The organism is Streptomyces sp. NPDC005863 (genome assembly GCF_042871345.1).
Lineage (GTDB): Bacteria > Actinomycetota > Actinomycetes > Streptomycetales > Streptomycetaceae > Streptomyces.
This window is the reverse complement of record NZ_JBIAII010000008.1, coordinates 112939-226638: the sequence shown is the minus strand read 5'-3', so window position 1 is coordinate 226638 and position 113700 is coordinate 112939. Positions and strand designations below refer to the sequence as shown.

The following is a 113700-nucleotide window of genomic DNA, read 5'->3' as shown; positions in this document are numbered from 1 at the left end:
CGGCCGTTCGGGTGCGCCGTCGCTCAGGCGGGCGGGGCGACGCCCTCGTCCGTGCTGCGTTCGGCGGGCGGCGGCCAGTGCGGGCGGGCGGTCTCCGGCAGGGAGCGCAGGGCCTGGCCGACCGAGGTGTGGGAGGTGAACAGGGAGGTGCTCCCGGTGTGTTCGAGCAGTGTGGCGAGGCGGCGCCCCACCCCCGCGAGCATCAGGTCGCCGGCCCGGCGGCGCAGCAGCCAGTGCAGGGCGAGCAGGCAGTTCAGGCCGCGGGAGTCGCAGAACGTCAGCGCGGTCACGTCGAGGACGATGTGGCGGTGGCCCGCGTCGACGGTGCCCGCCACCGTGTCCATGAAGAACTTCTCGGAGGCCTGGTCGAGTTCGCCGCTGAGCCGCAGGACGGCGCAGACGTCGGAGTGCGCGATGCGCGACATGGCCAAGCGGTGGGGCGGCGTACCCATCACACCTCCAGGGGCCCTCGAAGGGTGCCGTCGCGGCGTCGGGTCCGGAGCGGCGCGGACGATCTGCTCTCTGCGGGTATACAGGATCGACAGGAAGACGTCAGCCACTACGGACAAGTCACAGCTGACACCCCTGCCACTCCGGCCATCATCGCGGGGCTCCGGCGGGGCTCCGGCGGGGGTCCGAAGACGGGCCCTCAGTCGCGGCGCATGTGACGGGCCCGGTGCCTGAGCCACGTGCCGAGTGCGACGAGGACGATCGCGGCGCCGCCCAGGGCGATGAGGCGCGAGGTGGTCCCGGTCTCCGCGAGGTGGGGCGCCCGCGGGGTGGAGCCGAGGGCCGGCTCGGGGGCCGGTGCGGGGTGGCCGGGGTGGCCGGCGGGGGGTTCCTGGCCGTCGGTGTGGGCCGCGTGGCCGGCCGGGGGTGCGGCCGCTGCGGGGGTGGGCGGGACGAGCGCCTGGGCCGCCGCGGGCGGGGCGGCCAGGGCGCCGAGCGCGGAGACGGCGCTCGCCAGCAGGGACAGGGAGAAGTGGCGCCGGTGGGTGCGGTGCATGGGGGGTGTTCCTTACGGAGGCGGCTCGAAGGGCCGGTCGCGTGCGAAAGGCCAGTCGTATCTGACGATCAACGCGCCGCCCGTGACGTACGGGCACCTGTCGGTGAATCGGGGCGGCAATTCACCCGTCCGTCCGGCAGAACGACGACACCGCGTCCGCCTTCGGCCGTGACGGGGCGCCCCCGCATACGTTGGTCCTCCGCGTTGCCCCTCCTCCTTACGACCGAACGCAGGAGCGTGCGTGAAGATCGATTGTGTGGGCGGCGGCCCCGCCTCCCTCTACCTGGCCGTGCTCGCCAAGCTCCGGGATCCGGACCACGAGATCACGGTCCATGAGCGGCACGCGGCCGGCGACGGCCACGGCTGGGGCGTGACCTACTGGCCCGACCTGCTGGCCGACCTGTACGCCCACGACCCCGAGTCCGCCCGCCTGATCGAGGAGCACTCCGTGCGCTGGCGGGGCGGCTTCGCCCACGTCGGCGACCGGACCACCGCCCACGACTCCGACCCCGGACACGCCGTGGGCCGCCACCGGATGCGGTCGATCCTCGCCGACCGGGCCCGCGCCCTGGGGGTGCGGCTGGAGTTCGGCCGGGAGATCGCGGACGTCGGCGAGCTGGCGGGCGCGGACCTCGTCGTCGCCGGGGACGGCGCGCACAGCAGGCTGCGCACCGCGCACGCCGACGCGTTCGGCACCCGGGTCACCAGGGGCGCCAACCGTTTCATCTGGCTCGGCACGACCCGGGTGTTCACCGAGTTCACCTTCGCCTTCGTCGAGACCGACGAGGGCTGGATCTGGTGCTACGCGTACGGCTACAGCGACGAGCACAGCACCTGTGTCGTGGAGTGCTCGGACACCACCTGGCGTGCGCTGGGGTTCGACCGGCTCGACCACGCCGAGGCCCTGCGGCACCTGGAGAAGCTGTTCGCGGCCCCGCTCGACGGCCACCCGCTGCTCGGCCGCAGGGACGGCGAGAGCCACGCCCGGTGGCAGATCTTCCCCACGGTCACCAACACGGCCTGGTCGCACGGCCATCTCGCCCTGATCGGCGACGCCGCGCACACCACCCACTACTCCATCGGCGCCGGCACCTCCCTCGCGCTGCGCGACGCGATGAGCCTGGCCGGCGCGCTCGGGAAGATCGCCGGGCCCGCGGAGCTGCCCGCCGCCCTCGCCGCGTACGAGAGGGAGCGCAAGCAGGCCCTGCTCTCGGTGCAGAGCGCCGCCCGGCACAGCGCCCAGTGGTACGAGAACCTGCCGCGCTACATGGGTCTGGAGCCGCACCAGATGTTCGCCCTGCTGGGCCAGCGCCACTCGCCGCTGCTGCCCTATGTGCCGCCGCAGCTCTACTTCCACCTGGACCAGGCCGTCGGACGGCTGCAGGCCCTGCGCTGGCTCAAGCAGCGCCTCGGGCCGCGCCTGGCCCGCACCCTGCAGAGCAGGCGCGGCGCGGACGGGGGACGGTCGGGAGAGTGACGGCTACCGCCGGGCGCGGGCCAGCCGGGTGAGCGTACGGATCAGGCCGCCCGGCTCGCTCTCCGCGGCGGGGTCGGCGTCTCCGCCGGGGGAGACGGAGCCGATGACGGCGTCTCCCGCGTGGACGACCAGTTCGCTCGGCAGGCCGAGCAGGCGCGCCCGGTGGACGACCGAGGCGGCGTCGCCGGAGAAGCAGGCGCTGAGGTCGAGGATCAGCACGTCCGGCAGCAGCACCCGGGCGCGGGCCAGGGCGAGGCCGCTGTCATGGGTGTGGGACAGGACGCACACGTCCGGGACGCTCTCGATCCGGGCGATCAGGTCCTGTGCCTGTTCTCGCCCGACCAGGACCAGCACGGTAAGCACGTCCCCATCCTGCCCCGGGGCCCCGGCCGTGTCCTGAGCGACGGGGCCACCGAGGGGCGGCGCGGGAGGTCACCGCGACCGGACCGCCGCGACCGGCTACCGCGACTGGAAGGACTGCGAGCTGGTCTTCACGGACTTCAGGCCCATCTCGGCGACCGTGAGCCCGGTCTTGCCCGCGTCCAGGACCTCCTTGCCCGTCCCGGTCGGGTCGGACAGGGCCTCGCCGACGACCCGGCCCATGTGGCGGTTGCCCTCGTCGGCCACGGCGGCCTGGGCGGGGGCGGCGGTGGCGACGGCGGCGGCAGCGGCGGCGACGAAGGAGAGGGAGGCGAGCATGCGCGTGGAGTTGTTCATGGTCTCTCAAACGGTCGAACGGCCCGTGAGGGTGCGCCGCCGCCCTCAGGAATCCGGGCAATTCCACCGTCCGAGCGATCTGTGCCGTTCCCCCGTTCTCCGCCCCCGTCTGTGAAGGTGGGGACCCGAGAATGTCCGTTTTGAGGTGAAAGGAACGCCATCGTGGGGCTGCACAAGGTGTCCGCCGGGACCCGTCAGGCGTACGACGACGTCTACAGCACGCCGATCAGCGCGCGCCGGCTGCCCGCCCACCGGATCCCGGAGCACAGCTCCGACCCGCGCGCGGTCGCCGCGATGGTCGGCGACGAGCTGGCCCTCGACGGCAACTCCTCGCAGAACCTCGCCACGTTCTGCACGACCTGGGCGGAGCCCGAGGTGCACCACCTCATGGACCTGTGCCTGGACAAGAACATGGTCGACAAGGACGAGTACCCGCAGACCGCCGAGATCGAGTCCCGGTGCGTGCACATGCTCGCCGACCTGTGGAACGCCCCGGACGGGGACACCACGATGGGCTGCTCCACCACCGGCTCCAGCGAGGCGGGCATGCTCGGCGGGCTCGCCCTCAAGTGGCGCTGGCGCGAGGCGCGCAGGGCGGCGGGCAAGCCGGCCGACCGGCCCAACCTCGTCTGCGGCCCGGTGCAGGTCTGCTGGGAGAAGTTCGCCCGCTACTTCGACGTGGAGCTGCGCCAGGTCCCGCTGGAGCCGGGCGCCACCGGGCTGCGCCCGCACCAGCTGCGCGAGTACGTCGACGAGAACACCATCGGCGTCGTGGCGATCCTCGGCGTGACCTTCACCTGCGACTACGAGCCCGTCGCGGAGATCGCCGCCGAGCTCGACGCGATCCAGGCGGAGACCGGCCTCGACGTGCCGGTCCACGTGGACGCGGCCAGCGGCGGCTTCGTCGCGCCCTTCCTCCAGCCGGACCTCGTCTGGGACTTCCGGGTGGCGCGGGTCGTCTCCATCAACTCATCGGGCCACAAGTACGGGATGGCGCCGCTCGGGGTCGGCTGGATCGTCTGGCGCACGGCGGACCACCTCCCCGAGGACCTGGTCTTCCGCGTCGACTACCTCGGCGGCGACATGCCGACCTTCGCCCTCAACTTCTCCCGGCCCGGCGGCGAGATCGTCGCGCAGTACTACACGCTGCTGCGGCTCGGCCACGAGGGCTACCGCAAGGTGTACGAGGCGTGCGCGGCCAGCGCGCGGGCGCTGGCCGACGAGGTGGCGGACATGGGCCCGTTCACCCTGCTCTACGACGGCCGCGGGGCGCTGCCCGCCGTCTCCTGGACGCTCACCGGCGGGACCTCCCCGTCCGGGTTCACGCTGTACGACCTGACCGAGCAGCTGCGGACGCGGGGCTGGCAGGTCCCGGCGTACCCGCTGCCGCCGGAGCGCCACGAGACCGTGATCCAGCGGGTGCTGGTCCGGCACGGCATCGGGCACGACAAGATCATGCTGCTCGCCGAGGACCTGCGGGCGGCGGTGGAACGGCTGTCCGGCGGGTCGACGGGGGCGCCGGAGACGTCGGGGTTCCACCACTGAGGCGGGCGGGACCGGGGCCGTCGCGGCCGGCGTCGTTCAGAAGTGCATCATCGACATCAGCTCCGGGCTGCGCATCCCGGCCCGCACCTCCGGCAGCCGCTGTCCGGGCCGCATCCAGCCGGCCCGTTCGGCCGCGGCGACGGCGGCCGCCTCGGCCTCGTCCGCGGCGGCGTTCAGCGCGGGGTCGGTGCCGAGGGCGCCCCGGCCCGCCGCGGCCGCCGCGGCCTGCGAGGCCCGGAGCGCCGCCCGGCAGGCGGCGACGGCGTCCTCGCCGTCCCCGTCGTGCGCCTGCCCCATCTGGGCGGCCTGCGCGGCGGAGGCCGCCGCGTTGCGCGCGCAGCGGGAGTCCGCCGCCGGGTCGGGGGCGGACTCGGCGAGCACGGCGAGGGCCTGGACGGAGACACGGGCGGCGTGTTCGGCCTTCCAGAGGGTGTTGTCGCGGGGCGGCTCGCCCTGGGGTCGGTCGGTGTCGGCGGCGGCGTCGGGCGTGTGCGGGTGGCGCTCGATGTGGTGGAAGACGGCCGCCGCGCGGGACGCGGCGCGGGTGGCGCGCGCGGCGTGGCAGGACCGGAGGGCCTCCCCGGTTTCGGCCTCGGGTTCCGCTGTGCCGGGCGTGGGCTCGCTCATGGCCGTCTCCTCGTCTGCGGCGGGACGCCGGGTCCCGGACGTCGGGCAGGGTGACATGTCCGGCGTCAACAGACCAGACGTACGAGGGGACTTGGGGCCGATGGAGGGCGGGCTCGGCGTCACGGCCGGGGGCCGGCGCCCTCGCCCTCATCCGCGCTCTCCGCGCTCTCCCCGTCCCCGGCCGCCGGCGCCCGCTCCCGTGGCGGCAGCAGCAGGTCCCGCTCGGGGTGCTTCTCGCCCCGGACGCTGCCCTGGATCCCGAGGTCCTGCCGGGCCGCCTCGTGGAAGGCGTTGATGGCCCGGAACGCGGCGCGGTTGCGCTCCCGCCACGCGGCGAGGGTGCCGCCGATCCGGCCGGTCGCCTGCCAGTCGATCTCGGCGACCAGGGCGTTCAGGTCGTGGCCCGCCTCGATGGCGTCGTCGCCGCCGAGCAGCATGACCCGCTCGAAGGCGCTGCCCCAGGCCCGTCCGGCGTCGGCCAGTTCCTCGCGTAGTTCGTGTTCGGTCCGCTCGCTCTCGCGCAGGCCCTCCCGGACCTCGTAGACGCGTACGGCAAGCGCGATCCGGGTCTTCGTCGCGTCCACGTAGTCGCCGTACGCGTCGACCTTCTTGCTGTCCCAGCGGGTCAGCAACTGGTGCCGGTTCCGGCTGCGTTCCATCAGGTGGTTGGTGCCGTGCGTGGTCAGCGCGCCGAGCAACACCGCGCTGACCGTGACCAGTTGCTCCCCGATGCCCAACCTGCCGCCCGCCCCCGTCGTAGCGCCCACGATGCCCGGACGATCCTACGAGGTCGTGACTCCGTACCTCCGTGACTCCGTGACTCCGTGAGTCCGCGAGGTCAGAGGAAGAGCCCCAACGCGTCGTCCACCGACCACGTCTGCCAGCTGATGGCGAAGAAGCCGACCAGCGAGACCAGCGCCATCGTGAAGTTCTGTCCCTGCTCGGCCCAGTCGTGGATCATCAGGACCAGGTAGACCAGATTGAGGACGAGTCCGGCGAGCAGGGCGACCGGGGTGAGGAAGCCGGCGATCAGGCCGAGTCCCAGGGCCAGTTCGGCGTAGGCGACGACGTACGCCATCAGGCGCGGCCTCGGTTTCACCACGGTGTCGAACCCCGCGCGCACGAAGGACCACCGGTGCTTCTCGGCGATGCCCGCCGCCCAGCCGATGCCGCCGCCCTTGAACCATTCCTTCTTGTCCTTGTGGCGCCAGCTCTCCAGCCACCACAGGCCGAGCCCGATCCGGAGCACGGCCAGCCACTCGGCTCCGCTGAGCCAGATCGTCTGCATCGAGCGCCCTCCCACTGCCGCAAGCTGACGGGGCGTCAGTTCAGCGGATCGGGCGGCAACGCGCAAGGGGTCGAGTTGCGGGCGTGCGCTTGCCGTCGCCAGGGGGACGTCATAACCTCCATCTGATGGATCGTCAGATTTGGGTCGAGGAAACCGGCAGGCAGTAGGGGGCACAACAGTGGTCAGCAGCGAGGTCGGCAGCAAGGAACTCCCCCGGGTCATCAGCGTGGACGACCACGTGATCGAGCCCGCGCACCTCTTCGAGACGTGGCTCCCCGCCAAGTACCGCGACCGGGGACCGAAGCCCTTCACCGCGGGCATCGGCGAGCTGGAGTACATCGGCGGCAAGTACCGGTTCACGACGGACCCGGCCGGCCAGATCACCGACTGGTGGGAGTACGAGGGCGGCATCTTCCCGTACAAGCGCATCATCGCCGCCGTCGGCTTCTCGCGGGACGAGATGACGCTGGACGGCATCACCCGCGAGCAGATGCGGCGCGGCTGCTGGGACCCGAAGGCGCGGCTCGCGGACATGGACGTCAACCACGTCGAGGCGTCGCTGTGCTTCCCGACCTTCCCCCGGTTCTGCGGGCAGACCTTCTCCGAGGCCAAGGACAAGGAGGTCGGCCTCGCCTGCGTCCGGGCGTACAACGACTGGATGGTCGAGGAGTGGTGCGGCGACAGCGGCGGGCGGCTGATCCCGCTCTGCCTGATCCCGCTCTGGGACGTCGACCTCGCCGTCGCCGAGATCAGGCGGAACGCCGCCCGCGGGGTGCGCGCCGTCACCTTCAGCGAGATCCCCACCCATCTGGGGCTGCCGTCCATCCACTGCGGTTACTGGGACCCGTTCTTCGCGGCGTGCGAGGAGACCGGGACCGTCGTGAACATGCACATCGGCTCCTCCTCGCAGATGCCGGCCGCGTCCCCGGACGCGCCGCCCGCCGTGCAGGCCTCGCTCTCCTTCAACAACGCGATGGCCTCGATGATGGACTTCCTCTTCAGCGGCGTCCTGGTGAAGTTCCCCCGGCTCAAACTCGCTTACAGCGAGGGGCAGATGGGCTGGATCCCGTACGCCCTGGAGCGGGCCGACGACGTGTGGGAGGAGCACCGCGCGTGGGGCGGGGTGAAGGACCTGATCCCCGAGCCCCCCTCGACGTACTACTACCGGCAGATCTTCTGCTGCTTCTTCCGCGACAAGCACGGCATCGAGGCGATCGAGACCGTGGGCGTCGACAACGCCACCTTCGAGACCGACTATCCGCACGTCGACTCGACCTGGCCGCACACCAAGAAGGTGGCCGAGGAACACGTCGGGCACCTCCCCGAGGACATCGCGTACAAGCTGTTGCGCGGCAACGCGATCCGCATGCTGGACCTGCCGTTCGACCGGGCCGGCAGGTAGCCGCCCGGCGGCCGGCGCCCACCGCCGGGCCGATACGGTTCGTCCGACCCCCACGAAAGAGGAGATCGGATGAGCAGCCCCCTTTCGGAGACGCTGGTCACGCTCGGCCGCGGGTACGTGCGTGACGCGCCCGGCGATCTCGGCAAGGCCGCGCTGGCCGCCCGGTTCCTGAACCCGCGCCTGCGGGAGAGCCCGCGCCGCCGCGTCGTCACCGACCGGCACGGCCTGCGGTTCGCGGTCGACACCCAGGACCTCATCCAGCGCTACGTCTACCTCTTCGGCGCCTGGGAGCCGCACATGACGCGGTGGCTGCGCGGGCGGCTCGGCGCCGGGGACGTGTTCGTCGACGTCGGCTCGAACGTCGGGTACTTCGCGGTGCTCGGCTCCCGGCTCGTCGGCGCCGGGGGGCGGGTCGTGGCGATCGAGGCCTCGCCCGTATTCCACGAACGGGTGCTCCTGCACGCGGAGTTGAACGGGTGCGGCAACATCCGCGCGGTCAACGCCGCGGTGTCGGACGCGCACAGGACGCTCACGTTCATCCTCGCCAGCTCGAACAACATGGGTGCCAACAGCATCGTCCCGTACGACGGGCCCGCCGAGTCCACCTTCGACGCGGAGGCGGCCCCGCTGCCCGAACTGCTGCGCCCCGACGAGCTCGCCGGGGCCCGGGTGATCAAGATCGACGTGGAGGGCGCGGAGGGCGGCGTCATCAGGGGCCTCGCACCGGCCCTGGACCGCCTCCGCCCCGACGTCGAGATCGCGGTCGAGGTGACACCGGACCGGATGGCCCAACTGGGCGACTCGGCGGACGAGTTGATGACGACGATGCGGGAGGCGGGTTTCCATCCGTACCGCCTGGTCAACGAGTACGCCGCCGACAGCTACCCGGGGGCGATCCGGCGACCGATGCCGCCGGTGCGGTGGCGCGAACCGGTGGTCGGGGAGACGGAGTTGGTGTTCTCTCGGACCGACGCGGAGACGCTGGACTGAGGGGCCCGGGGACGGCTCCTTCCTCAGTCGCTCCCCGTCGGGAAACGCCACGCGAACCCCGCCAGCGCCCTGGCCCGCGTCTCCACCACCGCCATGCGTGCCGCCCGCTCGCCCGCGTCGACGTGCGCGCTCTGGCCCGTCGCCTGGCCCTCCCACTTGCGGTAGAGCAGGCCCACCTCGGACGAGAACCAGCCCCGGGACACGGCGTCGAGCGCCAGCAGCAGCCCCGTGTCCTCCGAGGCGGGAAGGGCCATCCAGCCGCCCAGGGCGACGAGCAGGTCGCGGCGGACGAAGAGCGTGGCCGGGTGGACCGGCGCGCGGTAGTCGTGCGCCGCCCAGGAGGCGAGCACCGTGCCGCGCTCCAGCGGGCCGTGCTCCGGGTCGCCGGGGAAACCTGCGGTCGAGCCGTCGGGCAGCAGGTCGAGCACGCGCGAGGTCGCCCAGCCGACGTCCGGGTGCTCCTCCAGCGCCGCGAGGTCGCGGGCCAGCGCGCCGGGGGTGAGTTGGTCGTCGGCGTCCAGGATCCTCACGTACGGGCCATCGGCGTGCGCGAGGGCGATGGTGCGGGCCACACCGGGGCCGCCGGGCCTGCCCTGCCGGAAGGTCACCCGCGGGTCGTCCGGCACGTGCGGCGCGACCCGGTCGGTGTGGCCGTCCTCCTGGATCAGCCAGTGCCACTCCCAGCCCTCGGGGAGCTCCTGCTCGCACAGCGACTTGTACGCGTCCGGCAGGAAGGCGGCCGAGGGGGCGTGGACGGCAGTGACGATGATGACGCGCCGGCGCACGGCACTCACCACCTTTCCAGTGGAGTGACGAAGACGGCTTCCGTGCGGTCGCCGGGCAGGGTGACGTCGGAGATCTCGACGACGCGTCCCGCCGTGTCGTACGACGTCTTGCGGAGCAGCAGGACGGAGGTGCCCGGGGGCAGTTCGAGCTCCGCGGCCTCCTCCGGGGTCGGCGGGCGGGCGGTGAGGCGTTCCTCGACGCGGTCCAGCTCGATGCCGACGGTGCTGAGCTGGTTCTGGGTGCCGCCGGGCCACGGCTCCCTGGTCTCGTCGAGGAGGTCGGCGTTGCCCGCCACCAGGTCGCGGACCAGGTAGGAGGTGGCCAGGTTGAAGGGGGCGCTCTCGACGGTGTGCCGGGTCCGGTAGGAGCGGGCGATCAGGGGCGTGCCCTTAGGGAGACCGAAGGCGGCCGCGAGGTCCGCGTCCGCGGGGATCTCGCGGTACTCGGCGTGGAAGACGAGGTCCTGCAGTTCGAGCCCGGTGTCGCGCTCGGTGGCGCCGGTGCGCGCCCGGTTCCGTACCGGCTGGTGCACCCGGTTCTTCTCCCACTGGTGACGGGAGTTGTCGCGGACCACCTTGGTGCGGGGCCTGCGGACGAAGTTGCCGCGGCCGTGCTCCTTCTCGATCAGGCCCTCCTCGCGCAGCAGCCGCAGGGCGTCGCGGAGCGTCGGCACGCTGCGCCCGTACCGTTCGGCGAGCGCCGTCTCGGCGGGCAGCCGCTCGCCGGGGCGGAGCCGGCCGCTGCGGATGGAGCGGCGGAGGTCGTCCGCGATCTGCTCGTAGGCCTTGGGGATCGCGCTCACCATCCGTCGTCGGTGCTTTTCCGCCGTGCGGCGGAGCCGGCGGAACTCACCCTACGACTCCTCAAGAGGAGTTGACGAGCGGGTGGACCCGCACTTCGTGAGAGCGACCATGGCGCATACGCAATGGCCGAAAGTTTCCCTACACACCCATCTCGTGTCCCGAAACCGGCCGGGCCCGATCGCCGAAAAGCGGTGTGCGCACATGAAAGGGCCCGATCGCTGGCGACGGGGGATGCACCAGCGATCGGGCTCTATAAGGAAGAGTAACAAGGCTCAATGCGCAGCGGGAGTCAACTCCGGGACCGAGTTATGGAGTTGTGATCGGGATCACGCGAAAAGCGGGGCCGCTGGAGGGCGCGTTACGTGTCGCACGGCGGATCGTACGAGAGGCGCGGAAGATACTCGTCCCACTTATCCCGCGTCAGAACACCCCGCGTGGTCGAACAAATGCGGTCGACGGCGTCCTCGGTGTCCAGGTCCCAGAGCCGGACGGTGTCCGTGCCGCTCGACACCCCCAGCATGTGGCTCACCGGGTTGAACGTGAGGAAGCTGCCCGTCTTGGCGTTGGGACTCATCGACTGGCCGATCGCGGAGGCCTCGAAGGGGTCGGCGACGTCCCAGAGCCGGACGGTGTTGTCGTTGCCGCCGGTCGCGAGGGTGCGCCCGTCCTCGCTGAACGTCAGCGACACGACCGCGTCGGTGTGCCCCGTCAGGGCGGCGGCCCGCCGCGGCGCCGACGGATCGGAGACGTCCCAGAGCCGGACCGTGCCGTCGTCACTCGCGCTGGCCAGCGCGTGGCCGTCCGGGCTGTAGGCGACCCGGTTGACCGGCCCCCGATGGCCGGTGAGGGGCGCGCCGCGACGGGTGACGCGGCGCGGGTCGGTCACGTTCCACAGCCGTACGGTGCCGTCCGCGCTGCCACTGGCGAGGGTCTGCCCGTCCTTGCTGAAGGCGAGCGAGTTGATGTACCCCTGATGGCCGGTGAGCGGCCGGCCGAGGCGGCGCAGGCGCTCCGGCGAGGTGACGTCCCACAGCTGGATGGTGCGGTCGGTGTCGGCGGACGCGAGGGTGCGCCCGTCCGGGCTGAAGGCCAGCGCGGCCGCGAACCGGGTGCGCAGGGTGACGGGCGGCCCGAACGGAACCGGATGCTTCGGATCCGCGACGTTCCACAGCTGCACCGCACGGTTGCCGGTGAGGACCGCGAGGACGCGGCCGTCGGGGGAGAACACCGGCGAGCGCAGATCGCCCTTGCCGGGCCGGAACGGCTTGCCCAGCGGCTCGACCCGGTCGGGGCGCGCCACGTCCCACAGCCGGATCTTCTCGTCGCTCGCCGCCGTGGCGAGCACCTTGCCGTCGGGACGGAACGCCCCGACCCGGCCGAGCATGTCCGACGGCGGGATCGACCACAGCCGCACCTTGTTGTCGCCGCTCCCGGTCGCGAGCGTCCGGCCGTCGGGGCTGAAGCCGAGGGAGTACATCTCGCCGCTGCTGCCCGCGAGCGGCTCGCCGACCTGCGACGGGCGCGCCGGGTCGCGGACGTTCCACAGGCTGGCCGTGCTGTCGGCGCTGGCGGCCGCGAGCATGCTGCCGTCCGCGTTGAAGGCCACCGACCACATCGGTCCCGTATGGCCCGTGAGCGGGGTGCCGAGCGCGTGCGCCCGGCGCGGTCGCGCGACGTCCCAGAGCCGGATCGTGTTGTCGACGCCGCCGCTGGCGAGGGTGGCGCCGTCGGGGCTGAAGGCCACGGAGTGCACCGTGCCCGCGTGGCCCCGCAGCACCCTCTCGATCGGCTTCGGGCGGCGTGGATCGGCCGTGTCCCACAGCCGGATCGTGCCGTCGTCCCCGCCGGCCGCGAGCGTGCGCCCGTCGGGCGCGAACGCCACGGACCGCACGGCGGCGGTGTGGCCGGACAGCGTGGCGACGGACTTCGGCGCGGCGGGCCGGTCCAGGTCCCACAGCCGTACGGCGTGGTCCTCGTTGGCGGAGGCCAGATAGCGGCCGTCCGGACTGAAGGCGAGCAGATAGATCGTGCCGCCGTGGCCGGGCACGGGGCCGCCGATCGGCCGCGGATGGCGGGGGTCCCGCACGTCCCAGAGCCGGACCGTGCCGTCGTCGCTCGCGCTGGCCAGCATCGTGCCGTCCGGGCTGAACACCGCGGTGCTGACCCAGCTCGTGTGGCCGGTCAGGGGCTTGCCGAGCTGTTTGGGGCGGGTACGGTCCGACACGTCCCAGAGCCGGACGGTCCTGTCGTAGCTCGCGGTGGCGAGGACCTTGCCGTTCTTGCTGAACGACGTCAGGTAGACGGCGCCCTTGTGGCCGAGGAGCGGTGTGGCGAGGGGCGCGTTGACGATGGATATCAACCGGTTCCGCGTCGCCTCGTCGCCCGGCCGCAACCGGTGCGCCACCAGGTCGAGCTGGGCCGACAGCGACGAGTCGGTGTGCTGCGCGCGGTCGGCCTCCGCGACCACCTGCTGGAACACGGCGTCGTCGCGCTGCTGCCGGGCCACCACCGCCGAGACGACGGCGACCATCGCGAGGACGACCAGGGCCGCGACCGCGCCGCGGGCGATCCAGACCGTACGCCGGCGCAGCCGCGCGGAGGCGGCCAGGAACTCCATGGCGTTCCGGGTCAGGAAGGTGTCCCCGGCGCTCTTCGCCCAGGCGCGGGCCTGTTCGAGGCGGGAGCCACGGTAGAGCAGCGACGAGTCGCGGTCGGACTCCTCCCAGGACTTGCCGTCCTCCTCAAGGCGCTGGCGCAGGAGGTGGTCGTTGCGGTCCTCGTCGATCCAGTCGCGCAGCCGCGGCCAGGCGTGCAGCAGCGCCTCGTGGGTGATCTCCACGGTCTCCGCGTCGAGGGTCACGAGCCGGGCGCGCACCAGCGCCTCCAGGGACTCCTCGGTCTTGTGCGGGTCGGTCGACTCCTCCGCCAACTGGCGCCGCGTGCCCCGCCGGCGGGTGGCCTGGGTGTCCTCGCCGAGCCGCACCAGGCGCAGGAGCAGCAGCCGCGCGGCGGTACGGGCGGCCGGGTCGAGGCCGGACCAGGCCCGCTCCGCGGTGGCCGCGACGGCGCCCTGGATGCCGCCGGCGGCGCGGTAGCCGGCCAGCGTGAGGCGGCCCGTCTTGCGCCGCTGCCAGGTGGCGAGCAGGGCGTGGGACAGGAGCGGCAGGACGCCCGCGTCGTGGGCGCCGCGGGGCCCGTCCGTACTCACCTCACGGACGATCAGCTCGGCGAGGCCCGGTTCGAGTTCAAGGCCGACGGCCTTGGCGGGACCGGTCACCGCCTTGCGCAGTTCGGCGCTGGTCAGCGGCCCGAGCACCATGTGCCGGTGCTGCAGGGCGTCGGCGAGCTCGGGGTAGCCGAGGCACTCCTCGTAGAAGTCGGCGCGGATGCCGAGGACGACGAGGGCGGGTTGGGGGGTGGGGGTGGCCGGCGTCTCCGGGGAGGCGGGTGTTCCTGGAGAGGCGGGGGAGGCGGGGGAGCAGGCGGCGTGCAGGAGTTGGACGAAGACGTGCCGGTCCGCCTCATCCGGACAAAGGGTGAATGTCTCCTCGAACTGGTCGACGATGACCACGGGGCGGGTGTGACCGCGGGCGTGGCCGTCCCCGGTCCGTACGGCCCAGGCGGCGAAGGCGTCGCGTACTGCTTGCGTGAAGTGGGGCGAGCCGGAGCCGCCGTCCGCCGGCGCCGCGGCCACCGCGGGCGCGAGCTCCGGTATCTGACGGATCAGCTCCCCGAGCGGATCGCTGCCCGGCACGAGTTGCAGGACAGGACCGGTGCCCCGGCCGCCCTCCTCGTCCAGCGCGCCGTTCTGCAGGGTGGGGACGAGCCCGGCGTTGAGGAGGGAGGACTTCCCCGCGCCCGACGCGCCCACGAGCATGACCAGGCCGCCCGACTCCTCCGCGGCGCGGAGCTGGGCCACGAGGGCCTCCGTGCTCCGCTCCCGGCCGAAGAACCACTGGGCGTCCTGCTCCCGGTACGAGGCGAGGCCCCGGTACGGGCACACGCTGGGGACGGCTGCCGCGTCGGCGGACTCGTCCTCGTCGCTCCCCGGCGCGCGGTCGCCGACCGGGTCGGCCACCGCGCTCTCCCACAGCCGGTGCCACTGGGTCATGTCGTACAGACCCGTCGAGACGGGCGTGGGCCGCTCGCGCCGCGCCTCGGGGATCAGGACATGCAGCACCGCGGCGAGGGCGGCGAACTGGGCCGGCACGTTCTTGGCCCGCCGCCAGTCGCTGATCCGCTGGGCGGACACCCGTACGGGACGCCCGCGTTCGTCGACGCGCTGAAGCCGTACGACCGCTTCGGCCACGCGCTTGAGGGGCGGGTTGCCGGCCTCCTTGTACAGCAGCGCGAGACGCTCCGCGAAGCTCGTGCGTGCCCCTGAGTCGGAACTCAAGGCCTCCACCCCTTACTTCCGCCGCGCCTGGACATCCGGACCGGAAAACTCACTTTATACGGCTGACCTGCGGCGAAGGGGTCCGGATGGGACCGGAACCTCCTCTCGGAGAGCCGTAACTGGCAGGATTTCGTCGCAGTAGCGAACCAACCACGCAGCGTCCGGGCAGGTCATCGGCTCAGGACTCACAGCGGCGGCGCGCGCCACCGATCGTTCTGAGCCCGGCTTGCCTCTGAGGCACGACGGACGCGTCGCGGAGAACGCGGATCCCGATTTTCCCCGATCCGCGCCGATACGCCGTCGAACGGCGGTCGGCGTTGTACGCGTCGATCGGTGCCGGTCCCCACGAGGGGAGGGACCGGCACCGATACGACGCACCCCACCTTCCCGGGACATCCGGACGACCCGGGAGATCTGGACGACCGGGAGATCCGGTCGACCCGGGGCATCCGAACAGCAGCGAGGGCCCGACCGGCGCGTACCGGTCGGGCCCTCGCTGTCTGTTCAGGCGGGACGGATCCTTCAGGCGGGGACGGACGCCTCGGAGATGGACGCCTCGGAGATGGACGCCTCGGAGATGGGCGGCGCGCCCAGCAGCGCGGAGGCGTGCTGCAGGGGGCTGAGGCGGGACGTGCCCGCGCCCGTACCCGTACCGGTGGGCGTGCCCGTACCCGTATCCGTGCCCCCGGTGGAGCCCGCCGGGTGCGTACGGCAGGTGAAGCCGAGCTGGGTCATGGCGCGGACGACCTCACCGGCGCTGAAGTCACGACGGTCCTGTCGGGTGACGACCTGGCCGACCTGCTTCACCGGGTAGTGGCGGCGCCCGATGATGACGGACTCACCGGTGACCGGCTCGGGCTTGACGCCCTTCATCGTTTCCAGCACGCCGCTCTTGGTCAGGTCGAACGGGAAGCGGGCGATGACACAACGCATGGGACCTCACAGAGGAAGGGGCGGTGAGACGGGGGGTGGGGCCTGCGGGTGTCACGGCCGAGCGCCGACGGGGTTCGGAACCGGCGCCGGGACCGGGGCGTCGTCGTACACCCCGCTGCGGGATCCTATGTCCCGCAGCCGGATCCGGTCCGTATACCCGGAGCCGTCGCGGACGGCGGCCAGCCGGGCGCGGGTGACGAAGCCGGTGCGCCGGCTGTCCGCGTCACAGACGAGCAGATGCCCGACGCGGGCGCCGGCCATGACGGTCAGCGCCACCTCGACCGTCATGTCGTCCCATACCTGCGGCGCGGTCTCCTCGGCGGAGTCGTCCACGGCGGAGTCGTCCACGGCGACCGTCTGAACCAGCGTCAAAGGAACCTCCTGCAGAGATGGATCGGCTGACCGGTGGCCGGTGGCCGGTGGCCGGTGGCCAGTGACCGGTGGCCAGTGACCGGTGGCCGGTGACTAGGCGGCGGACGACGCGGAGGACGCCGACGCGGAGGACCCCGACGCGGCGGGGAAGCGGCGCCCGGCCGACGCGGGGCGGCGACGGCCTCGGGAGGTGCCGGTCCGCTTGGGCCGCTCGCTCACCGGCGCGGTGATGACCACCGGGACGCCGGAGGGCGCCTGGGCGCCGGTGATGCGGTGCAGCTCGGCCTCGCCGGAGCGGACCTGGGTGACCTGCGGCCGGATCCCGGCGTCCGCCATGAGGCGCACCATGCCCCGGCGCTGCTGGGGGGTGACCAGGGTGACGACGCTGCCGGACTCGCCGGCGCGGGCGGTACGGCCGCCGCGGTGCAGGTAGTCCTTGTGGTCGGTGGGCGGGTCGACGTTGACGACGAGGTCGAGGTTGTCGACGTGGATGCCGCGGGCGGCGACGTTCGTGGCGACGAGCACGGTGACGTGCCCCGTCTTGAACTGCGTCAGCGTGCGGGTGCGCTGCGGCTGGGACTTGCCGCCGTGCAGGGCCGCGGCGCGTACTCCGCTGTTGAGCAGGTCCTGGGTCAGCCGGTCGACGGCGTGCTTGGTGTCCAGGAACATGATCACGCGGCCGTCGCGGGCGGCGATCTCGGTGGTGGTCGCGTACTTGTCGGTGCCGTGCACGTGCAGCACGTGGTGCTCCATCGTCGTGACGGCGCCGGCCGACGGGTCCACGGAGTGGACGACGGGGTCGCTCAGGTAACGGCGCACCAGGAGGTCGACGTTCCGGTCCAGCGTGGCGGAGAACAGCATGCGCTGCCCCTCGGGCTTGACCTGGTCGAGGAGGGCGGTGACCTGCGGCATGAAGCCCATGTCGGCCATCTGGTCGGCCTCGTCGAGGACGGTGATGCCCACCTGGTCGAGTCCGCAGTCGCCGCGGTCGATGAGGTCCTTGAGACGTCCCGGCGTGGCCACGACGATCTCGGCGCCGCCGCGCAGCGCGCCGGCCTGACGCCCGATCGACATCCCGCCCACGACCGTGACCAGCCGCAGCCGGACGGAACGGGCGTACGGGGTGAGGGCGTCCGTCACCTGCTGGGCGAGCTCGCGGGTGGGGACGAGGACGAGCCCCAGCGGCCGACGGGCCTCGGCGCGCTGCCCGGCCAGACGGGAGAGCAGGGCGAGCCCGAAGGCGAGCGTCTTGCCGGACCCGGTACGGCCACGCCCGAGGACGTCGCGGCCGGCGAGGGAGTTGGGCAGCGTGGCCGCCTGGATCGGAAACGGCACGGTGACGCCCTGCCGGCTGAGCTCGGCCAGCAGCGGCGCGGCCATGTCCAGCTCGGCGAAGCTCTCCACGGCGGGGAGCGCGGGGGTGATGGTGGTGGGGAGCGCGAACTCGCCCTGCGGCCCGGAGGACCGACGACCGTAACCGCCGGAACGCGGGGCTCCACCGGAGCGAGGGGCTCCACCAGAACGGGGGGCTCCACCGAAGCGGGGGGTCCCGCCGGAGCGTCCGCCGCCACCGGAGCGGCGCGGGGCGGACGACGAACGATCATTTGTACGCATGCGGTTCATTCGGGAACCTTCCTTGATGCGGCACATATCAAGGAATTCCCGCGTACCGCTCGCCGATAAGCCGATGAGGCCGGTGAACGCGCAGAGAACGACAAGTATGAACCGATGACGAGAAGCGGCGAATCAGGAGAACTGAAAGAGAAAGTCAGATCTCAGCCGCGGAAACAAAAAGAAGCAAGAAGACGCAGGGTGAAGCGGGGGGCGCGGGGGGCGCAGGGAGAAGCGCAAGCCCCGACGCAAATGCATGCAGCTGGGGCCCGCACCCCGAAGGATGCGGGCCCCAGCTGCAAGTGCGCGTGACGATCAGGCGGGAACGATGTTCTCGGCCGTCGGGCCCTTCTGGCCCTGCGCGATGTCGAAGGTCACCTTCTGGCCCTCGAGCAGCTCACGGAAGCCCTGGGCGGCGATGTTCGAGTAGTGGGCGAACACGTCGGGGCCGCCACCGTCCTGCTCGATGAAGCCGAAGCCCTTTTCCGAGTTGAACCACTTCACGGTGCCGTTAGCCATGTCTATCTCCTTTGGGGCAGTACATCGGGCCCGCGTCCTGCGGAGCCCGTGTCGCCGCGATGATTACCCCGCCCGGAAATGACCGGTAATAAAAAAGCGCTCCGGCCTGATGTAGGGCCAGGAGCACTTGAAGTTTCGGGAACCACAACTGCAACTAAGACGACAGTAGCACGCCGGGGCGGCCGGTGCGCGCGGAATATTTCCGCGCAACCCATTACCGTGAAATCCCTCCAGGCGCCCTTACCCAAACTCTCCCTCCGCGGACACAGAATTTCATTCCCGGCCGTTCGCACAATGATCGCCGAGCCCGTGATCCGAACTCCCCCCTGGGCGGCTGCCCCCTGGACGGCGGCCCATGGCGCCGAACGAGTGGACTCCATGACGCGGGGACGGACAGCCGGGCGCCCCTCGCGGGGCGAGGTGGTGATGTTCGAGACGTCCGCCCCCCTTTGGAAGTGTCTGGAAGAGGCGCCCCGAATGAGACGTTCCACCCCTCGCCGCACCCTGTGCGCGGCCCTGCTCGCCGCGTCCCTGTGGGCGCCGGCCACAGTCCACCCCGCCGCGGCAGACCAACGGCCGACCGCAGCCCACCCCAACCGGGGGGCCCTCTCCGACCGGGGGGCCCTCTCCGACCGGGGGGCTCACCCCGACCGGGGCGAATGCCCGAACGGCGGCCTGGGCCGCAAGCTCACGTCCCGCCTCGACAAGACCATGGACGACGTCGGAAGGAAGGCGAAGATCCCCGGGGCGGTCGTCGGCCTGTGGATGCCGGGCAAGGGCTGCTACGTCCGGTCCATGGGCGTCGCCGACACCAGGACCGGCGAGCCGATGCGCGCCGACTCCTACGTCCGGATCGGCAGCGAGACCAAGACGTTCACCGTCACCGCGCTGCTCGAACTCGTGGACGAGGGCCGGATCAAGCTGGACGACCCGATCTCGACGTACGTCAAGGGCGTGCCCAACGGCCGCCGTATCACGCTGCGCCACCTCGCGGAGATGCGCAGCGGGCTGTTCCCGTACACGGAGGACGCGGACTTCATCCACGACCTGCTGAGCGACCCGTACCGCACGTTCACGCCGCGCCAGTCCCTCGCGTACGGCTACAAGCACCGCAACACCTCCGCCCCGGGCAAGACGTTCCAGTACTCCAACTCCAACCTCGTCCTGCTGGGCCTGGTGATCGAAAAGGTGACCGGCCGCCCGCTCGCCGACGTCATCCACCACCGCGTACTGCGCCCGGCCCACCTGCGCCACACGCTGTTCCCGCAGGGCAACGAGTTCCCCGACCCGCACCCGCGCGGTTACACCGACCAGACCCCGAGCGGCGAGATCGCGGACGCGACGAACTGGAACCCCAGCTGGGGCTGGGCGGCCGGGGCGATGATCTCGAACCTGCACGACCTGCGGCACTGGGCGAAATCCGTCGCCACAGGGCAACTGCTGAGCTCCGCAACCCAGAAGCAACGCATGAAGACCCTGCCGACGGGCTTCCCCGGCACCACCTACGGCCTGGGCATCCTCAAGACCAACGGCTGGATCGGCCACAACGGCTCCATCCCCGGCTACGAGACGGTGACGGTCTACCTCCCCGCCCAGAAGGCCACCCTGGTCGTCATGATGAACACGGACATCCTGAGCGCAGCCCAGGAACCCTCAACGTTGCTGGCCCGCGCGATCACGGCGGTGGCCACCCCGAAACACATCTACGACGGCTCAGCGACGGCCCCCAAGCCGACGAACTAACCACCCCACCGCGAGACTGCCGACGGCCGAACTCCTCCGCCCCGTCCCCGGAAACGCTTCAGGGCCACCGACTCACGCGAGTCGGTGGCCCTGAAGCGTTACTTAGCCGTCGGGATTTGAACCCACGACCTCTTCGTCCCGAATGAGGTTCGGGTGCTGGTCTCGCCAGCGCGGATGATGTTTTACCTGGTCAGCGCGTTGGTTTGCCGTGGCCTCGGGTGGTCTTGAAGGGGCTCGGGGAGCGGATCGGCTCCCCGATGGCTCCCAAATGGCCTTGGCTAATCGTCTTTGGGTCCGTCCTCCCCGCCGTGTCAGCGGAGACCATCGGCGGCCACCAGTTCAACCCCCTTGCCACTTCACTCGCGATCGGGGCCAACGGCTGCGAGGTCACTGGCGGCTCTTCGCTGGCTGGGGACAGCCGAAGGGCTGGGCGGCGCATCTGGAAGTGAAACCGGACGTGCCCTGGTCAGACCGATCAGCGCGATTGCCGTAGCAACCAGGACAACAGCAGCGAGTGTCCCTCCGGGAGCCGTCGCCCACGCAGGGACACTCGAGCTCGGCGGGCCCTCCGAGGTCAGTGCAGGAAGGCAGGCCAGGAACCCTGCGCCGGCAACCCAGCGTCGCCGAACCCGATAGCCGGAACCTGCTGCGCCAGCAAGGATGGCGAGAATCATGGCGGCAAGCATGGGCGCACCAGGCGATCCGACGTTCCAAGCTGGCTGGAACTTGGACAGTAGGCTCAGCCCCAGCGCCCCGAAGAAGGCGAACACGGCGCCGATGGCCAGCGCCATCGTCGTAGCGATTCTGCCATCGGGGACCACGATCCTTACTGGCGGCGTTGGCCGCGGCTCGCCGCGCAGTTCGGAGTCGAGCATGGCAACCAGTTCTCGATGACTCCTGCGACCTCGCCAGGTGAATACGGCGCTGAGGACGAGTGTTGCCACCACCAGCGGTTGCCAGTTTCCAACAACCGCCTCGACGATCGTCGCACCGTGAGCAATACGAGGGAGCAGGGTGGCGGATGCCACCCACAGCATGAGCACCCCTTGGAAGCAGCGCCGCCGATCATGTTGTTTCCGCAAGGCTCGTTCGTAGCGGGCGACCGTTTCCATCCACCGCTTTGCGCCGAAGCTGCGGGATGAAGATTCGATGTCAGTAAGCAGGCCGGCTGCCAGACGGCGCGGTAGTAACCCATTGCTGTCGAAGTACTTTGTGTGATCGCCCAGCGGATGACCGAGGACGGGTGCGGCTTCCCGCTCCACGCCCTGCGGGAGAGTTGGCAGCAGCATCCTCCCAACCATGTCGTGATGGCTGCTGTACTCCTCCCACTTCAGCTGCTTTGTCCCCTTGGTCGGCGGCAGGGCGAAGATCGACTTCGCGTTGGGGCGGATACGGAACCTGATGATCAGGCCGCACGTAAGGCTCAGTGTCGCGCTCACCGTGATGGCGACCCACCGTTCCCAAGACATGTCGCCCACGAGCAGGAGGCCGGACTGCATCCGCTCCATCGACTCGACTACGCCGTGCAACATATCGGTGCTGAACTGGGGGGACTGTGCGCCCAGCGGCACCGCCATGGAAGAAACAAGCACTTTCACCTGCATCAGCATGCTCGCCGCAATCTCTGAATTACTCGGCTCGATGAGCGGCGAAGCCCCCCAAGCCAGACAGAGGGACGCGACGGGCAGCATCCATGCCACGGCGCAGACGAGCGGCCGCTTGATCTGCTGGAGAAGCCAGATGGGTTTGAGGCCGGACCCGACGCCCACCAGCCGAATCACTTTCGACTGATTACGGCCCCCGTCGCGGGCCATGAGCTGGTGGGCCAGAAAGCCTCCCTGTGAATGAGCGATGATCACGACCTTGTCGCAATGCGCCCGCATCCAGCGCAACCGCTCCTCTAGGAAGGCGAGTAGCTTCTCTCGCTCCTGACTCCGCGCAACAGCAGTAATGACGTGGTCTCCGACGTTCAGTCGCGTGCTCAGCAGAACGATTAGAACGGCTGCACAGCTGACGGTCCACCAGGTGTGCTCCAACAGCAGTGCCGTAAACGCCGCCAGGAGTACGACCAGAGTCAGGAACCGCCACCCTATGCGGGCAATGTGGCGAAAATCTGGACTGAAAAGGAAGGCGCCAGGCCGCAGCCCCTCGAGAAGGGAGCGCGCCAAGGTCCTCTTTGGCGAAGGCTCAGTCGGCGCCCAGAAGTTGCGGTCGCGGCGGTCTGGTCCGATCAGCAGCAGTGCTGCAGGCAGGCTCAGCAAAACGTAGCCGATGGTCAGCAACCAGCGGAGATACCACGGGGGCCGGCGGAAACGGTCCGCCCATACTGCCTCCGCAATGAGCACTGTTCCCCTCTCCTGCCCGGGACCGGTGATACCGACAGTTGCGTGGGCAGGGGTACCCAGGGGCCACTCGGCAGAGCTCTCCCTGCACTCCGGAGTCTCAGTCCAGGTGACTGAAGACCCGCCGTGGGCCTTCTCGATCGGATCCACGATGCCCCGGCCCATGAGGTGCAGGACGGAACGGTCGGAGCCGATGCGCCGATGCTGGTTGCCGACCCCATGGATGACGAGGTAACCGACGCGGGGCTCGTCCACGCTTCGGCTGGGCCGCCTAGGTCTCGGTGGAGCCTTCGTCCGCCCCGTCCTACTTGCACCATTCCGACTGTGACGCCGTTGTGTCCGCTTCACTCTTGGCTCCTCGCCTTTCATGCCCGACAGGAGCGATCATGGGGCACGTTGACAACCACCCGCATCCGTACAGATACTCAAAGTGACTTTTGGTGCTGGATCGGTGGGGGAGAGCAGCGGAGCCCGGTGTCAGGAAGGTGTTGCGGCCCGACGGCCGAACCGATGTCACAGTGGGCGGACGAGAGTTGAGCTTGTCGCCATTGACTCCTCCTGCTCTGAGATTGCGCGGTGCAAGCATGAGTTCTGAGGGGCTCAAGATGGCCTACGGTCGATGCCTGATCGGCCGCCGTTCAAAAAAGAAGCTTTGCGACCCGCGGCGCAAGCGGCGGATGACATACCCCGAGGCTGCCCGAGAATTGCGCGTCAGCGAGAACTGGCTGCGGGCCCACATCATGGAGCTGCCGCACGGGAAGATCGGCAAGTTTGTATACTTTACCGAAAATGATCTCGAATGTATCGATGAGATGTTCCATCGCGAGCCGATTGTGCAGTCGGCACGGCCGGTAACGCGACATCCACTCGCGGAACTGAAGCCCAGCTCACGATCGCGCCCCGGGGCGAGCCCCAGTTCGTGAGCGCGGTCTGCTCCATGGCCAGCTACGCGCTGGTGGTCGGCGACGGACGCCAACGGTGCAGCTAGGCAGGGAAGACCTGCAGGTCGTGCATCGGAATCTGCCTACTTTTCCTCTCATTCACAAGTGGATCTTCACGGGGCTTTGGTCTGCCTTAGCTGAGCATATTTCGGCCATTCCTCCGCTTACTACGGCCCGTTGTGCTCAATGTCGCTTTTGCGGTCTGGTGGTCTCCGCCGTTCGCCGTGAAGATGCCCGCCGTAAGTGAGAACGGGGGAACGTATGGGAGCTGCCTGGGGCACCAAGGCCCGGGAGAGGAAGAGGCACGGGGGGTGGGGCGCCGACCAATGGCCGGGTATCCCAACGCAACGGGCACCGCACCGAGCTGATACCCCTCGGCCTGCTGAGGTCGAACCGACTGCCACCGAGGTGACGAGGCTTCTGTGTCAAGCGGTGTACGCGCGGCCGGACCGGGCGAAGCAACTCCAGTCGTGGTGGCGCAAGTTGCGCGGCAAAAGGGCGCCCGCGAAGAGGCCGCGTCGTAGCACGCGTCGGCCCATCTACCTGGAGGGCAGCGACGACTGCCCTCCGCTGGGTGAACCGACGGCTCAGTGGGTTGTCGACCATGTACTAAACGGCCCGCCGACTCCCGTGCCGTCCTATGGGTTCGATCTTGTCCCCGTGGCGAGGCACAGTGTGCGTGCGCGCCGAGGAAGGCGCCTACGGCGTCTGTGCTTCCTGCTGCTTCTGGCAGTGGTCGGATACGTCACTCCTTGGGCGACAGCGATCTGGCTGGGCGCAATCGCGATCGCCCTCACCATGAGGTGGGCGGCGTTTCGAGCCCAGCGCAAGCAGAAGCGCAACAGCCGATTGGCCCGTCGCCCACGTCTGGCATACCTACCTCTCGTTATCCCATGGCTGCTCGCGCTGGTGCCTTACGACTCGGGTGAGGACATGGTGTCGGCAACGCGTCTTGGCCTGGCCGTAGTGCCGTTCGGCTTTCTCGCCGGGATGGCGGTGGTCTATGCCGGGGACCGGCTATTTGCGAGATCCGCGCTGTCTGTGTTGAGCCGCAGCAAGGTCTCCCGTGATGCATTGCCGTGGGCGACGCCGAAGGCCGCCCGGAGGATATTCGTGCTCGGAGAGGAGCAGGAGGGACGTCTGCTGCCCTACGACGCTTCGCAGCACTTCATCGGTGCGGGCCGTGATCATTGGGGAGCCGCCCACATCAACATCCCTCTAAAGCCCCAAGACCCTGAGGAGCCGGTCAAGTCCTTCGGCGAAGCCGAACTGCTGCGGCGTGTAGGTGCCGCACTTGACGAACTGGGACGTGGCGTAAGGGAGATCACGGACCCTCTGCCAGGGTTCTCCATGGAGCGGGTGCTCGGGCTACCGTCCCACCTCTGGTTACAGCGGACCCGGGAAGGAAACGGGGAAACCCCGGACCTGACGGGCAGGGGCCGTAAGTCGCCATCTAGTGAGCCGGAACGCCTCTACCTGCGCGCGCAGTGCATCACCTGGAACGGCCAGGTTGTGGTCAGCGTCTTCGTACACGCTGCTTTGGAAGCAGGCGAGTTGAGGCTGACGGTGCGACCACACGTGATGACCCCGCTCTACAACGAGCTGGAAGTGACAGATGCCCCTGCCGGGCAGCGCGGCATGCGGCTGTGGAGATGGGTAACGGTCCAGGCCCTCCTGGATGCAGCTGTCGGCCCGCTCACTCTATGGCGACGGGTGGCCCGTGTCGGACTCGGCGAGAGCATCGAGAGTCACGTAGACGAAGAGGACCCGGTGAGCCTCAGGGACCGGTACTCGACCGAGGAAGTCACCGATATGCACCAGAGCGACGACGCCAAGCGCCACGTCGTCCTCATAGAGACCTGTGTCTTCCGCACGGTTGCCTCCTATCTGCGCGACCGGGGCATCGACACCACCGCGTACGACCAGCAGGTAGCCGCCGTGACCAACAACATCCAGATCTATGGCGACAACAACGCGCCCATCCAGAACGTCGTCGGCAACGGCAACAGCAACATTGGACAAGGCCCCTCTAACCAAGGAGGAAAGTGATGGCCATCGGACGACGTCGACCGGACCCCACGCCCGAACCGGGGCACGGGTCAGGCATCAGCATCGGCGGCAACAACATCGCCCCACTCCAGAACGTCGTGGGGCAGAACATCTCACGCGTGTACCAGGCTGCATCGGCAGACGGGACCACCGACGTCGACGCCGTGCGGGCTCTCCTCATCGCGTTCCGCGAGGATCTAGACCGCAACGCGGCGGTTCTACAGCACGCAGAGGCGCTGAGGGCCATGGCGGGCACGGTAGACGGCTCGCTCACGGCCCCGGCCGAGAGCACGAGCACGTTAAGGGGGATCGCGCAGGCGCTGCCGGCGCTGGTTCTCGGGACCGTTGTCCAGCAGAGCGGAGAGGCTCTTGCGCATGCCGTGAGCGGGCTGCTGAGCTGAACCCGAGGGTGCCTGGTCGAAACCTGGGGAAGGCTGTGCGCCGCAGTTGGTGCCCAAAATGGCCCCATAAACAACGCAGGGGTCCGGCCCGGTCTGCGGGTCAGGCACCTGACCTCAACCGCAGAATTGCCACGTTGCAAGGAGGGTGCTCCAACGCCGAGCAGCGATGTGTGCCCTGGCGGAACCCCGATCACGCTGAGGGGGACATCTGCGGAATCAAACCCGTTCACGTTCTTGGGAGGAGCACCGCAAGATAGGTGCCGTGGAAGACGAAAGCACCCCCTCCATCAGGCTCGTCACGATGGACCGCGCGGCATCGTGCACCATCTTCACCCGCTCGGACGGGAAGGAGGCCCGGTTCCCCTTGGACCCCTCCCCGTTCGAGGACACGAGCGTGATTGCCAGACTGGACTTCAGTCCAGCCTTGGCAGCCCTCCTCGCTACCACCCTGAGCGGCGATCAGGTCCTTTTCGAAATGCCGCTTGCGGGGGCTGCTGATCAGTTGGCGGGACGGCTCGTCGTCTACCTCGACCAGAACCAGTGGAGCTTGCTGAGCAACGCTTCCCACGGTGCGCCGACGAGCAGCGAGGCGGATCGAGCCGCTGCGCTGAGACTCGGGGAATGGGTGGACCAGCGCCGGATCGTCTTGCCTGCTTCTGCTGGTCATTACTACGAGACCGGCAAACGGTTCAGCACCGATAAGCGCTACGACCTCGGGTTGACGATCCTGCAGTACAGCCGGGGTTGGCAGATGCGTGATCCGCTACAGGTCCGGCGAAACGAGATTCACGATGCCTTTTGCCACCGACTTGATCGGCCCGATAACAAGCGTAGCGCCCCGGTCTTCACTCTCGACTCGGATGCTCTTCACTCCTCTACCCGCATTGCTGACGGTGTTGCTGAGATGTCGTCAGTGTTCCAGGACCACTTTGTGTTCCAGCCCGAGGCGCTAGTCGCTGCCTCTGGCTCCATCGATGCCATGCTTGACACCCAGAGGGTCGGGGAGGGGCCGGACACCGGGTGGACCGCGGTAAGCCAGCGGTTCAGTGACTGGCTGGATGAGCTTGATCAGGACTCTCAGCAGAAGCGCAGGGCCGTTGACATCCACCTCGTGACAGATCTGCAGCGGGAACTTGCCGAGGAGGCAGCTGCGGCCGATGTCTCGAAGGAACTGTTCCGGCGCTGGGGCTTCAAGGGCTGGGTGCGGGCCATTGGTGAGTCTCCGGCCGTCGGCCTCTTCCGGGAGATGCTTCAGAGTCGGCACCTCAACAAGGGCACGAGGTGGCGCCCTAATGACCTGACAGACATGATTTACCTGTCCTGCGCGGCCGGATACGCGGACTTCGTCGTCTGTGAGAAGCACATGCGCGATCCGTTGCAGCACGGCCTCAAGCGCATGGGACGTTCGACGCCCGTCTACCGCCGGCTTGCTGATGCCGTAACGGACATCGAAAGGGCCCTGGAAACAAGATCCGTCCGTGCCAACCCCATTGAGTAGGGCTGGACGCTCCTTAGCTCCGGCGTTCACTTGGCGCCACAGTTCGCACGTTTCGCCTGTGCTGACCTGGTATAGAGCCCACGTCGTTGTGGGACCTCAGGATCGCTCGTAGGCCCACGCCTGACCGGTCTGGCGGTACTCCTCGACCGGGATCGGGACGACCCCGTCCTTCATGCGGGCCGTGTAGACGAGGCCGTCGAGGTGGTCGATCTCGTGGTGGATGAGGCGGGCGAGGCCGCGCTCGTAGACGGTGGTGACGGTCTCACCGGTGAGGGCCGTGGTCTCGACGGTGATCGTCAACGGTCGCGGCACGAGGCCGCGTACGTCGAAGAAGCTGAGGCAGCCCTCGTAGTGTTCGTCGGTCTCCTCGGAGCGGGCGATGATCTTCGGGTTGAGGAGGATGACCGCGGGGGCGTCCGCAGGGGGTTGCACGACGGCTGCGGCCCTGCCGATGCCGATCTGCGGGGCGGCGATGCCCATGCCCTTGGCGAAGGGGTGGACCTGGCCGATGCGGTCCAGGGCGGCGAACAGTTCGTCGGTGATGCGCTCGGCTTCGTCGCGCTCGGAGGGCAGGCTGAAGGCGCGGGCCCTTTCGCCCAGGATGCCGGCGCCGCGCTGGACTACTCCGAGGTCACGCATGCGCTGGCTGGGCCGTACGTCGTTCACCTGAACTCCCCTAGATTCATGTCCTGTTCGGGCCTGGCCCGGAATCGCCACTCCAGACGGTACCGAGCGTGCAGGGCGGGTGTCGCCGTGATCCAGGTGAACTGCCTCAGTTCGCCCGCGTCGCTGCGGACGGGTGGGGTGCGCAGCGGGGACGCTTCGGCGGTCATGGAGGTCTCGGTTCCCCAGACGACCGGATCCAGGTGTGCGGGGAAGGCGAGTTGGACTTCGAGCTGTTCGGTGGGAAGACGGACGGCGCGCTGGAACCAGTTGCCCCACTTGTCGTCCCCGACGGTGTACGCGTACTCGATCCACACGGATTCGCCGGGGTAGAGCGGGAAGCGCCCACGCTCGTTGTCGAACAGCAGCCAGACCTCTTTGAAGGCGTCGCGGTCGTGCTTGGCCTGCCAGCGCATCGTCTCGCCGCGACAGGTCGCGGTGAGGTCGAGTTCGTCCCAGGTCAGCGGATGAGCCCGGTAGTGGATATTGGAGCGTTCTGGATCTCCGGGGTAGCGGTCGACGGAGATGCGGATCAGGTAGCGCGTGATCGGCTCGGTGCCGGTGTTGCGCAGCAGTCTGCGCATGGTGAGGCGGTAGGCGCTGCCGTTGTACTGGAGCAGGGCGGCGTCGTGCTCGACGACAAGAGCGGAACCGGTGGCGTACGGCTGCTCGGTCCTGGAGGAGGTCGGCGCCGGCACAGCCGGACGGTTGGTTGCGCGGACGCGGGCTTGCTCGTAGTCGCCCCATCGCCGCCAGATCGCCTTTCCGGCGTTCAGCGCCTCGTCGGCGAGGCGGGCGAACTCCTCGCTGGGCTTGTGGCGGCCTGATTCCACGTGACTGACGTAGGACGGGTCGAAGCCCATGGCCCGTGCGAGGGCGCGCTTGGACATGCCGCGTACTTCCCGCCACCTGGCTACCTCGGCCGCGAAGCCCTCGGCCGCCTGCCCGACGGTTGTCTCCTCGCTGTGCGCGTCCATTGAAGCCCCGCCCCGCGTCACTTGTTGGTGAGCATGAATGAACCGTGAGTGATCCAAGTTCATCATCCCGTCACGGCGCCCGTCACCGCTTTCCTTCCCTCAGCGGCCCGGATCGACCCGTCCGGGCAGATGAGGGAGGCGACATCTCATGCGTGTGCTGTACCTGCTGAACATCTCCAACCCTGACCGCCTGTCGGCGGATTCGGGGTGGATCTTCGCCGACTTGCTGGCGCCGGCCTTGGTGGACGCCGGCGCCGAGGTGACCGTCGCGGCCCCGGCCGCGGCCGGGGACTCCCGCTGCGGCTTCCGGCAGACGAAGACGCCCGGGACGAAGTACCGGGCCCGTTTCTCGAACGACGTCGACGAGCTCGTCACGTTGATCCGGTCGGAGCGGCCGGACGTGGTGGTGGCCAACCAGATCGAGGAGGCGCCCGCGATCCGTACCGCGCTGCTGGAGGTCGGAGTTGACGCTCTGCTCGCCGGGTACTGCCACTACCTCCCCTTCTCCTTCAACAGCGGTGGCCAGCTGCTGCTCGACCCGTCCCTGAACGACGCGGGGCTCGGCCGGCCGGTGCAGCTGGCGTTCGCCGCCGGTCTGGCCGCCTGCGACCGCGTGATGGTGCACTCCTCCACGGCCGCCTCCTGGGTGTCGGCTGCCGCCACCCGTATGACCGTGGATCTGGGCGACCGGCTCCGCGTGGTTCCGGCCCCGCGGGACGAGCGGCTGGTGCGCGATCCCGCCGCTACCAGCTCCGACCTCAGACCGGACAGCAAGATCGGCATCTACAACCACCGGCTCTACGCGCATTACGGCACCGACAAGTTCGTCCGTATGGCGCGCGACCTGACGGAGTCCGGCAAGGTGCGACTGAGGGTGATGGACCTCTTCGGAGACCGCCGGGCCGAGCGCAAGGGGCTGGACGACAGCCCGGAGCGGATGCGAGACCAACTGGCCGCTCTCCCGCACGTCCAGGTCGTTTCCGACCGCGGCGACCGCACCCGCTACAAGCACCTGCTGGCCGGCGCCCGCTTCGGCATCGCCCCGTTCCGGCACGGCTGCCCCTGGTCGATGAGCGTGATCGACTGCCAGGGCATGGGCCTGCCGGTCATCGCACCCAGGCTCGGCTGGCTGGCCGAACACATCGACCCCGAGATGTGCTTCACCACGCCCGAAGAGGCAGTAGCCCTGGCCGAACGCCTCGTCACGGATGACGAGTTCCACGCCCTGCACGCCAAGCGCGCGTACGCCTCCACTCACGACTTCACGCCCGCGCTCATCGCCGCCCGGTACCTGGAGGCGATCTCGTGACCGGCTTCGACGCGGTCTTCCTGTCCTACGACGAGCCGATGGCCGACTCCCTGCACTCCCGACTCCAGCGGACACTCGGCGGAACGGTCAAACGCCTGCACGGGGTGCACGGCATGCGCAGGGCCTACCGGCTGTGCGCTGAGGTCGTCGACCACGAGCAGTTCTTCCTCGCCGACGGTGACTTCGCCATCAACACCGACTTCGATCCGTCCGCGGTCGAACCGCTGGGTGAGGGCGTCTCCATGCGTGTCTGGCAGGCGGTCAATCCCGTCAACGGCCTGATCTACGGCTACGGCGGGTTGAAACTGATCCGCCGCAGCGCACTGCGCGACATGGGCGCGGCCGTGGACGTTCTCGCAGCCCTGCCCGGCCGCATCGAGTTCGCCCGTCAGAACGCTGGGATCACACGGTTCAACCAAAGCCCTCTGCACGCCTGGAAGGCGGGTTTCCGTGAGTGCGCCATGCTCGCCCGCGGCAGCGAGTACGGGATGGCCGACGACGACGCCCGTCAGCGGATGAAGGCGTGGACGGGCAGCCGCACCGGCGAGTTCGCTGACTTTGCCGCCGTCGGGGCGAGCGAGGGGATCGAGTTCGCCCGGGAGGCGGCCCGCGACTCGCGGCAGTTCGACCACCTCAACGACCCCGCGTGGCTGTGTGAGCGCTTCACCGCTGCGCACGGGGACCAGGTGATCTCGGGATGAGTGAGCCACTCGTACTCATCGAGCCGTACGCCCATCGCATGGGCGGACACCACCAACGCACCCTGATCGCTCTCGCCCGGGCCCGTCCCGGGAGCGTGGTGATCGCTCCGAACGGGATCGCGGCCGATGGGGAGACGGCCTTGCGGGAGACGGGAGCCCGCACGCTCGCGGGTCCGCACGGGGCCACGGCGAGTACGCTCCTGGCCTTGTCCAGGCTGGCGACTCGCGTTTCCGCTGTCGGCCAGTGGGCCTTGCGACCCCGCAGGTGGCCTCGCCGGCTTCGGCGGCTACCGCACCAGATCACGCTCCTCGCCCGCTGTCTCGCCGAAGTATCCGCCCTGCGCATCGCCCGACAGCAGGCGCCCGGTGCTGACGCGGTCGTGATCCTCACGGCGAGCGAGGCTCTGCACGGGCTGGCGACGCTCCTGGGCGGCCAGCCGCACCTGCGGTTCGTGCACGAGCAGGTCACCACCGAGGACCTCCTGGTGCGAGTGCTCGGCCGGCTCGCTCGCCGAGGTGAGCAACGGACGATCGCGGTGTGCCCGACACAGGCCGTGGGCCGTCAGCTCTCTACATCGTTCCCTGACCTGCCTGCGGTCATCAGTCCGTTCGCCGTGGATGACGGCCAGTGCCTCACCGACGTGGAGCGCGACGGTGGCCGGGTGGCCTTTGGCATCCCGGCAGCGGAGGCGGTGGTGTGCCTGGTCGGCGGCTGGTGGCCGTACAAGGACATCGACACGGTCGACAAGGCTCTGCCCCGGCTCAAGGAGCCTTTGCATCTTATGGTTGTCGGCACCCCGCTCGACGAGGCGGTTCTGGGGCGCTGGCGCAGCTTGCCGGGTCTGCGCGTTCACACGGTGCCCGGCCCTGTCAGTGAGGCCGTTCTGCGTCTCGTGTACGCGGCCGCCGACGTCGTCCTCGTCACCCGCCTCCCAGGCACAGGCAAGGAATCGGGCCTGGTCATGGACGCCGCACGCCTCGGGGTCCCCCTGCTCGTCTCGAACCACGACCCCGCGCTCACCACCCGCCTGGACGGGCTGCCCTGGGCCCGGACCTTCCCCGCCGGCGAACCTGCCGCCCTCACGGACGCGCTGCACACGATCATCCGCATGCCGCCCGCCCGGCCGGGCCCCGAGGCACCGGAGCAAGTCGGGATGCGCTCCGCCGCGGATCAGGCCGACTTCCTCACCCACACCTTCGCCGCCCTGGAAAACGCGGAGCCCCGACCGAGGAGCGCCGAATGCTGACCGCACCACCCGCACTGATCGCCGTCATCGGCCCCATCGAGCCACCGCTCCTCACCGCCTGGGTCCGGCACTACCAGCAACTGGGCGTCGAGCGGTTCCTGCTCGCCTTCCACTTCCCCGAACACGTCTCTCCCGTACTGCGACGTGACCTCCAAGCCACCGCCCGTGGATGCGGCATCGTTCCCATTGGGACCAGCGTCGGTCCGTGGCACGAGCACACCAACACCCGGCTCAGAAACGCACTACGGCATCGCGCCGGGCCCGGCTGGCACCTGCTCGCCGACGCTGACGAATTCCAGCAGTACCCAGCGGATCTCACCGACGTCATGGCCCGAGCCGACGCCGCCGGACACCGCGCCGTCGGCGGTCTCATGCTCGACCGAGTCGCGGCCAGCGGACGCCTTACTGGCTGGCGCCCCGAAGGCGGCCTCGATCGCGCGTATCCCCTCGGCGGCCATCTCACCCACCGCCTCCTGCGTGGAGACCCCCGCAAGGTCGTTCTCGCCCGCCACGACGTCGCCGTGGCATCAGGCAACCACCGAGCTCCGGATCACCGGCCCGACCCCGAGCACCTCTGCGCTGTCCACCACTTCAAATGGCGCGCCGGTGTCCTGGATGATCTGCGCCGTCGGGTCCAGCACTTCTCGTCCGGCGTCTGGCAGGAACACACTCCGGCTGTCCGCGACGAGGCCGGCCATCTCCTGGCCCACGTCGGACGCCACGGCGGTGCCATCAACGTGAGTGACCCCCGGTTCGCTTTCCGGCAGGTGACCTTGAACAGGATGCCGTCGAGCTGGACCACGGAGGCCCACGGCATCTTCACCTCCTGGCGACCGCCACACGCGACCACCCACCGCGGTTAGGAACAATGCCCGCTGACACACACTCGCCACAGAAGGGAAGCCTTGTGCCCCTCGCCGTTCTCCTGACCGGGCTGACCGGCTCCGGGAAGACCACCGTCGCCCAAGCCCTCGCGGCGCACGGCTTCACCCGGCTCTCCGTCGACGAGGAAGTCCACCGCCTGCACGGCCGCTACGGCGTGGACTACCCCGAACACACCTACTTCGAGCGCGAACGCCCCGTCGTCGAGACGATCCGGGCCCGCTTCACCAAGGAACTGCAGGCCGGTAACGACATCGTCCTCGATCACGGGCTCTGGCGCCGCGACGAGCGCGACGCCTGGCGAGACTCCGCCCGCCGAGCCGGAGGCCATCCGCGGGTCGTCTACCTCCCCGCCGACCGCGACGTGCTGCTCCAGCGCCTGGCCGAACGCAACCAGCGTGAGGACGCTAACGCCCTCACGGTCACCCCTGAAGCCCTCGACGACTTCTTCGCCCGATTCGATCCGCCCGCTGAAGACGAAGACATCGTCGTCTACGACGGGGATCCCGAGCGACTGGCGACGACGCTGATGTCCGACCGGTCGAGTCGAGGCAACTGACTTCCGCCGGGATTCGACCTGCGTCGCCTTGTCGCCCCTGACAGCGTGACCGTTGGCGCGAGCCACGTAGTCGTACATGCCCCGGTGGCCGCACTGGGCATTGGAGGACATCCGCCGCCCGGCCATCCGCGAGTCGGTGGCCGACATGGCCGCTCGCGACCGCCGCCGTACGCTGCCTGAACTGCACCGCTTCAGTCGCCAACTGGGAGTCCCCGCGTGAGTGATCAGCCAGACCAGCAGACCGAACCGAGCCAGAAGAAGCCCTTCCTGTACGTGGTCGTGTGCGCGTCCGGCATCGCAGGCGACGTGGGCCAGCTGATCACCGCGGCCCAGGAGGCGAACTGGGACGTCGGCGTCGTCGCCACCCCGCAGGGTCTCGGCTTCATAGACGCCGAGGCGGTCGAGGCACAGACCGGCTACCCGATCCGCTCAGCATGGCGGATGCCCGGTGACCCGCGCCCGCTGCCTCCTTCCGATGCCATCGCGGTGGCGCCGGCCACCTTCAGCACGATCAACAAATGGGCGGCAGGGATCTCGGACACCTTGGCGCTGGGCATTCTGTGCGAGGCGCACGGCATGGGCATTCCCATCGCGGTCATGCCCTACCTCAACCGAGCCCAGGCCGCCCATCCCGCGTACACACGCAGCCTCGACGTGCTGCGCGAGATGGGCGTCCTGATCGGCTCGTACGAGCCCCACCAGCCGAAGACCGGCGGAGGGGCCGACCGCTACCGCTGGGAGGAAGCGCTGGAACTGCTCACTCCCGAGCTGTCCCCACGGGCCTGATCAGCGTCGCCGTGTCCGTTACGCCTTTCAGAAGGTGTACGGGGTGAACGGGAGAGCCGGTTCGATCACGAGGCTGAGGATGCGGTCGAGTTCGGCCCTATCCTCGCTGGTCATCAGCTCGACCGCATTGCCGAGGGTCTTCTCGGTGAGCTGTTCCATGAACGGGGCGAGGAAGCTCTGGAGGGTGTCGGGGCTGTCCTCCTTCGTGCGCAGGTACTCCATGTAGCGCTGGTGCTGTGCGCCGAACTCCTCGAATTCGTCCTTGGTGGCGGAGAGAGCTGTTGCCTGCTCTGCCTTAGTGAACGGGCGTCCGGAGCGGTCGCTCCAGGTCTTGGTGTCTGACCGGAGCTTGAAGTCAGCGCGGCACAGAAGGGCGACGATGTCCGGTCGGATTTCGGGCGAGGGCATGCAGGGGTTCCTTTCGGAGTTCGGGGTTGAGGCCCAAATACTCCGGACAATCGCCGGTTTGGGTAACCGGCGATCGTCGGCTATGTTGCGCGCTCCGTGGTCAGCGCCAGCGCGATGGCGACCGCGGTTGTAGGGGAGCGGCGGGCGCCGCGTGGATTGAGCGGGTCGAGCCGACGTTGCCGTGTGCGGCACTGCGAGCCCTTGCCGCCTGGGCCCGGGGGCTGGGGGCGTGACGCTCGCCCAGACGCCGGACGCGCCAGGTCAGTGCACGTGCGGGGCTGCGGGCGTCATCCAAGGTGCGCTGGCCGAGCGCTTGGTCGAGAAGCGCGTCTGCGTTGTGCCCGGCGGCCTCTGCTTCGGCGAGCACGGCTGTGAGCGCGTCCCAGGCGGGGTCGCCCAGGATGCGCTCGGCGCGATCGGGGACCGCCTGCTGGAGGTGGCGGGCGAAGCGCTGCTTCATCTGGAGGCTGGGAGCCCGTTGCGCGAGGCCCGCCACGACCGGCTCAGCTGCCTGCGCGTACGCGATCTGCAGATGGACAAGGGCTTGCTCGGCTGCTGCTTCCTGTTGTGCGTGCTGGTGCGTGCGGTGCCAGTGCATCGCGAACGCCACCGCCGTGAGCACGGCGTCCAGGAGCATCGTGAACCCGGTCCCGTCACCGTCCTCGGGTTTCTCGCGCCAGATTGCTTGAACGCTGCGGCGCAGGACGCGGGAGCTGGCCAGGTCGGCCGCGATGCGGGAGCGGGTGGCGCGCTCGAAGGCGAATGCGGCCTGTTCCAGCTCAGCCCTGACTGCGGCCGGTGCGGTGAACGACAGGATGTCCAGTGTTGCGCCGAGCGCGACCAGCTGGCCCTGGGCGGTGGGGTCGTCGCTGTGGATGAGGTGGTGGGGGACGCGTTCGGCGGCGGCTGTCGCCTGGCGCCACGGATCGGCCAGCGGGGCCGTCACGGGATCGGGGCTGGTGGTGGCGAGGCTCTTGCGGATCTTGGGCAGGGAAAGGTCGGGGGCGAGGGCGGAACCCGAGTAGAAGACCGGCTCGCCCTTGTCGTTCGTGTCGGCGGGCAGGGCGAAGTTGCAGCCGAGTGCGTCGCCGGAGGGGCCGCGCTTGAGGCGTACGGTCACGCCCGTCGCCTCCAGCAAGGCGAAGAACTCGGCCTCGTCAGCTGCGGCGGCAACCGCGCGGCGCACTCGCAGACGGAGGACATCACGAGTAGCGGCGTCCTGTCCCAGGCGCTTGGCCTTGAAGTGCTCTTTGCTGGTGAGGCGCTTGGCGCCCGTGCCGTCGCCCTGCTTCAACCGGCGAAGCCCGTAGTCGACTTCGATCTTGCGGGCCGCGCGTTGGACGGCGCGCTGGTCGTAGCCGCGCTCGGGGCGCCGGCCGTCTTGGCGTACGAGGGTGGCGGCGATGTGGATGTGATCGTCGGCGTGACGGACGGCGACCCAGCGGCAGGCTTCTTCGTCGCCGTCGGGGGCGATGCCGGCGGCGGCCACGATCCGGCGGGCGATGTCAGCCCATTGGGCGTCGGTGAGGATCGGGTCCTCGGGTGCCGCTCGGACGGGGCAGTGCCACACGGTGTCCCTGGGCGCCTTGTCGCCCAGCATCTTCACGGGCTGGTCGAGTTGCGCGACGAGCTGGGCCATCACGTCCTTGGGGTCGCGATGGGGGCTGCGGCCGGGGTCGGGGGCGAAGCTGTTCCATGAGGCCACGAGGTGCGGGTCGGTGTGCTCGTTCGCCCGGCCTTTGCCGAAGAGGTAGCCGATCGTGCGGCGCGTGGCTGCTGGACCCGAGCTGATGATGATCTTGGGTATCACCTGATCACCGCCCCTCAGCGACCTGAGCGATGACGGTGTCCAGCTCGGCGACCGACGCATCGACGTGGTCCAGGAGTTGCTGGACGGTTGCCGGGTGAGGCCAGGCGCCGTCCTTGTGAAGGTGCCAGGTGAGCTGGTTGAGGTTGTTGCCGATCTGGCCGAGCTTGCCGTTGGCAGCCATGAGTGCCTTGATCATGGCGCGGTAGTCGGCGACGGCTGCGGTGGGGTCATCGGAGCGGGCAGCGGCGAGCGAGCACTCGGCCACATAGCCACCAGGCGCCATGCCGCTCAGGACAGCAGCCTGCTTCACGAGGGCGAACTCGTCGTCGTTGTAGCGCGGGTGGAAGCGGCGCTCGCGTAGCTGCTTGTCGCGCAGACGGCGGCGCTGAACGGGCTTCTGCGGCGTGCTCGGCGAGGACTTGCTGGCCCCCATCTCAGCTGGCACCCCCGGGCCGGCTGACTCCGGTGCCGCCTTGGCGCCGGACGCCTCAGCCCCCTGTGGGGCGGAGGCCGGGTAAGGACTCCTTACCCGACAACTTGCTGCGCTGTTGAGGCCGTCGGTCATCTCCTGCTGGTGGGGCGGTAGTTCGTTGTATGGGTCGTGCATGGGCTGGATCTCCGTGGGGTGCCGGGGGATGGGGGTTCGCTGTAGTCGGGCCCTGTGCCTCCTCGCGCGCGTCGGCACGGGGAGGCACAAGGGCGGCCAGCGCGAACGCTGGGTCAGGCCGTGCCGGACGGGGCCGTAGCGGGCTTCCTCTGCTGCTGTACGGCGTCGCCGTCGAGTACGCCGAGAGGATCGCTCTCGGAGCTGTCGTACGTGACGGGCTCGGGCAGGCTGGCGCGCTCGGCCCGAAGTTGGTCGCGCACGGTGCGGGCACGGTTCTGGCCGACGCGTAGTTCGTTGCGCAGGCGCTCGGCGGTCAGCGAGTCGTCGCTCCAGGCGGCGGTCAGGAGTCGTGCCTCCTCAAGGACTTCGGCGTCGGTGCGGAGGCGGTCGGCGGTCGGTTTGGCCGCGACGGGTACCCGACCGGTCGCCGGTCGGCGGAGGGCTCCGGTCGACGCCGCCACAGTGACCGACTGGGATGATCGGGCAGTTGCGGCCGACTCGCTGGCCTCGGTCGACTCCGTCACGGGCGCCGCATCGCGAGCCCCTTCGGGATCCGATTCGGCCAGGTCAGGCGCCGACCCGGGGGCTTGCGCACCCGTGATCTGGACGGCCGACTCATCAGCGTGTTCGTCGGCCGATGGGCCAGGGGCCACTGCGGCAGAGTCGGCCGACTCTGGGGTGTGGTGCAGCACCTTCGCCACGAGATCGGACCCGAAGTAGATCGACCCGACCGGGAGCGAGGTGGCCAGGAGCACGAGGGCCCAGTTCGCAGGGTCCCAGTCGGCCAGTCGGCCCCACCGGACCGACTCGCTGTGCAAGGCCGGTATGAGGCCGTGCACGTAGTTCAGCAGGAGGCTCGCGAGGGTGTACGTCGCCAGGACCCGCAGCGCGAACGTCCGATCGGGGCCGGTCAGCACGAGCGTGGCGATGAGCGCGAGGGCCATCAGCCCGTCGACCACGATCGGGTAGAGCAATGCAGCGGTGGAGTCGGCGCCGATGGCGCGGGCCACGTCGGACAGCGCGTTCCATGAGACCCGGAAGGCCATGAGGACCACGACCACCAGGCCGAGGACGAGCGTGGTGCGGGCGCGTGCGCGGCGAGCCTCTCCAGGATCGGTTGCAGGGCGAGGTCGCGGGCGCGACTCAGTTGGGCGGAGGCGGGTGATGACGCGGGCGAGCAAGCGGGGTACTCCAGGTGGGCGTGGCGCGTGGCGGCCTCGGCGCAGGGGAGGGTAAGGCGGGGCCGCCGTACGGCGTGATGTCTCGTACCACTCGTCGCGTGCCTGGTCAGAACAGGTACGAGTGGCGCGGTGATGTCGACTCGACTCGTTGCGGGGCGTTCACTCGTCCCTGCGCTGACCTGCGCGGGGACGAGTGATGCGAGTGGAGTCAGGTCAGGCGGCGGCGCCGGGCAGCGGCTCGGCAGCTCTCTGGGCGGGCCCGTCCACCGGCTTCGGCTCGGGGCAGTAGCGCGCCCACGTGTCGAGGAATTGGTTGCGCGCGAAGCCCTTGGCCTGGGTGCCGTCGGGGAAGCGGCGGTTGGCCGAGCCAATCCCGTAGGGCTTGAGGAGCAGTTGCAGGCCGCGCGGGGTCAGGCCGTTGACGCCGTACTCCGCCCAGGGGGCTTCCTTGTCCGCGTTGAGGGACTCCAGCAGCTGCTTTGTGCTGAGCACGGCAGGGTCGCTGACGGCGGCGAAGGCGCGGCGGATGCCGACCAAGAGGCGGGTGCGCAGGCCGCCTTCCTCGTCCTGGCCGGCCTCGTAGTCGGCCATGGTGCGGCAGGCGGTGCGGGCGAGCGCGGGCCAGTCGCCTCCAGCGACGTCGGCGATGATGACGAGCGGTTCCCAGGTGTCCGCCGCGCGGTCCTCGACCGGCATGGGCGGCTCCATCTCCATGGCCGGTACGTACAGCGGCTGGAGCCAGGCATGGAGGCGATCACGGATCGCGTTCAGGGCGGGGGTGTCACGGCCGGTGCGGAAGGAGGCCACCTTCTCGCCCGCCGCACGGCGCCGCATCCGGATGACCACCGCGCGGTCCATGATGGTGTCGGGCAGGTCGCCGATCCCCGCCAGTGCGGCCATGGCGAAGGTGGGGAACTCCTGCACCTGGTGCTCGGGCCCGGACACCCGAAGAGTTGGGCGGCCACGCTGGTGCCCGGCGTTGATCAGGCCGCGGACCTCCTCGTTCTTCTCCGCGGCCTTGGTGGTGCTGAACATGGTGTCGGCCTCGTCGACCAGGAGGGTCGGCGGGTCGTCCCCGTCGATCGACCGGAAGATGGCCGCCGCGCTGGCGTTGACCGTGATCAGACGGTTGTGCACGGTCTCGGTCACCACGTCCAGCAGGCGGGACTTACCGCACCGCTTCTCCGGCGCGACGATTGCCAGACGCGGCGCGTGCTGCCACGCACGCTGCAGATGCGTCGCCGCGATCCACAAGGCCACCGCCGTGACGGTCTCCTCGCTCGGCATCGCCACATACCGCTTCAACTGTGCCCGCAGGTCGTCCAGGATCTGCGCCCCCTCGGGCAGCGGCGTGGGCGAGGTGGTGTCGTCGCGGTCCTCTTCTGCCGGAGGCGCAGCAGCGCCGGACGGCTGGCCGGGCACGGCGACCGGGGGCCACGATGTGCCGGAGCGGTCGGGAAGGGATGGCGTACTCGGCTGGGGATCGGTCATACTGGGCATCAGCTCCTCTGCTTGCGGGCCATATGGGACGGCAATCCCGGACTCCGCAGGTTGATCGCTAGGGATGGCGGTTGAGAGGTTTGCGCTTGAGCCCCCGGCATCGCCGGGGGCTTCTTTCATGTGGCGTGCGCTCGCGTGGGGCTCCTGAGGTCAGTGGTGTGGATGCCACCACTATGCCACACGAATTGCCGATTGCAGAAGTGTTTTGCATCTCGCAGTATCGATGCTACTGTTTAGGCTGCGCTGCAAACCGCAGTGCATCGCTACGAACGGAAGGGGGTGCTGATGGTGGAGGAAGAACCGTCCGAGGGCGTCCTGCTCAGCGGCGAGGCGAACGTTGCGACCCGCATCAGGGTGGAGCGCGAAGCGCGCGGCTGGAGCACCAACGCCCTGTCCGACCGGCTCAACGAGGCCGGCTTCGAGATGAACCCGTCCGCGGTCTGGCGCATCGAAAACCGCAAGCGCCGCATCAACCTCGACGACGCCATCGGCTTTGCCGAGGTTCTGGGCATCGACCTGCGCAACCTCGTCGGGCCGCCCCAGCTGGCGGCCAAGGCTCGCGCCATGGAACTCATCGACGAGGTCGTGGACGCGTTCCGCGCGACGCAGAGGGCCAACATGGCCTTCACGGAGGCGCGCGAAGCGCTCGACGCTTACCTCGCCGAGTACCCCGATATCCGCGAGGAGGCCGACCTCATGGTCCAGAGCGCCATCGCGGAGGAGGCCAGCAAGACCATGCTGAAGATGCACGGTCCTCCGCCCAGCGGACACGGCGCCCCCAGCTCCGCCGGCGAGGCGTAGCGTCCCGCTCCCATTCCCGTCCTGGGCCCGCAAACCCCCGGCACGGGCATCTCAACCTTCATCCCTAGCGATCGACCGGCAGGTCGGCGTTGCCGCGCCCACACCCGCCACGGCCTGAAGAGGACCCACACCTTGCACCAACCCGCGATACCCCCTGCCTCCGCACGGACCCCGCACGCCGAGGCTGTTCTGTCCCGCCTGTACGTCCCCGCGGAAGTCGCCGCCGTCCTCGGCTGCTCCGCCTGGTGGGTCAAGGACCGCGCCCGCCGACGCCTCATCCCGTTCACTCGCGTCGGCCGCGCCTACCGCTTCACCGGCGAGCACCTCGCGGAGATCATCCGCATGCACGAGGCCCGCCCCGCGCTCCCGCAGAAGCGGGCGGCAACGCCTCCTGCCCCCAAGCCGCCTGCTCCCCAACCGCCTTCTTCGTCCGCCGCTACCAAGGTCCACTTGCGGGCTCGGCCACCACGCCGAGCCCGCCAGTCCCAGTTCGGGACCGCCGCCTAGCACGACGACGAAGAGGGGGAGGGATACATGGGTTTCGGCGAGAAGCGCGGTAACTACTGGCGCGGCCGCTACAAGATCGCGCCCGGCAAGCACCTCACCGTTGTCGGTGGGAACGGCAAGCCGATCAAGTACGCCACCAAGGGCGAGGCTCAGCGTGCCGCGAGCGAGGCCGAGAACAAATACCGGCGCGGAGACTGGCGCGACCCGGCACTCGGCCGGGAGACCTTCGGTGAGTACGCGAACCGCTGGTACGCCGCTCAGGACCTGGCGGCCTCGACCATGCAGAACTACAAGCGCCACATTGAGGAGCACCTGCTCCCCGACTTTGAGGACAAGGCGCTCGCAGGCGTCCTGCGCGCGGACGTCGAGCTGTGGGAGAAGAAGGAACGGGCCGTATACGCGGCCTCCAGCGTCAAGACCTGGCGCTCCACGCTCCACCTGATCTTCGAGGACGCGATCGACGAGGGCCTGCTCACTTCCAACCCGGCTGCCAGGCGACGCGGACGGGGCAAGCGCGCCGGCCGCTCCCGCGACCGCGGCCCGGAGAAGGTCGTCACCGACGCGCTCGGCATCCTGCTGACCGCCGAGCGGGCGGCCCTGCTGTCCGGCCGCGACGACGAGTTCGTCGCCACGGTCCTCAAGGGCTACACCGGCAAACGCTGGGGTGAAATCGTCGGCTTGGAAACGGAGTTCGTCCGACCCGGCGCCTTTCGCGTCGAGTGGCAGCTGTACGAACTCGACACCGGCGAACTGGTCCGCTGCCCGCCCAAGGACGACAGCTACCGCACCATCGACTCGACGGACTGGCTGTCCGCCCTGGTCTTCAACCACGTCGCCCGCACGAAGCCGACGCCCTGCCCCTGCCACGGCAGGACATACGTCTTCCGAGGCCAGGGCACAGCTCGTACAGGTGGTCACCAGGGCGCCAAGCTTGTCGACGTGGCCCGCCGTGCCGAGGTCTCCACGGGGACGGTTTCCAACGTCCTCAACCACCCCGACCGCGTACACGAGGACACCCGCGTACGGGTCGAACTCGCCATCACAGAGCTTGGGTTCATTCGGGGTGGTGCCACGTCGGAGCCCGCAGCCCACTGGCGCCGCAACGGCTTCGCCACCTGGCTGTTCACCCCGGCGGTGTCCGGCTGGTATCCGAAGAAGGCGCCCCAGGAGGCCCGCCCGGTGCCCATCCTCGGCGAGCCGTGGCCTGGCATCCCAGCCCGAGGCCGAGGCGCCGCCGCTCGGGCGGACGCCTGCTGGCTCCCGATCGCCAAGGGCCTCACACCTCACGGCCTGCGCCACACCCACCGCACGATGATGGAGGACCTCGGCACCGAGAAGGTCCTCATGGACGAGCGCATGGGCCATATCGACGGCTCGGTCTCGGCACGCTATGCCCACGTCACCGTCGGCATGCGCCGGCGTCTCGTGGCTGGCCTGACTGCACAGTGGGAAGCAGCGCTCGACGCACGGCTCGCGATGTGCACCGCGTCGCCGGTAGGGGCGCTGGACACACTCTTGAAGGCGCGGCGGGTCGGGCTCTCATAAGGCAGACGTAGCCATCCAGGAGGTACACGAGGACACCAGTACACGAAGCAGAGGCCGCCGGGTGGGAGAAGGGCTTTACCTGGCCCGGCGGCTCATTTTCAGCGGGATGCTCAGACAATGAACCCGCCCAGAGCAGTGTCCACGGCGCTGCTTGAGCGGTTTGGCAGGTGGAGTCGTGCCGATACCGGTTGGATGAATGGCGGGGGCCGATGTTTGCGGCCGGAGCCTGGTGAGGCAGGGTGGAGGCCATGGTGACCTTGGCGAATACCGCAGTGGACGGTTCTGTGAGAGTGGCCTCCCGCGCGCTGCTGGAGCCGGGGAGCCAGGCGCAGGTCGTGTCGATCTGCGGGGTCGAGGCCCTGTGCTTCTACCGACTGGACGCAGCTGAGCACGCACGGCGAGAGCGAAGTTCAGCTGCGCCGTTGGCTCATATGGCCGACCTGGAATCTCTGCTGGCTCTGCCTGTGGGCATTGCTGTCCCCATGGACACGTTGGGTCCCGAAGAGCGGCGTGCTGTCCGGGCCCTGCCAGCTGGGGCCGCTGAGCGCAGCCGGAAGACCGTGGCCAGGCAGGCTATGCGTCCCGTGCATGTGGATCTTGCTGTGGTCCGCGCCGCCAGCTTGCGTCAGGGGCTCGAGAGGGCTGGCCGCTTCGCGCCCTTCTGCCGCCGGGCTGTGTTGCTGGATCGCAGGCCAGCTCGTCTGGATGAAGCGCTGGTGGAAGCTGACTTCTACGGAATCGGTGTGTTTGTCGCCTCAGGACGTGACGTCGAACTGGTCCTGGAACCGGAGGAGTACAGGCCGCCTCGACACACCGCTGCGGCCTGGTGGTTCGTCGAGGACCTGTATCAGCGACTCCGGTCGGCTTCCGCCTTCTGACCGGTGGCGAGCTGCTCGGGTGCTTCGAGAGCCCAGCGGTCCAGTTGGGCAGGGGACTTAAAGGCGCCCGGTTGCCGGATTGACGCGTTGATCACCGTGTACTGACCCAGGGCTGTCCGGCAGCGGTCGTACCACCACTGCTGACGAGCGAGTCCGGGTTCGGCAGCGGCGAGGGTGCGAAGCCACTCCATGAGGACCGCAACATTGTGAGCGGCGGCCGAGGCCGGCAGGTCGCCGCGATTGCTCGTAAAGGCATCCAGGGCGCGGTTACCAGCGCAGGAAGCGCAGTAACAGACCGGTGTGTCCGCGCCACCGTAGCGCTTGGCGATCGTCTCTCCCAGGAAGAACGCCATCAACTCGGGGAAGAGGACGTGCGGAGACCTGACAGGGATGCGCTTGTTCGTCTGTGCCTTTTCGCCTGGTGCGACGATGTGCCGGTATCGGCTACTCGTGCCGAAAGCAGTGAAGGCTGCACCAGCGGCCAGGGCGCCGAAGGCTGCGAGGTCGGTACGCAGGAGTGCCGCGTCGGGAACTTCCTCGACGAGCCGCTTGAGATGGGTTACGGCTTTTGCGTATCGGCCGAGGGGATCCATTTGTCCGCCCAGCATGATCGCCTTAGGGCCCCTGAGCATACGCAAATAGGCGATGAGCTGGCGAGTCGACTCTTGGTCGCGCAACCAGGCGACATCGACAGGGGCAGCGAAGACCACTGTTGGGTCGTCAAGTTCCAGGACGCGGGTTACGGCCGCACGAAGGGCGTCCGAGTCTTCGGCCCTGATGTAGCCCGTGGGCGTCATAGCGAGCGTCGCGCCGGCATCGCGTTGCTCGGCCAAGGCAAGTTCCAGGGGGTCATCGAGGAACAGCGTGGGCTCGATCTCGTATGGGAACGGATCGTCTTCTGTTGCGACGCGAGTCTCGTACACAGCCGGGTCGATCAGGAGCGGGCTGTCGAAGCCCTCTTTGAAGCGTAGGGTGCCGGCCTTCTTCACTGCGTCGTCTCCGCACAGGACGAGTCCGCTTCGGCCGGGGTCCAGGTGGGCCTGAACGTAGTTGAGGCGGAAGGTGCTGACTTGGATCAGCATGCGGCCGCGCAGCTGGCTCATGCCCTCCGACTGCCCTGCCTGGCTCGCGGCATCGGGAGGCTCGGTCAGATTGGAGCGAGGACGGGGCAGCGAGGAGGAGGGCTCGTTCATGGTCACCTTCGAGTGGCTGGGATCGATGATGAGTCGGCGCCATCGACGTATAGGCGCTGGAAGTCCTCCGGGAGGAGATGGGCACATGCTGCCGCGTCCTCAAGAGGCATCTGGCGAATAGTCAGCAAGTGCTGCACGAGAGTGGCGACTCGCTGAGGGTGTTCGGGGAGCACCTCGACCGGCTCTGTCGTACGGTAGCCGAGCGCTGACATCTCGATCATCAGGGTGCGGTACTGCCATTCGCTGATGGTGTTGAGTGTCTGGGCACGGCGCAGGAGAGCCGACATTGAAACGCCCCAAGTGCGCTTGAGATCCGCCAGACCAGCTAGGTCGATCCCGTCTGAGAAGGACGCTCGGATATCGGCGGCCGGCATCAGGAACTCTGCGGCGAAGGCGTCTGCCTGCTTCTCTTGTGTGGACGCTGTCCCGGGTTCCGGGTGCATCACCATGTGTCCCAATTCGTGGGCGATGCTGAAGCGGCGACGATCTCCGGGGGCGCGCGTGTTGGCCAGCAGGAGCGGCTGTCGCCCCTCGGGCCACTGGCTTACGGCGTCCAGCAGGTCGCTGTCCAAGTCTTCGGTGAGTACGAGGGCGCCAGCGTCCTCCGCTACCCCAACCATGTCGAGCACGGGGCCGGGCGGCATGTTCCATTCCCGGCGGACCCGGCGTGCTGCGTCCTTGGGGGTCATGAGGTCGTTCAACGGGACCCTTAGGAAGCGCGTCGGCTCCTCCGGTACGCCTGCCTCCGCTGTGAGGCCGTCCAACTGCAGTCGGGCCAGGGCTAGGTGAGCATGGACGCGGCGTAGTGCAGAGGTGGACAGGGACGCCTTCTTGCGGTGATGAACCAAGCCCACCCCGATGCCACTCACCTGTGGGTCCAGGCAGAGCAGCGCTGGAGGATATCCAAGGGCGGCGGCATATAGGGCCAGACGATCGTCACTAACGACGAGTCGCCCAGCTTCTGCACGGCTCACGTAGCCCTGGGACACAGGAGTCGCTTCCCCCTGAGACGCCTTAGTCATGGCGGCTGCGACCTCTACCTGGGTCAACCCCCGGGACTCTCGTGCCAACACGAGCATCCCCGGCTGTGCTTCTTGCCTGACCGCTGCCATGCGCTTCTCACCGCCTCATATCAGTCCTCAAAACAGTAGCACGAAATATTCCGCTGCTGATGCCTTGCCCGAAGCGGATGGCGAGTGAGGTGCCTAGAGGTGGCGCTGACTCGGCCGGAACGGCGACGTGCGCGGAGCCAGTTGGGGTGGAGCTCCAGCTCCCGGATCTCTCCTCCTGGGAGCCGCATCCCGAAGTCGGCTCCCAAATGGCTCCCAAATCGGCCCCCAAACGCAAATTAGGCCCGGCACTGATTTCTCAGTACCGGGCCTGACCTGGTGTTTCAGCTGTCGGGGTGGCGGGATTTGAACCCACGACCTCTTCGTCCCGAACGAAGCGCGCTGCCAAGCTGCGCTACACCCCGATGTCGTTGCTCCGCGATCTGCTGGGCAGGTCGCGGCGACATCGATTACTTTAGCGGACCGGCGCCCTGAGACGAAATCCGGTTTTCGTGGGCCCCCGGCCCCGGCCCCGGGGGCGCGGGCGGAGGCGGTCGAGGGTGACGATGAGCAGGGCCAGGGCGTAGAAGGCCAGGCCGAAGATGACGGAGTTGATCAGGACGCCCGCGTAGCCGTGGAGGTCGACGTCCAGGAACGGGTACGGGTAGCGGGTCGTCGGGCCCGGGGACATCAGGGGGCCGCGGGCCAGGGCGAAGGCCAGGTACGCGAGGGGATACAGCAGCCACAGGCCCGCGTGGCGCAGGCGCAGGCCGCCCGGGGCGGTCAGCAGCAGCCAGTCGAGGGCCACCGCGATCGGCGTCACCGTGTGCAGCAGCTGGTTCGCGGCCGAGTGCCAGCCGGTCAGCGTCGCCGCGTCCGTCATCGAGAAGCCGCTCGCGTCGCCGGCGAGGATCAGGTGGTAGACGAGACCCGTGATGGCTATGTAGAGCAGCGTGCCGCCGGACACCCAGGCCGGCAGCGGCCCCCGGCCCCGCCACGCGCGCCACCCGGCGAGGCCGAGCACCGCGGCCACCACCATGTTGCTCTGCACCGTGAAGTAGCTGAGGACCCGCAGCGGGTCGCCGGTGTCCGCCAGGTCGATCACGATCCCCGTCACCGCGGCCAGCGCGATCAGCACCCGGAAGGCGGCCACACGGGGTCGCCGCACCCGTGGCACCACCGCCTCCGCGGGGGCACCCGGACGTGCGGGGTGGGGCTGGCGTGCGGAACGTACGGGGCGTATCGGGGCAACCATCCCCCCACGGTAAACACCGTTCCGCGCGGATGTGTGCTGCGCAGGGACGGATGCGTGCCGTGAGGGGCGGATACGTGCCTGGGGAGAGACAGTCGCGGAGGTGCGAGCAGCGGCACGGGCGGCGCCCGCCTCAGCCCCGCCCCCGCCTCAGCCCCACCCCCGCCTCAGCCCCGCGCCCCTCAGCCTTCCCGCCCCGTCAACGTCAACAGCGTCGCCTCCGGAGGGCACGCGAACCGCATCGGGGTGTAGCGGTTCGCGCCGCAGCCGGCCGACACGTGGAGGTACGACGTCCGGCCCTCCGCCTCGTGCGTGGAGAGGCCCTTCACGCGGGCCGTGTCCAGGTCGCAGTTGGTGACCAGGGCGCCGTAGAAGGGGATGCAGAGCTGGCCGCCGTGGGTGTGCCCGGCGAGGATCAGCGGGTAGTCATCGGCGGTGAACGCGTCCAGGGAGCGCAGGTACGGGGCGTGCACGATGCCCATCGAGAAGTCCGCCCCGGACACCGGACCGCCCGCCACGCGCGCGTACCGGTCGCGTTTGATGTGCGGGTCGTCCACCCCCGTGAGCCCGATCTCGTAGCCGTCGATCTTCAGCGAACCCCGCGTGTTCGTGAGGTTCACCCAGCCCGCCGCGTCGAATCCGTCGCGCAGCCCCTCCCACGGGTTGTGGATGACGCCGACCGCGGGCGGGTTCCCGTTCAGACCGTGCTTGCCCTGCACCTTCTCCAGCAGATAGCGGGCGGGGTTGCGCGGCTTGGGGCCGTAGTAGTCGTTCGAACCGAAGACGTACGCCCCGGGGAACTCCATCAGCGGACCCAGCGCGTCCAGCGTCTCCGGAACGCCCTCCGGGTCGGACAGGTTGTCGCCCGTGTTGACCACGAAGTCGGGACGCAGCCCCGCCAGCGAGCGCAGCCACCGCTGCTTCCTGCGCTGCCCGGACACCATGTGGATGTCGGAGACCTGGAGGACCCGCAAGGGACGCATCCCCGCCGGCAGTACGGGCACCGTGACCCGCCGCAACCGGAACAGACGGGGCTCGACGCCCACGGAGTAGGCGAGGCCGGCCGCGGCCGTCGCCGAGATGCCCAGGGGTACTGCGTATCGCGCGCGCATATCCCCATCGTGTCAGACCTGCGCGCGTCCCGGCCCACGCGGCCCGTGGGACGGCGGCGCCCCAACCCCCGCCCCCGTCACCGGACTCCGCCACCGGACTCCGCCACCGGACTCCGTACCCGCCACCGGACTCCGTGCCCAGGGGAGAACGAAGTGCCCGCGCACCCGTACCCGCAGGAAATGCGGGGGCAGGAAGCCCGCCGCACCTGCCACAATCAACCCATGACCACGCTCAAGTCGAAGCTGCAGGAAGACCTCACCGCCGCGATCCGGGGGCGCGACGAGCTGCGCTCCTCGACGCTCCGGCTGACCCTCACCGCCGTCACGAAGGAGGAGGTGGCGGGCACCGAGGCCCGCGAACTCTCCGACGACGACGTGCAGAAGGTCATCGCCCGCGAGGCGAAGAAGCGCCGTGAGGCCGCCGATGCCTTCGGCCAGGCCGGGCGCACCGAGCAGGCCGAGCGCGAGAAGGCGGAGGGCGAGATCCTCGCCGAGTACCTCCCCAAGCAGCTCTCCGACGACGAGCTGCGGGACATCGTCGCCCAGGCCGTCGAGGAGGCGAAGGCCGCCGGTGCCGAGGGGCCGCGCGCCATGGGCCAGGTCATGAAGATCGTGAACCCGAAGGTCGCGGGCCTGGCCGAGGGCGGCCGCGTCGCCGCGACGGTCAAGCAGCTCCTCGCGGGCTGAGGTCCCGGCCGGCTGTACGTGAGTGAGGGCGCCCCCTGCCTCAGGGGGCGCCCTCACTCACGTACAGGACAAGTGACCGCAGCGGGCCAGAGGCCGGCTACTGGGGCCAGCCGCCGATGCCACCCCAGTCACCGTTCCCCCCGCCACCGTTCCCGTTCCCACCGTTCCCGTTCCCGCCGATGACCCCGGGCGGAAACTCCGGCCAGCCACCGCCACCGCCACCGTTGCCCCCGCCACCGTTGCCGCCGCCCCCACCTGCGCCACCGTTACCGCCACCGCCGCCACCCGTGCTTCCGCCCCCGCCCGGCTTGTCGTCGTGGCCGCCGCCGTGGTCCTCGTCCTCGTCCCGGTCCTTGTCGCCGCCGGGCAGATGCACGTTGGCGAAGCCCGGCGCCGGCTTGCCCGCGAGTGCGCCGCTCATCGCGTCGCGCCAGATCGGGCCCGGCACCTCGCCGCCGAAGACCTTGTCGTACGGGACGCCGCCGATGGTGATGCCGGTCATCCGCCGCTTGTGCAGCGGGTCACCCACCCAGACCGCGCCCGCCATGTTCGGCGTGTACCCGACGAACCAGGCGGCGTAGCGGTAGTCGGTCGTACCCGTCTTGCCCGCGCTCGGGCGGGAGCCGAGACCGGCCTGCTTGCCCGTGCCGTCCTCGACCACGCCCTTCAGGAGGGCGTTGACGGTGTCGGCGGTCTTCTGCGACATGGCCCGCGAGCACGTCGACTTCGGCACCGGCAGCGACTTGCCGCCGAGCGTGGTGATCGCCTCGATGGCGATCGGCGTGCAGTACGTGCCGCGCGAGGCGAACGTCGCGTACGCGCCCGCCATCGTCAGCGGCGACACCTCCTGGGTGCCGAGCGCGATCGACGGCGCCTGCATCAATTCCTTGCCGTCGGCGCGCTCCACGCCCATCTTCTGGGCCATCTTCGTCACCGGGCAGATGCCGATGTCCCCGATGAGCTGCACGTAGTAGGTGTTGACCGACTTCGCGGTCGCCTCGCGCATGCCGTACGGACCGACCTCGGACTCGTTCTCGTTGGTCAGCTTCGCGCCGCCGGAGTTGACCCACCCCTTGCCGTCACAGGTGGAGACCCGCTGCGGGTAGGGCATCTCGTACGGCGCCGAGTAACTCTGCCCCGCCGACTTGCCGCCCTCCAGGGCCGCCGCCGCGACGATCGGCTTGAACGTGGAACCGGGCTGGTAACCCGCGCCGCCGCCCATGTTGTCGTCGACCGAGAGGTTCATGACCGTCTCGTCCTTCTTGAAGCCGTACGGACGCGACTGGCCCATGCCGAGGATCTTGCCGCTGCCCGGCTCGACGATGGTGGCGGCGGTCGCCACGTCGTCGGTCTTGTACACGTGCTTCTTCATCGACGCCTGCACGGATTCCTGCGCCTGCGGGTCCAGCGTGGTGCGGACCTTCAGGCCGCCGCGGTTCCAGACCTTGGCCCGCTCCTCCTTCGTCTTGCCGAAGACCGGGTCGCGCAGGAAGACCTCGCGCACGTAGTCGCAGAAGAAGCCGGCGCCCTTGACCGAGGTGATGCAGCCGTTCTCGGGCCGGCTCACCTTCAGGGTGATCTCGGTCTTCTTGGCGGCGTCCGCCTCTGCCTGCGAGATGTCGTGCGTCTCGGCCATCCGCTGCAGCACGACGTTGCGCCGCTTGGTGGCCTCCGCCGAGTCGTTGACCGGGTCGTACCGGCTGGGCGACTGCACGATGCCGGCGAGGAGCGCGGACTCCTCCAGCTTCAGGTCCTTGGCGGGCTTGGAGAAGTACCGCTGGGCCGCGGCCTCGATGCCGTACGCCTGCTGCCCGAAGTAGGTGATGTTCAGGTAGTTCTTGAGGATGCGCTTCTTGCCCAGCTTCTCCTCGACCTGAATCGCGTACTTCAGCTCGCGGATCTTGCGGCCGAGCGTCTGCTGGGTGGCCTCGGCGACCTTCGTCGGGTCGTCGCCGGCCTCCTCGACGAAGACGTTCTTCACGTACTGCTGGGTGAGCGTGGACGCGCCCTGTGAGACGCCGCCGCTCTGCGCGTTCTGGTTGAGCGCGCGCAGGATGCCCTTGAGGTCGACCGCGCCGTGCTCGTAGAAGCGGGAGTCCTCGATCGCGACGATCGCCTTCTGCATGTACGGCGAGATGTCCTTGAGCGGGACGACCGTGCGGTCACGCGAGTAGACCGTGGCGATCTGACCGCCCTTGTTGTCGAGGATCGACGTGCGCTGACTGAGCGGCGGCTGCTTCAGATTGGCGGGGATCTCGTCGAATCCCTCGACCGAACCCTTGGCCGCGAGTCCCAGCGCTCCGGCCGCCGGCAGCGCGATCCCGGCCAGCACCGCCCCCGCCAGGACACTGACTCCGAGGAACTTCGCGGCCTGCTGAGTTGGTGACAGACCACCGCCCGAGCGCTTCTTTCCCATGAGGGCAGCCTAATCCGTACTTGAGTGCGTTCCGAGGGAGCGAGTGATCCTCGGGATGTTCGCCCCCGCCGCGGGGTGTCCGCCCCTGCCGCCACAGACGTGCCGCAGACGTGCCGCAGCCGTACCGCGGACGTTCCGATTCGCCGGACAGGCCTCAATGCCTTGGCCTAAGCTGCTCTCAACTGTCACTGCCGTGCGGTGCGGCATTAGCCCCTCCCCCCTCCCGGGTCCCGCGGATTCCTGTCCGAATTCGCCTCTTGTGACGCGCGGCGTCCGTTGTGGCTCAACTGAATTATCCCGGAATGCCGGTTTTCGCACGGATGTCGCCAGCTCACTCCGTCGGGTGATCTGCCGCTTACGCATAGTCCGTTCGGGCCATTCAAGATTGGGCCCGAAGGGGGTGTTGCGCTGTGCCCACCTTCCGTAACGTCCTCAACTGGCGGCGGTGAATATGCCGCTGCCGCCGTGGGGGAGCCTCGATTCGGGAGAGGACGGCGCCGGTATGGGCTGGGTAACCGACTGGAGTGCGCAGGCGGCCTGCCGCACTACCGATCCGGATGAACTGTTCGTTCAAGGAGCAGCGCAGAACAGGGCCAAGGCGGTGTGCACCGGATGCCCGGTGCGGACCGAGTGCCTGGCCGACGCGCTGGACAATCGCGTCGAGTTCGGCGTGTGGGGTGGCATGACGGAGCGAGAGCGCCGCGCACTGTTGCGCAGGCGTCCCACCGTCACCTCATGGCGCAGGCTCCTGGAGACCGCGCGCTCCGAGTACGAGCGTGGCACGGGCCTGTTGCCCGTCGACTTGGAGGACGAGGAGACGTACGAGAGCTACGCGGCGGTGGGGTAGAGCGACGGGACGCCGGGGCGGTGCTTCCCGCTCTGAGGAGGTAAACGCACCCGGCGACGGGGGAGTTCCCGCGTCCGGTCAGCCCGTCGGCGTCCGGTCAGCCCGCCAGCCGGTCCCCTACGGCGCGGAGCCCCGCAAGGTCATGTACATCACCGGGCAGCGCGGCCACCTCGGCCACCGCCACCTCGGGGTGGCGTGCGGTGAAGCGGTCACGTGTGCGCTGCTCGCGGACGAGCAGCTGCATCCGCTCGGCGTGCAGCCGCAACAAACCTGCGGTCATCTGTTCGATGCACGCGTCGGTCACGGGCTCGCTCACCGGCTCGGAAGGGGCGGCCTCGGAAGTGGGATCCTCCGAAGTGGGGTCCTCGGGAGTCGCGGGCGCTTCGGGCGGCGCGGGGTTATCTGAAGTCGCGGAATTCTCTGAAGTCGCGTGATCCTCGGGGGAGTTACGAACTCCTTCCTTCCCGCCCTCCTGATCCACAATGCCGCGTTCCTCAAGATTTTCCGCGGCGGCGAGGGCGCGCTCGGCCGACAGCTGGGCGGCACCGCTGCCGTGCACGCGGTTCAGCACGAGACCCGCCAGCGGCATGTCGTCCGCCGCGAGCCGCTCCACGAAGTACGCGGCCTCCCGCAGCGCGTCCCGCTCCGGCGAGGCCACCACCAGGAACGCCGTGCCGGGCGCCTGCAGCAGCCGGTACGTGGCGTCGGCCCGGGTGCGGAAGCCGCCGAACATGCTGTCCATCGCCGTCACGAACATCTGTACGTCACGCAGCAACTGCCCGCCGAGCAGCTTGCCGAGGGCGCCCGTCATCATCGACATGCCGACGTTCAGGAACTTCATCCCGGCCCGGCCGCCCACCTTCGCCGGCGCCATCAGGACCCGGATCAGCTTCCCGTCCAGGAAGGACCCGAGGCGCTTGGGGGCGTCCAGGAAGTCCAGCGCGGAGCGCGAGGGCGGCGTGTCGACGACGATCAGGTCCCACTCGTCGCGGGAGCGCAGCTGCCCCAGCTTCTCCATCGCCATGTACTCCTGCGTGCCCGCGAAGCCCGCCGAAAGCGACTGGTAGAAGGGGTTGTCGAGGATCGCCCTGGCGCGCTCCTTGTCGGTGTGCGCCTCGACGATCTCGTCGAACGTGCGCTTCATGTCGAGCATCATGGCGTGCAGCTCGCCGGAGCCCTCGATGTCCTTGACCCGCCGCGGCACGTTGTCGAGCGAGTCGATGCCCATGGACTGCGCGAGCCTGCGCGCCGGGTCGATGGTGAGCACGACCGTCTTGCGGCCCCGCTCCGCGGCGCGCAGCCCGATGGCGGCCGCCGTGGTCGTCTTGCCGACGCCGCCGGAGCCGCAGCACACCACGATCCGGGTCTCCGGGGCGTCGATCAGGGCGTCCACGTCCAGCACCCGGCCGGGCTCCAGGGTCCGCGCCGATTCCTTGGTCGTGCGGTCCCCGGTCATGAGATCCCTTGCTTCCGCAGTTCCGTGGCGAGCTCGTAGAGGCCCGCGAGGTCCATCCCGCCGGTGACGAGCGGGAGTTCGTGCAGAGGCCGGCCGAATCCGCTCAGCACGGCGCGCTGGTCGCGCTCCAGGGCGAACCGCTCGGCGTACTCGGCGGCCTGCTCCAGGAGCGGCGCGACCAGCCGGTCGGCGGCCCCGCCGCGGCGCGCGCCGCCGAGCCCGGCGGTGGACAGCGACTTGGCGACGGCCGTACGGGGCGCCTGCTCCAGGCCCAGCTTCAGCGAGGCCTCGTCAAGCAGGGCCGGGCGCACCATGTTCACGATGAGCCGCCCCACGGGCAGCTGCGCGGCGCGCAGCTCGGCGATGCCGTCCGCGGTCTCCTGGACGGGCATCTCCTCCAGGAGGGTCACCAGGTGCACGGCGGTCTCGGGCGACTTCAGCACCCGCATCACCGCCTGGGCCTGATTGTGTATCGGCCCGATCTTGGCGAGCCCGGCGACCTCGTCGTTGACGTTCAGGAAGCGGGTGATGCGGCCGGTCGGCGGCGCGTCCATGACCACGCAGTCGTACGCGTACCGCCCGCTCTTGTCCTTGCGGCGCACGGCCTCACAGGCCTTGCCGGTGAGGAGCACGTCCCGGAGTCCGGGCGCGACGGTGGTGGCGAAGTCGATGGCACCGAGCTTCTTCAGGGCGCGTCCGGCACCCCCCAGTTTGTAGAACATCTGGAGGTAGTCGAGCAGCGCGAGCTCGGGATCGATGGCGAGGGCGTACACCTCCCCGCCCCCGGGAGCGACGGCGATCTTCCGCTCCTCATAGGGCAGCGCTTCTGTTTCGAAGAGCTGCGCGATGCCCTGCCTGCCCTCGACCTCCACGAGGAGGGTGCGTTTGCCCTCCGTCGCGAGGGCGAGCGCGAGGGCCGCGGCCACCGTGGTCTTGCCGGTACCGCCCTTGCCGCTGACGACCTGGAGCCTGCTCACCCTTCCGAGCCTAACCAGTCGCCGCCCGGACCATGCAGGAGCCCACCCTGAGCAGCCCGTCACACCGACTACAGTCGGCCACATGACCAAGTGGGAATACGCAACCGTGCCTCTGCTCGTCCACGCCACGAAGCAGATTCTTGACACCTGGGGCGAGGACGGCTGGGAGCTGGTCCAGGTCGTCCCGGGTCCGAACAACCCCGAGCAGCTCGTGGCCTACCTGAAGCGGGAGAAGCAGGCGTGAGCGCCGTCGAGGAGAAGCTCGCGTCGCTCGGGCTGACGCTGCCGGAGGTCGTGCCGCCGCTGGCCGCCTACCAGCCGGCCGTCCAGTCCGGCGTGTACGTCTACACCGCGGGCCAGCTCCCGATGGTGGACGGCAAGCTCGCCGTGACCGGCAAGGTCGGCGGCGAGGTCACCCCGGAGGAGGCCAAGGACCTGGCCCGCACCTGCGCGCTGAACGCGCTGGCCGCGGTCAAGTCGGTCGCCGGTGACCTGGACCGCATCGCGCGCGTGGTGAAGGTCGTCGGCTTCGTGGCCTCCGCCCCGGACTTCACCGGCCAGCCGGGCGTCATCAACGGCACCAGTGAGCTGCTCGGCGAGGTCCTCGGCGACAAGGGCGTGCACGCGCGGAGCGCCGTCGGCGTCGCCGTGCTCCCGCTGGACGCCCCGGTCGAGGTCGAGATCCAGGTGGAACTGACCGAGGCGTAGCAGCATTTCGGCCGCACAGGGGTGTCGCGTACCGGCCCCCCTGTAGGCGCCGATCATTGCCTCTCGAACATCAGCGCACCAAGGGATAGCCTCCGCCCATGGCAAATGGGCAGTGGTACCCCCCGGAGTGGCCGGACCGCATCCGCGCCCTCGCGAGCGGCGAGCTGACTCCGGCGACCCCGCGCCGCGCCGCGACCGTCATGCTCCTCAGAGAGGGCGACGGCGAGCCGGAAGTACACATGCTGCGCAGACGCGCCTCCATGGCCTTCGCCGGAGGCGCGTACGCGTATCCGGGCGGCGGCGTCGACCCGCGCGACGACGACCACCTGGTGCGCTGGGCGGGCCCCACGCGCGCGTCCTGGGCGGCCCGCCTGGGCGTCGGCGACGAGGCCGAGGCGCAGGCGATCGTCTGCGCGGCGGTCCGCGAGACGTACGAGGAGGCGGGCGTCCTGCTCGCGGGCCCGACCCCGGAGACGGTCGTCGGCGACACCACGGGCGACGACTGGGAGGCGGACCGCGAGGCCCTGGTGGCCCGCGACCTCTCCTTCGCCGAGTTCCTGGACCGCAGGAACCTGCACCTACGGAGCGACCTGCTGGCCGCGTGGGCCCGCTGGATCACCCCGGAGTTCGAGCCCAGGCGGTACGACACGTTCTTCTTCGTGGCCGCGCTACCCGAGGGCCAGCGCACCCGCAACGCCTCGACGGAGGCCGACCGCACGGTCTGGATCACCCCGTCCGAGGCGGCGGCCCGCTACGACGCGGGCGAACTCCTGATGATGCCGCCCACGATCGCGACCCTGCGCGCCCTGACGTCCCACCGAACCCCCGGCGCCACCCTGACCGCGGCCCCGACCCAGGACATGACCCCGGTCCTGGCCCAGGCCCACCTGGAGGGCACGACATTGATCCTCACCTGGCCGGGCCACGACGAGTTCACGAAACACATCCCCAAAACGCCCCAAACCCAGCGCCCCTGAGCCGGCCGAGGCAACCACCCACCGGCCGTCGGCCGCGTACGAGACGGGAGGGGACGTGGGGGTATGTGCGCACGGAGCACCGAGCCCGCTGTAGCCCCGCCATTCGGGAGGCGTGGCGAACAGTGGATGGCGAGTACGCACATACCCCCGTGGCCCCGCACCCACAGACGGGCAGCAGGCGCAGACGCAAGCCCCCACGGCGGTCCCACACCTCGACGGACGTCAGAGGCCCGCAGACGGGCCTACAGCACCCTTAGGGCGGCCCACAGCAGACGCCGCCCCCACCGGTAACCCGCAACCCGGAAGCCACACCGCAGACAGGAGCACCCCGCATGACAGACGCCGCCGCCCTCCCCGGCCAACCCCGCGGCGGAGTCCTCAGCGGCCCCGCCACCCCACGCGCCGTCAACGTCCTGGCGCCCAACGCGTCCGCGATGACCCTGGACGGCACGAACACCTGGATCGTCTCCGAGCCGGACTCCCCGCTCGCGGTGGTCATCGACCCGGGCCCGCTGGACGACGCCCACCTGGGCCACGTCATCGAGACGGCGGAGAAGGCGGGCAAGCGCGTCGCCCTGACCCTGCTCACCCACGGCCACCCGGACCACGCGGAAGGCGCCGCCCGCTTCGCGGAGCTGACCCGTACTCACGTACGCGCCCTGGACCCCGCCCTGCGCCTGGGCGACGAGGGCCTCGCGGCCGGCGACGTGATCACCACCGGCGGCCTGGAGATGCGCGTCGTCCCCACCCCCGGCCACACCGCCGACTCGCTCTGCTTCCACCTCCCGGCCGACCGCGCGGTCCTGACGGGCGACACGATCCTCGGCCGCGGTACGACGGTCGTGGCGCACCCCGACGGCCGTCTCGGCGACTACCTGGACTCCCTGCGCCGGCTGCGCTCCCTGACGGTCGACGACGGCGTCCACACCGTGCTGCCGGGCCACGGCCCGGTCCTGGAGGACGCCCAGGGGGCGGTCGAGTTCTACCTCGCGCACCGGGCCAACCGCCTTGCCCAGGTGGAGACGGCGGTGGAGAACGGGCACGTCGAGGCGGCGGACGTGGTCGCCCACGTGTACGCGGACGTGGACCGCTCCCTGTGGCCGGCAGCGGAGCTCTCGGTCCGGGCGCAGCTGGACTACCTGCGGGAACACGGGCTGATCTGAGACAGAAGCCCTACAGACCCCTATAGAGCACTACAGAGCACTACAGAGCCCAGCGGGAACGGCTGACCCACAAACGCCGGATGGGCCCCGCCTCCCAAGAGGCGGGGCCCATCCGGCGTACAGACACAGCGTCAGCGCGACCGCTTCGCCAGCCGCTCCACGTCCAGCAGAATCACCGCGCGGGCCTCGAGCCGCAGCCACCCGCGCCCGGCGAAGTCCGCCAGCGCCTTGTTGACCGTCTCGCGGGAGGCGCCGACCAGCTGGGCGAGCTCTTCCTGCGTGAGGTCGTGCACGACGTGGATGCCCTCTTCGGACTGCACGCCGAAGCGGCGCGACAGGTCGAGGAGCGCCCGGGCGACACGGCCCGGCACGTCGGAGAAGACCAGGTCGGACATCTGGTCGTTGGTCTTGCGCAGGCGCCGGGCGACGGCGCGCAGCAGCGCGGCGGCCACCTCGGGCCGGGCGTTCAGCCACGGCTGGAGGTCGCCGTGGCCCAGGCCGAGCAGCTTGACCTCGGTGAGGGCGGACGCCGTGGCGGTCCGCGGGCCCGGGTCGAAGAGCGACAGCTCACCGATGAGCTCGCCGGGACCGAGCACCGCGAGCATGTTCTCGCGGCCGTCGGGCGAGGTGCGGTGGAGCTTCACCTTGCCCTCGGTGACCACGTACAGCCGGTCTCCGGGGTCACCCTCATGGAAGAGCGCATCCCCCCGCGCGAGCGTCACCTCACTCATGGAGGCGCGGAGCTCCGCGGCCTGCTCGTCATCGAGCGCCGCGAAGAGCGGGGCGCGCCGCAGAACGTCGTCCACGAGTTCTCTCCTTGTCGACCTGCTCAGGGGATCTTGTTTCCCCGCATATCAGGGGTCCGTGTTCCCCATTTTGCCGGACGGTCCAAACAGTGTGATCAGTCACAAGTCTGCCGCACCGGCGTCGCAAGCTGTGCGGGAGGGGGCCAATTGGGGGCCGATCCATGGGGTCAGGGACGGATGTCAGTGTCGGGCTCTAGGCTGGCCGGGTGTCCAAAAAGCCGGTGAGAGCGCAGGCCGAGGGGGCTGAGCAGGTGGCCGCACCCCGTGATTCCGCTGTGGGCGAACATGCGTCCGGGTCCCCCAAGAAAGCGACAAATTGGACAGCTCTCCTGGTGTCCCCGGTGAAGAGGTCGACCCTGTGAACGCAAAGAAGACGACGCCGGCGGCGCCCGCCGAGAAGACGGCGGCGACGAAGAAGAAGACGACCGAAACGGGCTTGGCGCCAGCCAAGAAGGCCACGGCCAAGAAGGCGCCCGCCAAGAAGGCCACGGCCAAGAAGGCGCCAGCCAAGAAGGCCACGGCCAAGAAGGCGCCCGCCAAGAAGGCCCCGGCCACGAAGGCCGCCACCGAGAAGACGCCCGCGAAGAAGGCCGCCACCGAGAAGGCGCCCACCCAGAAGGCCACCGCCAAGAAGACGCCCCCCTCGAAGGCCACCCCCGCGAGCACCCCCGACCCCCGGACCGAGTCCCACACGGCCCTCGTCCGCCGCGCCCGCCGCATCAACCGCGAGCTCGCCGAGGTGTATTCGTACGCCCACCCCGAGCTGGACTTCGAGAACCCGTTCGAGCTCCTGGTCGCCACGGTGCTCTCCGCGCAGACCACCGACCTGCGGGTGAACCAGACGACCCCGCGCCTGTTCGCCGCGTACCCGACCCCGGAGGACCTCGCGGCCGCCGTCCCCGAGGAGGTCGAGGAGCTCATCAGGCCGACCGGCTTCTTCCGGGCGAAGACGAAGTCGATCATGGGCCTCGCCAAGGTGCTGCGCGACGACTTCGGAGGCGAGGTTCCGGGACGCCTGGAGGACCTGGTGAAGCTGCCCGGCGTGGGCCGCAAGACCGCCTTCGTGGTCTTGGGCAACGCTTTCGGTGTGCCTGGTTTGACCGTTGACACCCATTTCGGGCGCCTTGTCCGCCGCTGGAAGTGGACCGAGCAGACGGACCCGGACAAGGTCGAGGCGGCCGTCGGCGCGCTCTTCCCGAAGAGCGAGTGGACGATGCTCTCGCACCGCGTGATCTTCCACGGCCGCCGCATCTGCCACTCCCGCAAGCCCGCCTGCGGCGCCTGCCCGATCGCCCCGCTCTGCCCGTCGTACGGGGAGGGGGAGACCGACCCGGAGAAGGCCAAGAAGCTGCTGAAGTACGAGATGGGCGGCTTCCCCGGCCAGCGCCTCAAGCCGCCGGCCGACTACCCGGGCAAGCCCGCGCCTCCGCTCGCCGCGGGGTGACGACGACGGCAGGCGGAACGAACCGGAGGGGAAAGAGCGTTGTCCAGAGGCGGACGGGGGTACCGATGACGCACGCGAGCGACACGACGAACACGAAGAACACGGCGGACACCACGAACACCACGAGCACGGCGAAGACGACGATAACGGCGAACAGTACGAGCACCACGGACAAGGTGAGCGCAGACAACGGGAGCGGCCCCCAGGACGCCCACCCCCACCCCCACCCCCACCCCCTCCTCTCCACCACCGGCCTCCCCTCCTGGCTCGACCCGGTCGTGCACGCCGCGCAGACCGTCGAGCCGCTCCAGCTGAGCCGCTTCCTGCCCCCGGAGAGCGGCGCCGGACGCCAGTCCGCCGTACTCATCCTCTTCGGAGAGGGCGAGAAGGGCCCCGAGCTGCTCCTGATGGAGCGCGCGGGCTCGCTCCGCTCGCATCCGGGCCAGCCCTCCTTCCCCGGTGGCGCCCTCGACCCCGAGGACGGCGACCCGCAGGGAGAGGGGCCGCTGCGCGCCGCCCTGCGCGAGGCGGAGGAGGAGACCGGCCTCGACCCCCGCGGCGTCCAGCTCTTCGCCGAGCTGCCGCGCCTCTTCATCCCGGTGAGCGACTTCGTCGTGACGCCCGTGCTCGGCTGGTGGCGCACCCCGACCCCGGTCGGTGTCGTCGATCCGAACGAGACGGCCCGCGTCTTCACGGTTCCCGTGGCCGATCTCACGGACCCCGCGAACCGCGCGACGGCGGTGCACCCCAGCGGCCACCACGGCCCGGCGTTCCTCGTCGAATCCGCTCTGGTCTGGGGTTTTACGGCCGGAGTGATCGACAGGATCCTGCACTTCGCGGGCTGGGAGCGCCCCTGGGACCGCACGAGGCAGGTCCCGCTCGACTGGCGCGCATGACAAGGTTGCGGGGAACGGCGACCGCGATGCGAGGCGAGGATTGAATCGGTGAACGTGCTGGACATCCTGTTGCTGCTCGCCGCCGTGTGGTTCGCTGTCGTGGGGTACCGCCAGGGCTTCGTGGTCGGCATCCTGTCGGTGATCGGTTTCCTGGGCGGCGGTCTCGTCGCCGTCTATCTGCTGCCGATCGTCTGGGACGCGCTCACGGACGACGACGCGGCCGCGGTGGGTACGACGGCGTCGGTGGTGGCCGTCGTCATCGTGATCGTCTGTGCCTCGATCGGCCAGGCCTTCACCACCCACCTCGGCAACAAGCTGCGCCGGTACATCACCTGGCAGCCCGCCCGCGCCCTGGACGCGACGGGCGGCGCCCTGGTGAACGTGGTGGCGATGCTCCTCGTCGCCTGGCTGCTCGGCTCCCTGCTCGCGGGCGCGACGCTGCCGACGCTCGGCAAGGAGCTCCGCAGCTCCAAGGTGCTGCTCGGCGTGGACCGCGCCCTGCCGGGCCAGGCCGACACCTGGTTCACCGACTTCCGTTCGGTCCTCGCGCGCAACGGCCTCCCCCAGGTCTTCAGCCCGTTCTCGAACGAGCCCATCAAGGAAGTGCAGCCCCCGGACCCGAAGCTCGCCAAGAGCCAGGTCGCCACCAAGGCCAAGCGCTCCATCGTGAAGGTCCGCGGTGAGGCCCGCGGTTGCGGCAAGGTGCTCGAAGGCACCGGCTTCGTCTTCGCGGACCGCCGCGTGATGACGAACGCGCACGTGGTCGGCGGTGTGGACGAGCCGACGATCCAGATAGGCGACAACCACCAGACGTACGACGCGAAGGTCGTGCTCTACGACTGGAAGCGCGACATCGCCGTACTGGACGTGCCCACCCTGAAGGCGCCGGCCCTGCAGTTCTCGTCGAAGGACGCGCCCAGCGGCGCCAGTGCCATCGTCGCGGGCTTCCCCGAGGACGGGCCGTACGACGTCCGCCCCGCGCGCGTGCGCGGTCGCATCACCGCCAACGGCCCGGACATCTACCACCGGGGCACCGTGCACCGCGACGTGTACTCGCTCTACGCGACGGTCCGTCAGGGCAACTCCGGCGGCCCGCTGCTCACGCCCGACGGCAAGGTCTACGGCGTGGTGTTCGCGAAGTCGCTCGACGACCCGGACACCGGCTATGCGCTGACGGCGGACGAGGTGCGCGAGGACATCAAGCGCGGCCGCACCGCCGACCAAGAGGTCGACAGCCAGGGCTGCGCGCTCTAGAGCGGGAGTGGCCGGGGGGCCCGGCGGGCGGGGTCAGTCGCGGGTATGGCGGAGCCGCGCGGAGACCCAGCGGGCCCTGCGGCGGAGAATGCGCGGAATTCCCATCGCCTGAGGGGGGCCGTAACGGCCTCGATCCTGTGGCCCGCCCCTCTCGTGGCTGTTCAGCGCTGTGGCCGAGCGGCGATTGCGTGCTACGTCACTGTAGTCGTGCGTCCAGCCCATACCCCGACGTGTGCCCGGGCCTCATGGTCGGTAACCGCGCCCAGGGGCCCCAATTGGCCTATGCGGGAGGCAATTGGCGTTCGTAGGACAGGTGTTCGCTCGAGGGTCCCCGGAACGTCACCGATCCGGTTCCGGATCCTTCAGCCAGTTCACCAGCTCGGTCGAGAACGCCGCCGGATCCTCCTCGTGCGGGAAGTGCCCGAGCCCGTCGAACAGCCGCCAGCGGTACGGAGCTTCGACGTACTCGCCGGAGCCCGCCGCGCTCCTGGTCCGCATCACGGGGTCGAGGGAGCCGTGCAGATGCAGCGTCGGCACGCGCACCGGCCGCTTCATGCGGCGATTGAACTGGATGCCGTCGGGGCGCGCCATCGACCGCACCATCCAGCGGTACGGCTCGACCGAGCAGTGCGCCGTCGAGGGGATGCACATGGCCCGCCGGTACGTCTCCACCGCCTCGTCGTCCGGCAGCCGGGGCCCGGACCAGTCCCGCACCAGACGCCCCACCAGGGCGCCCTTGTCCGCGACCAGTTGACGCTCCGGCACCCAGGGCCGCTGGAAACCCCACACGTACGAGGCCGCGGCCGTCTGCCTGCGGTCCGACAGCATCGCCGAGCGCCAGCGCCGCGGATGCGGCATCGAGGAGACCGCGAGGCGGCGCACCAGCTTGGGCCGCATCACGGCCGCCGTCCACGCCAGGTACCCGCCCAGGTCGTGCCCGACGAGCGCGGCGTCCGGCTCGCCGAGGGAGCGCACGACGCCCGTGATGTCGAGCGCGAGGTTCGCCGGGTCGTAGCCGCGGGGGGTGCGGTCGCTGCCGCCCACGCCCCGCAGGTCCATCGCGACGGCCCGGAAGCCCGCGTCGGCGAGCGCCACCATCTGGTGCCGCCACGACCACCAGAACTGCGGGAAGCCGTGCAGGAGCAGGACCAACGGCCCGTCACCCATTTCGGCGATGTGGAAGCGCGCCCCGTTGGCGGCCACGTCCCGGTGGGCCCAGGGCCCCTCGATGCGTACGGCAGAGGCGGAGGGCTGGGCCGATGGAGTGGCGGGGTCCGTCATGAGGACGAGCGTGCCACAGTCGCCCCCGTCTCACCGACTCGGACCTCGACGACACTCGCGGGGCTCGCCGAGCGGGGATGCGGCTTGACGTTCCCCAGTACGGCCGCCGTCTCCTTGGCCGAAGCGGCGACCTTCTGCGGTCCCTTGCCCTGCTTGGCCTTCTTCGCGAAGACGACGCCGACCAGCGCGAGCAGCCCGGCCACCACCAGGTTGGCGGCGAAGGACAGCAGGAAGCAGATCGCGAGGTTCCAGTGGCTCCAGGTGCGGATGCCGTAGGCGAGCGCGAAGCTCAGCATCGGCAACGAGAAGATGAGGACCGTGCCGGCCGCGGCGAACGCGCCGCCGCCTACCGCGCCGCGCTTGACGTCCTGCCGCAGCTGGGCCTTGGCCAGCGCGATCTCGTCGTGCACCAGCGCGGACATCTCGCCGGTCGCCGAGGCGACCAGTTGGCCGAGGCTGCGCTCGGCGCCGACGGGGCCGTCGGGTGAGCTCATCGCGTTCTCCCCTTTGTCTCTTCTGATCTCTTCCGGGATATGTCTGCTCAGATCATGCCGGACCGTTGCCGTCCTTGCGTTCCCCACCCGCGACTTCGGCAAGCCTGCGATGCTCCGCGGCCTTCTTCTCATGGATGGCGGCCATCCGCAGGTGGTAATCCGGCTTGTCCATCTCGTAGATGTCGGGGATGCCGTCGAGGTCCTCGTCGCGGTCCTCCTCCTCGCACATCGCGCGGTACTTGGCGTTGCGCATCTTCAGCAGGATCCCGGAGAGCACCGCCGCGATCAGCGAGCCCAGCAGGACGGCCGCCTTGATCTCGTCGGTGAGCAGCGGGTCCTCGGTGAAGGCGAGTTCGCCGATGAGCAGCGACACGGTGAAGCCGATGCCGGCCAGCGAGGCGACCGCGAACACGTCGGGCCAGGCCAGGTCGTCGTTGAGCTCGGCCTTGGTGAAGCGGGCCGCGAGCCAGGTGCCGCCGAAGATGCCGACCGCCTTGCCGACCACGAGACCGAGCACCACGCCGAGCGTCTCCGGTTGGGTGAAGACGTCGCCGAGCGCGCCGCCGGTGACGACCACGCCCGCGCTGAACAGGGCGAACAGCGGCACGGCGAGGCCCGCGGAGACAGGTCGTACGAGATGTTCGATGTGCTCGCCGGGGGAGTGCTCCTCGCTCTCGGCGCCCTCGCCCTCCTTGTGGCAGCGCAGCATCAGGCCCATGGCGACGCCCGCGATGGTGGCGTGGATGCCGCTGTTGTACATCAGGCCCCAGATGACGAGCGCCAGCGGCACGTAGACGTACCAGCCGCGTACCCGCTTCCTGAGCAGCAGCCAGAAGACGGCGAGGCCGACGACGGCGCCGCCGAGTGCGGCGAAGTTCAGGTCGCTGGTGAAGAAGACCGCGATGATCAGGATCGCGAAGAGGTCGTCGACGACGGCGAGGGTGAGCAGGAAGGCGCGCAGCGCGGACGGCAGCGAGGTGCCGATGACCGCGAGGACGGCGAGCGCGAAGGCGATGTCGGTGGCGGTCGGCACGGCCCAGCCGTCCAGCGAGCCGCCGCCCACGGTGTTGGTCAGGAAGTACACGAGCGCCGGGACGGCCATGCCGCAGAGCGCGGCGATGACGGGCAGCGCGGCGGCCTTCGGGTCGCGCAGATCGCCCGCGACCAGCTCGCGCTTGAGTTCGATGCCGGCCACGAAGAAGAAGACGGCGAGGAGCCCGTCGGCCGCCCAGTGCTGGATCGAGAGGTTCAGGCCGAGCGAGCCGGGCCCGAGATGGAAGCCGCGGACCGCGTCGTACGATCCGCCTGCCGTGTTGGCCCAGATCAGCGCGGCGACCGCGGCGGCGAGCAGCAGCACTCCGCCGACGGTCTCGGCGCGCAGCGCGTTCGCGATGAAGGTGCGCTCGGGGAGCGAGAGACGGCCGAGGACCTTGCGGTTGCTGCTGGGGGCGGGCGCGGTCACGAGAGTCGACCTCCGGTCGGGTAGGCAGGGCTGAGCACATGCCGACCAGACTTCCCGGCGCACCTAGTTCTTCTCGTCGCGTCAGCTCGTCATGTCGATGACGCGTTGTTGACGCGATCCTTAGCTTACCTAACGTACGCCCGGACGTATCCGGCGATCTTCACCTTAAGCACAAAGGGACCGCCCGGCGCGCTGCCGGACGGCCCCTTCGAACGTACGTGCATGCCCTCGGGCTTACGTGAATACCCTGCTGCCCGCTCAGTCCTCGCTGGGCGCGGCCGGGAGCCGCGTCTGGATGAGGTCCATGACGGAGGAGTCGGTGAGGGTGGTGACGTCACCGAGCTCGCGGTTCTCCGCGACGTCGCGCAGGAGTCGGCGCATGATCTTGCCGGAGCGGGTCTTGGGCAGCTCGGCCACCGGGAGGACCTGCTTGGGCTTGGCGATCGGGCCGAGGGTGGTGCCGACGTGGTTGCGCAGCTCGGCCACGAGCCCCTCGTCGTCGGCGTTCGCCGTGCCGCGCAGGATCACGAAGGCGACGATGGCCTGGCCGGTCGTCTCGTCCGCGGCGCCCACGACGGCGGCCTCGGCGACGGCGGGGTGCGAGACGAGCGCGGACTCGACCTCGGTGGTGGAGATGTTGTGCCCGGAGACGAGCATGACGTCGTCGACCCGGCCGAGCAGCCAGATGTCGCCGTCCTGGTCCTTCTTGGCCCCGTCGCCGGCGAAGTACTTGCCCTCGAAACGCGACCAGTACGTGTCGATGAAGCGCTGGTCGTCGCCCCAGATGGTGCGCAGCATGGAGGGCCACGGCTCGGTCAGGACGAGATAGCCGCCGCCACCATCCGGTACCTCGTTCGCCTCGTCGTCGACGACCGTGGCGGAGATGCCCGGCAGGGCGCGCTGGGCGGAGCCCGGCTTGGTCTCGGTCACGCCCGGCAGCGGCGAGATCATCATCGCGCCGGTCTCGGTCTGCCACCAGGTGTCCACGATGGGGCAGGCGTCGCCGCCGATGTTCTTGCGGTACCACATCCACGCCTCGGGGTTGATCGGCTCACCGACCGAGCCGAGCACCCGCAGGCTGCTGAGGTCGAACTTCGCGGGGATGTCGTCGCCCCACTTCATGAACGTGCGGATCGCGGTGGGCGCGGTGTAGAGGATGCTCACCTTGTACTTCTGGACGATCTCCCAGAAGCGGCCCTGGTGCGGGGTGTCGGGCGTGCCCTCGTACATGACCTGGGTCGCGCCGTTGGCCAGCGGCCCGTAGGTGATGTACGAGTGGCCGGTGACCCAGCCGATGTCGGCCGTGCACCAGTAGACGTCGGTCTCGGGCTTGAGGTCGAAGACGGCGTGGTGGGTGTAGGCCGCCTGGGTGAGGTAGCCGCCGGAGGTGTGCAGGATGCCCTTGGGCTTACCCGTGGTGCCCGAGGTGTAGAGGATGAACAGCGGGTGTTCCGCGTCGAAGGCCTCGGGGGTGTGCTCCGCGGGCTGCTTGGCGACGATCTCGTGCCACCACACGTCGCGGCCCTCGGTCCAGGCCACGTCCTGGCCGGTGCGGCGCACCACGAGGACCTTCTCCACGGATACGCGGGTGAGGGCCTCGTCGACGGCGGGCTTGAGCGCGGAGGGCTTGCCCCGGCGGTAGCCGCCGTCGGAGGTGATGACGACCTTGGCGTCGGCGTCCTCGATGCGCTTGGCGATGGCGTCCGCGGAGAAGCCGCCGAAGACCACGGAGTGGGCGGCGCCGACGCGGGCGCAGGCCAGCATCGCGACGACCGCCTCGGGGATCATCGGCAGGTAGACCGCGACGCGGTCGCCCTTGCGCACGCCCAGCTCGGTCAGCGCGTGCGCGGCACGGCTGACCTCATCCTTGAGCTCGGCGTAGGTGATGGCCCGGCTGTCGCCGGGCTCACCCTCGAAGTGGATCGCGACGCGGTCGCCGTTGCCGGCCTCCACGTGACGGTCGACGCAGTTGTAGGCGACGTTGAGCTTCCCGTCGGCGAACCACTTGGCGAACGGCGGGTTCGACCAGTCCAGCGTCTCGGTCGGTTCCGTGGCCCAGGTCAGCCGGCGGGCCTGCTCGGCCCAGAAGCCGAGCCGGTCAGCCTTGGCCTGCTCGTACGCCTCCGCCGTGACGTTGGCGGCGGCTGCCAGCTCCGCCGGCGGCGCGAAGCGACGCTCCTCCTTCAAGAGGTTGGCCAGGCTTTCATTGCTCACGACATCTCCCTTGCGCTGCTTTGCCGGGGGGCGACCGTTGTGTCCGAAGCCACAGCTCATCAGACACAACCGGTGGTGACAAGGGCCTGCCGAAAATTGGTTTAGACCTTTACCTGGCTGTCTTCCCGGATCGGAACTAGACCTTGATCGGCGCTGTGGGCGCCACCTGATCGAAGACCTCGTCGGGGAGTTGCTCGGCGCCGCCCTCCGTCAGCAGATAGGCCTGCGCCTCCCCGACGTGGAAGTACATACCGTGCAGCTCAAGATCGTTTTCAGCAAGTCGGCGCGCGACCGACTCGTGTGCCTTCAAGTGCTCCAGTTGCTGGACCACGTTGGTGAGGCAGAGCTGCTCGACGGCGTCGGCGGGCGCCCGTCCGGCGAGCCGCGCCCACGCCCTGTCCTGCGCGCCCATCCGCTCCAGGCTCGGCAGTCCGTGCCGCAGCCACCGCTTCAGCGGCGTCTGGGGGCCGCCGGGCGGGGTGGTGAGCAGCGCCTGCATGGCGCCGCACCCGGAGTGCCCGCACACGGTGATGGAGCGGACCTTGAGCACGTCGACCGCGTACTCGATGGCGGCGCCCACCGAGTCGTCCCCGCTCTCCGCGCCCGGCAGCGGCACGAGGTTGCCCACATTGCGTACGACGAAGAGGTCGCCGGGACCGCTCGACGTGATCATCGAGGTGACGACCCTGGAGTCCGCGCAGGTCAGGAAGAGCTGGGCGGGCTGCTGCCCCTCCCGCGCGAGCCGGGCGAGCTCACCGCGCACGTGCGGCGCCGTGTTCCGCTGGAACGCGCTGATTCCGCTGGCCAGTTGATGGTTGCTGGGCCGGCCCTCCCGCTGCTCCTCCTGCGGCCGGTCGCAGTGGTGGTTGCGCCACGGCGTCCAGGGCCTGCAGCAGGAGTGCGCGGAGCTCGCGGGCTCGGCGATACGGGTCCCGGAGCGGCCGGTGATCTCGACGCTTCCCCCGTGCGCGATGTGGGCGTCCTGCCAGCACTGGAGCGATTCGTAGGCGGCGTGGTCCATGAACGAGCCGTCCAACTCGACGATCACGTCGGCGTCATGGGGGATGAGGTGCAGGGCCCGGCTGAGCCGCGGCACCGCGAGGAACGTCAGCTGCCCGCGCACGCGGACGTGGTGGACCCCGTCCACCTCGCAGTGGGTGATCCGGGTCCGGGCGAGCCGGTGCAGCGAGACGGCCACGGCCACGGCGACCCCGAGGGCCACGCCCTCGAGGACCCCGAAGACGACCACGCCGAGGGTGGTGACGGCGTAGACGAGGATCTCTCGGTGGCGGGTGACGGTCCTGATGTGGTGGAGGTTGACCATCTGGATGCCGACGGACATGACGAGGGCGGCGAGCGCCGCGAGCGGGATCAGCTCCAGGACGGGCACCAGGAGCAGCGCGGCCACTACCACCCAAACGCCGTGCAGCATCGTGGAGTTCCCGCTGACGGCGCCCGCGCGAACATTGGCCATGCTGCGCACGGCGACGCCCGCGACGGGGAGCCCGCCGAGCGTTCCGGACACGATGTTCGCCGTGCCCTGGCCGAGCAGCTCGCGGTCGAGGTCGGAGCGGCGCACGCGCGCGTGCAGGTCGTGCTGTCCGGCGACGACCTTGTCGACGGCGACGGCGCCGAGCAGTGACTGCACGCTGCACACCAAGGTGGTGGTGAGCACGGCGGCGATGAGCCCGAGCATGGGCCCGTCCGGGAACCCGGCCAGTGCGTGACTGCGCCAGGACGGCAGGTCGACCTTGTCGACGCCGAGGCCGGTCGTGGCGGCGACGGCGGTCGCGGCGGCCACGGAGACGAGGGCCGCGGGCAGAACCCGCACGACGCGCCCGACCCGCCCGGGGATCCGCGGCCACAGCAGCAGGATCGCCAGGGTCAGCAGGCTGATCGTCAGGGCTGCGGGGTGCAGGTCGGCCAACTGGGCGGGGAGCGCCCGGACGTTGGCGAGCACGGAGCTCTGCGGGGTGCCGCCGAGCACGATGTGGAGCTGGGCGACGGCGATGGTGACGCCGATGCCGGCCAGCATGCCGTGGACCACGGCGGGGCTGACGGCGAGCGCGGTACGGGCCACGCGCAGGCAGCCGAGGCCGAGTTGGGCGAGGCCGGCGCAGACGGTGATGGCGCAGGTGGTCCGCCAGCCGTACTGCTGGATGAGGTCGGCGGTGACGACGGTCAGACCGGCGGCCGGGCCGCTCACCTGGAGGGGCGAGCCGCCGAGCAGACCGACCAGGATGCCGCCGACGGCCGCGGCGACGAGGCCCGCCTGGAGCGGGGCTCCGGTGGCGAGGGCGATGCCGAGCGACAGCGGCAGGGCGATCAGGAAGACGGCGACCGACGCGGAGAGGTCGGCGCCCGCGATGCGGAACCGCTTTCCGGGCGGCGGGGCGTGGGGCTTGTTGGCGCGGGGCGTGTGGGCCGAGTCGGTGGTGCGAGTGGGGACGCAAGCAGACATGTTTCCCGTCTCCTCCGGGGCAGCGCGGTCGCGGAACGAGGGGTCCTCCGGAGGTCTCCGGAGGGGCGGGTCGCGGCCGTGGGTCACGGCGTGCAGCGGCGGGATGGCTCAACTCTCGGTAAACGAATCGTAATGCAGAGTAAAGGAACTCCAAGGCTTTTCCGTGCAAATAGGGCAATACCTCACTCGGATGAGTGAATGCGGAAAATGATCGGCTTGTCGGAAAGTCTGATTAAAGGGTCCGTGCGAAGTTCGGTCTGATCTGTCCCTACTTGCATGGAAGAAGGTGGGCGGAAGATGGCCGCCACCCGGAGGACCGCCGCGAGCCTCACCGCCCTCGTGGCCTGCGCAGTGGCCTTGGCCGGCTGCGCCGACAGCGGCACCGGCGCCAGGAAGGGCGCCGAGGGCGCCAAGAAGGGCGCCGGAGCCCCGGCCCCCAAGAGTCCCGTCCGTATGATCGGCGACGGCTCCACGTCGTTCACCGGGAAGCAGCCGCACCTGCCCCGGCCCACCCGCCTGAAGCCGGGCCAGAAGCCGCCGCAGTTCGTCGTCTTCTCCTGGGACGGCGCGGGCGAGGACAGCCAGAAGCTCTTCTCGCACTTCCGCAAGGTCGCCAAGCGGAACAACGCGACGATGACCTACTTCCTCAGCGGCGTCTACATGCTCCCCGAGGGCAAGCGCAAGCTCTACAAGCCGCCGCAGCACATGGCCGGAAGCTCGGACATCGGCTTCAACGACCGCAAGGGAATCAGGGACACCGTGGACCAGCTCCGCGGCGCCTGGCTCGAGGGCAACGAGGTCGGCACGCACTTCAACGGGCACTTCTGCGGCGCGGGCGGCGGGGTGGGGGAGTGGTCCGTCAAGGACTGGAAGAGCGAGATCAACCAGGCCAAGTCCTTCGTGAAGGCCTGGAAGTCCCACGCCGGCCTGAAGAAGGCCAAGCCCCTGCCCTTCGACTACGACAAGGAACTGATCGGCGCCCGGACCCCCTGTCTGGAGGGCCAGAAGAACTTCATGCGGGCCGCCCGCGAGATGGGCTTCCGCTACGACACCAGCGGCGTCAACAACCAGGTCTGGCCCAAGAAGAAGGAGGGGCTGTGGGATCTGTCGATGCAGCTCGTCCCCGTCCCCGGCCGCCAGTTCGAGACGCTGACCATGGACTACAACTTCATGGTCAACCAGTCCGGTTCGACCTCGCAGGGCGACCCGTCCAAGCACGAGTACTGGGGCGACCAGATGCGTGACGGCCTGCTCCAGGGCTTCTCCCGCGCCTACAAGGGCAACCGCGCCCCGCTGATCATCGGCAACCACTTCGAGTCCTGGAACGGCGGCACGTACATGCGGGCCATCGAGGAGACCGTCGAGCGGGTCTGCAACAAGCCCGACGTACGGTGCGTCTCCTTCCGCCAGCTCGCGGACTGGCTGGACGCGCAGGACCCGAAGACGCTGGAGAGGCTGACCCACCTGCGGGTCGGCAAGGAGCCGAAGGAAGGCTGGGCGTCGTTCCTCTCCGCCCAGCCCGCACCGGCCCCCAAGGGCGTCCCCGGCGCTCCCGCGGTCAAGCAGTAGCACTCCCGCGGGCCGTGGCGGTCATGCGCTCGCGCAGCACGAAATCGGGGTCGACCTGGGCAGCCAGGTCGGCCCCGGTCCGTTCGTTGCCCCAGCTCTGCGCGTTCTTCAGGTGGAAGTGGACCATCTGGCGGGTGTACCGCTCCCAGTCGCGCCGGTCGTACGCGGCCTCGACGGCGTCCTGAAGCACCTGCAGGGAACGGCGGTTGTCCTCTTCCAGGAGCGCGAAGCGCGGCGGGCGCCCCTTCTCCATGGCGCGCACCCAGTCCGAGTGCCCGACCGTCACCAACAGGTCGTCGCCGACCTGCTCGCGCAGGAAGTCGACGTCGTCCTGGCCCTGCACCTTGTTGCCGACGACCGCGAGGCTGACGCCGAAGTCCCGCGCGTACTCCTTGTACTGGCGGTAGACGGAGACGCCCTTCTTCGTCGGCTCGGCCACCAGGAACGTCATGTCGAAGCGGGTGAACATGCCGGAGGCGAAGGAGTCCGAACCCGCGGTCATGTCCACGACCGCGTACTCGTCGCGGCCGTCGACGAGATGGTTCAGGCAGAGCTCCACCGCCCCCGTCTTGGAGTGGTAGCAGGCGACACCGAGGTCGGCTTCGGTGAACGGCCCGGTGACCATCAAACGCACGGTGGCGTCGTCGAGTTCCACGGGCCGCGCGCACGCCTCGTACACGGGGTTGTCCTCGCGCACCCGCAGCAGGCGCGAACCCTCGCCGGGGGGCGTGGTCTTGATCATGGTGTCCGCGGAGAGGATCCGCGGGTTGGAGCCCCGCAGGTAGTCCTTGATGAGGGGCAGCCGTGCGCCGAGGGCGGGCAGCTCGGCGGCCTCCGTCTCGTCGAGGCCGAGGGCCGGTCCCAGGTGCTGATTGATGTCGGCGTCCACCGCGATGACGGGCGCCCCGGTCGCGGCGAGGTGGCGGATGAAGAGCGAGGACAGCGTCGTCTTGCCGCTGCCGCCCTTCCCTACGAAAGCGATTTTCATGACCACGAAGGGTAGCCGGTCGGGTACACCGTGTGCCCGATGCGCGTGAAGAAGACCACTCCTTCGTGGCGGCGAGCCCGGAAGTACGTAGGGTCGTACTCATGAGTACGACAGCTGATCCGCTCGCGGCCCTCGGGGATCTCCCCGGGGTGACCGACTCCGTGGACTCCGTGCGCAAGGCCGTCGACCGGGTCTACGGGCACCGCATCATGCGGCGCCGCAGCAACGAGATCACCTCCGAGGCCGCGCTGCGCGGCGCCCGCGGTTCCGCGGCGCTCTCCGGCGCCGACTGGGCGCTCGAAGAGGTGCGCCGACGCAGTGACTTCAGTGGTGACGGCGAGGCGCGCACGCTCGGCGCGGCCCTGCGGCTGACCGCCGAGGCCGGTCAACTCCTGTCGATCTGGCGGCAGTCGCCGCTGCGCGTGCTCGCGCGCCTGCACCTGGTCGCCGCCGCCGACTCCGCCGAGGACGCGGGCCGGCCGCGGCTGGCGGGCGAACCCGTGGACGAGCCGCTGGTCGAGCTGCCCGTTCCGGACGCGGACGAGGTGGCGGGCCGGCTGGAGGGCCTGTCCCAGCTGATCATCGCGGGCAGCGCGGCGCCGGCGCTGGTGACGGCGGCGGTGGTCCACGGCGAGCTGCTCAGCCTGCGCCCGTTCGGCTCGCACAACGGCCTGGTCGCGCGGGCCGCCGAGCGCATCGTCCTGGTGGGTAGCGGCCTCGACCCGAAGTCGGTGTGCCCGGCGGAGGCGGGGTACGGGGAGCTGGGCCGCGCGGCCTACGTGGCGGCCCTTGACGGCTACGCGTCGGGCAGGCCGGAGGGCATGGCGGCCTGGATCGCCCATTGCGGCAAGGCGGTGGAGCTCGGCGCCAGGGAGTCGACGGCCGTCTGCGAGGCGCTGCAGCGCGGCGCGGCCTAGGGGCGTCGAGGGGGCAGGTGCCCGAACAGGGTTGCGGCGGTACGGAATCCGTACCGCCGCTGGCATGTCCACCGTGTTACCAAGCGTCCTCGATATGTTGCCCATCAGGTCGGGACGTTGCCCGTCACCTGGTGCGGCTGGCCCGTAATCGACGGGTCGACGTCGCGTGGGTGCTCGGTGTTCATGCTTCGGTCCGTGGGGCCTCAACTGCGTTTGAAGGTGATCCTCTCGGATGTCCTTGGTCTCGCGGGCCGTTGACTCCTTTGTACTCCCCTCCTGGGATAAGCGGAAGTCCTGGCCGCACTTCTTTACTTTTAGCTTCAAACAGGTGTAAATCGGGCGGCTGATCGAAGGTGCGGCAAAGCACCGTCGCCGTAGGGCCGGAGCCCGGTTTCGCGCCGGGTCTCAGGACGCGGCCGCGCGGCGCCGGCTCGCGAACCAGACGAGGCCCGCCGTGGCCGCCGCGGCGCCGACCGCGGCGGCCGCCACGACGGCGGGCCGGGGCGGCGTGGGCAGCCGCTGCTTCAGGCGGACCGGCCGGTGGAAGTCGAGGATCGGCCACGCGCGCGTGAGGGCCTCTTTGCGCAGCGCGCGGTCCGGATTGACCGCGTGCGGGTGCCCGACGGACTCCAGCATCGGCAGATCGGTCGCCGAGTCGCTGTACGCGTAGCAGCGGTCCAGGTCGTACCCCTCCGACCGGGCGAGCTCCTTGACCGCCTCCGCCTTGGTGGGTCCGTACGCGTAGTACTCCACCTCACCGGTGAAGCATCCGTCGTCCCCGACCACCATGCGGGTCGCCACCACCCGGTCCGCGCCGAGCAGTTCACCAATCGGCTCGACGACCTCGGCGCCCGAGGTGGAGACGATGACGACGTCGCGGCCCGCGGTGTGGTGCTCCTCGATGAGGGACGCGGCCTCGTCGTAGATGATCGGGTCGATCAGGTCGTGCAGGGTCTCGGCGACGATCTCCTTGACCTGCTGAACGTTCCACCCGCGGCACAGGGCGGACAGGTACTCGCGCATCCGCTCCATCTGGTCGTGGTCCGCGCCGCCCGCGAGGAAGATGAACTGTGAGTACGCGGTGCGCAGTACCGCTCTGCGGTTGATCAGGCCGCCTTGGTAGAACGACTTGCTGAAGGTGAGCGTGCTCGACTTCGCAATGACCGTCTTGTCCAGGTCAAAGAAGGCGGCAGTCCGAGGCAAGGAGTGGTTTTCCACGAGCCCGAGCATAGGCGCCCACCATTCGGCGTAAGCTGAGGCGCGTGGGTTTGCCTGAGAAGGCTCTCGGGTACACCATGGAAGTCACGGATCGTTCGCGACCGTGCTAACCCGGTCTGGCTCCTCCCCCCCCGAGTCGGACCGTGGGGACGACCCCCGCTCTCCCCCCCGGCGGGGGTCGTCGCATGTCCGGATGGGTTTTTGAACCCTCCGTCGATCCTCTTCCGGCCCTCGAGTGGCCCTCATGCCCTTCTCGACCCTTCTGCGGGCTGCCCAAGATCCGTCACTGAGCGTAGTCGTGAGGCTGCGCTGTGGAAGTCATCGCGAAGGCGGTGCGATGTCACCGGTATGGGTGACGGAGATATTCACAGGCATCGCCTTGTCCACAGTTATTGACCAAGATCCACACGATTTCCGGCAGCGCCGCACGCTGATTCCGCCCGCTCCGCTCGTGAAGTTCATGGCCGGATTGCTTTGTCCGGTCTCTTCGCGCAAGCGGGGCGCGGCATTCACAAGGGTGTCGCGGTGTGAAGGGGATGGAGATCGTGGGTGGAGTCATTTCACGTGACAGGAGCGCGCAGGCCGAGGGACGGCAGGGCGGCCCGCTGATCGTCACGGAGGACGTGGAGCTGCTGGATGACCTGCTGCGGCTGTGTGCCGCCGCGGGAGCGCTGCCCGAGGTGCAGCACGGCGGCCCGTCGAGCAGGCAGGGATGGGAGGCCGCCCCGCTCGTGCTGGTCGGGGACGACGCCGCTGACCGGGTGCGCGGGGCCGCGCGCCGCCGGGGTGTGGTGCTGGTCGGGCGGGATCAGGACGACGCCGGCGTCTGGCGCCGGGCGGTGGAGATCGGCGCCGACCATGTGCTGGTCCTGCCGGACGGCGAGCAGTGGCTGGTGGACCGCATCGCCGATGTGGCGGAGGGGGTGGGCAGGCCCGCGCTCACCGTCGGCGTCATCGGCGGCCGGGGCGGCGCCGGAGCCTCCACGCTGGCCTGCGCGCTCGCGGTCACGGCGGCGCGGGAGGGCCGGCGCACGATGCTCGTCGACGCCGACCCGCTGGGCGGCGGTCTGGACGTCCTCCTCGGCGGCGAGAGCGCCGACGGGCTCCGCTGGCCGGCGTTCGCCGCCTCGCGGGGCAGGGTCGGCGGTGGGGCGCTGGAGGAGTCGCTGCCGGAGCTGCACGCGCTGCGGGTCCTGAGCTGGGACCGCGGGGACGCGGTCGCGGTCGCCCCGGAGGCCGTGCGGGCGGTCGTCGCGGCGGCCCGCAGGCGCGGCGGTGTGGTGGTCCTGGATCTGCCCCGCCGGGTGGACGAGGCCGCGGCGGAGGCGCTCGCGCAGGTGGACCTCGGGCTCTTGGTGGTGCCCGCCGAGCTGCGCGCGGTGGCGGGGGCGCGACGGGTGGCGTCGGTGGCGGGGATGGCTCTGCGGGACCTGCGGGTTCTCGTCTCCGCGGGCGCAGGACCGGGGGATGCCGGTGGCCTGGGGCCCGAGGAGATCGCGGGCCTGCTCGATCTGCCGCTGGCCGGCGAAGTCCCCTGGGAGGCCGGACTGCTCGGCGCCCAGGCCGCGGGAACACCACCTGGAGGCGCCGCCCGGGGACCGCTGGCCCGGTTCTGCACCTCCTTCTGGCAGCGGCTGCCGGTCGAGGCGACGGGAGCGGGCGTATGAGCTCGGTGATCGGCGCCCGGATGCTGGACGGCGTGCGCCAGTGGCTGGCGGAGAACGGCACGGAGCCGACGCCCGCCCGGGTCGCCGAGGCGCTGCGGGCCCAGGGCAGGGTGCTCGGAGACACCGAGATCCTCGGCGCGGCGGAGCAGCTGCGCTCGGAGCTGATCGGGGCGGGTCCCCTGGAGCCGCTGCTCGCGGACGACACGGTGACCGACGTCCTGGTCTCCGCGCCCGATCGGGTCTGGGTGGACCGGGGCGGCGGTCTGGAGCTGACGGGCGTCACCTTCCGGGACGCGGCCGCGGTGCGGCGGCTCGCGCAGCGCCTCGCGGCCGTGGCGGGCCGACGCCTCGACGACGCGCGGCCCTGGGTGGACGCCCGCCTCCCGGACGGCACGCGACTGCACGCGGTGCTGCCACCGGTGGCGGTGGGCTCGACCTGCCTCTCGCTGCGGGTGGTGCGCCCCCGGGCCTTCACCCTCGCGGAGCTGGTCGCGGCGGGCACGGTGCCGCCCGGGGGCGACCGCTTCCTGCGCGCCCTGCTCGACGCCCGGCTGTCCTTCCTGATCAGCGGCGGCACCGGCAGCGGCAAGACGACGCTCCTGAGCGCCCTGCTGGGTCTGGTCGGCCCCAAGGAGCGCATCGTGCTCGCCGAGGACTCGGCGGAGCTCCGCCCGGGGCACCCGCATGTGGTGCGCCTGGAGTCCCGCCCCGCGAATCAGGAGGGGGCAGGCCTCGTCGGCCTGGACGACCTGGTGCGCCAGGCCCTGCGGATGCGCCCCGACCGGCTGGTCGTCGGCGAGGTGCGCGGCGCGGAGGTGGTGCATCTGCTCGCCGCGCTGAACACCGGACATGAGGGGGGCTGTGGCACGGTCCATGCCAACGCCGCGGGGGACGTGCCCGCCCGCCTTGAGGCCCTGGGGACGGCGGCAGGCCTCGACAGGGCGGCTCTGCACAGCCAGTTGGCGGCGGCGCTGTCGGTGGTGATCCATCTCGTACGAGACAGGGTGGGCCGCCGCCGCATCGCCGAGGTGCATGTCCTGGAGCGCGGTGAGTCCGGCTTGGTGGCGACGGTGCCGGCGCTGCGCTGGGGCGAGACGGCCTTTACCCGGGAGCCAGGTTGGGAGCGCCTGAACTCCCTGCTCAGGAGCGGTTCCTGGGGTGATGGGTCGTGAGCGCCACGCTGTGGACGGCGGTGCTGTGCGCGGGGACTGCGGCGTGGCTGGCGGCCCGACGGACGGAGGAGCACCGATGGGCGGCGCTGTTCGGAGCAAGCGCCGCACTGAAACCCCAAGTGTGGCCTTGGCAACGGGTGCTGGCCGGCGCGCGGGGACGGATGGGGCACGAATGGTGGTGCCTGGCGGCGGGTTCGGCGGTCGCTCTGCCGGCCGCGTCCGTGGTGCCGCTGGTCGTGGGCGCGGCAGGGGTGCCGGTGGCGGCGCGCGTGCGGCGGGCCCGGGAGGCGCGCAAGGAACGGCAGCGGCGCGGTGACGCGGTGATCGCACTCTGTGGGGAGCTCGCGGGAGAGGTGCGAGCAGGCCGGCAACCCGGAGAGGCGCTGCGGCTGGCCCTGGAGGAGGGCGACGCGGGCGGTGTCGGTGAGGCGCGGAGCGCGGTGGTGGCGGCGGCGCGGTTCGGCGGGGATGTGCCGGGGGCGCTGCGGGAGGCGGCCCGGGTGCCGGGTGCCGAAGGCCTCCTGGGCCTGGCGGCGTGCTGGCGGGTGGCGGTGGACCGCGGCGCGGGACTCGCCGCCGGCCTGGAACGGCTGGAGGGGGCGCTGCGCGCGGAGCGCGACCAACGCGCTGACCTGCGGGCCCAGTTGGCGGGCGCTCGTTCAACGGCCGTGATGCTCGCGGGCCTGCCCGTCCTGGGCCTGCTGATGGGCGGAGCACTGGGGGCGGAACCGCTGCGGGTCCTGTTCCACACCGGACCGGGCCTGGTGTGCCTGGCGGTCGGGGGAGCGCTGGAGGCTGCCGGGGCGTGGTGGGCGCTGCGGATCGTACGAGGGGCGGAGGAGTGATGAACGTTGTCCACAGGCTGGGGGTATTCCTGTGGGACGCCGCGGCCGTGCTCTGGCTGACACTGACGGTGCTGGCCGCACGACGCGAGCGGACCCTGCGCCGACGCGCGGATGCAGCACTCCACAGACAACGCCCCCGGGCACGACGCCGCACCCTACGCCTGAGCCCCGGGGGAGCGACGCGGAAGTGGCTCGTGGTGGCCGGCACGGCGAGCGCCGCCTACGCGCTGGTGGGCGGGGTCCCGGGCCTGTTGGCGGGCGGGGCGGTGGCCTACGGCACATGGCGGCGCGTCGGCCGGAGCCGCGCGTCCGCGAATGCCCCGGCCGAAAAGTCGACGCAGACGGAGGCGGCACGCCAACTCCCCCTCGCGGCGGACCTCCTGGCCGCATGCGTCACCGCAGGGGCGAGCCCTGTGGCGGCTGCCGCGGCAGTCGGGGAGTCCCTTCAGGGCCCGGTCGGCGCACGACTGGCACGCGGGGCGGCAGAGGTACGCCTGGGCGGCGAACCCTCCGACGCCTGGCGCCAATTGGCTGAGCTACCGGCAGCGGCACCGCTGGCCCGCCTCCTGGAACGGACGGGAGATTCCGGAACCCCGACAGCGGCCCCGGTCACCCGCCTGGCCGCGGACGCGAGAGCGGAACGCGGCCGCACGGCAACGGCAGCGGCACGCAGGGCGGGCGTCCTGATGACGGCCCCGGTGGGCTTGTGCTTCTTGCCGGCGTTCGTGGCGATCGGGGTGTTGCCGGTGGTGATCGGAATGGCGGAGGGGCTGCTGAGAGCGGGGTGAGGACGACGGCGCGCGCGCCGAAACGAAAACAGAACAGGCGAACAAGCAGAGATCACCAGAACCAGCAGAACCAGCAGAACTCAAGGAACGCCAACGGAGGTTGAAATGCGGGGGAATGTGATGAGCGAGACGGCGGGGCGCCGACAGGAACCGTCGGGTCGGCGCTGGTGGCAACGGGGCCCGATGCGGACGGGAACGCGACGAGGGCTGAGGTGGCGGGTCCGTGCAGGGGGCGCGGACACGGGGATGGTCACGTCCGAGTACGCGATGGGCTTGATCGCGGCGGTGGGCTTCGCGGGGTTGCTCTACAAGGTGGTGACGAGCGGGCAGGTGAAGGCGGCGCTGCAGGCGGTCGTGGAGAAGGCGCTCGATGTCCCGTTCTGAGGTGGAGCGCGAACGGCGCAGCAGCCGGTTCCGAGCCAGAGGGAGCTGGCGCTCCTCGGACCGGGGGTTCGTGACGGCGGAGGCGGCGGTGGTGCTGCCCACTCTGGTGCTGTTCACCATGGCGTTGATCTGGACGCTGCTGGCGGCGTCCGCGCAGATCCAGTGTGTGGACGCCGCCAGGGCCGGAGCTCGGGCGGCGGCCCGCCAGGACCCCGACGAGGTGGCCGCGGCGGCGGCGCGGCAGGCGGCCCCGCGTGGGGCGAGAGTCGCCGTCCGGCGCGAAGGCGACCTGGTGCGGGTCCAGGTGACGGCGGAGCCGCCGGGGCCTTCGGTACTGGGCCTGGGAGTGCGCCTGCGCTCCGAGGCGGTGGCGCTGGCGGAGGAGACGGTGGGGGTGGACGTATGAGGGCCGGACGGTGGCGTGGGGCCGACCGGGACCGGGGGGCGGCGACCGTGTGGGTGGTCGTGGTGATGGCCGTGCTGGGCGTCGTCTGCGGTGCGGTGCTTGCCATGTCCCAGGTCGTGGTGGCCCGGCACCGCGCGGGCGGCGCGGCGGACCTGGCGGCGCTGGCGGCGGCGGACCGGTGGGCGGACGGTTCAGCGCGGGCGTGCGAGGGGGCGGTGCGGGTGGCGGGGGCGCAGGGGGCGAGGGTGGTGCGGTGCGTGGTGCACGGCGAGATCTCCGAGGTAACGGCCACCGCTTCGGCGGGCCCCTTCTCCGCAACGGTCAACTCCCGCGCGGGCCCAGCGGGCCCTCCCCCGACCCGGGGTCCCTGACCTCTGGACGGACGCCCCCTACCTCGCCGCCCCGCAGCGGACACCTCTCCCTCACCCACCCATCTCACCCCGCGACGCGGGGCGGGAGTAGGGGCGGGTGGGCGGGTGCACCCCGCGACGTGCGGCTGAGGTCGGGGCGGGTGGGCGGGTCAACCCCGCGATGGGGGCCCGGCTGGCGCCAGGGCGCCGCGGGCGTAGCCCACTGCGAGCGGGGGGCGATGGCCGTCCACCGACCCCGCGGCCTTCAACCGGCCGCAGGCATAGGGAGCCGCCCCACCGGGCCGCACCCGCGTACGAGACGGGAGGGGACGTGGGGGTATGTGCGCACGGAGCACCGAGCACGCAATAGCAAAATTGTCCGCGAGGCGTGGCGAACAGTGGATAGCGAGTACGCACATACCCCCGCGGCCCCGCACCCACAAACGGACCGCAGGCGCAGACCCCAGCCCCCGAGCGCCCCCACCCCCTACCCGGACGACCCCTCCCCTCCCCGCCCCCTACCCCTCCGCATCCCGCAACAACACCGAAAGAAGCCGCACCGCCCCCCGCTTGTGCAACGGATCGTTGCCGTTGCCGCACTTGGGGGACTGGATGCAAGAAGGGCACCCCGCCTCGCACTCGCAGGACGCGATCGCCTGCCGCGTGGCCGTCAGCCACTCCCGCGCGGTGTGGAAGGCCCGCTCGGCGAACCCCGCCCCACCGGGGTGGCCGTCGTACACGAAGACCGTGGGAAGGAGCGTGTCCGGATGCAGCGGCACGGAGACGCCCCCGATGTCCCACCGGTCACACGTGGCGAACAGCGGCAACATGCCGATGGACGCGTGCTCGGCGGCGTGCAGCGCGCCACCGAGGATCTCGGGATTGACGCGGGCGGCGTCCAGTTGGTCCTCGGTCACCGTCCACCACACCGCCCGCGTACGCAGCGTACGAGGAGGTAGATCCAGCTTGGTCTCACCGAGCACCTCGCCGGTGATGAGTTTGCGACGCAGGAAGGAGACGACCTGATTGGTGACCTCGACGGAGCCGTAGCAGAGGCGCCCCGCGCCCCACGGGACCTCGGTCTCCGTCTCCAGGATGGAGATCGCGGTCGTGTCGCGCGCGGTCGTGGAGTAGGGCGGCACCGCCTCCTCCACCAACGCCACCGAGTCCTCCAGATCGAGCCGGCGCACGAGATACGTGAGCCCCTGGTGGAGGTGGACCGCCCCCTCGTGGACGGTGGTGTGGGCAGCGGACGCGTCGACCGTGCCGAGCAGCCGCCCCGTGCCCTCCTCCACGATCTGGACGGGTCTGCCGCCCTCGCCGCGGATGTCGGTGAGATCGGCGGCCCGCTCCCGGCGGGTCCAGTGCCAGGCCTTGGCCCGGCGCCGCAGCAGCTTCGCGGCCTCCAGCTGGGGGAGGAGCTCCGCGGCGGCGGGCCCGAAGAGGGCCATGTCCTCGTCGACGAGCGGGAGTTCGGAGGCGGCGGCACACAGGTGCGGAGCGAGGACGTAGGGGTTGTCGGGGTCGAGGACGGTGGCTTCCACGGGCTGTTGGAACAGCGCTTCGGGATGGTGGACGAGATACGTGTCCAGCGGGTCGTCGCGGGCCACGAGCACGGCCAGGGCGCCCTGCCCCGACCGTCCGGCGCGCCCGGCCTGCTGCCAGAGGGAGGCCCGGGTGCCCGGGTAGCCGGCGATGAGGACGGCGTCCAACCCGGAGACGTCGACGCCGAGTTCGAGGGCGGTGGTGGCGGCGAGGCCGAGGAGCTCGCCGGAGTGCAGGGCGCGTTCGAGGGCGCGGCGCTCCTCGGGGAGGTAGCCGCCGCGGTAGGCGGCGACACGCCGGGGGAGTGAGCGGTCGACCTCGGCGAGGCGTTCCTGGGTGATGACCGCGATCAGCTCGGCGCCGCGCCGGGAGCGTACGAAGGCGACGGAGCGGACGCCCTGGACGGTGAGGTCGGTGAGGAGGTCCGCGGTCTCGGCGGTGGCGGTGCGGCGGACGGGCGCGCCCTTCTCGCCGTGCAGCTCGGTGAGCGGAGGTTCCCAGAGGGCGAAGACGAGGTCGCCGCGGGGTGAGGCGTCGTCGGCGACCTCCTTCACGGGAAGTCCGGTGAGGCGCTCCGCGGAGACCGCGGGGTCGGCGGAGGTGGCGGAGGCGAGGAGGAAGACGGGCTCGGAGCCGTAGCGGGCGCAGAGGCGGCGCAGCCGGCGCAGGACCTGGGCGACGTGGGAGCCGAAGACGCCGCGGTAGGTGTGGCACTCGTCGATGACGACGTAGCGCAGGGCGCGCAGGAAGGAGGACCAGCGGGGGTGGGCGGGGAGGATCCCGCGGTGCAGCATGTCCGGGTTGGTCAGGACGTAGTTGGCGTACTGCCGGACCCACTCGCGTTCCTCGAAGGGGGTGTCGCCGTCGTACACGGCGGGGCGCACCGCGTTGCCGAGGGGGTCGGCAAGCGAGCGGACGGCGCGGCGCTGGTCGGCGGCGAGGGCCTTGGTCGGGGCGAGGTACAGGGCGGTGGTGCCGCGGCCGTTGGGGGCCTCGGAGCCGTCGAGGAGGGCGGAGAGCACGGGGGTGAGGTAGGCCAGCGACTTGCCGGACGCGGTGCCGGTGGCGACGACCACGGATTCGCCGTCCAGGGCGTGCTCGGCGGCGGCGGCCTGGTGGGCCCAGGGATGCTCGATCCCGGCGGCGCGGACGGCGGATATGACCTCGGGACGGATGCGGTCGGGCCAGCCTGCATACCGGGCCTCACGTGGGGGCAAGTGCTCCGTATGAGTGACGCGCGATGCACGGCTCGGACCCGCGGTGAGCCGGTCAAGGACGGTCCGCGGGGACGTGCGTGCCGGGGCGCCCGTGGAGGGTCCTCCGGCCGGAGAAATTTTGGCCATCGGCATCGAGTGTGTCACTGGCGGGATGGACAATGGTCTCAAGGCGTCGTGCACGCCCGCCGGTAAGTGATTGAATGCCATCGCGGCCGGCGATCCGTCCTGGGGGCTCTGCCGAGGTGTCCCGAGGGATGACCGCTCGATAGCAAGGTGCTGGAGGATCCGTGGACCTGTCCCTGTCGACCCGTACCGTCGGCGATCGTACGGTCGTCGAGGTCGGTGGCGAAATCGATGTATATACCGCGCCCAAGCTGCGCGAGCAGTTGGTCGAGCTGGTGAACGACGGCAGTTTTCATCTGGTCGTCGACATGGAGGGCGTGGACTTCCTCGACTCCACCGGGCTCGGCGTGCTGGTCGGCGGCCTGAAGCGGGTGCGTGCCCATGAGGGCTCGCTGCGCCTGGTCTGCAACCAGGAGCGCATTCTCAAGATCTTCCGTATCACCGGTCTGACCAAGGTGTTCCCCATTCACACCTCGGTCGAGGAAGCGGTCGCGGCCACCGACTGAGTGACCGCTGACGGAGCAGCCACCACAGGCTGAGCGGCCACCATTCGCTCAGCGACGCGGTTCCGCTCGGTGCCACCACGGGCCGGGCGGCCGACCGGGTGGTTGCCGACCGAGTGGCTGCCGCCGACCGGGTGGCGGTCGCGTGGCGGTCGACCGGAAGCCGGAGTCCCCGGGCCCCGTGGGCCCGGGCCGGCAGTACAGCAGGGGACCGGGCCTGCGGCCCGGCCCCCTGACAGCACGCGCGTATGTCGAGGGGGATGCATGGCCACCGTTGAACTCCGCTTCAGCGCGCTGCCCGAGCACGTCAGGACCGCCCGTCTCGTGGCGGCCGCGGTGGCGCGCAGGGCCGGAGTGGACGAGGCCGTTCTCGACGAGGTCAGGCTCGCGGTCGGCGAGGCCTGCACGCGCGCCGTCGGGCTGCATCAGAGCAGTGGCGTGACGGCGCCGGTGCGGGTGGCGCTGATCGAGGACGAGAAGCAGTTCTCCATCGAGGTCGGTGACGAGGCGCCTCGCGCGGCGCCCGGCGACCGCGCGCCCGGCTCGGGGCTCGGCGCGGGCGACGACCTGGAGGCCGAGGGCGAGGACGAGATGGGCCTCGCGGTCATCAGCGGCCTCGTGGACGACGTGGAGGTCACGGCCGGCGAGTCCGGCGGCCTCATCCGCATGAGCTGGCCGACGACCCCGGCACCGCTCGTCCCCTGACGCGGCTCTTTCCCGGACTCGCTCCTCGCGGCTCCCCCCAACGCCGCTCCTCCCCTGACACAGCTCTTTCCCGGCCCCGGTCGTCCTTGACGCGGCTCCCCCTGACGCCGCTCCTCCCCGGGCCTTGCCCGACAGGACGGCCGCCGCCCCCGTACCTCCTCCGCCCCGCGCCGGCCCCCTCCCGGCACCCCACCCGAAGCCCTGCCGCCACCACGGTGAACAGGGATTTTTCCATTTCTGATCATTATCGGATCACTGGTTGACCTTGATCGGTGAACCGGTAAAGCGGTGGCGTCAACGGTTTTGAGGCATTACCGCTTTTGGGGTCAATCCCCGGGCGCGATCATTTGCTGAGAAGCAATCTCAGGTCAATTCCGTTTGTGGCGCTCTGTTTTGATCAGGTTCCGCTCCCTACAATCCGTCCACATCTTGAGCTCAGCCCAAGCGTCAAGGAGGACGAATGGCGGGGCTTTCTACCCCTCATCAGTTTGACCACCCCTCAACCTTCGCAGCCGCAGTCCTTACGGACGACAATCGGATCATCGTGATCGTCGTCGCGGCCGTCGCACTCGCGGCGCTCGTCGTCGCGGGAGTCCTGGTCCGCCAGGTGCTCGCGGCGGGCGAGGGCACCGACAGCATGAAGAAGATCGCGGCAGCGGTCCAGGAGGGCGCGAATGCCTATCTGGGCCGACAGCTGCGCACCCTCGGCGTATTCGCCGTCGTGGTGTTCTTCCTGCTCATGCTGCTTCCCGCGGACGACTGGAATCAGCGCGCCGGACGATCGATCTTCTTCTTGATCGGTGCGGCGTTCTCGGCCACCACCGGCTATATCGGTATGTGGCTCGCCGTGCGCAGCAATGTGCGCGTGGCGGCCGCCGCCCGGGAGGCCACTCCCTCGGAAGGTGAACCCGAAAAGGATCTCACCGCCGTCTCGCACAAGGCCATGAAGATCGCTTTCCGCACGGGCGGCGTCGTCGGCATGTTCACGGTGGGGCTCGGTCTTCTGGGCGCCTCCTGTGTGGTGCTCGTCTACGCGGCCGACGCGCCGAAGGTGCTCGAAGGCTTCGGCCTCGGCGCGGCGCTGATCGCGATGTTCATGCGTGTCGGCGGCGGCATCTTCACCAAGGCCGCCGACGTCGGCGCCGACCTGGTCGGCAAGGTCGAGCAGGGCATTCCGGAGGACGATCCGCGTAATGCCGCGACCATCGCCGACAACGTGGGCGACAACGTCGGCGACTGTGCCGGTATGGCCGCCGACCTCTTCGAGTCGTACGCCGTGACGCTGGTCGCCGCGCTGATCCTCGGGAAGGTGGCGTTCGGTGACTCCGGCCTCGCCTTCCCGCTGATCGTCCCGGCCATCGGCGTCGTGACGGCGATGATCGGCATCTTCGCGGTGGCGCCCCGGCGCTCCGACCGCAGTGGCATGAGCGCGATCAACCGCGGGTTCTTCATCTCCGCGTTCATCTCGCTGGCGCTCGTGGCCGGGGCCGTCTTCGCGTACCTCCCGTCCTCGTACACCGACCTGGACGGGGTCACCGACGCGGCGATCAAGGGCCATGACGGCGATCCGCGGGTCCTCGCGCTCGTCGCCGTGGCCATCGGCATCGTGATGGCCGCGCTGATCCAGCAGCTGACCGGCTACTTCACCGAGACCAACCGGCGTCCCGTCCAGGACATCGGGAAGACCTCGCTGACCGGCCCGGCCACCGTGGTCCTCGCCGGCATCTCGCTCGGCCTGGAATCGGCCGTCTACACCGCGCTGCTGATCGGGCTCGGCGTGTACGGGGCGTTCCTGCTCGGCGGCACGTCGATCATGCTCGCGCTCTTCGCGGTCGCGCTCGCCGGTACGGGGCTGCTGACCACGGTCGGCGTCATCGTCGCCATGGACACCTTCGGTCCCGTCTCCGACAACGCGCAGGGCATCGCCGAGATGTCCGGTGACGTCGAGGGCGCGGGCGCGCAGGTGCTCACCGACCTGGACGCCGTCGGCAACACCACCAAGGCCATCACCAAGGGCATCGCCATCGCGACCGCGGTCCTCGCGGCCTCGGCGCTCTTCGGCTCCTACCGCGACGCCATCGCGGAAGCGGCCAAGGACGTCAACGAGAAACTCGGCGACGGCGCCCCGATGAACCTCGTGATGGACATCTCACAGCCCAACAACCTGGTGGGGCTCATCCTCGGCGCCGCGGTCGTCTTCCTCTTCTCGGGGCTCGCGATCAACGCGGTGTCGCGGTCGGCGGGCGCCGTGGTCTACGAGGTGCGGCGGCAGTTCCGCGAGCACCCCGGGATCATGGACTACTCCGAGGAGCCCGAGTACGGGCGCGTCGTCGACATCTGCACCAAGGACGCGCTGCGCGAGCTGGCCACGCCGGGTCTGCTCGCCGTGCTCACGCCGATCGCGGTCGGCTTCTCGCTCGGCGTCGGCGCGCTCGGCTCGTTCCTGGCCGGCGCGATCGGCACGGGCACCCTCATGGCGGTCTTCCTGGCCAACTCCGGTGGTGCCTGGGACAACGCCAAGAAGCTCGTCGAGGACGGCCACCACGGCGGCAAGGGAAGCGAGGCGCACGCCGCGACCGTCATCGGTGACACGGTCGGCGACCCGTTCAAGGACACCGCGGGTCCGGCGATCAACCCCCTGCTGAAGGTGATGAACCTGGTGGCGCTGCTCATCGCGCCGGCGGTCATCAAGTTCAGCTACGGGGACGACGCCAGCGTCGGGATGCGGGTGCTGATCGCGGTGCTCTCCATCGCGATCATCATCGGCGCGGTCTACGTCTCCAAGCGGCGCGGCATCGCCGTCGGGGACGAGAACAACGCCGAGCGGGTGGCCAAGCCGGCGGACCCGGCCGTGGTCTCCTGACCCCGGCCCGGCAACGGGCCCAACACACGGGCGGGCGGCGCTTTTTGAGGCGCCGTCCGCCCGTCCGCGTGCCCGGGTGGACCCGTGAGGCTTCTCTCGCGCTCCGTAGCCTGACGCCGCTTGGTGCAAATGGCTGCAATAGGGGTGGTACCGAGCCCCCGACATGCGGTTGTCGCCCAGTTGGCGTGTAAGTTCCGGGGCCGAGAGCCATGGAAGGGACCAATCCGGTGAACAAGAAGCTTGCAGCCGCACTGTCCGGCGGTGCGGTACTGGTACTCGCTCTGTCCGGGTGCAGCAGCGACGACGGCAACGAGAAGCTCGACAACTGGGCCAAGAAGGTCTGTGACTCCGTACAGCCGCAGTCGAAGAAGATCGCGGACGCCAACGCCGCGATCCAGAAGGAGACCTCCGACAACAGCTCCCCGGGCGACGTCCAGAAGACCGACTCCAAGGCGTTCCAGGACATGTCCGACGCCTACAAGTCGATGGGCAACGCCGTGAAGAGCGCGGGCGCCCCGCCGGTCGACGACGGCAAGAAGAAGACGGACGACGCCGTCAAGGAACTCAACGGCATCTCCAAGTCGTACGGCGACCTCAAGAAGCAGGTCGACGGCCTGGACACCAAGAACCAGGCGGACTTCGCGGACGGCCTCAAGGACGTCGCGGGCGAGCTCGACAAGCTGAGCAAGAGCGGCAACGAAGCGCTGGAGAAGCTGCAGGAGGGGGAGGTCGGCAAGGCGATGGGCAAGCAGGACAGCTGCAAGAGCGCGTCCGCCACGCCGTCCGCCAAGAGCTAGGACCCACCCCGGGCCCCGCCCGGTCACTCGTCCCTGGTGACCGTGCGTCTGCTCACCCCTGCCGACCGTACGTTCGATGGTCGTACGTGCCCGACGCCCTCGGCGCCCCTGGCGGTGCCGAGGGCGTCGGCGCACCTCCCGGGCCACAATGGGCGGGTGAGTAATGCCAGCCTTCCCCTGCCCTCGTCCGACAACGCCGACGTGGCCGCCTCCCTGCGCGAGGCGCTGCTCGGCGCCGACTTCACCGCCGACGGGCTGCTCGAGCTGCTCGGGGCGCCCGCGTACACCGCGCTCGCCCGCAGCGAGACCGTGCCCGCGCTGCGCGCCACGCGCGGGGACGGGACGCTCGCGGCGCTCGTACGCCTCTTCCTGCTGCAGGAATCGGTGGCACGCGCGCGCGTGGCCGACGTCCTGCCCGTCGACGCGCTCCTGGAGAGCGGCTGGCTGACGGAGCGGGAGGGGGAGCTGCGGGCGACGGTGGACGTACGTCCGTACGGCGGACCGAGCGGCGAGGACTGGTTCATCGTCTCCGACCTGGGCTGCGCGGTCGGCGGCGCGGGCGGCATCGGCAAGCACGAGGAGGGCGTCGTCCTCGGGGTCGGCGGCGCGTCCACGACCCTCGCCGGGATCACGGTGCGCACGCCCGTCGCGAGCGCCCTCGACCTCGGCACCGGTTCCGGCATCCAGGCGCTGCACGCCGCACAGCACGCCACGCGCGTGACGGCGACCGATCTGAACCCCCGTGCGCTGCGGTTCACCCGGCTCACCCTGGCGCTCTCCGGGGCTCCGCAGGCGGACCTGCGGGAGGGCTCGCTCTACGGGCCGGTGGCCGACGAGACGTACGACCTGATCGTCTCCAACCCGCCGTTCGTGATCTCGCCCGGCGCCCGGCTCACCTACCGGGACGGCGGGATGGGCGGGGACGATCTGTGCCGGTCGCTCGTTCAGGAGGCGGGGGAGTACCTGAACGAAGGGGGGTACGCGCACTTCCTGGCCAACTGGCAGCACGTGGACGGCGAGGAGTGGCAGGACCGCCTGCGCTCCTGGGTGCCGCGCGACTGCGACGCCTGGATCGTGCAGCGCGAGGTGCAGGACATCACGCAGTACGCCGAGCTGTGGCTGCGGGACGCGGGGGACCACCACACGGACCCGGGGCAGTACGCCGCGCGGTACGACGCGTGGCTGGACGAGTTCGAGGCGCGGGGCACGCGGGCCGTCGGGTTCGGCTGGATCACGCTGCGCAAGACGGCGGCCGCCGAGCCGACCGTCACCGTGGAGGAGTGGCCGCACCCCGTCGAGCAGCCGCTGGGCGAGACGGTGCGGGGGTTCTTCGAACGGCAGGAGTACCTGCGCACGCACGACGACGCCGCGCTGCTCGCCGCGCACTTCAAGCTCGCCGACGAGGTCGTGCAGGAGCAGGTCGGGCTGCCGGGCGCCGAGGACCCGGAGCACGTCGTGCTGCGCCAGCACCGCGGGATGCGGCGGGCCACCAAGGTGGACACGGTGGGCGCCGGGTTCGCGGGCGTGTGCGACGGCTCGCTGAGCGCGGGACGGATCCTGGACGCCATCGCCCAACTGGTCGGGGAGGACCCGGTGTTGCTGCGCGACCGGACGCCCGAGCAGATCAGGCTCCTCGTACGGCAGGGGTTCCTGCTGCCGGTGGGGGAGTAGGGAGCGGGGGAGGTCGGGGAGTACACGGCGGAGGAGGCCGGGGAGTACGCGGCCGAGGGGCCGGGAGTACGCCGCAGGGTGCCGGAAACCGGACGACAATCCGTCGTTCACCCCGATTTCGTATGTCCGATTCCCGTGTGTGTCAGCCTCCCGGCAGAGGCATTCGGCACGGGGAGGCAGGACCATGGAGAGCGGGCCGGCGATCTTCGCGGGGACGGTGTTCGCGCTGTTCGGCGCCGGGCTGCTGCTGTGGACCGGCGCGCGTGTCGCGCACCGCGCCCCGGTCGCCCAGGGTGTGAGCCCCGTCGCATCGGCGACCGTCGCCGCACTCGCCGGATCGGCTGCCCTGCTCCTCGGCGCCTGGTGCTTCACGAGGCTGTGACGTGGGTCCGGCAGTCGGCCGGACCTAGTCATTCCGGTTGACCGGGCGGCCGGTCGCCGAGACCGCCGGTGACCGCGCCCCGCAGGCCCGACGCTCCTCTTCGGGCCCGGTGACGGCTTCCCTCCAGGCCCGCCGCGCCCCCTCGGCCCGCCCCGCGGACGCTCCCCTTCCGACCCTCCGGACCCCGGCTCCCCAGCGATCACGCAGGTGCGGCCGCGGCCGGCGCCCGGCCGGGGCCCGGGACAGCAGGTCGTCACTCCGGGCGGCAGGAATGGCGGTAGTCGGGTTACCGTTCGAGTGGCCGTTGCGGGCTTTCCCCGTTTGACACGGGGGCGGGATGTACCGTCACACTCCGCAGCGACAGCGCAACGCAAGCCATGCGGGCACTGCCAGCCAAGCGGGCACTGCCCCCGCACTGCCACGAGCAACGTCACCGTGCAGCGCCACCGAGCAGTGCCACCGAGCGTCGACCGGAGAGAAGAGCGAAGTTGTCCCCGACCAGCGAGACCGCACAGGGCGGCCGCCGACTCGTCATCGTCGAGTCGCCTGCCAAGGCGAAGACGATCAAGAGCTACCTCGGCCCCGGCTACGTAGTCGAGGCCAGCGTCGGGCACATCCGCGACCTCCCCAACGGCGCCGCGGAGGTGCCCGAGAAGTACACCGGCGAGGTGCGCCGCCTCGGCGTGGACGTCGAGCACGACTTCCAGCCCATCTATGTCGTCAACGCCGACAAGAAGGCGCAGGTCAAGAAGCTCAAGGACCTGCTGAAGGACTCCGACGAACTCTTCCTCGCCACCGATGAGGACCGCGAGGGCGAAGCCATCGCGTGGCACCTCCTGGAGGTCCTGAAGCCCAAGGTTCCCGTCCACCGGATGGTCTTCCACGAGATCACCAAGGACGCGATCCGCAGCGCCGTCGCCAACCCGCGCGAGCTCAACAAGCGCATGGTCGACGCCCAGGAGACCCGCCGCATCCTCGACCGCCTCTACGGCTACGAGGTCTCGCCGGTCCTGTGGAAGAAGGTCATGCCGCGCCTGTCGGCGGGCCGTGTGCAGTCCGTGGCCACCCGCCTCGTCGTCGAGCGGGAGCGCGAGCGCATCGCCTTCCGCTCCGCCGAGTACTGGGACCTGACCGGCACCTTCGGCACCGGCCGCGCCGGTGACGCCTCCGACCCCTCGCAGCTGGTCGCGCGCCTCACCACGGTCGACGGCAAGCGCGTCGCCCAGGGCCGCGACTTCAACTCGGTCGGGCAGCTGAAGGCCAACAGCACGGGCACGCTGCACCTGGACGAGGCCAACGCCCGCTCGCTGGCCGCGGCGCTCCAGGACACGAACTTCTCCGTACGTTCGGTCGAGTCCAAGCCGTACCGCCGCTCGCCGTACGCCCCGTTCCGTACGACGACGTTGCAGCAGGAGGCGAGCCGCAAGCTCGGCTTCGGCGCCAAGGCGACCATGCAGGTGGCCCAGAAGCTGTACGAGAACGGCTTCATCACCTACATGCGTACGGACTCCACGACCCTGTCCGACACGGCGGTCGGCGCCGCCCGCGCGCAGGTCACGCAGCTCTACGGCAGCGACTACCTGCCGGACAAGCCGCGCACGTACGCCGGCAAGGTCAAGAACGCGCAGGAGGCGCACGAGGCGATCCGCCCGTCGGGTGATCGTTTCCGCACGCCCGCCGAGACCGGCCTGACCGGCGACCAGTTCCGGCTCTACGAGCTGATCTGGAAGCGGACCGTCGCCTCCCAGATGAAGGACGCGACCGGCAACTCCGTCACGGTGAAGATCGGCGGCCGCGCCGCCGACGGCCGCGACGCCGAGTTCAGCGCGTCCGGCAAGACCATCACCTTCCACGGCTTCCTCAAAGCCTACGTGGAGGGCGCCGACGACCCGAACGCCGAGCTGGACGACCGTGAGCGCAGGCTCCCGCAGGTCGACGAGGGCGACGCGCTCACCGCCGACGAGATCTCCGTCGACGGCCACGCCACCAAGCCGCCGGCCCGCTACACCGAGGCCAGCCTGGTCAAGGAGCTCGAAGAGCGCGAGATCGGCCGCCCGTCGACGTACGCGTCGATCATCGGCACGATCCTCGACCGCGGCTACGTCTTCAAGAAGGGGACGGCGCTCGTCCCCTCCTTCCTGAGCTTCGCCGTCGTCAACCTCCTCGAGAAGCACTTCGGGCGGCTCGTCGACTACGACTTCACCGCCAAGATGGAGGACGACCTCGACCGCATCGCCCGCGGTGAGGCGCAGGCCGTGCCGTGGCTGCGGCGCTTCTACTTCGGCGAGGGCGACGCCACGGGCGCGGCTTCCGACGCCGGCAACGGCGACGGCGACCACCTCGGCGGCCTCAAGGAGCTCGTCACCGACCTGGGCGCGATCGACGCCAGGGAGATCTCGTCCTTCCCGGTGGGCGACGGCATCGTGCTGCGCGTCGGCCGCTACGGCCCCTACATCGAGCGGGGTGAGCGCGACTCGGAGGAGCACCAGCGCGCGGACATCCCCGACGACATGGCGCCCGACGAGCTCACCGTCGAGTACGCGGAGGAGCTGCTCGCCAAGCCGAGCGGCGACTTCGAGCTGGGCGCGGACCCGGAGACCGGCCGCCAGATCGTCGCCAAGGACGGCCGCTACGGCCCGTACGTGACGGAGATCCTGCCCGAGGGCACCCCGAAGACCGGCAAGAACGCGGTCAAGCCGCGCACCGCCTCGCTCTTCAAGTCCATGTCGCTCGACACGGTCACCCTCGCGGACGCCCTCAAGCTGATGTCCCTGCCGCGCGTGGTCGGCATCGACGCCGAGGGCGTCGAGATCACCGCGCAGAACGGCCGGTACGGCCCGTATCTGAAGAAGGGCACGGACTCCCGGTCGATCGACACCGAGGAGCAGCTCTTCACGATCACGCTGGAGGAGGCTCTGGAGATCTACTCCAAGCCGAAGCAGCGTGGCCGCGCCGCGGCGAAGCCGCCCCTGAAGGAGCTCGGCGAGGACCCGGTCAGCAAGAAGCCGGTCGTCGTCAAGGACGGCCGCTTCGGGGCGTACGTCACCGACGGCGAGACGAACGCGACCCTGCGCGCGGCGGACTCCGTGGAGGACATCACTCCGGAGCGGGGTTACGAACTCCTCGCGGAGAAGCGGGCGAAGGGGCCGGCCAAGAAGACGGCGAAGAAGGCCGCCAAGAAGGCACCGGCCAAGAAGGCGCCCGCCAAGAAGACCGCCGCCAAGAAAACGGCGGCCAAGAAGACGACCACCGCGGCGAAGAAGACGACCGCCAAGAAGACGACCGCCAAGAAGACGGCGGCTTCGTCCCCGGCGGCTTCGGAGGACTGAGCTTCTTCTCCTCCTTGCGTGCCGGGTGCCTCGTCAGTCGAGGTGCCCGGCACGAGGCGTTTTCGCGCCCCTATATGGCGCCCTGAAACGGCACGTTCCGCCTGCAAGGGGACCAGACGGTCGTTTGTTCGGGTGGCTCCACGGGACCGCGGTCCGTCCAGATAGGCTGGACGGATGACGCGTGCCGAGCAGCCAACGGCCGGAATTCCGGCCCCCGACGACGCCCTGGTCGCAGATTCCCGAGAGCGTGCCGTCCGCGCCTTGCTGCGCGTACCGCAGCTGAAGAGGTTGTGGAGCGCCCATCTCGTCGACAGTGTCGGCGACGCGCTCGCACTGCTCGTCCTGGTGATCCTCGCGCTCCAGTCGAGCATCTCCGAGGCCGCCTTCGGAGGCGGTTACCGGGGCGCGGCCCTCGCCGTGACCGCCGTCTTCGGAGCGCGCGTTCTCGCGACGCTGCTCTTCGGAGCGGTGCTCTTGGGTCCGCTCACCTCACTCACATCGCCGGACGGGCCCCTCGACCGCCGCTGGACCATGGTCGGGGCCGACGGCGTGCGGGCCGCACTGCTGATCGTCGCGCCCCTGTGGATCGACTGGACCCCGGACAACGCCCTCGCGATGATCCTGGTGACGGCCTTCGTCATCGGGGTCGCCGAGCGCTTCTGGACGGTCGCCAAGGAGAGCGCGGCGCCCGCGCTGCTGCCCGCGCCGCCCCTGGAGGGCGCGACGATAAGGCCGTTGCCGGACCACATGGACGCGCTGCGGCGGCTGTCCCTGCGCACCGGATTCCTCGCGGTGCCGGTCGCGGCCACGATCCTCGTCGTCATCACCCTCATCGGCAATCTCCTGGGCGCCGGCCTCGAATGGTTCGAGCTGCACCAGGCCGGGCTCGCCTCCTTCGTGGCGGCCGGGCTCTTCGCCGCGTCGCTCTCGATCGTCTACGTCCTCGACCTTCCCGGTACGCAGACGCCCCGCGCGCGCAGCCCCCTCGAAGGGCTGCGCAGGCCGCGCACCGGCACCGGCAGCGGCCCCGACAAGGGCCGCACCGGCGCGATCCCGCTCCTCGTCGCGGCCTGCACCGCCGTCGCCTCCGCCGTCGCGGCGGCCGTCGCCGTCGCCGTCCTGCAGGCCAAGGACCTCGGCGGCGGGCCCGTCGCGTACGGCCTGATCGTCCTCGCCCTGACCGGCGGCACCGCCATCGGCATCCGCACCGCCCCGTCCCTGCTGCCGTCCCTCTCGCGCCGCAGGCTGTTCGCGCTCGCCATCGCGCTGACCGGTGTCGCGCTGCTCGCCGCGGGCCTCGTGCCCGACGTGACGACCGTGCTGCTGCTCCTCGTCCTCGTGGGGGTCGCCGCGGGCGTCGCCGCGAACACCGGGCACGCGCTGCTCGACCAGGAGGTCGAGGACCACCGCAGGGCCCGCACCACCGAGCACCTGCACGCGGTCGTACGGCTGTTCCTCGCGCTCGGCGCGCTGGTGGCCCCGGTGGTCGCCGCCCTGATCGGGCCGCACCGCATGGTCAACGGCAAGTTCGTCTTCGACCACGGGGGCGCCGCCTTCACGCTGATGCTGGTCGGCGCGCTGCTGCTGCCGGTGGCCGCGCTGGTCCTCGCCAAGGCCGACGACCGGCAGGGCGTCCCGCTGCGGCACGACCTGCTCGACGCGCTGCGCGGCGGCGACGACCCGGCGCAGGCGACCTGCGCCACCGGCTTCTTCATCGCCCTGGAGGGCGGCGACGGCGCGGGCAAGTCGACGCAGGCCGAGGCGCTCGCCGAGTGGATCCGCGACAAGGGCCACGAGGTCGTCGTCACGCGCGAGCCGGGTGCGACGCCCGTCGGCAAGCGGCTGCGGTCGATCCTGCTCGACGTCTCGTCGGCCGGCCTCTCGCACCGCTCCGAGGCGCTGCTGTACGCCGCCGACCGCGCGGAGCACGTCGACACCGTCGTACGCCCCGCCCTGGAGCGCGGCGCCGTGGTCATCTCCGACCGCTACATCGACTCGTCCGTCGCCTACCAGGGCGCCGGGCGCGACCTGTCGCCGACGGAGATCGCCCGCATCAACCGCTGGGCCACCGGCGGTCTCGTACCGCATCTGACCTGCCTGCTCGACGTGTCCCCCGAGGCCGCCCGCGAGCGGTTCACGGAGGCGCCCGACCGCCTCGAGTCGGAGCCGGCCGAGTTCCACGCGCGCGTGCGCTCCGGTTTCCTCACGCTCGCCGCCGCCGACCCGGGGCGGTACCTGATCGTCGACGCCTCCCAGGAGCCGGAGGCGGTCACCACCGTCATCCGGCACCGGCTCGACGTCGTGCTTCCGCTCTCCGAGGCGGAGATCACGGCGCGCGAGGAGGCCCGCAAGGCCGCCGAGGAAGAGGCGCGCCGCAAGGCCGAGGAAGAGGCCGCGCGCAAGGCCGAGGAGGAGCGCCTGGAGCGCGAGCGCCAGGAGCAGCTCGCCAAGCTCCGCGCCGAGGAGGAGGCCCGCAAGCGGCGCGAGCTGGAGGAGGCGCAGCGCCGCGAGGCCGAGCGCCAGGCCGAGGAGGCCAAGAAGCGCGCCGAGGAGGCCCGCCGCAAGGCCGAGGAGGAGCAGGCGAGGCTGCTCGCCGAGGAGAAGGCGCGGGCGGCCGAGGAGGAGCGCAGGCGCCGCGAGGCCGAGGAAGAGGCGCGGCGCAGGGCCGAGGCGGAGGAGCGACGGCTCGAGAAGCAGCGCAAGGCCGAGGAGGCGCTGCTGCGCGCGGAGGAGGCGCGGCGGCTCGCGGCGGCTTCCGCTGCGGCGGCGTCGACGGCGGCGGCTGCGGCTGCGGCGAAGGCGGCGTCCGCGCGGTCTGCGTCTCCGGCTGCGTCTGCGTCTGCGTCTCCGTCTGCGGCTTCGGGGTCCGCCTCTTCGGGGGCTGCGTCGAAGTCGGGGTCTTCGGAGGCGGCGCAGTCTTCGGAGGCCGCGTCCCCCGCGGTGGCCGAGGATGCCGTGCCGGACAACGAGACCACCGTGCCCACTCCCGTGGTGAAGCCGCCGTCCGGTGCGGCCGACGAGACGGCCGTGCTGCCGACGGTCGGGTCCGGCGCCGACGACACCGAGGTGCTGCCGCAGCCGCCCGTTCCCGAAGGGGCCGCCGACGAGACGGCCGTCCTGCCCGCGGTCACCGAGGACAAGGTGCCGCCGGGCTACTTCAGGGACGAGCGGGAGGAGCGGGGGGCGACCCCCGACGGGGAGAACGAGCGCACCCGGGAACTGCCCCAGGTCGACGAGCTGGGCGTGCCCCGGCGACCGCGCCCGGAGTGGGCGGAGGAGACACCGCTCGACGACCTGCCGTCGCTGGCGGACGAGTTGCTCGGCTCGCACGAGGACGACGAGGCCGGGCACGACGTACGGAACGGGGACGCGGGCCAGGACGAGGGCAAGGGCGGCCGGGGCAGGCGCGGCCGGAAGGGCCGCTGAGCCACGGAGCCGGCGGCCGAGGAAGGGCCGCTGAGCCACCGGGCCCGGGGTGGGCCGAACCGCCGGGCCCGGGATTGTCAGTGGCGTCCCCCACAATGGGCAGTCCGGTGGTCGATGGCAGAGCGCAGCGTAAGGCGGTGACCCCATGAGCGTGTGGGACGACCTGGTGGGGCAGGAGCGGGTGAGCGAGCAGCTGGGCGCCGCCGCGCGGGACGCCGACGCGCTGGTGACGGCCGTCGCCACCGCCACCCCGCCCCCGGAGGCGTCGAAGATGACGCACGCCTGGCTGTTCACGGGCCCGCCCGGCTCCGGCCGGTCCACCGCCGCGCGCGCGTTCGCCGCCGCCCTGCAGTGCACCAGCCCCGACCGTGCCCTGGGCGGTGCCCCCGGCTGCGGCTTCTGCGACGGCTGTCACACGAGCCTGATCGGCACCCACGCGGACGTCGAAGTGGTGCGTACGGACCTGCTGTCCATCGGCGTGAAGGAGACCCGCGACCTCGTCCGCCGCGCCCAGCTCTCCCCCGCCGTCGGACGCTGGCAGGTCATCGTCCTGGAGGACGCCGACCGCCTCACCGAAGGCGCGGGGAACGTCCTCCTGAAGGCCGTGGAGGAGCCCGCCCCCCGCACCGTGTGGCTGCTCTGCGCGCCGTCCCTGGAGGATGTGCTGCCGACCATCCGCTCCCGCTGCCGGCACCTGACGTTGCGTACGCCTCCGGTGGAAGCGGTCGCCGACGTGCTCGTACGCAGGGACGGCATCGAGCCCGGCGTCGCCGCGGCCGCCGCGCGCGCGACCCAGGGCCACATCGGCCGAGCCCGGCGCCTGGCCACCGACCCGCGCGCGCGGGAGCGCAGGGCCGCCGTCCTGAAGCTGCCGCTGCGGGTCACGGAGATCGGCGGCTGCCTGAAGGCGGCGCAGGAGCTGATCGACACGGCGACCGACGACGCCAAGCAGGTCGCCGAGGAGGTCGACACCAAGGAGACCGACGAGCTGAAGGCGGCGCTCGGCGCGGGCCAGGGCGGCCGGATGCCGCGCGGCACGGCCGGCGTGATGAAGGAGCTGGAGGACCGTCAGAAGCGCCGCAGGACGCGTACGCAGCGGGACAGCCTCGATCTCGCCCTCACCGAGCTGACCGCGCTCTACCGTGACGTGCTCGCGTTGCAGCTGGGCTCACGGGTGGCGATCGCCAACACGGAGGTGCAGGACATGCTGCAGCGGCTGGCGCTCGGCTCGTCGCCGGAGTCCACGCTGCGCCGCATCGAGGCGATCGGCGCCTGCCGCACGGCTCTGGACCGCAATGTCGCGCCGCTGCTCGCGGTGGAGGCGATGACGGTGGCGCTGCGGGCGGGGTGACGGGTCCTGCGGGAGGGAGCGGAGCGGGGTGAGGTGACGGGCCCTGCGGGCGTGAGCGGAGCGACCGGGATTTAGTCGCCCGGCGCCCGGCCGCCTGTTGACGGGGTCACTCGTACGGGCGCGCTGAGTAACGAGGGGCACGCGGAGAGTTACCCTCGCGTGATGGACCTCAGCCGTCGCGGCCGTCGCAGCCGTCTCCTCTCCCCCCGTACGTGCGGCACTCTGCTGGTCACCGCAGGGCTGCTCGTCTCCGGCTGCTCGGCGGGGAGTTCGACGACGGAGGCCTCCCTGGCGTCGGTCTCCCGCGCGACGCCGGCCGAGCTCGCGCCGTACTACGGGCAGCAGCTGAAGTGGCACGAGTGCGGTGTCCCCGGTTTCGAGTGCTCCACCATGAAGGCGCCGCTCGACTACGCCGAGCCCGCGGCGGGCGACATCAAGCTGGCGGTCGCCCGCAAGCAGGCCACCAAGAAGAGCGGCCGCCTCGGCTCACTCCTGGTCAACCCGGGCGGCCCCGGCGGCTCGGCGATCGGCTACCTCCAGTCGTACGCGGGGCTCGGCTACCCCTCCGAGGTCCGCGCCCACTACGACATGGTCGCCGTCGACCCGCGCGGGGTGGCCCGCAGCGAGCCGGTCACCTGCCTCGACGGCGCGCGCATGGACCTGTTCACGCAGACCGACGTCACGCCCGACGACCGGCGCGAGACGGAGGCGCTGCGCTCCGCGTATGAGACGTTCGCGACGGGGTGCCAGGAGCGGTCGGCCGGCATCCTGCCGCATGTGTCTACGGTCGAGGCGGCGCGCGACATGGATGTCCTTCGCGCGGCGCTGGGCGACGACAAGCTGTCGTACGTGGGTGCGTCGTACGGGACGTTCCTCGGCGCGACGTACGCGGAGCTCTACCCCGAGCGGGTGGGCCGCCTGGTCCTCGACGGCGCGATGGACCCCTCGCTGTCCGCGCGCCGCATGAACGAGGAGCAGACCGCCGGCTTCGAGACGGCGTTCCGGTCCTTCGCGAAGGACTGCGTCTCGCGGGGCGCGGACTGCCCACTGGGCGGCAAGAGCCCGGCGGACGCGGGCCGGCGGCTGAAGGCCTTCCTGGACGAGCTGGACGGGAAGCCGCTGCCCACGAGCGGCAGCGGCGGCCGCAGGCTCGGCGAGGCGCTCGCCACGACGGGCGTGATCGCCGCGATGTACGACGAGGCGGGCTGGCCGCAGCTGCGGGACGCGCTCACCTCGGCGATGAAGAACCGCGACGGCTCGGGTCTGCTCGTGCTGTCCGACGGCTACTACGAGCGGGACAGCAACGGAAAGTACGCGAACCTGATGTTCGCCAACGCGGCCGTGAACTGCCTGGACCTGCCGCCCGCCTTCACCTCGCCGGACGACGTCAAGAAGGCGCTCCCCGCCTTCGAGAAGGCCTCCCCGGTCTTCGGCGAGGGCCTCGCCTGGACGTCGCTGAACTGCACGTACTGGCCGGTGAAGGCCACGGGTACGGCCCATCGCATCGAGGCGAAGGGCGCGGCCCCCATCGTGGTCGCCGGCACGACCCGCGACCCGGCGACCCCCTACCGCTGGGCGAAGGCCCTGTCCTCCCAGCTCTCCTCCGGGCACCTCCTCACCTACGAGGGCGACGGCCACACGGCGTACGGCCGGGGCAGCGAGTGCGTCGACGCGACGATCAACGCGTACCTCCTGAAGGGCACGGTCCCCAAGGACGGAAAGCGCTGCTCATAGCCCTCTCCGGGCCCCGGAGAGGGGGTGTGCGGAGCACCCCGGAAAACTGTGTAGACTTGGCCGCGTTGCTGATCGCACGATGGTGCGGACGGCGTGCCGCCTTAGCTCAGATGGCCAGAGCAACGCACTCGTAATGCGTAGGTCTCGGGTTCGAATCCCGAAGGCGGCTCCACTGGAACCCCAGGTCGGACTAATCTGACCTGGGGTTTCTTCGTTCTCGCGCACCGGGTGGCCTGGGTCACGGTCGGCGGCGGGAGTCGCGCTCGGGATTCCGGGCTGGCGGGTGTTCGAATCGTTCTCAGCGCGCCGCAGCATGCAGCCCCCATGGTCACGCGCCCACGCGCCCACGCGCCCACGCGCCCACGCGCCCACGCGCCCACGCGCCGGCTCGCCTCGCCGAACCGGCTACTCCCATGAACGTCCGCTCTAGAGTGGGCCGTTGGACGTCGCTGGGAGGGTCGTATGAGGGTTGAGCTTCCGCCGGAACCCGTGCACTTCGTCAATCGTGACGACGAGAGGCTGCGGGCGGCTCGGGCGGTGGAGGAGTGGCGGGGGCGGGCGCGGCCGTTGGTGGTGTCGTTGAGGGGGCCCGCGGGGCTGGGGAAGACGGAACTGGCCCGGCTGATCGCCAGGACCTCGCTCGATCGCTACCCCGACGGGGTCCTTTCCGTGGACCTCGACGACTTCCGGCTGGACGGCGTGCTGGACCCGGGTGACGTGCTGGCGCAGCTCCTGTGCTCCCTCGATGTGGAGCCGGCCTTGGTGGAGGCGCAGTTCAAGGCGCGGTGCAGGCAGTACTGGAACAAGACCTCTCAGGCCGGGCTGGTCCTCATCCTGGACAATGCCAGGTACGCCTCGGAGGTCGTCCCGCTCCTTCCGGCGTCGGGCCGAAGTCTGGTGATCGTCGCGAGTCACGGTCTGCTCCACGAGCTGGAGGACGGGACCGCCGTCGACCTTCCGCTGCCTCCGCTGGCGGAACGGGCCGGTGCGGAGCTTCTCGAGCTCATCGTCAGGGACCAGCGGCTCGCCGAAGACCCGGAAGCCGTACGGGCGTTGGTGCGGCTGTGCGACGGGCTGCCCGCGGCGCTGCATGTCGCGGGGCGGTGGGTGCGCGCCCATCGGCTGCGGCCGTTGTCCCGGCTGATCCCGGAGTTGCAGGGTGAGTTGACGGATAAAGGGGTGTCCGGTGTCGAGCGGGTCTGGGACGCCGCCTATGAGCGCCTGTCGGGGCCGGCCGCGCTGCTTTATCGGCTGTTGGCGCATCATCCCGGGGCGACGTTCACCGTGGACTCCGCCACCGCGCTGCTCGGGTCGGGGCCGGAGTCCTGCGAGGCCGCCCTCGAAGAGCTCGACCGGGCCGGGCTACTGGACATGAGTGCGGTGCCGGGGGAGTCAGGGGGTGTGGAGGGCCGTCGGCTGCGGCTGCCGGGGCCGCTTCGTGCGCACGCTTTACGGCGGTCCCGGTCCCAGTCCCAGCAGCGGTCCCGGTCCCAGTCCCAGTCCCAGTCCCGTGAGGATGCCGGGGAAGAAGAGGTGGCCGCGGCGCGGGCGCGGGTGCTGCGCTGGTACGTACGGCAGGCCCAGCGCGCGGACCGGTTCGCCGCCGGGCGGCGGCTCGTCGTCGCCGATGCCTTCGCCCCGGTGCCCGGCGCGCCCGACGTCGCCCTCGCCGATCCGGAGGATGCCGCGGATGACGCCGACCGGGCCGCGCGGGCCGTGCGCGCCGCCCGCTGGCTCCACGAGGAGCGGCACGCGCTGTTCGCCTGCGCCCGTGCGGCCCACGACCGCGGGTTCGACGCGGAGGCCGTGGCGCTGTCCGAGCCCGTGTGGACGTACGCCCTCGATCATCCCTATCGGGCCGACGCCGTGCAGGTGTTCCGGCTCGCGGTGGCCGCCGCGGTACGGCACGGGCAAAACGCGGCGTGGCTGGTGCGCACTCGCTGTCAACTGGCCCGGCCCCTCTGGGAGTCGGGGGAGCTCGGCGCCGCGGGCCGTGAACTCGACGCCGCCGAGGCCGCCGTGGCGCTGCTGGGTGACGACGTACGGGATCACAAGCTGCGGGCCTCGGTGCTGGAGTTCCGGGGCATGCTGAACGGGGCGCGAGGAGAGTGGGCCGCCGCCGTGGCGGACTTCGCCCGGTCCCGCGACGTACACCTCGCGATCGCCAATCCCTACGGGGCCATGCTGCAGACCTACCGCATGGGGGAAGCCCGCCTGGAACTCGGCGAGTTGGACGTGGCGCACCTGCTCCTCGCGGATGCGCACGCGGAGGCGGTGGCCCAGCGGCGCGAGCGGATGAGTCGGCGTACGGGCTTCGCGCTCGCCGGAGTTCTGACCCGCCTCGGGCGGACGGACGAGGCGCGACGGTTGTACGAGCAGTCGCTGGAGGGGGCGCGCGAGCGGCGTTCCGACTTCGATCAGGCGCGGGTCCATGACGCCTTGGGCCGATTGGAGGAAGCGGCGGGGCGGGACGCTCAGGCCGCGGAACACCGTGCGGCCGCCCACGACATCCGGCGGCGCAACGGTCTGGCCTGAGCGGTCCTGCCGTGAAGGGGCCTATATCGGCTGCTCGGTCTCCTCGTCCGTCGCGGGGTCGAGTCGTACGGCGAAGGAGCGGTCACCGACCAGGCAGGTAAAGCGGGTTGGGGCGGTGGGCCTCGCGCGGTGTGCGGTCAGCCAGGCGTGCGCGGCCGATACCGCGACGGCCGGGTCGAGATGTGCGATCCGGCCGCCTTCGCGGTGCGGCTCGACCTGGAGTACGTACGACTGCGTATGGCCGCGGACGGTGAGCAGGCACGGGCCGGACGGGCGCACGATCGCGGCCATGCGGCAGCCCGGGTACTCGGACAGGGTGTGCCGGGTCCAGCCGGCCGACGACCACAGCAGGTCGGTCGGAGCGGGGGGCCCGGGGGACGCGGGGGTCGCGGAGTACGGGACGGGGCGCCGGTAGAGCACGCCCGCGGAGCGGGTGAGCGCCTCGCTCGCGGCGCCGTGTTCCGCGGCCAGGTGGTGCCCGGGTGTCCCGGTGCCCAAGGGGCGACGCGCGATGCGGACCCCTTCGGGGGTGACCTCGGCGGCGACGTCGAACGCCGCGGGTGCGCGGGTCGCCGGGGTGGGCGGAGGCAGCGGCCGGGCAGGGGTGTCGAAGGGCGGAGGGGACAGCCCCAGGAGTACGTACAGTTCGGTGCGCAGCCGGCTCAGGGCTGCGCCTTGGTGGGCGAACGCCGCCTGGGCGGCGGCGTGACCGGTACCCGGCCGGTACGCCTTGAGTGCTTCCGTCAGCTCTTCCGTCAGCTCTTCCGCCGGCGCCCCCGCCAGCTCTTCCGGCAGCGCGTCGGCGTCGGCGTCGCCGGGGCCCAACTGCGGTATTCGGCGCAGGAGTACGTCCATCGGGCTGCCCGGGATCAGCTCCGAGCCGCCCCGTCCGACGCCGACGATGGGCCGGTCCTGCGCGGCGGCGTAGTAGAGAGCGGCGGAACCGTGGTCGGTGACCAGGGCGTCGGCGGCGATCAGGACGGAGGCCCACTCCTCGTGCGCGCCCGCGAGGATCATCCCCGCGTCGAGCGCCGGGGCGAGCAGCTCGGCCAACTCGTAACGGCCCAGCAGGCTCCGCTCGTTGGGGTGGACGATGAGAGCCAACTGGTACTCGTCGTGCGGGAGTTGGGCGGCGAGTCGGGCCGGCAGGTCCGGGTGTCGCCGCAGGAGGGACTCCTGTCCCCAGGTCGAGACGAGCGCGATGAGCTTGCGGTCGCCGGTGCGCAGGGCGGCACGGTAGCGGTCGCGGAGCGGGAGTGAGGCGAGGAGCCGGTCCAGCGTGGGGTCCCCGATCACCTTCGCCGTGCGGGTGGCCCGCGGCGCCACGGAGGACAGGCGGGCGAGCTGATCGGGGTGGGCCAGCGCGTGCAGCGCGGTCGGGGCGGCCGGGGCGGTCGGCATGGGCGGGTCGCTCGGCGCGGTCGGCGCGGTCGGTGTGGCGGTGTCCGCGCGCAGCAGGTACGCCGGGTCGAGTCCGGACGCCGAATCGGCCGAACCCTCGTCCGGGAGCGCCTTGTTGAAGCCGGCGCCGTGCGGCAGCAGGACGTGGGGGCCTCGCAGCAGACTCAGGTCGCCTTTGGGGCTCGCGGTGACCACCAGGTCGAACGAGCGGTCGCACGCCTCGCTCCACGGCAACGTACGGCCGCCGATCGTTTCGATGGCGGACAGCACGTCGACCCCGAAGTCGGAGCCCGGAATCAGCGTGAAGAGACGGGTGATCCGGTCGTCACCGGCGAAGACCGGGGCCACGTCGAGCAGTCGGTACAGGGCCACCGCGGACCGAGCGGCAAGAAGCACGGCCCGTCGCCCGTCGCCCGTCGCCCGTCGCCCGTCGCCCGTCGCCCGTCGCCCGTCGCCCGTCGCCCGTCGCCCGTCGCCCGTCGCCCGTAATCGTCCATTCTAGCGTCGAGCGGTGGGCGAGATGTGGTGTTTTCGCAGGTAGAGGGGGTTTCCTCGGCTTCCTCCGGCGACATGAGCCGATCGTACCGCGCATTGATCGGCGCCCCTGAGGACCGAGAGGATGGCGCCATGAGTGAATGGGGAGTCGCGCTGATCGCCGCGGGATCGGCGATCGCCGGCAGCATCGTCACCGGCTGGTACGGCCGCAGCGCGGGGCTCAGGCAGGCCGAGGCGGCGCGTCACGCGGGTGACCGGCAGGCCGACGCGCTGCTGGAGTCCGTCCGGCTCACGATCCGGTCCGAGCAGGTGCAGCGCGCGCTCGCCCAACGGCGCCAGATCTACGGGGAGTTCCTCGCCGCCGCGGAGGCGCGAGCCCTGACCGAGCGTACGGGGAGGGGTGGCCCCGACGACGAGGCCCTGCTCCGGCGGGCGCTGGGCGCGGTGGTCCTGGAAGGCCCGCCCGAGGCCGCCACCGCGGCTCGGCGGCTCGTCGACTCCTTGCGCCGCCACGAGGCGCCGGACGACGTCGAGCGGGCGAAGTCGGCCTTCGTGTCGGTGGCCCAGGGCCTGCTGAACGGCCCGGCGGCGGCCCCACCCCAGCCCTGAACGCCGGCCACCGCACCCCGAACACCACCGCACCCGAATGCCACCGCACTCCACTGGACGTCACCGCACCCCGAGCATCGACGCGCCCCGAACGCCACCGCCCCTCCGTCGACGATACGTCTCGCCCACTCAGAGCGAGAGCGGGGCACCTCCGATCAGAGCGGGGCGCTCCCGAAGCTCAGTTCGTTGCCCTCCGGGTCCTCGTACGTGGCCTTGCGGACGCCGTTCGCGTAGGTCTCCCGGGCCCTCGGGTGCACGCCTCGGGCCGTCGCCGCGGTGACCATCGCGTCCAGGTCGTCGATGAAGACCGTGTGCAGGGCGTGGCCCGCGTCTTCGGGGCGGTGTTCGATGAACAGCGACCGGTGTTTCGCGAGTTTCCAGACCGCCTCCTTGTCGTCGGCGACGAAGGCGGGTGGCGTGCCGAGGAGCCGTTCGTACCAGGTCAGCGCCGCCGCGAAGTCGTTCACGGGGATGCCTGCGAAGAGGTCGAGGGCCATGTCCTCATGGTAGGTCCGCGGGGCGGAGCGCGGGCAGCGTGGCGGTCGGGGGCCCGGTCCTGGCGGGCGGGGGGACCGCCAAGGGGGACGGGCGGGAGAAGGACTGGCGGCAGTGGTGGACCAGCTGCCGCAGCGCCGGGTTGTCCGCGGACGACCAGGCGAGCGACAGCACCGGCTCCGTGTGGATGTCCTCGATGGGGCGGGTCGTCAGCCGCGGGCGGTGCTGGGCGACCAGCGACTCGGAGAGGATCGCGACCCCAAGGCCGCGGATCGCCAGGTCGGCGATGGCGCTGGGCGCCCCCGCCTGGAACGCGATCTCCATGTGCACCCCCGCCGCCGCGCACGCGTCGTCGAACACCTTCCGCACCCCCGTGCCCGGCGGCAGGCTCACCACCGAGTGGTCCGCCAGTGCCTGGAGCGTCACGCGGGGTTCCTCGGTGAGCGGATGGCCGGCCGGCATCGCCGCGACCAGGGGCTCGCGGATGATCTCGTACGCCTCCAGGCCCGGCGGCGGCGTCCCCGGCGTGCTGACCAGGGCGAGGTCGGCGGTGCCTGCGCGCAGGCGTTCGACGAGGCGGTCGGAGGTGTCCTCAAGGAGGACGATCTCCACACCGGGGTGGCTGTGATGGAACGCGGACAGGGCGTCGAAGAGCGGCGTGACCGTGCATGCCGTCACCATGCCGACCACCAGCCGGCCCCGGATGAGGCCGTTCACCTCGTCCACCGCCTGGCGCACGGCGTCGGCGGCGGCCAGGGCCGCCCGCGCGTGCCGCAGGGCCGCCGATCCGGCGGGCGTGAGCCTGACGCTGCGGCCCGAGCGGTCGAACAGCGACGTGCCCAGATCATGCTCCAACTGCCTGACCTGGGCGCTCACCCCGGACTGGCTGATGTGTACGCGCTCGGCGGCCCGGGTGAAGTTCTCCTCTTCGGCCACCGCGACGAAGTATTCGAGCTGCCTGAGTTCCATGTCCCGTGATTCTAGTAATCGGGGGAGGCAGTTGTCGGAGTTCTTGTCTTTGTTCGTTCGGGCACACGGTAGAGCGGGCGGGGCGGCGCGGGGTTCCTTAGGGGATGTCTCGGGATCCCGTCAAGTCCCTCGTCGAAAATGGCGGGAAACCGGATGGTCGGTTCTTCCGTGACACCGAAAACGGTGGCCTCCGCTCGTACGTGAGCGGTAATTTGAGTGAACAACTAATACGGGATACGCGAGTACGTGGCTTATTCTGTGCATTTTTCTTGTGTCGTATCGGTTTGTGGCTAGAACAACCTGTGGGAATCAGCGATTCCAGTTTCGTTGGAGCGGCGGAGCACGTCGAGCGGACGGGCGGCTCTGATCAGGGGGCGACGGGGTCATGCATACGAGCGAGTCGACAGACGTTACAGAAGCCGAGAAAGGCCGGACGACGGCTGCCCGAACGGGGGTCGGAGCCGGGAGCGGGCGGCCGGGGGAGGGCCGGGATCCCGCGCCCAAGCCCTGGGACATCCGTGCGCACGATCTGCCCGTCGAACGCGTCCCCGTCGACCTGCTCTGGTCGGCCGACTCACCCCGCCTCGTCGGCGAGAACCTCGACCACGTCCGGGTCCTCGCCGAGTCCGGGGCCGACCTGCCGCCCATCCTGGTCCACCGGGCGACGATGCGGGTCATCGACGGCATGCACCGGCTGCGGGCGACCGCGCTGCGCGGGGAGCGGGAGATCGCCGTGCGGTTCCTCGACGGATACGAGTCGGACGTCTTCGTCGTCGCCGTGCGGGCCAACACCACGCACGGACTGCCGCTGACCCGGGCCGACCGCAACGCCGCGGCGACCCGCATCATCCACTCCCACCCGCACTGGTCCGACCGCATGATCGCCTCGTTCGCCGGCCTGTCGCCCAAGACGGTGGGGAGTCTGCGGCGGCGGCTCGGCGACGACCTGCCCGCGGCGCCCGTACGGATCGGCCGGGACGGCCGGGCCCGGCCCGTCGACGGCGCCGGGGCGCGCGCCACGACCGGCGACTTCATCCGGAACCATCCGGACGCGACGCTGCGGCAGATCGCCGGGGCCGCCGGAGTCTCCCGTTCCACCGCCCGCGACGTGCGCAGGAGGCTGGAGCGGGGCGACCTCGACCGGGTGGCGGCCGACCCCACTCCGACGTCGGCCGTACCGGCGCGGGTGGCCGCCGACCCCGCGGCCTCGTCGGCCGTGTCGGCGCGGGTGGCTGCCGACCCCGCCGACAAAGCGCCCGTGCCGTCGGCGGCCGCGGGAGGTGTCGCGCCGGGAGCCGTCGCGTCGATGGCCGCCGAGCTGATCCCGATCCTGAAGCGTGACCCCTCGATCCGCTTCACCGAGTCCGGGCGGCTGCTGCTGCGGCTGCTCGACGCGGCGACCCTCCCGCCGGACGAGTGGAACCGGCTCATCGAGAGCGTTCCGGCCCACTGCGTCGACCTGGTCGCCAACGTGGCCCGCGCCTGCGGCGAGGTCTGGTTCAGCGTCGCGCAGGAGGTCGACAGCCGCGCCTCACTGCGGTGAGTGTGCGCCCGCGGCTGGCGTCCGGGGCCCTCAGTCCCGTACCACCGTCTTCGTCCGCATCAGGAAGTCCGAGAGGTGCCCGTCGTGCGGCAGACCCGGGCGCATCCAGTGCGTCGGGTGGTCGCCCACGTACAGGTTGGCGATGGTCGGCTCGCCCAACAGGGCGTCCAGTAGGGGCTCCTGGGTTGTCAGGGCCGTGAGGACCAGGGTGTCCCGGAGTGGGGTGATGCCTTCCGCCGGGCGCCAGGGCGCCACCCACACGCAGGGGAAGGGCAGTTCGGCGCCCAGCTGCGGGGCGTCGGCGCGGTCGAGTTGGTGGACGGACGGGCGCAACACCGCGCTGCCGTCGCCCAGTTCGTCGGCGACCGTGTCCGCTCCCAGCCAGGCGCGGGCGCCGGCGGCGCGGCGGGACACGTAGTCGGCGATGGCCCGGGCGCCCGCGGCCGGCTGCACGGGCAGTACGGCCTTCGGGTGGTCCGGCGGGAGGCTCGGCAGGGCCGCGAACCGTTCGGCCAGCGCCTCGCACAGGGGCGTCGGGTCGCCCTCCACCAGGATCGCCGTCGTGTTCACGCAGCCCGTGCCACCGCGCCCGGCGACCGAGTCCACGAGGGTGTCGAGGTGGTCGCGCCAGTCGACGTCGGCCGTCACCAGGATCTTGGAGCGGCCCGGCCCCTGGAGCAGGACGGTGGGGTCCGCGCCGTACTTCCGTACGACGTCCTCGCCGCCGTAGACCAGGCCGAGGTCGGCGCCGCGCAGGACGTTGTCCGCGCCCGCGTGGTCGGTGGGAAGGAGCGTGATCTCGTCGTTCCCGAAGCCCGCCGTGCGCAGCGCCGTGACCAGCCGGTGCGGGGTGAACGGCTCGCGCCGGGAGGGCCGCACCGCGACGCGGAAGCCGAGCGCCAGCGCCTCGGGCCACAGGCTGTGGGTGCCGGGATGGTTGCCGGCCGCGTGCACGGCGAACACGTCGCCGCGCCGGGTGTGCACGGCCCGGCCCGCGGCGCGGGTCAGCGGGTCGCGCCAGTCGGTGACCGCGCCGGCGGGGCGCGCCTGGTCGAGGCCTGCGGCGAGGGAGCGGAGGCGTTCGGCGATGCGCTCGACGGCCGAGGAGACCTCGGTGATCGGCACGCCGCCGACACGGCTGACCAGGTGGCAGTAGTCCGGCACGGTCAGGCCCGCGACGGTGCCGGTGGCGAAGAGGTCGGCCGCGGCGGCGATCCGCCGCAGCCGTTCGGCGGGCGGCGCGGGGTGCGCGCGGCGCATCGTGGAGAGGGCGCGGCTCACGAACGGCGGTGGTACGAGGCTGAGTTCGGCCGCGACGGTGCCGGTGACGTCGGCGACCTGGAGGCGGTTCCTGGCGCGGAACGCGCCGCGGGGTCCGAGGGCGTCGAGCTGGACGGGTTCGGCGGCCGAGGGAACCGGACCGTTCCCCGGGCGAACCGGACCGCCTCCCTCCTCTACGGGCCCTACGGGCTCGCTGACCGGCGGCATCAGTAGACCCCCTCCACCACGTCCTCGTTCTCGAACCTGCTGACGGGCGCGATGTCGGCCACCGCGTCGCCGGGGCCGCCGTCGAGCGGCTCGACGCGGGTGGCGAGGTCGCGTTCGAGGTTGTTGGGCAGCAGGAACGACTTGCTGACGTGGCTGGCGACGACCCGGCCGCGCTCCCCGTACGGGACGGGGCGGAGCGTCTCGGGGTCGACGACCGAGAAGGTGACGTACGGACTCAGGGTGTCGAAGACGCAGGGGTCGTCGTCGCCGAGGCCCGGGCGCTCGCCGGCGAAGCCCAGGATCATCGTGCTGCCGTAATTACCGGAGAAGACGGTGTCGGGGAAGATCTCCGTGCGGTAGACGTGGCGGGAGTCGGGGTCGAGCTGCGTGCCGCCCCAACGGATCGCCCGTACCTTCTCGTTGATCAGCTCCACCAGCTCGTCGCGGCGCGCGATCCGCTCCAGGACCGGGGGCGTGACGGTGAGGACGCCGATGTTCTGCGAGCGCAGCACCTCCGCCGCCTGGTCGACGACGTGCTCGGCGTAGTCGTCGGCCTCGCCGCCGCGGCCCGTGGAGATCAGCCGCTTCACCCAGCGCGGGTCGAGGTCGAGGGTGAACCCGTGGGTGCCGTGCGTGGTCGCCGAGCCGCGGAAGAACTCGCCGACGATGTGCGGGCCGCTGGGGACGATTCCCAGCCAGTTTGCGCCCCGGGGGAAGCCGTGGGCGTCGAGTTGGTCGCTGGTCCACGCCAGCAGCCGGCGGCGCCAGTCGCCGAGCAGCACGACGCGTTTGGGGGCGCCGGTGGTGCCGCCGCTCTCGAAGACGCCCCGCACGTCGGGGTTCTCGCCGTATCCGCGCGGGATCAGGTCCTCGGCGGGGACGGTGCGCAGTTCGGCGGCGACATTGGGGAAACGTACGAGATCGGCGTGGGTCGCGATATCGGTGCGCGGGTCGAAGTCGAGGGACTTCGCGCGCTCCAGCCAGTAGGGCGAGCCGGTCTCGGGGCCGAAGTGCCATTCCATCGCGGCCCGCAGATAGGCGTCCGGGTCGGGGCGGGTGCCGGGCGGGAGGTCGAGGATCTCCCAGGTGTTCGACTTCATGGTGTCGTCGTCCTCTTCAAGGTGTCGTCGCCCGCCCGGCGTCGTCGCCCATTTCCCGGGTGCGGGTGGGGATAAGGGTGCGGGCGAGGGAAGGGATGCGGGCGAGGGGCGGGGCGAAAGGGAACGTCATGATTTCTGGTGACCGACGGTCTGTACGGCGGCGAATGCGGGGCCCAGGGCCTGGAGCGCGGCAAGTTCGTACTGCCCCTCCACCGTGCCCTCGGCCTCGAAGGTGGCGCGCACGTCGGGGGGCCGGCCGATGAGGGCCAGGGCGGCGTTCGGGGGCATCTCGTCGAGCGGGGGCCGCTCGTGTTCCCAGAGCATCATCGCGCCCCAGCGGTTCTGCTCGCGGTCGGCGAAGTAGATCTTCAGCCGCAGTCCGGGCACCTTCGTCCAGTGGTCCAGCGTGTTCTCTCGCAGGTGGGCGCGGAGCGAATCGATGGTCTGCGGGGTGCCGTCCAGGTGCCACCAGGCGACGTCGACCCTCATGGGGACACTCGCCGGATGAGCGCGCGGGGGGACGTTCCGTCAGGGCTCATGGGGGCCTCCTGCTTCGGGTCTGCGGTGCGGAGGAAGAAGGGGGATGTGAGCGTACGGGGGGCCCGGTGAAAAGGCGATGTGTTCTGTCCTGAAGTGATCTTCCGGGCGACTTCGGGCAGTGCTAGGCGCCACTCCGTGCGATGCGGCCCCGGCCGGGTCGGGGGAATGGATGGCGACCGAGGAATTCCTCAGTCGGCAGGCCCCGGAGCAGGCCGCCCCGAAGTCGACCGCATCGAGTCAACCACCGCCGCCCACCAGATCCATTGCTTCTGGTTGCCAGAACTAAAGGGAGTTGGACTTGCCACTTGCGCGCGGCCAAGCTTGACGGTGCTGGAAATCAGCTCTGAACGAGAGGCCCCCCTGTGTCCGAGTACGAGAAGGCTTACCAGCCGGAAGACATTACGCGTCTGTTCGTCGAGCGCGCCAACAAGGGTGACGCGGCCGGCGTCGCGGAGCTCTACGCGGAGGACGCGGTCGTCGCCTTCCCGCCCGGGCAGATCACCCAGGGCCGCGAAGCCATCCGCAAGATCTGGGAGATGGCGATGACGCGGAACCCCCACTTCGAGCCGGAGGAGCCGCTGCCCACGCTGATCAACGGCGACATCGCGCTCACCTCCACCCCGCCGAAGGACGGCACGGGCGCCCGCGCCCAGGTCGTGCGCCGCCAGCCCGACGGCTCGTGGCTGCGCGTCATCGACCAGCCCGAGTTCGTCCAGCCCAAGTAGGCCCGGTCCAAGCCCAGTAGGCCCAAAACGTGTGGGGGAGAGCAGTCATGGCCAAGCGATGGTGGACGTTGGTGGTCGTCTCCGCGGCGACCTTCATGATCCTGCTGGACGCCACCATCGTCACCGTCGTGCTGCCGCAGATCCAGAGCGGGCTCGACACCAGCTTCGCGGACGCGCAGTGGGTGGTCGACGCCTACTCACTGACGCTCGCCGCGATGCTGCTGGTCGGCGGCTCGCTGGCCGACCGCTTCGGCTACCGCAAGCTGTTCCTGGTGGGCCTCGGCGTCTTCACCGTCAGCTCGCTGCTCTGCGGCGTCTCCTCCACACCGCTGATGCTGATCCTCTCCCGCGCCGCGCAGGGCATCGGCGGCTCCGTCATGTACGCCACGTCGCTCGCGCTGCTCGCCCGGAACTTCACCGGCAAGGAGCGGGGCGTCGCCTTCGGCGTCTGGGGCGCGGTGACGGGCATCGCGACCGGACTCGGGCCCGTCTTCGGCGGGCTGATCGCCAGCAACATCAGCTGGCGCGGCATCTTCCTCGTCAACGTCCCCATCGGTCTCCTCGCGATCCTGGTGACGCTGCGGAAGGTCGACGAGGCGCCGGTGCGCGGCCGGCTCCGCCTCGACTGGCCGGGCTTCGTCCTCTTCACGAGCGGACTCGTCGCCCTGATCTACGGTCTGATCCGGGCCGGCGAGACCGAGTGGGGCAACACCGACGTCGTGGTCTGGCTGTGCGCGGCCGGCGTGCTCCTCGTCGCCTTCCTGATCGTGGAACTCCGGTCGTCCCAGCCGCTGTTCGACCTGTCGCTGTTCCGCACGCCGACCTTCGTCGGCGGTTCGATCGCCGCGTTCACGATGAACGGCTCGCTGTTCGCGATGCTGCTCTACCTCGTGCTCTATCTGCAGAACGGCCTCGGGTACTCCGTCCTGGAGTCCAGCGTGCGGCTGCTGGTGATCAGCATGTGCGCCCTGGTCGCGTCGACCGTCGCCGGACGGCTGAGCAGCCGGCTGCCGGTGAAGTGGCTCATCGGACCCGGCCTCCTCCTGGTCGGCGTCGGCCTGCTCCTCATGTCCGGCAACGACGCGTCGAGCAGCTGGACGCACCTCATCCCCGGCTTCGTCGTGGCGGGCCTCGGCAGCGGTGTGGTGAACCCGCCGCTCGCCTCCACCGCCGTCGGCGTCGTCACCCCGGACCGGTCGGGCGCCGCGTCGGGCATGAACATCACCTTCCGCCAGGTGGGCATGGCCGCGAGCATCCCCGTCCTGGGCTCCATCTTCACGGCGACGCTGCACGACGACGTCGTACGCAATCTGTCGGCCGTCCCCGACCTCGCGGGCAGCGCCCCTGGCGTCGCCGCCGCCGTCGAGCACGGCGACGTCTCCGGTCTCGGCGACAGCGTGCCGCCGGGTATGCGGGACGAGGTGGCGACCGCCCTGCACTCCGGGTACGCGAGCGCGCTGAACGACCTGCTGGTCATCACGGGCGTGGTGGCCCTGGTCGGTGCGGTGTTCGCCTTCTTCCTCATCCGCGCCAAGGACTTCCTGGCCGCCAAGCCGCCGCCGCCCCGGGACGCGGACGTCGAGACGGGCGAGCCGCAGCCTGTGAAGTGACGACGCGTCAAGTCCCGTACAGATAGCGCGGATTCCGCGCCAGTACTACGTGGCGCTCCGGTCCTGGATGCGGTCGAGCGCGTGCTGGATGACCGCCTGCGCCGCCGGGTCGATCGTCCGGTCGTCCGGCCACGCCAGATACAGCCGCCCGTGCAGCTCCGGGTCGCGGAACGGGATCAGCCGCAGCTCGGCGCCGGCCGACCGGACGGCGCCCCGCGGCAGGATCGCCACCCCTGAACCGCGCGCCGCCATGTCCACGAGCACCTGCGGATCGCTGGCGGAGA

At 70.6% G+C, this 113700-nt stretch carries 99 protein-coding genes, 2 tRNA genes and 2 pseudogenes (1 of these 103 only partly in view); 54 read left to right on the top strand and 49 right to left on the bottom strand.

Annotation, left to right across the window (positions count from 1 at the left end; translation table 11 throughout):
- Nucleotides 1-23 precede the first annotated feature (23 nt).
- The gene (locus tag ACFYO9_RS26875; protein ID WP_355810824.1) at nucleotides 24-425 is read right to left on the bottom strand and encodes an STAS domain-containing protein; all 402 of its coding nucleotides are present in this window, start codon (nucleotides 423-425) and stop codon (nucleotides 24-26) included.
- A 224-nt stretch (nucleotides 426-649) separates the two neighbouring features.
- Complete coding sequence (locus tag ACFYO9_RS26870; RefSeq protein ID WP_358777251.1) at nucleotides 650-1006, bottom strand: hypothetical protein; 357 nt, start codon at nucleotides 1004-1006, stop codon at nucleotides 650-652.
- A gap of 241 nt (nucleotides 1007-1247) precedes the next feature.
- On the opposite strand from ACFYO9_RS26870, the gene ACFYO9_RS26865 reads away from it, so the two are divergent.
- The gene (locus tag ACFYO9_RS26865; RefSeq protein WP_358777252.1) at nucleotides 1248-2483 is read left to right on the top strand and encodes an FAD-dependent monooxygenase; all 1236 of its coding nucleotides are present in this window, start codon (nucleotides 1248-1250) and stop codon (nucleotides 2481-2483) included.
- Nucleotides 2484-2486: 3 nt separating this feature from the next.
- On the opposite strand, the gene ACFYO9_RS26860 is transcribed toward ACFYO9_RS26865, so the two are convergent.
- Nucleotides 2487-2846, bottom strand: a complete 360-nt coding sequence (locus tag ACFYO9_RS26860) for a hypothetical protein (protein ID WP_358777253.1) — start codon at nucleotides 2844-2846, stop codon at nucleotides 2487-2489.
- A 96-nt stretch (nucleotides 2847-2942) separates the two neighbouring features.
- Nucleotides 2943-3200 (bottom strand): hypothetical protein, encoded by a 258-nt coding sequence (locus ACFYO9_RS26855; RefSeq protein WP_358777254.1) that lies wholly within the window; start codon nucleotides 3198-3200, stop codon nucleotides 2943-2945.
- A 162-nt stretch (nucleotides 3201-3362) separates the two neighbouring features.
- Here ACFYO9_RS26855 and ACFYO9_RS26850 point away from each other — a divergent pair, with 162 nt between their 5' ends.
- Complete coding sequence (locus ACFYO9_RS26850; protein WP_358777255.1) at nucleotides 3363-4745, top strand: glutamate decarboxylase; 1383 nt, start codon at nucleotides 3363-3365, stop codon at nucleotides 4743-4745.
- A 36-nt stretch (nucleotides 4746-4781) separates the two neighbouring features.
- Here ACFYO9_RS26850 and ACFYO9_RS26845 read toward each other — a convergent pair whose 3' ends face one another.
- The 3 genes from ACFYO9_RS26845 to ACFYO9_RS26835 form a co-directional block, all read right to left on the bottom strand.
- Nucleotides 4782-5372: a hypothetical protein gene (locus ACFYO9_RS26845; RefSeq protein WP_358777256.1), complete on the bottom strand. Its 591-nt coding sequence runs from the start codon at nucleotides 5370-5372 to the stop codon at nucleotides 4782-4784.
- 119 nt (nucleotides 5373-5491) lie between these two features.
- On the bottom strand, nucleotides 5492-6109 hold the full coding sequence (locus tag ACFYO9_RS26840; RefSeq protein WP_355811384.1) for a hypothetical protein: 618 nt from the start codon (nucleotides 6107-6109) through the stop codon (nucleotides 5492-5494).
- A gap of 101 nt (nucleotides 6110-6210) precedes the next feature.
- Nucleotides 6211-6660, bottom strand: a complete 450-nt coding sequence (locus ACFYO9_RS26835; RefSeq protein WP_358777257.1) for a DoxX family membrane protein — start codon at nucleotides 6658-6660, stop codon at nucleotides 6211-6213.
- A gap of 178 nt (nucleotides 6661-6838) precedes the next feature.
- On the opposite strand from ACFYO9_RS26835, the gene ACFYO9_RS26830 reads away from it, so the two are divergent.
- Both ACFYO9_RS26830 and ACFYO9_RS26825 read left to right on the top strand, forming a co-directional pair.
- Nucleotides 6839-8062: an amidohydrolase family protein gene (locus ACFYO9_RS26830; RefSeq protein ID WP_358777258.1), complete on the top strand. Its 1224-nt coding sequence runs from the start codon at nucleotides 6839-6841 to the stop codon at nucleotides 8060-8062.
- Between the two features lie 69 nt (nucleotides 8063-8131).
- The gene (locus ACFYO9_RS26825) at nucleotides 8132-9052 is read left to right on the top strand and encodes an FkbM family methyltransferase (RefSeq protein WP_358777259.1); all 921 of its coding nucleotides are present in this window, start codon (nucleotides 8132-8134) and stop codon (nucleotides 9050-9052) included.
- Between the two features lie 23 nt (nucleotides 9053-9075).
- On the opposite strand, the gene ACFYO9_RS26820 is transcribed toward ACFYO9_RS26825, so the two are convergent.
- From ACFYO9_RS26820 to ACFYO9_RS26790, 7 genes are all read right to left on the bottom strand, one after another.
- Nucleotides 9076-9837 carry a glycosyltransferase gene (locus tag ACFYO9_RS26820; protein WP_358777260.1) on the bottom strand — a complete coding sequence of 254 codons (762 nt, stop codon included), beginning with the start codon at nucleotides 9835-9837 and terminating at the stop codon, nucleotides 9076-9078.
- A gap of 5 nt (nucleotides 9838-9842) precedes the next feature.
- Entirely contained in the window at nucleotides 9843-10631 is a 789-nt protein-coding gene (locus ACFYO9_RS26815; RefSeq protein WP_358777305.1) for a GntR family transcriptional regulator, read from the bottom strand.
- 368 nt (nucleotides 10632-10999) lie between these two features.
- The gene (locus ACFYO9_RS26810) at nucleotides 11000-15046 is read right to left on the bottom strand and encodes a hypothetical protein (RefSeq protein ID WP_358777261.1); all 4047 of its coding nucleotides are present in this window, start codon (nucleotides 15044-15046) and stop codon (nucleotides 11000-11002) included.
- 513 nt (nucleotides 15047-15559) lie between these two features.
- Nucleotides 15560-15970: an SCO5918 family protein gene (locus tag ACFYO9_RS26805; RefSeq protein WP_358777262.1), complete on the bottom strand. Its 411-nt coding sequence runs from the start codon at nucleotides 15968-15970 to the stop codon at nucleotides 15560-15562.
- Between the two features lie 51 nt (nucleotides 15971-16021).
- Entirely contained in the window at nucleotides 16022-16342 is a 321-nt protein-coding gene (locus ACFYO9_RS26800) for a CBS domain-containing protein (RefSeq protein ID WP_388666633.1), read from the bottom strand.
- 93 nt (nucleotides 16343-16435) lie between these two features.
- Nucleotides 16436-17965 (bottom strand): DEAD/DEAH box helicase, encoded by a 1530-nt coding sequence (locus ACFYO9_RS26795; RefSeq protein ID WP_358777263.1) that lies wholly within the window; start codon nucleotides 17963-17965, stop codon nucleotides 16436-16438.
- 303 nt (nucleotides 17966-18268) lie between these two features.
- Nucleotides 18269-18472, bottom strand: coding sequence for a cold-shock protein (locus ACFYO9_RS26790; RefSeq protein ID WP_355810863.1), 204 nt, complete (start codon nucleotides 18470-18472; stop codon nucleotides 18269-18271).
- Between the two features lie 477 nt (nucleotides 18473-18949).
- Here ACFYO9_RS26790 and ACFYO9_RS26785 point away from each other — a divergent pair, with 477 nt between their 5' ends.
- Nucleotides 18950-20215, top strand: coding sequence for a serine hydrolase domain-containing protein (locus ACFYO9_RS26785; RefSeq protein WP_358777264.1), 1266 nt, complete (start codon nucleotides 18950-18952; stop codon nucleotides 20213-20215).
- Between the two features lie 356 nt (nucleotides 20216-20571).
- Here the strand turns inward: ACFYO9_RS26785 and ACFYO9_RS26780 are convergent, their stop codons facing one another.
- Nucleotides 20572-22497, bottom strand: a complete 1926-nt coding sequence (locus ACFYO9_RS26780; protein WP_358777265.1) for a hypothetical protein — start codon at nucleotides 22495-22497, stop codon at nucleotides 20572-20574.
- A 644-nt stretch (nucleotides 22498-23141) separates the two neighbouring features.
- On the opposite strand from ACFYO9_RS26780, the gene ACFYO9_RS26775 reads away from it, so the two are divergent.
- The 4 genes from ACFYO9_RS26775 to ACFYO9_RS26760 all read left to right on the top strand — a co-directional run bounded on the left by ACFYO9_RS26775 (nucleotide 23142) and on the right by ACFYO9_RS26760 (nucleotide 27446).
- The gene (locus ACFYO9_RS26775) at nucleotides 23142-23480 is read left to right on the top strand and encodes a helix-turn-helix domain-containing protein (RefSeq protein ID WP_141721929.1); all 339 of its coding nucleotides are present in this window, start codon (nucleotides 23142-23144) and stop codon (nucleotides 23478-23480) included.
- Between the two features lie 951 nt (nucleotides 23481-24431).
- Nucleotides 24432-25547 carry a hypothetical protein gene (locus tag ACFYO9_RS26770; protein ID WP_358777266.1) on the top strand — a complete coding sequence of 372 codons (1116 nt, stop codon included), beginning with the start codon at nucleotides 24432-24434 and terminating at the stop codon, nucleotides 25545-25547.
- Nucleotides 25547-25948, top strand: coding sequence for a hypothetical protein (locus ACFYO9_RS26765; protein WP_093836397.1), 402 nt, complete (start codon nucleotides 25547-25549; stop codon nucleotides 25946-25948). Before ACFYO9_RS26770 ends, ACFYO9_RS26765 begins: the two co-directional genes overlap by 1 nt.
- 262 nt (nucleotides 25949-26210) lie before the next feature.
- On the top strand, nucleotides 26211-27446 hold the full coding sequence (locus tag ACFYO9_RS26760; protein WP_358777267.1) for a hypothetical protein: 1236 nt from the start codon (nucleotides 26211-26213) through the stop codon (nucleotides 27444-27446).
- A 96-nt stretch (nucleotides 27447-27542) separates the two neighbouring features.
- On the opposite strand, the gene ACFYO9_RS26755 is transcribed toward ACFYO9_RS26760, so the two are convergent.
- Complete coding sequence (locus ACFYO9_RS26755) at nucleotides 27543-28112, bottom strand: peptide deformylase (protein ID WP_358777268.1); 570 nt, start codon at nucleotides 28110-28112, stop codon at nucleotides 27543-27545.
- Nucleotides 28109-29086 (bottom strand): helix-turn-helix transcriptional regulator, encoded by a 978-nt coding sequence (locus ACFYO9_RS26750; RefSeq protein ID WP_358777269.1) that lies wholly within the window; start codon nucleotides 29084-29086, stop codon nucleotides 28109-28111. The genes ACFYO9_RS26755 and ACFYO9_RS26750 overlap by 4 nt, the downstream gene beginning before the upstream one ends.
- A gap of 148 nt (nucleotides 29087-29234) precedes the next feature.
- On the opposite strand from ACFYO9_RS26750, the gene ACFYO9_RS26745 reads away from it, so the two are divergent.
- Both ACFYO9_RS26745 and ACFYO9_RS26740 read left to right on the top strand, forming a co-directional pair.
- Nucleotides 29235-30395 (top strand): glycosyltransferase family 1 protein, encoded by a 1161-nt coding sequence (locus ACFYO9_RS26745; protein WP_358777270.1) that lies wholly within the window; start codon nucleotides 29235-29237, stop codon nucleotides 30393-30395.
- Nucleotides 30392-31096, top strand: a complete 705-nt coding sequence (locus ACFYO9_RS26740; protein ID WP_358777271.1) for a hypothetical protein — start codon at nucleotides 30392-30394, stop codon at nucleotides 31094-31096. The genes ACFYO9_RS26745 and ACFYO9_RS26740 overlap by 4 nt, the downstream gene beginning before the upstream one ends.
- A gap of 287 nt (nucleotides 31097-31383) precedes the next feature.
- Here the strand turns inward: ACFYO9_RS26740 and ACFYO9_RS26735 are convergent, their stop codons facing one another.
- A complete protein-coding gene (locus ACFYO9_RS26735) occupies nucleotides 31384-31554 on the bottom strand; it encodes a hypothetical protein (RefSeq protein WP_358777272.1) in 171 nt (56 codons plus the stop codon).
- Between ACFYO9_RS26735 and ACFYO9_RS26730 the strand changes: the two genes are divergently transcribed.
- From ACFYO9_RS26730 to ACFYO9_RS26710, 5 genes and pseudogenes are all read left to right on the top strand, one after another.
- Nucleotides 31549-32343 carry a hypothetical protein gene (locus tag ACFYO9_RS26730; protein ID WP_358777273.1) on the top strand — a complete coding sequence of 265 codons (795 nt, stop codon included), beginning with the start codon at nucleotides 31549-31551 and terminating at the stop codon, nucleotides 32341-32343. The genes ACFYO9_RS26735 and ACFYO9_RS26730 overlap by 6 nt on opposite strands.
- Nucleotides 32337-33206, top strand: coding sequence for a glycosyltransferase family 2 protein (locus ACFYO9_RS26725; RefSeq protein ID WP_358777274.1), 870 nt, complete (start codon nucleotides 32337-32339; stop codon nucleotides 33204-33206). Before ACFYO9_RS26730 ends, ACFYO9_RS26725 begins: the two co-directional genes overlap by 7 nt.
- A 44-nt stretch (nucleotides 33207-33250) precedes the next feature.
- Nucleotides 33251-33784 carry an ATP-binding protein gene (locus tag ACFYO9_RS26720; RefSeq protein ID WP_358777275.1) on the top strand — a complete coding sequence of 178 codons (534 nt, stop codon included), beginning with the start codon at nucleotides 33251-33253 and terminating at the stop codon, nucleotides 33782-33784.
- A 97-nt stretch (nucleotides 33785-33881) separates the two neighbouring features.
- Nucleotides 33882-34004 (top strand): annotated as a pseudogene (locus ACFYO9_RS26715) (transcriptional regulator); the annotation flags it as partial.
- Nucleotides 34001-34570 (top strand): flavoprotein, encoded by a 570-nt coding sequence (locus ACFYO9_RS26710; protein WP_358777276.1) that lies wholly within the window; start codon nucleotides 34001-34003, stop codon nucleotides 34568-34570. The pseudogene ACFYO9_RS26715 and the gene ACFYO9_RS26710, both read left to right, overlap by 4 nt.
- Before the next feature lie 27 nt (nucleotides 34571-34597).
- Here the strand turns inward: ACFYO9_RS26710 and ACFYO9_RS26705 are convergent, their stop codons facing one another.
- The 5 genes from ACFYO9_RS26705 to ACFYO9_RS26685 all read right to left on the bottom strand — a co-directional run bounded on the left by ACFYO9_RS26705 (nucleotide 34598) and on the right by ACFYO9_RS26685 (nucleotide 40067).
- Nucleotides 34598-34978 carry a hypothetical protein gene (locus ACFYO9_RS26705; protein WP_358777277.1) on the bottom strand — a complete coding sequence of 127 codons (381 nt, stop codon included), beginning with the start codon at nucleotides 34976-34978 and terminating at the stop codon, nucleotides 34598-34600.
- A gap of 100 nt (nucleotides 34979-35078) precedes the next feature.
- Nucleotides 35079-36788, bottom strand: coding sequence for a relaxase/mobilization nuclease domain-containing protein (locus ACFYO9_RS26700; RefSeq protein ID WP_358777278.1), 1710 nt, complete (start codon nucleotides 36786-36788; stop codon nucleotides 35079-35081).
- A gap of 4 nt (nucleotides 36789-36792) precedes the next feature.
- The gene (locus tag ACFYO9_RS26695) at nucleotides 36793-37221 is read right to left on the bottom strand and encodes a plasmid mobilization protein (protein ID WP_358777279.1); all 429 of its coding nucleotides are present in this window, start codon (nucleotides 37219-37221) and stop codon (nucleotides 36793-36795) included.
- Between the two features lie 287 nt (nucleotides 37222-37508).
- Nucleotides 37509-38441: a DUF2637 domain-containing protein gene (locus tag ACFYO9_RS26690; protein ID WP_388666654.1), complete on the bottom strand. Its 933-nt coding sequence runs from the start codon at nucleotides 38439-38441 to the stop codon at nucleotides 37509-37511.
- 348 nt (nucleotides 38442-38789) lie between these two features.
- Nucleotides 38790-40067, bottom strand: coding sequence for a DUF3631 domain-containing protein (locus tag ACFYO9_RS26685; RefSeq protein WP_358777281.1), 1278 nt, complete (start codon nucleotides 40065-40067; stop codon nucleotides 38790-38792).
- A gap of 294 nt (nucleotides 40068-40361) precedes the next feature.
- On the opposite strand from ACFYO9_RS26685, the gene ACFYO9_RS26680 reads away from it, so the two are divergent.
- From ACFYO9_RS26680 to ACFYO9_RS26665, 4 genes are all read left to right on the top strand, one after another.
- Nucleotides 40362-40877 (top strand): helix-turn-helix transcriptional regulator, encoded by a 516-nt coding sequence (locus tag ACFYO9_RS26680; protein ID WP_358777282.1) that lies wholly within the window; start codon nucleotides 40362-40364, stop codon nucleotides 40875-40877.
- Nucleotides 40878-41009: 132 nt separating this feature from the next.
- Complete coding sequence (locus tag ACFYO9_RS26675; RefSeq protein ID WP_358777283.1) at nucleotides 41010-41384, top strand: helix-turn-helix domain-containing protein; 375 nt, start codon at nucleotides 41010-41012, stop codon at nucleotides 41382-41384.
- Nucleotides 41385-41411: 27 nt separating this feature from the next.
- On the top strand, nucleotides 41412-42929 hold the full coding sequence (locus tag ACFYO9_RS26670) for a LacI family DNA-binding transcriptional regulator (RefSeq protein WP_358777284.1): 1518 nt from the start codon (nucleotides 41412-41414) through the stop codon (nucleotides 42927-42929).
- Nucleotides 42930-43177: 248 nt separating this feature from the next.
- Complete coding sequence (locus tag ACFYO9_RS26665; RefSeq protein ID WP_358777285.1) at nucleotides 43178-43807, top strand: hypothetical protein; 630 nt, start codon at nucleotides 43178-43180, stop codon at nucleotides 43805-43807.
- On the opposite strand, the gene ACFYO9_RS26660 is transcribed toward ACFYO9_RS26665, so the two are convergent.
- From ACFYO9_RS26660 to ACFYO9_RS26635, 6 genes and pseudogenes are all read right to left on the bottom strand, one after another.
- A complete protein-coding gene (locus ACFYO9_RS26660; protein ID WP_358777286.1) occupies nucleotides 43777-45000 on the bottom strand; it encodes a hypothetical protein in 1224 nt (407 codons plus the stop codon). The genes ACFYO9_RS26665 and ACFYO9_RS26660 overlap by 31 nt on opposite strands.
- 2 nt (nucleotides 45001-45002) lie before the next feature.
- Nucleotides 45003-45689 (bottom strand): ImmA/IrrE family metallo-endopeptidase, encoded by a 687-nt coding sequence (locus tag ACFYO9_RS26655; RefSeq protein WP_358777306.1) that lies wholly within the window; start codon nucleotides 45687-45689, stop codon nucleotides 45003-45005.
- 210 nt (nucleotides 45690-45899) lie between these two features.
- A pseudogene (locus tag ACFYO9_RS26650) lies at nucleotides 45900-46079 on the bottom strand (multiprotein-bridging factor 1 family protein); the annotation flags it as partial.
- Between the two features lie 321 nt (nucleotides 46080-46400).
- Nucleotides 46401-46474 (bottom strand) — tRNA-Pro (locus ACFYO9_RS26645).
- A gap of 50 nt (nucleotides 46475-46524) precedes the next feature.
- Complete coding sequence (locus ACFYO9_RS26640; protein ID WP_388666630.1) at nucleotides 46525-47304, bottom strand: Pr6Pr family membrane protein; 780 nt, start codon at nucleotides 47302-47304, stop codon at nucleotides 46525-46527.
- Between the two features lie 179 nt (nucleotides 47305-47483).
- Nucleotides 47484-48413: a metallophosphoesterase gene (locus ACFYO9_RS26635; protein ID WP_355810897.1), complete on the bottom strand. Its 930-nt coding sequence runs from the start codon at nucleotides 48411-48413 to the stop codon at nucleotides 47484-47486.
- 222 nt (nucleotides 48414-48635) lie between these two features.
- Between ACFYO9_RS26635 and ACFYO9_RS26630 the strand changes: the two genes are divergently transcribed.
- Nucleotides 48636-49100 carry a GatB/YqeY domain-containing protein gene (locus ACFYO9_RS26630; protein WP_358777288.1) on the top strand — a complete coding sequence of 155 codons (465 nt, stop codon included), beginning with the start codon at nucleotides 48636-48638 and terminating at the stop codon, nucleotides 49098-49100.
- Between the two features lie 97 nt (nucleotides 49101-49197).
- Here the strand turns inward: ACFYO9_RS26630 and ACFYO9_RS26625 are convergent, their stop codons facing one another.
- Nucleotides 49198-51516: a transglycosylase domain-containing protein gene (locus tag ACFYO9_RS26625; protein WP_358777289.1), complete on the bottom strand. Its 2319-nt coding sequence runs from the start codon at nucleotides 51514-51516 to the stop codon at nucleotides 49198-49200.
- A 502-nt stretch (nucleotides 51517-52018) separates the two neighbouring features.
- Here ACFYO9_RS26625 and ACFYO9_RS26620 point away from each other — a divergent pair.
- A complete protein-coding gene (locus ACFYO9_RS26620) occupies nucleotides 52019-52363 on the top strand; it encodes a WhiB family transcriptional regulator (protein WP_016642765.1) in 345 nt (114 codons plus the stop codon).
- A 97-nt stretch (nucleotides 52364-52460) separates the two neighbouring features.
- Here the strand turns inward: ACFYO9_RS26620 and ACFYO9_RS26615 are convergent, their stop codons facing one another.
- Both ACFYO9_RS26615 and ACFYO9_RS26610 read right to left on the bottom strand, forming a co-directional pair.
- The gene (locus ACFYO9_RS26615; RefSeq protein WP_358777290.1) at nucleotides 52461-53819 is read right to left on the bottom strand and encodes an ArsA family ATPase; all 1359 of its coding nucleotides are present in this window, start codon (nucleotides 53817-53819) and stop codon (nucleotides 52461-52463) included.
- Nucleotides 53816-54796, bottom strand: coding sequence for an ArsA-related P-loop ATPase (locus ACFYO9_RS26610; protein ID WP_355810906.1), 981 nt, complete (start codon nucleotides 54794-54796; stop codon nucleotides 53816-53818). The genes ACFYO9_RS26615 and ACFYO9_RS26610 overlap by 4 nt, the downstream gene beginning before the upstream one ends.
- 82 nt (nucleotides 54797-54878) lie before the next feature.
- Between ACFYO9_RS26610 and ACFYO9_RS26605 the strand changes: the two genes are divergently transcribed.
- From ACFYO9_RS26605 to ACFYO9_RS26590, 4 genes are all read left to right on the top strand, one after another.
- A complete protein-coding gene (locus ACFYO9_RS26605; protein ID WP_003975360.1) occupies nucleotides 54879-55040 on the top strand; it encodes a DUF4177 domain-containing protein in 162 nt (53 codons plus the stop codon).
- A complete protein-coding gene (locus ACFYO9_RS26600; RefSeq protein WP_355810910.1) occupies nucleotides 55037-55504 on the top strand; it encodes a RidA family protein in 468 nt (155 codons plus the stop codon). Before ACFYO9_RS26605 ends, ACFYO9_RS26600 begins: the two co-directional genes overlap by 4 nt.
- A gap of 98 nt (nucleotides 55505-55602) precedes the next feature.
- The gene (locus ACFYO9_RS26595; RefSeq protein ID WP_355810913.1) at nucleotides 55603-56481 is read left to right on the top strand and encodes an NUDIX hydrolase; all 879 of its coding nucleotides are present in this window, start codon (nucleotides 55603-55605) and stop codon (nucleotides 56479-56481) included.
- Nucleotides 56482-56813: 332 nt separating this feature from the next.
- Nucleotides 56814-57644, top strand: coding sequence for an MBL fold metallo-hydrolase (locus ACFYO9_RS26590; RefSeq protein ID WP_358709889.1), 831 nt, complete (start codon nucleotides 56814-56816; stop codon nucleotides 57642-57644).
- A 131-nt stretch (nucleotides 57645-57775) separates the two neighbouring features.
- On the opposite strand, the gene ACFYO9_RS26585 is transcribed toward ACFYO9_RS26590, so the two are convergent.
- Nucleotides 57776-58450, bottom strand: coding sequence for a Crp/Fnr family transcriptional regulator (locus ACFYO9_RS26585; RefSeq protein ID WP_016642758.1), 675 nt, complete (start codon nucleotides 58448-58450; stop codon nucleotides 57776-57778).
- A gap of 358 nt (nucleotides 58451-58808) precedes the next feature.
- Here ACFYO9_RS26585 and nth point away from each other — a divergent pair, with 358 nt between their 5' ends.
- From nth to ACFYO9_RS26570, 3 genes are all read left to right on the top strand, one after another.
- A complete protein-coding gene (nth, locus tag ACFYO9_RS26580; protein WP_388666627.1) occupies nucleotides 58809-59894 on the top strand; it encodes an endonuclease III in 1086 nt (361 codons plus the stop codon).
- Nucleotides 59895-60172: 278 nt separating this feature from the next.
- Nucleotides 60173-60790: a CoA pyrophosphatase gene (locus ACFYO9_RS26575; protein ID WP_358777308.1), complete on the top strand. Its 618-nt coding sequence runs from the start codon at nucleotides 60173-60175 to the stop codon at nucleotides 60788-60790.
- Between the two features lie 48 nt (nucleotides 60791-60838).
- A complete protein-coding gene (locus tag ACFYO9_RS26570) occupies nucleotides 60839-62044 on the top strand; it encodes a MarP family serine protease (protein ID WP_358777291.1) in 1206 nt (401 codons plus the stop codon).
- Nucleotides 62045-62077: 33 nt separating this feature from the next.
- Here the strand turns inward: ACFYO9_RS26570 and ACFYO9_RS26565 are convergent, their stop codons facing one another.
- The 6 genes from ACFYO9_RS26565 to ACFYO9_RS26540 form a co-directional block, all read right to left on the bottom strand.
- Nucleotides 62078-62266, bottom strand: coding sequence for a hypothetical protein (locus tag ACFYO9_RS26565; RefSeq protein WP_355810925.1), 189 nt, complete (start codon nucleotides 62264-62266; stop codon nucleotides 62078-62080).
- 117 nt (nucleotides 62267-62383) lie between these two features.
- Nucleotides 62384-63325, bottom strand: coding sequence for an alpha/beta hydrolase (locus ACFYO9_RS26560; protein WP_358777292.1), 942 nt, complete (start codon nucleotides 63323-63325; stop codon nucleotides 62384-62386).
- Complete coding sequence (locus tag ACFYO9_RS26555; RefSeq protein ID WP_355810931.1) at nucleotides 63322-63819, bottom strand: phage holin family protein; 498 nt, start codon at nucleotides 63817-63819, stop codon at nucleotides 63322-63324. Before ACFYO9_RS26555 ends, ACFYO9_RS26560 begins: the two co-directional genes overlap by 4 nt.
- Before the next feature lie 52 nt (nucleotides 63820-63871).
- Nucleotides 63872-65281 (bottom strand): Na+/H+ antiporter NhaA, encoded by a 1410-nt coding sequence (gene nhaA / locus ACFYO9_RS26550; RefSeq protein ID WP_358709886.1) that lies wholly within the window; start codon nucleotides 65279-65281, stop codon nucleotides 63872-63874.
- Nucleotides 65282-65539: 258 nt separating this feature from the next.
- Entirely contained in the window at nucleotides 65540-67555 is a 2016-nt protein-coding gene (gene acs, locus ACFYO9_RS26545; RefSeq protein ID WP_358777293.1) for an acetate--CoA ligase, read from the bottom strand.
- A gap of 76 nt (nucleotides 67556-67631) precedes the next feature.
- On the bottom strand, nucleotides 67632-69956 hold the full coding sequence (locus ACFYO9_RS26540; RefSeq protein ID WP_358777294.1) for a SulP family inorganic anion transporter: 2325 nt from the start codon (nucleotides 69954-69956) through the stop codon (nucleotides 67632-67634).
- A 297-nt stretch (nucleotides 69957-70253) separates the two neighbouring features.
- Here ACFYO9_RS26540 and ACFYO9_RS26535 point away from each other — a divergent pair, with 297 nt between their 5' ends.
- The gene (locus tag ACFYO9_RS26535) at nucleotides 70254-71525 is read left to right on the top strand and encodes a hypothetical protein (protein ID WP_355810945.1); all 1272 of its coding nucleotides are present in this window, start codon (nucleotides 70254-70256) and stop codon (nucleotides 71523-71525) included.
- Here ACFYO9_RS26535 and ACFYO9_RS26530 read toward each other — a convergent pair.
- Complete coding sequence (locus tag ACFYO9_RS26530) at nucleotides 71515-72513, bottom strand: ATP-binding protein (protein ID WP_358777295.1); 999 nt, start codon at nucleotides 72511-72513, stop codon at nucleotides 71515-71517. The genes ACFYO9_RS26535 and ACFYO9_RS26530 overlap by 11 nt on opposite strands.
- Nucleotides 72514-72614: 101 nt before the next feature.
- On the opposite strand from ACFYO9_RS26530, the gene ACFYO9_RS26525 reads away from it, so the two are divergent.
- Complete coding sequence (locus ACFYO9_RS26525) at nucleotides 72615-73430, top strand: oxidoreductase (RefSeq protein ID WP_358709881.1); 816 nt, start codon at nucleotides 72615-72617, stop codon at nucleotides 73428-73430.
- 405 nt (nucleotides 73431-73835) lie between these two features.
- On the opposite strand, the gene ACFYO9_RS26520 is transcribed toward ACFYO9_RS26525, so the two are convergent.
- Nucleotides 73836-74660 carry an HAD-IB family hydrolase gene (locus ACFYO9_RS26520; RefSeq protein ID WP_355810952.1) on the bottom strand — a complete coding sequence of 275 codons (825 nt, stop codon included), beginning with the start codon at nucleotides 74658-74660 and terminating at the stop codon, nucleotides 73836-73838.
- A 524-nt stretch (nucleotides 74661-75184) separates the two neighbouring features.
- Between ACFYO9_RS26520 and ssd the strand changes: the two genes are divergently transcribed.
- The 7 genes from ssd (at nucleotide 75185) to ACFYO9_RS26485 (ending at nucleotide 80281) form a co-directional block, all read left to right on the top strand.
- On the top strand, nucleotides 75185-76315 hold the full coding sequence (gene ssd, locus ACFYO9_RS26515) for a septum site-determining protein Ssd (RefSeq protein WP_388666624.1): 1131 nt from the start codon (nucleotides 75185-75187) through the stop codon (nucleotides 76313-76315).
- Complete coding sequence (locus tag ACFYO9_RS26510; protein ID WP_358777297.1) at nucleotides 76312-77487, top strand: TadA family conjugal transfer-associated ATPase; 1176 nt, start codon at nucleotides 76312-76314, stop codon at nucleotides 77485-77487. Before ssd ends, ACFYO9_RS26510 begins: the two co-directional genes overlap by 4 nt.
- On the top strand, nucleotides 77484-78332 hold the full coding sequence (locus ACFYO9_RS26505) for a type II secretion system F family protein (RefSeq protein ID WP_358777298.1): 849 nt from the start codon (nucleotides 77484-77486) through the stop codon (nucleotides 78330-78332). The genes ACFYO9_RS26510 and ACFYO9_RS26505 overlap by 4 nt, the downstream gene beginning before the upstream one ends.
- Nucleotides 78332-79120, top strand: a complete 789-nt coding sequence (locus ACFYO9_RS26500) for a type II secretion system F family protein (protein ID WP_358777299.1) — start codon at nucleotides 78332-78334, stop codon at nucleotides 79118-79120. Before ACFYO9_RS26505 ends, ACFYO9_RS26500 begins: the two co-directional genes overlap by 1 nt.
- 246 nt (nucleotides 79121-79366) lie before the next feature.
- Entirely contained in the window at nucleotides 79367-79504 is a 138-nt protein-coding gene (locus ACFYO9_RS26495) for a DUF4244 domain-containing protein (RefSeq protein ID WP_355810965.1), read from the top strand.
- Nucleotides 79491-79910, top strand: coding sequence for a TadE family type IV pilus minor pilin (locus ACFYO9_RS26490; RefSeq protein WP_358777300.1), 420 nt, complete (start codon nucleotides 79491-79493; stop codon nucleotides 79908-79910). The genes ACFYO9_RS26495 and ACFYO9_RS26490 overlap by 14 nt, the downstream gene beginning before the upstream one ends.
- Nucleotides 79907-80281 carry an Rv3654c family TadE-like protein gene (locus tag ACFYO9_RS26485; RefSeq protein WP_358777301.1) on the top strand — a complete coding sequence of 125 codons (375 nt, stop codon included), beginning with the start codon at nucleotides 79907-79909 and terminating at the stop codon, nucleotides 80279-80281. Before ACFYO9_RS26490 ends, ACFYO9_RS26485 begins: the two co-directional genes overlap by 4 nt.
- A 497-nt stretch (nucleotides 80282-80778) precedes the next feature.
- On the opposite strand, the gene ACFYO9_RS26480 is transcribed toward ACFYO9_RS26485, so the two are convergent.
- Entirely contained in the window at nucleotides 80779-83229 is a 2451-nt protein-coding gene (locus ACFYO9_RS26480; RefSeq protein ID WP_358778684.1) for a DEAD/DEAH box helicase, read from the bottom strand.
- Between the two features lie 80 nt (nucleotides 83230-83309).
- Here ACFYO9_RS26480 and bldG point away from each other — a divergent pair, with 80 nt between their 5' ends.
- The 12 genes from bldG (at nucleotide 83310) to ACFYO9_RS26420 (ending at nucleotide 102441) form a co-directional block, all read left to right on the top strand.
- Nucleotides 83310-83651, top strand: a complete 342-nt coding sequence (bldG, locus tag ACFYO9_RS26475) for an anti-sigma factor antagonist BldG (RefSeq protein ID WP_003975386.1) — start codon at nucleotides 83310-83312, stop codon at nucleotides 83649-83651.
- Between the two features lie 261 nt (nucleotides 83652-83912).
- Complete coding sequence (locus ACFYO9_RS26470; RefSeq protein WP_355810974.1) at nucleotides 83913-84353, top strand: ATP-binding protein; 441 nt, start codon at nucleotides 83913-83915, stop codon at nucleotides 84351-84353.
- 460 nt (nucleotides 84354-84813) lie between these two features.
- Entirely contained in the window at nucleotides 84814-87216 is a 2403-nt protein-coding gene (locus ACFYO9_RS26465) for a sodium-translocating pyrophosphatase (RefSeq protein WP_355810976.1), read from the top strand.
- Between the two features lie 209 nt (nucleotides 87217-87425).
- The gene (locus ACFYO9_RS26460) at nucleotides 87426-88013 is read left to right on the top strand and encodes a small secreted protein (RefSeq protein ID WP_355810979.1); all 588 of its coding nucleotides are present in this window, start codon (nucleotides 87426-87428) and stop codon (nucleotides 88011-88013) included.
- A gap of 156 nt (nucleotides 88014-88169) precedes the next feature.
- Complete coding sequence (locus ACFYO9_RS26455; RefSeq protein WP_355810982.1) at nucleotides 88170-89684, top strand: class I SAM-dependent methyltransferase; 1515 nt, start codon at nucleotides 88170-88172, stop codon at nucleotides 89682-89684.
- Between the two features lie 184 nt (nucleotides 89685-89868).
- Complete coding sequence (locus tag ACFYO9_RS26450) at nucleotides 89869-90066, top strand: hypothetical protein (protein ID WP_355810983.1); 198 nt, start codon at nucleotides 89869-89871, stop codon at nucleotides 90064-90066.
- A gap of 488 nt (nucleotides 90067-90554) precedes the next feature.
- A complete protein-coding gene (gene topA / locus ACFYO9_RS26445) occupies nucleotides 90555-93395 on the top strand; it encodes a type I DNA topoisomerase (protein ID WP_358778685.1) in 2841 nt (946 codons plus the stop codon).
- A gap of 174 nt (nucleotides 93396-93569) precedes the next feature.
- The gene (tmk, locus tag ACFYO9_RS26440) at nucleotides 93570-96821 is read left to right on the top strand and encodes a dTMP kinase (protein WP_358778686.1); all 3252 of its coding nucleotides are present in this window, start codon (nucleotides 93570-93572) and stop codon (nucleotides 96819-96821) included.
- A gap of 145 nt (nucleotides 96822-96966) precedes the next feature.
- Nucleotides 96967-98172, top strand: coding sequence for a DNA polymerase III subunit delta' (locus ACFYO9_RS26435; protein WP_355810988.1), 1206 nt, complete (start codon nucleotides 96967-96969; stop codon nucleotides 98170-98172).
- 162 nt (nucleotides 98173-98334) lie between these two features.
- Nucleotides 98335-99906, top strand: coding sequence for an alpha/beta hydrolase (locus ACFYO9_RS26430; RefSeq protein ID WP_358778687.1), 1572 nt, complete (start codon nucleotides 98335-98337; stop codon nucleotides 99904-99906).
- Between the two features lie 95 nt (nucleotides 99907-100001).
- Nucleotides 100002-100078 (top strand) — tRNA-Thr (locus ACFYO9_RS26425).
- Nucleotides 100079-100368: 290 nt separating this feature from the next.
- Nucleotides 100369-102441 carry a tetratricopeptide repeat protein gene (locus ACFYO9_RS26420; protein ID WP_358778688.1) on the top strand — a complete coding sequence of 691 codons (2073 nt, stop codon included), beginning with the start codon at nucleotides 100369-100371 and terminating at the stop codon, nucleotides 102439-102441.
- A gap of 21 nt (nucleotides 102442-102462) precedes the next feature.
- Here the strand turns inward: ACFYO9_RS26420 and ACFYO9_RS26415 are convergent, their stop codons facing one another.
- Nucleotides 102463-104238, bottom strand: coding sequence for a translation initiation factor 2 (locus ACFYO9_RS26415; protein ID WP_358778689.1), 1776 nt, complete (start codon nucleotides 104236-104238; stop codon nucleotides 102463-102465).
- 231 nt (nucleotides 104239-104469) lie between these two features.
- Here ACFYO9_RS26415 and ACFYO9_RS26410 point away from each other — a divergent pair, with 231 nt between their 5' ends.
- Nucleotides 104470-104946 carry a hypothetical protein gene (locus ACFYO9_RS26410; RefSeq protein ID WP_358778690.1) on the top strand — a complete coding sequence of 159 codons (477 nt, stop codon included), beginning with the start codon at nucleotides 104470-104472 and terminating at the stop codon, nucleotides 104944-104946.
- 155 nt (nucleotides 104947-105101) lie between these two features.
- On the opposite strand, the gene ACFYO9_RS26405 is transcribed toward ACFYO9_RS26410, so the two are convergent.
- Both ACFYO9_RS26405 and ACFYO9_RS26400 read right to left on the bottom strand, forming a co-directional pair.
- Nucleotides 105102-105443: a VOC family protein gene (locus tag ACFYO9_RS26405; RefSeq protein WP_358778691.1), complete on the bottom strand. Its 342-nt coding sequence runs from the start codon at nucleotides 105441-105443 to the stop codon at nucleotides 105102-105104.
- Nucleotides 105444-105447: 4 nt separating this feature from the next.
- Entirely contained in the window at nucleotides 105448-106410 is a 963-nt protein-coding gene (locus tag ACFYO9_RS26400; protein WP_355811005.1) for a LysR family transcriptional regulator, read from the bottom strand.
- Between the two features lie 385 nt (nucleotides 106411-106795).
- On the opposite strand from ACFYO9_RS26400, the gene ACFYO9_RS26395 reads away from it, so the two are divergent.
- A complete protein-coding gene (locus ACFYO9_RS26395) occupies nucleotides 106796-107953 on the top strand; it encodes a ParB/RepB/Spo0J family partition protein (protein ID WP_358778692.1) in 1158 nt (385 codons plus the stop codon).
- 30 nt (nucleotides 107954-107983) lie between these two features.
- Here the strand turns inward: ACFYO9_RS26395 and ACFYO9_RS26390 are convergent, their stop codons facing one another.
- From ACFYO9_RS26390 to ACFYO9_RS26380, 3 genes are all read right to left on the bottom strand, one after another.
- Entirely contained in the window at nucleotides 107984-109441 is a 1458-nt protein-coding gene (locus tag ACFYO9_RS26390; protein WP_358778693.1) for an aldehyde dehydrogenase family protein, read from the bottom strand.
- Entirely contained in the window at nucleotides 109441-110541 is a 1101-nt protein-coding gene (locus tag ACFYO9_RS26385) for a phenazine antibiotic biosynthesis protein (RefSeq protein ID WP_358778694.1), read from the bottom strand. Before ACFYO9_RS26385 ends, ACFYO9_RS26390 begins: the two co-directional genes overlap by 1 nt.
- Nucleotides 110542-110667: 126 nt before the next feature.
- Entirely contained in the window at nucleotides 110668-111030 is a 363-nt protein-coding gene (locus tag ACFYO9_RS26380) for a hypothetical protein (protein WP_355811015.1), read from the bottom strand.
- Nucleotides 111031-111443: 413 nt separating this feature from the next.
- Between ACFYO9_RS26380 and ACFYO9_RS26375 the strand changes: the two genes are divergently transcribed.
- Together ACFYO9_RS26375 and ACFYO9_RS26370 are read left to right on the top strand one after the other, a co-directional pair.
- Entirely contained in the window at nucleotides 111444-111806 is a 363-nt protein-coding gene (locus tag ACFYO9_RS26375) for a nuclear transport factor 2 family protein (protein WP_355811018.1), read from the top strand.
- Between the two features lie 47 nt (nucleotides 111807-111853).
- On the top strand, nucleotides 111854-113416 hold the full coding sequence (locus tag ACFYO9_RS26370) for an MFS transporter (protein WP_358778695.1): 1563 nt from the start codon (nucleotides 111854-111856) through the stop codon (nucleotides 113414-113416).
- Nucleotides 113417-113461: 45 nt separating this feature from the next.
- Here the strand turns inward: ACFYO9_RS26370 and ACFYO9_RS26365 are convergent, their stop codons facing one another.
- Nucleotides 113462-113700, bottom strand: the end of a protein-coding gene (locus tag ACFYO9_RS26365) for a LysR family transcriptional regulator (RefSeq protein ID WP_358778696.1). It continues 658 nt past the right edge of the window; the window shows 239 of its 897 coding nt (coding positions 659-897); its start codon lies beyond the right edge, outside the window — the gene reads right to left on this strand; its stop codon occupies nucleotides 113462-113464.

Coding starts and splice junctions, on each gene's coding strand:
- ACFYO9_RS26875 (WP_355810824.1), bottom strand. CDS start 425: ATGTCGCGCATCGCGCACTCCGACGTCTGCGCCGTCCTGCGGCTCAGC.
- ACFYO9_RS26870 (WP_358777251.1), bottom strand. CDS start 1,006: ATGCACCGCACCCACCGGCGCCACTTCTCCCTGTCCCTGCTGGCGAGC.
- ACFYO9_RS26855 (WP_358777254.1), bottom strand. CDS start 3,200: ATGAACAACTCCACGCGCATGCTCGCCTCCCTCTCCTTCGTCGCCGCC.
- ACFYO9_RS26845 (WP_358777256.1), bottom strand. CDS start 5,372: ATGAGCGAGCCCACGCCCGGCACAGCGGAACCCGAGGCCGAAACCGGG.
- ACFYO9_RS26835 (WP_358777257.1), bottom strand. CDS start 6,660: ATGCAGACGATCTGGCTCAGCGGAGCCGAGTGGCTGGCCGTGCTCCGG.
- ACFYO9_RS26825 (WP_358777259.1), top strand. CDS start 8,132: ATGAGCAGCCCCCTTTCGGAGACGCTGGTCACGCTCGGCCGCGGGTAC.
- ACFYO9_RS26805 (WP_358777262.1), bottom strand. CDS start 15,970: ATGCGTTGTGTCATCGCCCGCTTCCCGTTCGACCTGACCAAGAGCGGC.
- ACFYO9_RS26795 (WP_358777263.1), bottom strand. CDS start 17,965: ATGAACCGCATGCGTACAAATGATCGTTCGTCGTCCGCCCCGCGCCGC.
- ACFYO9_RS26790 (WP_355810863.1), bottom strand. CDS start 18,472: ATGGCTAACGGCACCGTGAAGTGGTTCAACTCGGAAAAGGGCTTCGGC.
- ACFYO9_RS26785 (WP_358777264.1), top strand. CDS start 18,950: ATGAGACGTTCCACCCCTCGCCGCACCCTGTGCGCGGCCCTGCTCGCC.
- ACFYO9_RS26775 (WP_141721929.1), top strand. CDS start 23,142: ATGAGTTCTGAGGGGCTCAAGATGGCCTACGGTCGATGCCTGATCGGC.
- ACFYO9_RS26770 (WP_358777266.1), top strand. CDS start 24,432: ATGGTGTCGGCAACGCGTCTTGGCCTGGCCGTAGTGCCGTTCGGCTTT.
- ACFYO9_RS26765 (WP_093836397.1), top strand. CDS start 25,547: ATGGCCATCGGACGACGTCGACCGGACCCCACGCCCGAACCGGGGCAC.
- ACFYO9_RS26750 (WP_358777269.1), bottom strand. CDS start 29,086: ATGGACGCGCACAGCGAGGAGACAACCGTCGGGCAGGCGGCCGAGGGC.
- ACFYO9_RS26745 (WP_358777270.1), top strand. CDS start 29,235: ATGCGTGTGCTGTACCTGCTGAACATCTCCAACCCTGACCGCCTGTCG.
- ACFYO9_RS26725 (WP_358777274.1), top strand. CDS start 32,337: ATGCTGACCGCACCACCCGCACTGATCGCCGTCATCGGCCCCATCGAG.
- ACFYO9_RS26705 (WP_358777277.1), bottom strand. CDS start 34,978: ATGCCCTCGCCCGAAATCCGACCGGACATCGTCGCCCTTCTGTGCCGC.
- ACFYO9_RS26695 (WP_358777279.1), bottom strand. CDS start 37,221: ATGGGGGCCAGCAAGTCCTCGCCGAGCACGCCGCAGAAGCCCGTTCAG.
- ACFYO9_RS26690 (WP_388666654.1), bottom strand. CDS start 38,441: ATGGCCTTCCGGGTCTCATGGAACGCGCTGTCCGACGTGGCCCGCGCC.
- ACFYO9_RS26685 (WP_358777281.1), bottom strand. CDS start 40,067: ATGACCGATCCCCAGCCGAGTACGCCATCCCTTCCCGACCGCTCCGGC.
- ACFYO9_RS26680 (WP_358777282.1), top strand. CDS start 40,362: ATGGTGGAGGAAGAACCGTCCGAGGGCGTCCTGCTCAGCGGCGAGGCG.
- ACFYO9_RS26670 (WP_358777284.1), top strand. CDS start 41,412: ATGGGTTTCGGCGAGAAGCGCGGTAACTACTGGCGCGGCCGCTACAAG.
- ACFYO9_RS26665 (WP_358777285.1), top strand. CDS start 43,178: ATGGTGACCTTGGCGAATACCGCAGTGGACGGTTCTGTGAGAGTGGCC.
- ACFYO9_RS26660 (WP_358777286.1), bottom strand. CDS start 45,000: ATGAACGAGCCCTCCTCCTCGCTGCCCCGTCCTCGCTCCAATCTGACC.
- ACFYO9_RS26655 (WP_358777306.1), bottom strand. CDS start 45,689: ATGACCCCCAAGGACGCAGCACGCCGGGTCCGCCGGGAATGGAACATG.
- ACFYO9_RS26640 (WP_388666630.1), bottom strand. CDS start 47,304: ATGGTTGCCCCGATACGCCCCGTACGTTCCGCACGCCAGCCCCACCCC.
- ACFYO9_RS26635 (WP_355810897.1), bottom strand. CDS start 48,413: ATGCGCGCGCGATACGCAGTACCCCTGGGCATCTCGGCGACGGCCGCG.
- ACFYO9_RS26630 (WP_358777288.1), top strand. CDS start 48,636: ATGACCACGCTCAAGTCGAAGCTGCAGGAAGACCTCACCGCCGCGATC.
- ACFYO9_RS26625 (WP_358777289.1), bottom strand. CDS start 51,516: ATGGGAAAGAAGCGCTCGGGCGGTGGTCTGTCACCAACTCAGCAGGCC.
- ACFYO9_RS26620 (WP_016642765.1), top strand. CDS start 52,019: ATGGGCTGGGTAACCGACTGGAGTGCGCAGGCGGCCTGCCGCACTACC.
- ACFYO9_RS26615 (WP_358777290.1), bottom strand. CDS start 53,819: ATGACCGGGGACCGCACGACCAAGGAATCGGCGCGGACCCTGGAGCCC.
- ACFYO9_RS26605 (WP_003975360.1), top strand. CDS start 54,879: ATGACCAAGTGGGAATACGCAACCGTGCCTCTGCTCGTCCACGCCACG.
- ACFYO9_RS26595 (WP_355810913.1), top strand. CDS start 55,603: ATGGCAAATGGGCAGTGGTACCCCCCGGAGTGGCCGGACCGCATCCGC.
- ACFYO9_RS26590 (WP_358709889.1), top strand. CDS start 56,814: ATGACAGACGCCGCCGCCCTCCCCGGCCAACCCCGCGGCGGAGTCCTC.
- ACFYO9_RS26565 (WP_355810925.1), bottom strand. CDS start 62,266: ATGGGCTGGACGCACGACTACAGTGACGTAGCACGCAATCGCCGCTCG.
- ACFYO9_RS26560 (WP_358777292.1), bottom strand. CDS start 63,325: ATGACGGACCCCGCCACTCCATCGGCCCAGCCCTCCGCCTCTGCCGTA.
- ACFYO9_RS26555 (WP_355810931.1), bottom strand. CDS start 63,819: ATGAGCTCACCCGACGGCCCCGTCGGCGCCGAGCGCAGCCTCGGCCAA.
- acs (WP_358777293.1), bottom strand. CDS start 67,555: ATGAGCTGTGGCTTCGGACACAACGGTCGCCCCCCGGCAAAGCAGCGC.
- ACFYO9_RS26540 (WP_358777294.1), bottom strand. CDS start 69,956: ATGTCTGCTTGCGTCCCCACTCGCACCACCGACTCGGCCCACACGCCC.
- ACFYO9_RS26535 (WP_355810945.1), top strand. CDS start 70,254: ATGGCCGCCACCCGGAGGACCGCCGCGAGCCTCACCGCCCTCGTGGCC.
- ACFYO9_RS26530 (WP_358777295.1), bottom strand. CDS start 72,513: ATGAAAATCGCTTTCGTAGGGAAGGGCGGCAGCGGCAAGACGACGCTG.
- ACFYO9_RS26525 (WP_358709881.1), top strand. CDS start 72,615: ATGAGTACGACAGCTGATCCGCTCGCGGCCCTCGGGGATCTCCCCGGG.
- ACFYO9_RS26520 (WP_355810952.1), bottom strand. CDS start 74,660: ATGCTCGGGCTCGTGGAAAACCACTCCTTGCCTCGGACTGCCGCCTTC.
- ssd (WP_388666624.1), top strand. CDS start 75,185: ATGGAGATCGTGGGTGGAGTCATTTCACGTGACAGGAGCGCGCAGGCC.
- ACFYO9_RS26510 (WP_358777297.1), top strand. CDS start 76,312: ATGAGCTCGGTGATCGGCGCCCGGATGCTGGACGGCGTGCGCCAGTGG.
- ACFYO9_RS26500 (WP_358777299.1), top strand. CDS start 78,332: ATGAACGTTGTCCACAGGCTGGGGGTATTCCTGTGGGACGCCGCGGCC.
- ACFYO9_RS26495 (WP_355810965.1), top strand. CDS start 79,367: ATGGTCACGTCCGAGTACGCGATGGGCTTGATCGCGGCGGTGGGCTTC.
- ACFYO9_RS26490 (WP_358777300.1), top strand. CDS start 79,491: ATGTCCCGTTCTGAGGTGGAGCGCGAACGGCGCAGCAGCCGGTTCCGA.
- ACFYO9_RS26485 (WP_358777301.1), top strand. CDS start 79,907: ATGAGGGCCGGACGGTGGCGTGGGGCCGACCGGGACCGGGGGGCGGCG.
- ACFYO9_RS26480 (WP_358778684.1), bottom strand. CDS start 83,229: ATGGCATTCAATCACTTACCGGCGGGCGTGCACGACGCCTTGAGACCA.
- ACFYO9_RS26470 (WP_355810974.1), top strand. CDS start 83,913: ATGGCCACCGTTGAACTCCGCTTCAGCGCGCTGCCCGAGCACGTCAGG.
- ACFYO9_RS26465 (WP_355810976.1), top strand. CDS start 84,814: ATGGCGGGGCTTTCTACCCCTCATCAGTTTGACCACCCCTCAACCTTC.
- ACFYO9_RS26460 (WP_355810979.1), top strand. CDS start 87,426: ATGGAAGGGACCAATCCGGTGAACAAGAAGCTTGCAGCCGCACTGTCC.
- ACFYO9_RS26450 (WP_355810983.1), top strand. CDS start 89,869: ATGGAGAGCGGGCCGGCGATCTTCGCGGGGACGGTGTTCGCGCTGTTC.
- tmk (WP_358778686.1), top strand. CDS start 93,570: ATGACGCGTGCCGAGCAGCCAACGGCCGGAATTCCGGCCCCCGACGAC.
- ACFYO9_RS26435 (WP_355810988.1), top strand. CDS start 96,967: ATGAGCGTGTGGGACGACCTGGTGGGGCAGGAGCGGGTGAGCGAGCAG.
- ACFYO9_RS26430 (WP_358778687.1), top strand. CDS start 98,335: ATGGACCTCAGCCGTCGCGGCCGTCGCAGCCGTCTCCTCTCCCCCCGT.
- ACFYO9_RS26420 (WP_358778688.1), top strand. CDS start 100,369: ATGAGGGTTGAGCTTCCGCCGGAACCCGTGCACTTCGTCAATCGTGAC.
- ACFYO9_RS26410 (WP_358778690.1), top strand. CDS start 104,470: ATGAGTGAATGGGGAGTCGCGCTGATCGCCGCGGGATCGGCGATCGCC.
- ACFYO9_RS26405 (WP_358778691.1), bottom strand. CDS start 105,443: ATGGCCCTCGACCTCTTCGCAGGCATCCCCGTGAACGACTTCGCGGCG.
- ACFYO9_RS26400 (WP_355811005.1), bottom strand. CDS start 106,410: ATGGAACTCAGGCAGCTCGAATACTTCGTCGCGGTGGCCGAAGAGGAG.
- ACFYO9_RS26395 (WP_358778692.1), top strand. CDS start 106,796: ATGCATACGAGCGAGTCGACAGACGTTACAGAAGCCGAGAAAGGCCGG.
- ACFYO9_RS26390 (WP_358778693.1), bottom strand. CDS start 109,441: ATGCCGCCGGTCAGCGAGCCCGTAGGGCCCGTAGAGGAGGGAGGCGGT.
- ACFYO9_RS26385 (WP_358778694.1), bottom strand. CDS start 110,541: ATGAAGTCGAACACCTGGGAGATCCTCGACCTCCCGCCCGGCACCCGC.
- ACFYO9_RS26380 (WP_355811015.1), bottom strand. CDS start 111,030: ATGAGGGTCGACGTCGCCTGGTGGCACCTGGACGGCACCCCGCAGACC.
- ACFYO9_RS26370 (WP_358778695.1), top strand. CDS start 111,854: ATGGCCAAGCGATGGTGGACGTTGGTGGTCGTCTCCGCGGCGACCTTC.